Origin of the sequence: Leisingera sp. MMG026 (assembly GCF_021654205.1) — a bacterium.
In the GTDB taxonomy this organism is placed as follows: domain Bacteria; phylum Pseudomonadota; class Alphaproteobacteria; order Rhodobacterales; family Rhodobacteraceae; genus Leisingera.
Genome location: NZ_JAKFZM010000001.1, coordinates 1 through 114296, shown reverse-complemented (window position 1 = coordinate 114296; position 114296 = coordinate 1). Strand labels below are relative to the sequence as shown.

Below are 114296 nucleotides of genomic sequence, written 5' to 3'. Positions count from 1 at the left end.
ATAGCCAAAGTCCGCCTCGAACCGGTCATTCCAGGCCGCCTCCAGATCCTTCACCGCCAGATCGCCGCTCATCAGTGCGCGCTCCAGGCCGAACCTCAGCATGATGTGCAGGTTATATTGCAGCTCATCCGCCTCAGTCCGGATATAGCCCTTATGCACTGCGTTCACCGTGGCATAGAAGCTGTCCGCATCCGCAATGCCGAAATCGCCAAACGCCGCTTTCATCTCCTCAAACAGCCAGCCGGTGAACGCCCGGCTGCGGCCGATCTGGTTTTCATAGATCCGGCTTTGGCTTTCATGCACGCCCATCGACACGCCGCTGCCCAGCGGAGTCAGCAGGTAGTCGCGGCTGATGTTCTGCTCATAGGCGCCGTGGCCGACCTCGTGAATGGTCGAATAGAAGCAGTTGAACGGATCGGCCTCACTGGTCCGGGTGGTGATCCGCACATCCAGCCCCGAGCCGGAGCTGAAGGGATGCACTGCCTTGTCGACCCGCCCGTGCGCCATGTCATAGCCGAAAGCTTTGGCGAGCTTCCGGGTGAGCTTCATCTGTGCCGCTTCGTCAAATGTGCCTGCCAATCCCTTGGGCGCGGACTTCTCCAGCACCTTGGCGCGAAGGTCCACCAGGCCAGGACGCATAGCGTCAAAGATCTCCGCGATCCCTGCCCCGGTCATGCCGTGTTCATAATCCTCGACCATGGCGTCGTAGACATCGCCGCCCGCTGCCAGCGCCAGACCTTCCTCGCGCTTGAGGGCGACCACTTCCTCCAGCACCGGCACAAAGGCGGCAACATCCTCATCCACCCGTGCGGCGGCCCATTTGCCCTGTGCCTCGGATGTCACCTGGGCGATCTTCTTGGCCAGATCAGCAGGCACTTTGACGGTGCGCTCATAGCTGCGGCGGATTTCACGCAGCTGGGCTTCCCCAGCCTCATTCGGCGCAACTGCCTGCTCCAGCCACTCCGCCACCTGCGGATCGCTGCGGCGGGCATGCAGAACGGCTTCGATCGCGGCCATCTCCTCGCCCCGCTGCGGCGCCGCCCCGCGCGGCATCATGGTTTCCTGATCCCAGCCCAACCGGCCCGCAATCTGCCCCAGCGCCTGGGTTTCGCGCTGAAAGGCCATCAGTTCGTCAAATGCGCTCATAGGTCAATGATCCTTGATCGAGGTTGCAATGGGATAGGCAGACAGGAAGCGGGCGCGCAGGATCAGCACCCAGACGCCGATTGCCACCAGCTGGTGGGTGATCGCGGCGTGCAGCGGTGCGGCATAGATCACGGTGATGATCCCCAGCAGCACCTGCACGGACAGCGCTGCAAAGACGGCGTTGAAGGCAAAACGGGTGCGCGTATGGGCAGAGCCGCGCCCGCGCAACCAGGCCACCACGCCAAAGGCAAACAGCAGATAGCCGGCCACCCGGTGAATGAACTGCACCAGCCCGGGGTTTTCAAAGAAATTCTTCCATACGGGTTCAATCATGAAAGGCTGCGGCGGGATCACCTGCCCGCCCATCAGCGGCCAGTCGGTATAGGATCGGCCCGCGTCAATCCCTGCGACCAGCGCGCCCAGCAGGATCTGCAGGAAAGCAAAATGCATCAGGCCGGTGGACAGGCTGAACAGCTTGGCCTCCTTGGCGCGACGCGCCTGCATCAGCTCGCGCTCCTCGCGGCCCAGCATCAGCATGTACCAGGCAATGAAACCGAGGATCACGAACGCCAGCCCCAGATGCACGGCAAGACGGTAAGAGGCGACAGCGGTCATCCCCTCGCCCTGAGTCACGCCAGAGGCAACCATCCACCAGCCGATCGCGCCCTGCACACCGCCCAGGATGCCGGGCAAAGCCAGCCGTCCGGCCCAGCCTGCCGGGATCTTGCGCGCGGCCAGGAACCCGAGGAAGCCGAGCGCCCAAACCAGGCCAATGACGCGGCCCAATTGCCGGTGACCCCATTCCCACCAGTAGATCGATTTGAAATCTGACAGTTCCATCCATTGGTTCTGAATACGCCACTGGTCAATCTGCTGGTATTTGCCGAACTCCGCCTGCCATTCCGCCTCGGACATCGGCGGGATGGATCCGGTCACGGGGCGCCATTCGGTGATCGACAGGCCCGAGTCCGTGAGGCGCGTCAACCCGCCCACCACGATCATTGCCACCACCAGGGCAAACAGCACCATCAGCCAGGCGCGGATGCCTTTGCGGGCGCCGCCGCGGCCGCGGTCGATCAGCCCCGGCTGCGCTGCGGGGGCGTCCGTCTTCTCGCCCTCAACCTCTTCGAAAATGCTGCGCTTGCTCATGCTTGCCTCTTTGTCTGTGGTGCCAAGCTAGGGGCGGGTTATCTAAAGGTCCAGAGCGGCTTACTCGCCGCCGCGCTCTTTCCAGCGGACCATCTGGCGCATGATCCCGTGCAGCATCTGCACGTCGGAACGGGTCATCCGCATCCGGCTCCACAGGTTGCGCAGGTTGGTCTTCATGCTGTCGGCCTTTTCCGGTGGGAAGAAGAAGCCCGCCTCGTCCAGCCGGTCCTCGTAATGCTCTACCAGTTTCTCGACCTCGACGCCGCTTGCCCATTCGCCCTTGCGGCCCAGGTCAGTGGTTTCATGCTCCACATCCGCGGACTGGCGCATCCATTCATAACCGGTCAGCAGCACGCATTGGCCCAGGTTCAGCGAGGCATAAAGCGGGTTCACCGGCACCGAGATGATGGCGTTGGCCTTGGCGATATCCTCATTCTCGAGGCCCGCGCGTTCGGGCCCGAACATCACCGCGACCTTCTCGCCCGCCGCGATCTTCTCAGCCGCGATCTGCATCGCGCGTTCGGGGCTGTAGACGGGTTTGGTCAATCCGCGCTGGCGGGCAGTCGTGGCAAACACATAAGTGCAATCGCCCAGCGCCTCCGGCACGTCCGCACAGAGCTGCGCCTCGTCCAGCAAGCGGCCGGCCCCCGAGGACATCGCCACCGCCTTGGGGTTCGGCCAGCCGTCGCGCGGTGCGACGATGCGCATCCGGTCAAGGCCGAAGTTCCACATCGCCCGCGCCGCGGCGCCGATATTCTCGCCCATCTGCGGGCGGACAAGGACAAAGGCGGGCTGAGGCGTATCGGTGGGCATTGCTGCGGTCATCCGTCTGTTGCGCTTAAAATCCGCCTTGCTGTAATCCCCGCAAGCGTCCGGGGCAAGGTCCGGCACCTGCCTTGCTGGTATTTCCCGCTGCCTCGGGCTGCGCAAATCCTTGCGTCCGGCGGCAAATCGGCTAAACACCGTCCAATCGCCTGAACAATGGAGCGCCACCATGGACAGCCCTTCTGACGCACCGGAACAGCCGCAGATCTATTTGATCTCCCCGCCAAGCTTTGAGCTGGGCAAGTTCCCCGGCCAATTGGCACGGGTGCTGGACGAAATTGATGTCGCCTGCGTGCGCCTGGATCTGGCCAGCCGCGATGAGGACACGCTGAGCCGTGCCGGTGACGCGCTGCGCGAGGTCACGATGGAGCGCGATGTGGCGCTGGTGATCTCGGACCACCAGATCCTGGCCGAGCGGCTGGGATTGGATGGCGTGCATCTGACCGACGCTTCTAAATCGGTCCGAACCGCGCGCAAGGCGCTGGGGGCGGATGCCATTGTCGGCTGTTTCTGCGGAGCGTCTCAGCACGACGGTATGGTGGCAGGTGAGGCAGGTGTGGACTATGTGAGCTTTGGCCCCGTCGGCACTTCTGGTCTGGGCGACGGCGCCAAGGCCGAGGCCGATCTGTTCCAGTGGTGGTCCCAGATGATCGAAGTTCCGGTCGTGGCCGAGGGCGGCTTGACCGAAGACCTGATACGCAGCATTGCCCCCTTTACGGATTTCTTTGGCATTGGCGATGAAATCTGGCACGCAGAGGATCCGCTTGCCCAGATAAAGACCCTGATGCGGGCAATGGGCTGATCCATCAGCGGGCGGTTACATGAACACCCGCTCGGCAAACCAGTACCCCCCTATCAGCGCGATAGTGACCGAAGCCGGAATTGCCACCCGGCCGCGGTATTTCGGATGCCGCCCGAACCACAGGCGCACGCCGATGTAAGCAGCTGCAATCACCGCTAGCTGACCCAGCTCCACGCCGACGTTAAAACCAATCAGGGCTGGCAGGAACTGACTGGACGGCAGGCCAAACGCACCCAAAACGCTGGCAAAGCCCAGCCCGTGCAGCAACCCGAAGCCAAAGATCACAAAGGTCCGCCAGCTGTGAAGCTTGCGGGCAAAGATGTTCTCGACCGCGACAAAGACAATCGACAGCGCAATCAGCGGCTCGACAATGGCAGCATTGACGCTGACCACCCCCAGAGCGCCCAGCGCCAGGGTGATTGTATGGGCCACGGTAAAGATACTTACTTGCAGCAGCAGCGGCTTCACCCGCGGGCTGAGAAAGAACAGCCCTAGAACAAACAGGATATGGTCCAGCCCTTTCGGCAGGATGTGGGTAAAGCCGACGGGGATGTATTCCGCAAAGGCCTCGACCGGCGTCTTGGCCGCACCGCCCTGGAGCGGGATCGGGGGTGAGGTCTCTCCCCCCTGCAAGTACCCGGTGTAAGGCTCCTCCACCCCGTTCTGCCGCAGCACCACCCCGCCGGACCCGGCAGGCCAGGCAATGCGCAGGCTGTCTGCGCCCGCAGGAATTTCACCGGTCAGTTCAAGAAAGGACGCCCGCGGCAGGTTTGTGTCGCCTGCCTCAGGAATCGAAATGCCAGAGACGCGCAACTCCACCGGGCCGCCGGCCTGCAGGGAAAAGGTCTCCAGCCATTCTTCGGCAAAGAGCTGAACCATCGGTTTCAGTTCCGGAGCCTCCAGCGCGCGCAGCTCGTCATAATCGGCAGCCTGTGCGGTCTCATTTGTATCGGACAGCCCATCCAGATTGATCCCGGCAACAAAGGCCTCAACGTTCAGACGCAGTTCCAGTGCAACCTGCCCGTCTTTCACCGTGAAATCGGCAATCACCGGCGTGACCTCATGGGCGCGGGCACTTCCAGCGCCTATTGCAACCATAGTGAACAGCAGCGCAAATAGGATCCGCAGCCAAGTCACACTGCGCCCGACAGCCAAGGACAATTTCATGCAATACCGCCTGTTCTGCTCAATTCTCTTTGCCGGGCTGACTTTGGGGGCCGCCCCGCTGTTATCCCACGAGTTTTGGATCGAGCCGGAAAAATATCAAGTGAATTCCGGTGCTACAGTGGTGGCCAGTCTGCGCAACGGTCAGGAATTCAACGGTGCCGAGCAGCCCTATCTGGATCACCGGATCGCCCGGTTCGACGTCATAAAGGACGGATCAGCGTCCCCCTATAAGGGCCGGATGGGCGATATGCCTGCGTTCTCAGCGGATGAGACCGGCGATGGTTTGACCGTGATCATCCACCAGACACAGCCGCAGACACTGACCTATGAAACATGGGAAGGTTTTCAGGCCTTCATTGACCACAAGGGTTTTGCCGGCATCCCCAGTCAGCATACCGAACGCGGCCTGCCCGACGCGGGCTTTACCGAGCAATACACCCGCTATGCCAAGGCTCTGGTGGCCATCGGCAGCGGTGAAGGGTCCGATCTGGACACCGGTATGGAGACCGAAATCGTAGCCCTCGCCAATCCCTATACCGATGATCTGGCAGCGGGGTTTCCGGTTCAGGTTCTGTACCAGGGCAACCCGCGCCCTCAGGTGCAGGTCGAGGTCTTTGCCAAAGCCCCGGACGGCAGTGTCACCATCAGCACCCGGCTGACAGATTCACAGGGAAAATCCGTCATCCCAGTATTACCGGGGCATACCTATCTGCTGGACGCTGTGGTCCTGCGCCCTGCGCCGGAGGACAAAGATCACGTGTGGGAAAGCCTTTGGGCCGCGCTGTCCTTTGCCGTGCCGCTACGCTGAAGCCGCTTGCAGAGGGCGGGTAAAGGCGGCAATAGATCATTATGACACAAGCCTCTCATTCCCGGACACCTGCCATCCTATGCATCGGATCGGTTCTGTGGGACATCATCGGCCGTTGCAGAACGGAAATGCAGCGCGGCTCGGACATGCCCGGGCGCATCACCCGGCTGCCCGGCGGCGTGGCCATGAACATCGCCATGACCCTGTCGCGGTTCGGCATGCAGCCTGCCCTGCTGACGGCCGTGGGCCGCGATCCCGAAGGCGACGAGCTGATCCATGCCTGCAGCCACTTCGGCCTGATCACCGACCACATCTACCGCTCCGAGGATCTGCCCACCGACCGCTACATGGCTGTTGAGGGTGCCAACGGGCTGATCGCCGCCATTGCCGATGCCCATTCGCTGGAGGCCGCAGGCGACAAGATCCTGCGCCCGCTGTCCAACGGCGCACTGGGTACCCCGGAGACCCCCTACACGGGTCAGGTTGCGCTGGATGGAAACCTCACATTGTCGCTGCTGGATGACATTGTCGCCAGCCCGGCCTTTGCCAAGGCAGACCTGCGGGTGGCGCCTGCCTCCCCTGGCAAGGCGGAACGGCTGCGCCCCTTCCTCAACCGCACCCGCGGCACGCTCTATGTGAACCTCGAAGAAGCCGGCATCCTGTGCCAGGCCGAATTCACCGACAGCGAAACCGCCGCTAAGGCGATGCTGGACCGCGGCGCGGCGCGGGTGCTGGTCACCGATGGCGGCTCCTCTGCCACTGTAGCAGATGCCCAGGGCACCATCACCCTTGTCCCGCCCCGCGTCACGGTTGCCCGCGTGACCGGCGCAGGTGATACCTTCATGGCCGCCCATATCGTTGCCGAGGCACGGGGCGAAGACCGCAAGACCGCTTTGGCCTCCGCCCTCAAGGCTGCGGCCACCTATGTTTCAGGAGAACCCCCGCTGTGATCGAGATCCGCACTTCATCCGAGGTCCAGGCCGCCAAGGCTGCAGGACAGGCCATTGTTGCGCTGGAAAGCACCATCATCACCCATGGCATGCCCTACCCGCAGAATGTCGAGGTCGCCGCACAGGTAGAACAAGACATCCGCGATGGTGGCGCGGTGCCCGCCACCATGGCCGTTATAAAAGGCGTGCTGCATGTGGGGCTGGAACCCGATCAATTGCAGGCGCTTGGCCAGGCGCAGGGGGTTGCCAAGATCTCCCGCGCCGACATGCCGGCCTGTATCGCCACAGGCGGCACCGGTGCCACCACTGTTGCGGCCACGATGATTGCCGCGCGTCTGGCCGGGATTGAAGTCTTTGCCACCGGCGGCATCGGTGGCGTCCACAAAGGCGCGGAAACCACATTCGATATCTCCGCCGACCTGATGGAACTGGCGCAGACCCCGGTCACCGTGGTGGCGGCAGGCGCCAAAGCCATTCTTGACGTGCCGAAAACGCTGGAAGTGCTGGAAACCCAGGGCGTGCCGGTCATCGCCTATGGCCAGGACAGCTTTCCGGCCTTTTGGTCGGCCCAGTCGGATCTGAAGGCACCGCTGCGCATGGATGATCCGGCACAGATTGCCCGCGCCCATGCCACACGGCAGGCAATGGGGCTGCCCGGCGGCCAGCTGATCGCCAACCCGATCCCGGCAGACGCCGAAATCGCGGCAGAGGAACTGGCTCCGGTCATCACTCAGGCCCAATCGGAGGCGGATGAAAAAGGCATCTCGGGCAAGGATGTGACCCCCTTCCTGCTGCGCCGCATCTTCGAGCTGACCGAAGGCCGTTCGCTTACCGCCAATATCGCATTGGTGCGCAACAACGCCCGGCTGGCGGCAAAGATCGCACAGGAACTGAACAAACTGGCACAATGACTTGATTTTCCGGGCGGATGCCATTGCTCCGCCCGCAATCAGTGCCTAGGTTCCACTCGAAATTTCCGCAAAGAAGCCACATGACCACGCCCTTCGACGAAGAACCTCACCGACGCCGCGGATTGTTTGCCAGTCTGCGCGCCTCCTTCTTTACCGGGATCGTCGTCATTGCGCCGGTGGGCCTGACCATCTGGCTTCTGTGGTCGGTGATGGGCTGGATCGACAGCGTGGTGCTGCCGTTGGTACCGCACACAGTCCGGCCCGAACAATACATCGGCATCAACCTGCGCGGTGTCGGGCTGATCATCTTTCTGCTGTTCACAATTGTTGTCGGCTGGGTCGCCAAGGGCATTCTGGGCCGGTCGCTGATCAGCTTTGCCGAAAGCCTGGTGGAACGCATGCCGGTGGTCCGCACCGTTTATTCGGGCATCAAGCAGATTTCCGAAACTGTCTTTGCCCAATCGGAACGCAGTTTTGAAAAGGCCTGCCTTGTCCAATACCCGCGCAAGGGCATCTGGGCGATCGGCTTCATTTCAACCAACGCCAAGGGTGAGATCGCCAAGAAGGTCGAAACCAGCGGCGGCCTGGTCAGTGTCTTTTTGCCGACCACACCAAACCCGACATCCGGTTTTCTGCTGTTCGTCCCCGAAGAAGATGTGATCGCGCTGGATATGTCGGTGGAGGATTCTGCCAAGCTGGTAATCTCGGCAGGCCTTGTCTACCCGAACCCCAAGGATCCTTCAAAACCTTTGGAAAACGGCAAGAAACCAGCCCTGAAAGAACCCTCCTGACCTAGCTGAACATCGCAGGCAGATCCGTTGAAGAGCGCACGCCAAGGTTCTCGCCGTCCTGTGCCAGGAAGTTCTCCGCCGCATCCCGCCCTGCCTGTTTCAGCCGCGCCAGGATCTGCGGCACCGGAAACAGCTTGGTGGTGACTGACAGCTGCGTCATCAGATCATCATCGGCAATCATGTGCACCCGAACCTGCTTCATCCGCCCGGCCTCAAGCGTGCCATCCTCCAGCAGCCGCTGCACAAAATTGATGGCGCGCAGCTCGCGCAGCAAGGACGAGTTAAAGCTGATCTCATTCACCCGGTTGCGGATCTGCTGCGGCGTCTTCGGAACCTCCTCGCGCTCCAGCGGATTGATGTTCACAATCACCACATCCCCCGGCAACTCTGCACGGAATAACGGAAACAGCGCCGGATTGCCGGTGAAACCGCCATCCCAATAGGCCTCCATCCGGCCGGTCTCCGGATCCTCGATTTCCACCGCCTGGAACATGTCCGGCAGGCAGGCCGAGGCAAGAATGGCATCGGTGCTGATCCCGGCGCCCTCAAAGACCCGGATCTTGCCCGTGCGCACACAGGTCGCGCAGACAAAAAGCTCCGGCCCGGCCCCGGCGCAGACATCATCGAAACAGAACTGATCGACAACCTCCTGCAGCGGGTTCTTGTAAAAAGGGCCGTAGTGATAGGGAGAGATCATCTGGCTCATGGTTTCCAGCGGCGAGAACGGCATGGCAGCCTCCAATGCACCGGTCCAGGCCACCGCATCAAACCGGGTCAGCCAATGGGCAAAGCGCATGTCGCCCACCGCCCCCATCTGCGCCCACAACTTGTCCAGCGCCGCCTTGGCACCGTTCCGTCCGCCCTGAACCATGCCGGACTTGAAAGCCGCGCCGTTCAACGCGCCGGCCGAGGTGCCGGTGATCCCAGCCACCTCAACCCCTTCATCCTCCAGCAGCCGGTCCAGCACTCCCCAGGTAAACGCCCCATGCGCGCCGCCGCCCTGCAGGGCCAGATTAATGCGTTTCACCAAAATACACCTGCCTATTTCACCTTTGTGAAAATACTCCGGGGGTGAATTGCCCCCTAGGGGCAAGAGGGGGCCGGCCCCCTCCCGCCGCTTCCACGTAGCGCCTACAGCGCCGTCCAGCCGCCATCGACACTCAGCGTGGTGCCGGTGATCTGCGCTGCTGCGTCCGAACACAGGAACACCGTGGTGCCGCCCAGTTGTTCCACAGTGGCAAACGCGCGGCTTGGCTGGCGCTCCAGCATCACCTTCTTGATCACCTCTTCGCGGCCCATGTTGTATTTCTCCATAGTGTCCGGGATCTGCGCCTCAACCAGCGGCGTCAGCACATAGCCCGGGCAGATCGCATTACAGGTGATCGGCTCCTCAGCGGTTTCCAGTGCCACCGTCTTGGTCATCCCGACAACCCCGTGCTTGGCCGCCACATAAGCTGCCTTAAACGGCGAGGCCGTCAGCCCGTGGGCCGAGGCAATATTGACGATCCGCCCCCAGCCCGCCGCGCGCATTCCGGGCAAGGCGGCGGCCATGGTATGAAAGTTTGAATTCATGTTGATCGCGATGATCGCGTCCCATTTGTCCTGCGGGAACGCATCGATCGGCGCCACATGCTGAATGCCTGCATTGTTCACCAGAATATCGCAGGCGCCGGCCTGCTCAATCAGCATCCGGCAATCCGGCCCTTTGGACATATCAGCCTGAATGTACTGGGCCTTGACGCTGAATTCACGGGCGAGCTCTGCTGCCAGCGCGTGATCTTCATCCCGGTCGGTGAATGAATTCAGCACCACATCGGCCCCGGCCCGCGCCAGTTCGCGCGCAACCCCCAGGCCAATACCTGAATTTGATCCAGTAATAACGGCGGTCTTCCCTTGCAAGGACATCGGCAACTTTCCCTCGGCTGAATGAAACTGACGGCACTGTGCCATGCTGCAGCTGCAAAAGAAACGCGTAAGACAGCGGATCGCCCCTTGCAACGCAGGGGCATTTCCCGTCAGAGGCAGTGTGGAAACGTCCCCAAAAAAAACGCCCGCACAAGGCGGGCGTTAGTTATTGAGGCAGGTTTCATACAGGCAAGAAACCTATCGAGCAGTGATCCCTTTATAAGCAATTTCCGGCTTTCGTCCAAGCTAAAAGTTTGAAAAGACGAAAAAGCGCACGTAGCGTGCAGAAGCAAGAAAATAAGGGCAGAGCGGGATTGTTGTGAAACTGCGAAAAGAAAATTTCCTGAATCCCGGTGCGGCACTGACCGGAATCACCTTGGCTTTTGCTGCGAATTTTGCGCAGGCAGAATCAGGTCATGGCATAGCTATGTATGGGGCGCCTGCGCTGCCACCCGATTTTGTGTCTTTACCCTATGCCAACCCCGATGCGCCCAAAGGCGGCAAGGTGGTTTTCGGCAATACCGGCGGCTTTGACTCACTGAACCCGTTCACCCTTAAGGGGACCGCGCCGTGGCAGCTGAGGTTCTGGGGATACGAGAGCCTGATGGGCCGCTCCTGGGATGAGCCATTTACGCTTTACGGTCTTTTGGCCGAATCGATTGAGGTGCCCGAGGACCGCTCCTGGGTCGAATTCACCCTTCGGGAGGCGGCGCGATTCTCCGATGGCAGCCCGTTGACCGTCGAAGATGTGATCTGGTCGTATAAGACATTGGGCACCCAAGGCCACCCGCGCTATCGCGGTTTCTGGACCAAGGTGGCGCGGATTGAACAGACCGGACCGCGCAGCCTGCGCCTGACCTTCAACGCCAATGACCGCGAGCTGGCACTGATCGCCGGACTGCGCCCGATCCTTAAAAAGGCGCAATGGCAGGACAAGGAATTCGGTGCCGATGACCTGCCCGGCGCCCCGATTGGCACCGGCGCTTATGTAGTCCGGAATTTCGAACCCGGCCGTTTCGTTACCCTGTCCAGAAACCCGGACTATTGGGGCAAAGACTTGCCCTTTCGGCGCGGTACCGGGAACTTTGATGAACTGCGCCTGGATTTCTTTGGCGATGCAACAGTTCTGTTCGAAGCCTTCAAGGCAGGCGAGCTGAGCGCGGTGCGGGAATTCAATGCTGACAAATGGGACAGTGTCTATAACTTCCCGGCGGTGACCCGCGGCGATGTGGTCAAAAGCGAAATCCCGCATCAGCGCCCCTCCGGCATGACCGGGCTGGTGATGAACAGCCGCCGCGCCCCGCTGGATGACTGGCGCGTGCGAGAAGCGCTGCTGCTAGCGTTCAATTTTGAATACATCAACGGCACCGTGACTGGCGGCGTGCAGCCGCGGATCACCTCTTATTTCTCGGGATCCGAACTAGGCATGCTGCCCGGCGCAGCTGCTGGAGAGGTTCGCACACTGCTGGCCCCGTTTGCAGACACGCTGTTGCCCGGGACGCTGGAAGGCTACGCGCTGCCGCAGGGCGATGGCAGCAAGCGCAACCGCAGAAACCTGCGCAAGGCGATGCAACTGCTGGCCGATGCAGGATGGAGCGTTACAGACGGCGTGCTGCGCAAGAACGATGGTACGCCATTGGAGTTCACCGTTCTGATCCGCCAAGGCGACGGCGAGATGAAGACCATCACTGAAATCTATGCCCGCGCACTGGAGCGGTTGGGCATATCCCTAACGGCGGAAACCGTTGATAATGCCCAGTATGTCGAACGCCAGAGCGCCTATGATTTCGATCTCACCCGTTACCGCCGGGAGTTGTCGCTAAGCCCCGGCAACGAACAGCGCTATTACTGGGGCAGCGACGGCGTCAGCCAGCCCGGCAGCCGCAACCTGATGGGCATGGACAGCCCCGCTGCCGAAGCGATGATTGATGCCATGCTGACAGCCAAGGACCCTGAGGATTTCACCGCCGCCGTGCGGGCGCTGGACCGGGTTTTGACCGCAGGGCGCTATGTCATTCCATTCTGGCGGTTCGATGCGGGGCGGATCGCCCATGTCAAGGAAATGCGGTTTCCGGAATACCTGCCGATCTACGGCGACCGGACCGGATTCATGCCGGATGTCTGGTGGTATCAATCAGACTGAGGCGCTGACCAGCGGCTTTCGATGGGTGAGGCTGTTGACTTGCGATCTTTAATTCCATAATTCACGAAATATGGAATTAAATATTGCAGATAAGCTCAGCGCCCTTGCACATCCGAACCGTCTGGCGCTGTTCCGCCTGTTGATGCGGCGCTATCCGGACGCTGTTCCGGCAGGCGAAATTGCCTCGGCGCTGGACTTCAAGCCCAACACGGCTTCTGCTTACCTGTCAGTCCTGAAGCAGGCCGGGCTGATCAGCCAGCACCGTACCGGAACTTCGCTGATGTACACCGCCGATCTGCCTGGCTTGCGCGGTATGTTTGATAACTTGCTGACAGGCTGCTGCCAGAACCGGCCCGATATTTGCAGCCCTTTCACAAATGAAGAAAGGGCCATGCCGACGGTTGAGCACCCGTTTAACGTTCTGTTCATCTGTACTGGCAATTCCGCCCGGTCGCTGCTGGCAGAAGCCATCCTGAACCGATACGGCGACGGCAAATTCCGCGCCTATTCAGCAGGGACCTGCCATTCTTCATCTGGCCCGCGCCCCGAAGTAATCTCTCTGCTACAGGCCAAAGGCTATGACACCAGCGCCTTGCGTTCCAAGGATCTGGATGAATTTTCCGTGGCAGACGCGCCTGGCATGGATTTCATCTTCACCGTCTGCGACCACGCCGCCAATGAGGAATGCCCGGCCTGGCCCGGCCAGCCGATGAGTGCCCATTGGGGGCTGGCAGATCCGGTCAGGGCGACAGGCACCGATGCCGAACGTCGCCTGGCCTTTCAGCAAGCCTATGGGCTGCTGCGCAACCGGATCAATGCCTTTGCAGCGCTGCCCTTTGACACACTCGACCGCATTTCGCTTCAGCAGCAGGTTGACGGCATCGGCCGCATGAATTCTTCCGACTAACTCTATAGAACGGTCAAAACCCATGAACATTCTTGTCCTCTGCACGGGAAACTCCGCCCGCTCCATCCTGCTGGAGTCGATCTTCAACACCCTAGGCACTGGCCGCATCCGCGCGTTTTCTGCAGGCTCCAACCCCACCGGCAAGGTGCATCCGCAATCCCTGGTGCTGCTGGAAGAACTCGGCCACGACACCACCGGTGCCCGTTCCAAGAGCTGGGACGTGTTTGCCGCTGAAGGCGCACCGGAAATGGACATAGTGATCACTGTCTGCGCCGCAGCAGCGGGCGAAACCTGCCCGGTCTGGCCCGGCGCACCGGTTCGCGCCCATTGGGGCGTCGCAGATCCGGCTGCCGCGGACCAACCCGAATGGGACACCGCCTTTCGCGCGGCTTATGCCACGCTGGAAAAGCGCGCCGAGGCGCTGCTGGATCTGCCGTTTGAAACCATGAACGCAACCGAGCTGACACAGCAGCTTAAGCGGGTCGGAGAAATCCAATGACTATCCAAAAACTGCTGGCCGAGGGGCTGGGCACAGCCATGCTGCTGGTCGGTGTTGTTGGCTCCGGGATCATGGCTGAAAACCTGGCGGGCGGGAACGTGGCGCTGGCGCTGCTGGCCAATGCTGTTGCCACTGGCTGCATGCTTTATGCGATCATCAATACCCTGGGTCCGATTTCAGGCGCCCATTTCAACCCGGCCGTAACCCTTGCCTTCGCCCTGCGCGGCGAACATGAATGGCGTGCGGTGACACCTTACGTTCTGGTGCAGATCGGAGGCGGGATCCTGGGGGTCTGGGCTTGCCATGCAATGTTTGATCTTGCAGTTTTGCAAAGCTCTGAGACTATGCACCGAACAGGAACAGCGCAGTGGTTTTCCGAAATCCTGGCCACGTTCGGCCTGTTGTTCGTGATCTTCGGCGGGCTGCGGTCGCGTCCTGATACAGTGCCTGCTCTGGTTGGAATCTACATCACCGGAGCCTACTGGTTCACCTCTTCGACCAGCTTTGCCAACCCGGCAGTGACCATCGCACGCGGCTTCAGCGACACCTTTGCGGGCATCTATCCGGGGCATATCCCGATGTTCATTGTGATGCAGCTGATTGCGGTTGGAATCGGCCATCTGGTGCTGCCCCGGCTGTTCGCACCGGCCTAGGCGCTGGCAAAAAACCGCTTAACACAGCGGCCTTGGGCTGATGCCCCGGGGCCGACGTTACGCGACGGCAGAAAAAATGCTAGCATGAGGGTCCAACAACCATAATCAGTTTGTCAGGGAGGCCCCCCAATGCCTGTACAGACAGCAGCTGCCAGCTGGATTGACAGGATGCCCCGCATCAAACAGCGCTTTCCGCATCTGAAAGCCTGCAACGCTCCGTCACTCGTGGATGACCGGGACAGATTTGTTGCCTATCTGGCCCGCACCCATCACCTCACCTTGAACGAAGCCAGGGAGGAAGTGGACGACTTCCTTTATATTGAAAGCCTGCTAAGAGAACTGGACGGGCGGCCGCACTAGCAACGCAGCCGCTGTTTCAGGCCTCAGGATCAAGCCAGCGACGTCACCCAGAGGATCATTGCATCTTCGGGGCTGGATGATATGACATTGTGCCCCATGGCTGCGTCGTAATAGGCGCTGTCACCGCGGCGCATTTCAATCGGCTCGTAAAATTCCGTGTAGAGCTTAACCACCCCGGTCAGCACATACAGAAATTCCTCGCCGTCATGGCGCACCCAGCCGTCAAACTCATCCAGTGACCGCGCCCGCACACGCGCCCGGTACGGCAGCATCTGCTTGCGCGACATACCGTCCGCCAGTAACTCGTGCTCATATGTCGCGGTGGCATGGGCCGAACCGTCACCGGATTTGGTCACCGTCATCCGCCCGTTCACCTGACCGCGCTGCGGCTGGGTAAACAGCTGCGGCACCGAGATCTGCAGGCCCACCGCCAGCTTCTTAAGCGCCTCGTAAGTCGGTGACATCTGGCCATTTTCGATCTTGGACAAGGTCGAGCGCGCCAGCCCGGCCTGATTGGCAGCGTGTTCCAGCGTCCAATCCCGCGCCTTGCGCAGTTCGCGCACGCGCGCGCCCAGGTCCAATGGCTCTGCTTCGTTATCTCCGCCGTTTGCACGGGCGATGGTAATCAGGGACTTCGGGTCACGGCTTGTCATAGCCACTCTATAAGCCGCACCTGCGCAGCTTGCAACGCAGGACGGCGCGGGCTAGCCAATTGCCATGCTGTCCGTTTTTGATCAGGGGCCTTTTGCGCCCTGCCCTTCGCCTTTCAATCTCGCGGCCCATGTGCTGCGCCATGCCCGTCGGCTGGCGGAAAAACCCGCCCTGTCGGTTCTCGTGGGCGATGCCTGCGAAGACTGGAGTTATGCCCGGCTTGAAGCAGCGGTGCGCGGAACCGGGACAGGGCTGCTCAAGGCGGGATTGAAACCTGGAGATATTGTGCTGCTGCGGCTGGGGAACACGGTTGAGTTTCCCATTGCCTACCTCGGCGCCATTGCCGCCGGACTGGTGCCGGTGCCCACCTCACCCCAATTGACAGCGCCCGAAACCGCCCGGATGATTGCGGATCTGAACCCGGCTGCGGTGCTGCGCGACCCGGCTGTGCCCTGCGCGAGTCACCCGCTGCAGATCAGTACGGCCCGGTTGCTGGATATGCACCATCTGCCTCCCTGCGACTACGCCTTTGGCAACCCCGAGCGGCGCGCCTATGTGGTCTACACCTCCGGCACCAGCGGAAATCCGCGTGCTGTTGCCCACGCCCACCGGGCGGTTTGGGCGCGGCAGATGATGGTGGAGGGCTGGTACGGTCTGACAGCAGATGACCGGCTGCTGCACGCCGGTGCGTTCAACTGGACCTACACCCTGGGCACCGGCCTGCTGGACCCCTGGGCGGCGGGTGCAACGGCGCTGATCCCAGAGCCCGGAACCCCGCCAGAGGACCTGCCCGCGCTGCTGCGCCGCCACCGTGCAACCCTCTTTGCTGCAGCCCCAGGCGTCTACCGGAAGCTCCTGCAATCCGGCCCGCTCGATTTGCCGGACTTGCGGCATGGGCTTTGCGCTGGTGAAAAGCTTTCCCGCCATCTGCACGCTGCCTGGGACACCGCAACAGGCCGCGGATTGTTTGAGGCTTTCGGCATGTCTGAATGCTCGACCTTCATTTCATCTTCGCCGTCCTGCCCTGCACAGGACGGAGCACTCGGGCAGCCGCAACCGGGCCGCAAGGTCGCGATTCTCGGCCCTGACGGACCGGTGCCGGTGGATGAGGAAGGCACCATCGCCATCCACCGCTCGGACCCGGGGCTGATGCTTGGCTATCTGAACGCGCCGGAGGAAACCGCCGCCCGCTATCAGGGGGATTGGTTCCTGACCGGTGATCAGGGCGCAATGACCGGCGGCGGGCAGATCCGCTATCTGGGACGCGCTGACGACATGATGAATGCGGGCGGCTACCGCGTGTCCCCGATTGAAGTCGAAACCGCTTTGGCCGCCCATCCCGGCATCACTCAGGCCGGCGCCGCAGCGGTAGAGGTGAAGCCGGACACCTTTATCATCGCCGCCTTCTATACCGGTCCCGAAGAGTTGAACGCCGCAGAACTGCAGGCCTTTGCATCCCAGCGCCTGGCCCGTTACAAGCAGCCCCGCGCTTATGTTCATCTCGACGCGCTGCCTGCAGGCGCCAACGGCAAGCTGCTGCGCCGCGCCCTGCCCGCCCTGTTCAAAGGATGACCCAAATGACCACCGTCAAGCTCGACATCCTGTCGGACCCGATCTGCCCCTGGTGCTATATCGGCAAGACCCATCTGGACAAGGCACTGGCCGAGGTGCCGGATCATCCCTTTGTTATCGAATGGCACCCGTTCCAGCTGAACCCGGACATGCCGCGCGAAGGCATGGACCGGCGCGACTATCTGGAGCGCAAGTTCGGCGGCAAGGACGGCGCGGTTAAGGCTTATGCCCCAGTGGTGGAACACGCCGGAAACGCCGGGCTGACGATCAATTTCGAGGCGATGACGCGCACGCCAAACACTCTGGATGCGCACCGGCTGATCCATTGGGCCGGAATCGAAGGCAAGCAGACTGAAGTGGTGGATGCCTTGTTCCAAGCCTACTTTGTGGACGCCAAGGACATCGGCGACCACGCGGTTCTGGCCGGTGTCGCACGCGAGGCCGGAATGGATGCAGATGTCGCCGCACGCCTGCTGCAAGGCGACAGTGATGTGCAGACCATCCAGGACCGCGACGCCCATTCCCGCAAGATGGGGGTAACTTCGGTGCCGACCTTCATTGTCGCCAGCCAGCACGCCGTGCCCGGCGCCCAGCCGCCGGAACTGTGGAAGCAGGTGATCGAAGACATTCTGCAGCAGCTGAAAGACGCAGAGACCGAATAACCTCGCGGCAAATTGCTTAGCATCGCAACAATGCACAGTTTGCTGTGCAGCCGGGCGCTGGCCCGGTATGCGGATTCGTGATAGCGGAGCCGGACAGCTCCCGGACCGGCCTTGTTCCCCGGAAACATCTGAAGAGCTGTTAGAGGTTTCAAATGTCACAACCCCAGGTACACTCTCCGGCCCACGGCATGGCCAAGGCCGAATTCATTGCCCTGATCGCGATGATGTTTGCCACCATCGCCTTTTCCATCGACGCGATGCTGCCCGCCTTGCCTGAAATCGGCAAGGCACTTAGCCCGGATGACATTAACCGCGCCCAGCTGGTGCTGACTTCTTTTGTGCTGGGCATGGGCATCGGCACGTTCTTTACCGGCCCGCTGTCCGATGCTTTTGGCCGCAAGACTGTCATTGCCGGCGGTGTTGCACTGTACATCGCAGCCTCTGCCGTTGCCTGGCAGGCGCAATCGCTGGAGCTGCTGCTGGCCTCCCGCGTCGTCATGGGGCTGGGCGCCGCAGGGCCGCGGGTTGTCGGCATTGCCATCGTGCGGGATTTGTATTCGGGCCGGGAAATGGCCCGGATGATGTCGATTGCAATGATGATCTTCACCTTGGTTCCCGCCTTTGCACCGATGCTGGGCGCGGGCATCATTGCCTTTTCCAGCTGGCGCAGCATCTTCCTGGCCTTTGCCATCTTCGCCATCCTCATCGTGATGTGGATGGGGCTGCGCCTGCCGGAGACCCTGGCGGTAGAGAACCGCCGCCCCTTCCGTCTGCCGCTGCTTTTGGGCGCGGTAAAGGAAATGTTCTCCCACCCGGCTGTGCGCCTGTCTATTCTGGTGCAGACCCTTTGCCTAGGCATGCTGTTCACCATGCTGACCATGGTGCAGCAGGTCTATGACGTGATCTTTGACCGCGCTGGCAGCTTTCCCTTCTGGTTTGGATTTGTGGCCTTGATGGCAGGCACCGCCAGCCTGCTGAATGCGGCCATCGTGGTCCGTGTTGGCATGCGCCGGATCGTGACCTGGTCCTTGGCTGCGCAGGTCTGCATTTCCGCAGTGATGCTGGTGCTCAGCGGTCAGGCGCTGCCGGAAATGCTGCTGTTCGGCCTGTTTGTCGCCTGGCAGACCAGCGTTTTCTTTCTGGCCGGCACCACGCTTGGCAATCTCAATGCTATCGCGATGGAGCCGATGGGCCATATTGCCGGCATGGCGGCCTCGGTGATTGGTGCGATCTCCACCGTTCTGGCCGCTGCCATTGCGGCTCCAGTGGGCCTGCTGTTTGACGGTTCACTGCTGCCGCTGGCTGCAGGACTGCTGACAATGGCCGGCCTTGCGTTCCTGCTGATGCTGCAAATGGCACGGGCTGAGGCGCAATTGCCCGCAGAATAACTATCTTGTCCGGATCAACGCCTCTGCCTAACCTCTCCAAATACTTGGGGAGGTTTTTTCATGGGTTACGATTATGATCTCGGCAGCCATTCCTGTCTGGTAACGGCAGCTTCGCCCGAGACGCAAAAGTGGTTCGACCGCGGCTTGGTCTGGACCTATGGCTACAACCACGAAGAAGCCGTCAAATGCTTCAAGCAGGCACTGACCCACGATCCCGGCTGCGCCATGGCCCATTGGGGCGCGGCCTATGCAACCGGCCCGAATTACAATCTGCCCTGGAACTTGCGGGACGGCAAAGGCCGTGCCGAAGATCTGGCACAGGCTTATGACGCCGCCCAATCCGCGCTGGCTTGTTTAGAGGGCTGCACAGAGGCCGAGCGGCAGCTGATCCATGCCCTTCAGGCCCGCTATCCCCAGCGCGAGGCGGTGGAGGACATGCACATCTGGGACTATGCCTTTGCCGACGCCATGCGCGCGGCGTTTGCCGCCTGCCCGGATCATCTGGATCTGCGCACGGTCTATGCCGAAAGCCTGCTGAACCTGACACCTTGGAAAATGTGGGACTTGCAAACCGGCCTGCCCGCCGAAGGGGCCGCGACATTGGAGGCGCAGGAGGTTCTGGAATGGGCAATGGAGAACGACCCCGGTGCGATGAGGCACCCCGGCCTGCTGCATCTTTATGTGCATCTGATGGAGATGTCGCCGGCGCCGGAAAAAGCCCTGAAGGCCGCCGATGTCCTGCGCACACTGGTGCCGGACGCAGGCCATCTGGTACATATGCCGACCCATATCGACGTGCTTTGCGGTGACTATCACAGCGTGGTGCATTGGAACCGGAAAGCGATTGAGGCGGATCTGAAGTTCTACGCGCGTGAGGGCGCCTTCAACATCTACACCGGCTACCGCCAGCATAACTACCACTTCGTCATCTTCGGCGCGATGTTCCTGGGGCAGATTGAACCTGCGTTGCAGGCCAATCAGGGTATTCTGGACACCACCCCGCCGGAAATGCTGCTGGTAGAAAGCCCGCCTATCGCGGATTTCTTTGAAAGCTACATGGCAATGCACCCGCACATCCTGGTCCGCTTTGGCCGCTGGGAGGAGGCCATGGCGCTGGAGCTGCCTGAAGACCCAGCGCTCTATTGCACCTTGACCGCCAACACCCATTACGCCCGCGCCATCGCATTTGCCGCAACTGGCCGGGTGTCACAGGCCGAAGCGGAGGAGCAGTTGTTCCGCGCTGCCAAGACCCGCGTTCCGGAAACCCGCCTGCTGCACAACAACCGCGTCGTGGATCTGCTTGAAATCGCATCCGAAATGCTGCGCGGTGAGATTGAGTACCGCAAAGAGAACTACGACACGGCTTTTGCCCATTTGCGCCGCTCGGCCGAGCTGGACGATAACCTGCCTTATGATGAGCCCTGGGGCTGGATGCAGCCCAGCCGCCACGCACTTGGGGCGCTGCTGTTTGAGCAGGGCCGCTCGGGAGAAGCCGAGGCGGTCTACCGAGCGGACTTGGGGCTGGATGGTACTTTGCCGCGCGCGTCGGTCCATCCGGACAATATCTGGAGCCTGAAAGGCCTGCATGATTGCCTGAAGGCCCGCGGCGAAACCGTTGAAATCCGGCACATAAAGCAGAAACTCGATATGGCGCTTGCCCGCGCCGACCAGGCGGTGGCTGCGTCTTGTTTCTGCGCACAGGCAGCAATGAAGCCGGACAGCTGCTGCAGCTGAGAAAAATGTCTTCGAAGACATTTGCCAAGGAAATTCGAATTTCCTTGGCTCTGCGTATCAAGCTTTCGCTTTTGCCTTGGCCTTTTTCTTCTCTGCCACGACTTTCTCTGCCAGGTCGCGGGCAATGGCAAAGGCGCCCTTGATCTTGTCGCTGTCTTTCTTCCAGTCCCGGCGCACGACGATTTTGTTGTCCTTTACCTTGGCCAGACCGTTTTGGCCCTGGATGAACTCCACCAGCCCCTGAGGCGAGGCGAATTTGTCATTGTGGAATTGGATCGTTGCGCCTTTCGGCCCGCCGTCCATCTTGGCAATGCCTGCGCGTTTGCACATTCCCTTGATCCGCACCACCAGCATCAGCGTGTTGACCTCTTTCGGCAGCTTGCCGAAACGGTCGATCAGCTCAGCAGCAAATCCTTCCAGCTCCACTTTGGTCGAGAGCGACGACAGGCGGCGGTACAGCCCGAGGCGCACATCCAGATCCGGCACATAGGTCTCCGGGATCAGTACCGGCACGCCCAGATTGATCTGCGGCGCCCAATGCGCATCGGCGTCCGAGAGGCCCTCCATCTCACCCGCCTTGATCTTGGCAATCGCCTCCTCCAGCATCGACTGGTACAGTTCATACCCCACATCGCGCATCTGGCCGGATTGCTCATCGCCCAGCAAATTGCCCGCTCCGCGGAGATCAAGGTCTTGCGAGGCCAGGGTAAAGCCGGCGCCCAATGTGTCGAGCGAGCCCAGCACCCGCAGCCGCTTCTCTGCCGCCGGTGTCAGCCGCTGACGCGGTTTGGTGGTGAGATAGGCATAGGCACGGGTTTTCGAACGCCCCACCCGGCCCCGGATCTGATAGAGCTGCGACAGGCCGAACATGTCGGCGCGGTGCACCACCATCGTGTTGGCGGTCGGAATGTCGAGGCCCGACTCCACAATCGTTGTTGCCAGCAGGACGTCAAATTTGCCGTCGTAAAACGCGTTCATCCGGTCGTCGAGTTCGCCCGCAGCCATCTGCCCATGCGCCACCACATAGGTGAGTTCAGGCAGCTGTGCCTGCAGGAACGCCTCGACATCCGGCAGGTCGGTGATCCGCGGCACCACATAGAAGCTTTGCCCGCCGCGGTAATGCTCGCGCAGCAGCGCCTCGCGGATAGTGACAGTGTCAAATTCGCTGACGTAGGTGCGGATCGCCAGGCGGTCCACCGGCGGGGTGCCGATGATCGACAGATCCCGCACACCGGTCAGCGACAGCTGCAGTGTGCGCGGGATCGGCGTGGCCGTCAGCGTCAGCACATGGATGTCGCTGCGCAGCTGTTTCAGCCGTTCCTTGTGGCCAACGCCAAAGTGCTGCTCCTCGTCGATGATCAGCAGCCCGAGGTTCTGGAACCTGATGTTCTTAGCCAGTACCGCGTGGGTTCCAACAACGATATCGACGGTCCCCTTGGCCAGCCCTTCACGGGTCTGGCTGGCCTCTTTGGCACTAACAAAACGCGACAACTGCCTGACCTGCAAAGGAAACCCGCGAAAACGCTCGGCAAAGGAGGCCGCATGCTGGCGCGCCAGCAGTGTGGTCGGTGCCACCACCGCCACCTGCAGGCCGGACATCGCCGCGACAAAAGCCGCGCGCATAGCCACCTCGGTCTTGCCAAAACCCACATCGCCGCAGATCAGCCGGTCCATCGGCTGGCCGGAGTGCAGATCCTCCATCACGTCCTCGATGGCGCGCAGCTGGTCGTCGGTCTCCTGATAGGGAAAGCGGGCGGAAAATTCCTCCCAGGCATGCGGCGGCGGGTCCATCACCGGTGCCTTGCGCAGGGCGCGTTCAGCTGCAATGCGGATCAGCTTGTCCGCCATCTCGCGGATGCGTTCCTTGAGCTTGGCCTTCTTGGCCTGCCAGGCACCGCCGCCCAGCCGGTCCAGCAGACCTTCGTCATGGCCGTATTTGGACAGCAGTTCGATGTTTTCGACCGGCAGGTACAGTTTGGACGCTTCGGCATATTCCAGCAGGATGCATTCATGCGCAGCACCTGCCGCCGTCACCACTTCCAGCCCCTTGTAGCGGCCGATGCCATGGTCCACATGCACCACCAGATCACCAGGGCTGAGCGATTGCGTTTCGGTCAGAAAGTTCTCGGCCTTGCGGCGTTTCTTGGGTGCCCGGATCAGCCGGTCGCCCAGCACGTCCTGCTCCGAGATCACCGTCATGTCCGGCGCCTGGAACCCGTGCTCCAGAGCCCAGACCGCCAGATGCAGGCCGCTTTTGCCGATCCGCGTGCCATCCACCACCGGGATGGCTTCTGCCAGGCCCTCGTCCTCAATCAGCCCGGTCAGGCGTTCGCGCGCCCCTTCGGAGTAAGAGGCAATAAGAACCGGTCCCTCCTGCATCCGCGCCTTAATATGGGATGCCAAAGCCCCGAAAAGGCTGATGCTTTCCTGCTGCCGCTCGGGTGCGAAGTTGCGCCCGATCCGCCCGCCGGCATCCGCGGTGCCAGGACCCGAGGCCTGCGGCAGCGGGTGCAGTTGCACCACGCGGTGCGCGGCCGATGCGGTCTCCCAAGCGGCGTCATCCAAATACAGCAGGCCCGGCGGCGTGGGTTTATAGACGGTATCAATCCGTCCCTTCTGCGCCATTGCGTGTTTGCGGGTTTCAAACTGGTCCTCGATGGTGTCCCAGCGCGCCAGCCGTGCCGGTGTCACCTGATCATCCAGCGTCACCGTCGCCTGCGGCAGGTAGTCGAACAGAGTTTCCAGCTTTTCATGGAAGAACGGCAGCCAATGCTCGATCCCCTGATGCTTGCGCCCTGCACTCACTGCCTCGTACAGCGGATCATCTGTACCGGCGGCGCCGAATTCAATCCGGTAATTCTGACGGAACCGGGTGATTGCCGCCTCGTCCAGGATCACTTCGGACACCGGCGCCAGCTCCACCACCTCCAGTTTCTCGGTGGTGCGCTGCGAGGCCGGATCGAACCGCCGTGCGCCATCCAGCACATCGCCGAACAGATCCAGCCGCACCGGGCCGCTTTCCCCCGGCGGGAAGATATCGATGATACCGCCACGCACCGCATAGTCGCCCGGCTCCATCACCGTCGGGCTTTGGGTGAACCCCATGCGTACCAGGAAATTGCGCAGCGCGCCTTCGTCAATCCGGTGATCGACACGGGCGGTAAAGGCCGCCTCGCGCAGCACCCCGCGCGCAGGCACCCTTTGGCTGGCGGCGTTCAGCGTGGTCAGCAGTACAAACTGCTTGGGCATCTGATGCACCAGGGCCGCCAGCGTGGCCATCCGCGCAGCCGAGATATCGGCGTTCGGCGACACCCGGTCATAAGGCAGGCAATCCCAGCCGGGAAAGACAAACACCGGCATCTGCGGCGCAAAAAAGGCAAGTGCCGACCGCATTGCCTCCATCCGCTTGTCGTCACGCGCCACATGCAGAACCGGCGCGCCGGATTTCTGCACTTCCTTCAGGATCAGCCGGGCATCAAACCCTTCGGGCGCGCCGCCCATGGTGATTGCACGCTGTGCCATGCCTCTTCCTTTCCGGGTGTCCTCAATCGGTCTCAGCCCGCCTGTTAAAATGCCCCGATGGTCAGGTTTTGATACATGCCCCAGAACGCGGTGACCACAATGGAGATTACCCCGACGACCTGCACATAGAGCCGGCAAAACGCCAATCTTTTGCGCAGCTCCCCGCCCGTGGCACCTTCCTGCGAGATCCGGCGCGCGGTCAAAAAACTGATCAGCCCGACCACGGACATCGGAAACACCAGCAGGAACACAGCCTGGGCAATCTCCATCAGGAAGACAAAGCCAAGCACAGCCAGGCCGGACATCACGAAACAGGACAGCGCCACCAGCCAAGGGCCTGAAACCTCGGAGATGTACAGCAGGCGGTTCACATTGACCCGGACCATATCCTCCAGATCGCGTTCCGCCTGGCCGCCATTGCGCTGCGCCCGCTGGACCATATCATAGGGCACCCCCAGGATCCTGTTACTGGCCGTCGACCAGAGCACCGCCAGCGCAATCCAGTACCACAGGTTGGAGAATGACCGCAGCTCAATCATCTCATAGATAATATGAAGCAGATCCACGCCAGCCCCCCGCTTGTGCCCGCAGATCCTCGGGCTGGAATTTGTCAACCGGCCCTATATCAACCGGGAAGCGCGCACAGGCAAGCCCTGCCTGCCGCACAAGTTTTTGGGCGCGGCGATTGTGCCCCTTGTTCCCGGGGCCGCTTCCATGCCACCCATGGGCAAGCCAAAACGAGAGACCGCCATGAAGCCCACCGTCGCGCCCTTTCCCGCCGCCCGCCTGCGCCGCACCCGTGCCAGCCAGGCCATCCGTGACCTGGTCCGGGAGAACACTCTGACGCCGTCCGATTTCATCTGGCCGGTGTTTGTCCGTGAAGGGGAAGGCGTTGAGGAACCGATCGCTTCGATGCCCGGTGCGGTGCGCCGCTCGGTGGACAAAATTGCCGAAGCCGCAGTTGAGGCGCAAGCCCTGGGGATCCCGGCGATCTGCCTGTTTCCCTACACCGATGCCTCGCTCAAAACCGAAGATTGCGCCGAGGCCTGGAACCCGGACAACCTGACCAATCGCGCAATCCGCGCGATCAAGGATGCGGCGCCGGATATCGCAGTGATGACTGACGTGGCGCTGGACCCCTACAATATCAACGGCCACGACGGTTATGTGGTCGATGGCGAGATCGTCAATGACGCCACCGTCGAGGCGCTGGTCAAAATGACGCTCGCTCAGGCCGGTGCCGGCGCCAACATCATCGGACCGTCCGACATGATGGACGGGCGGATCGGGGCGATGCGCAGCGCGCTGGAAAAGGCAGGCCACCACAATGTGGCGATCCTGTCCTATTCGGCCAAATACGCCTCCGGCTACTATGGGCCGTTCCGTGATGCGGTCGGTGCCTCGGGCGCGCTGAAGGGCGACAAGAAAACCTATCAGATGGACCCGGCCAACAGCGACGAAGCGCTGCGGCTGATTGAGCGCGACCTGATGGAGGGCGCCGACATGGTGATGGTCAAACCGGGCATTGCCTATCTCGACATCTGCCACCGGGTGAAATCCGCCTTTGGCGTGCCGACCTATGCCTATCAGGTCTCGGGCGAATACGCGATGATCCAGGCCGCAGCGCAAAACGGCTGGATCGACGGCGAAAAGGTGATGATGGAAAGCCTGATGGCTTTCAAACGGGCAGGCTGCAACGGCATTCTGACCTATTTCGCACCCGCCGCGGCCCGGCTGCTGAACGGCTGACCCAGTCATTCAATGCGGATACGGATCACTTCAGCGGGAAGCCGCCGCTGTCCAGCTGGCAGCAGATGACAGGCAGCGGTTTTCCGCGTATACATTCGATCAGAGCCGGAGCATACCGGCCTTGGAGCAAATCATTACAGGCACCTGAGAAATGAGCAGTTTTTCCTCTTCCCGCATGACCCGCCGCGGCTTTGCCCTGACGGCTCTGGCCGGCGCCGGCGTTACCGCCGCATGCGGCAACGGCATAGGCAACAGCAATGGCGCGACCATCGACGCCCGCGTTGATAGCACGCTGAACCAAATGTACAGCCAGTACCCCAACACCCGTACCCTGGCCGATAAGGCAACCGGCATGCTGGTAATGCCGCTGGTCACTGAGGCGGGCTTTGTATTTGGCGGGGCCTATGGGCGCGGCGCCCTGCGGATCAACGATGTGACCGTCGATTATTACGCCACTTACAAAGGCAATGCGGGCCTGCAGATCGGCGCTCAGCAGTATGCCCACGTGCTGTTCTTCATGACCGAAGGCGCCTTGGCCGGCTTCCGCCGCTCGTCCGGTTGGGCGGCAGGCGCAGATGTGGAATATGTGATCAAGGACGAAGGCAACGCGCTGAGTGCCGACACCAATACCCTGACGTCCCCGGTGCTTGCAGTGGTCTTTGCCCAGGCAGGCCTGCGCGTTGGTGCGACCTTGGAAGGCACCAAATACACCCGCATCATCCCCTGATCAGCCCGGGAAACGGCAAAGGCTCACGGCCTTCGCTTCTTTCTGGTTGAAAATACCTCCGCCGGAGGCATGGCCTTTCCTGCCGGAAAGGCCATTTTACCTTACCCTCAGTCCAGTTTGCGCAGCCGTTTGAACAGCGACGAGGTATCCCAGCGCCCGCCGCCCATCTTTTGCACGTCCTTGTAGAACTGATCCACCAGAGCTGTGACCGGCAGGCTGGCGCCGGTTTCGTCCGCTGCGTCCAGACAGATACCCAGATCCTTGCGCATCCAGTCCACCGCAAATCCATGCTCGAAATGATCGTCCAGCATGGTCTCGTAACGGTTGGCCATCTGCCAGCTGCCCGCCGCGCCCTGGCTGATCACTTCGACCACCGCACGCCCGTCCAGCCCGGCTTTCTCGGCAAAATGCAGCGCCTCGCTCAAGCCCTGCACAAGCCCGGCAATGGCGATCTGGTTGCACATTTTGGTCAGCTGTCCCGCCCCGCTGCCGCCGATCCGGCGGCAGATTTTGGAATAGGCAGCCATCACCGGCTCAACCCGGGCGTAAGCGGCCTCGTCTCCGCCGCACATAATTGACAGCACACCGTTTTCAGCCCCTGCCTGACCGCCGGAAATCGGTGCATCAACAAAGAACACGCCTTTCTCCTCTGCCGCGCCATGCAATTCGCGGGTCACGGTTTCCGACACCGTGGTGTGATCAACAAACACCGCGCCTTCGCGCATACCGGCAAAGGAACCATCCGCCCCCAGGCAGACCGAGCGCAGATCGTCGTCATTGCCAACGCAGGCCATTACAAAATCCGCCCCCGCCGCAGCCGCCCGCGGTGTGGCACCGAACTGGCCGCCATGCTCGGCGGCCCAGGCCTTGGCCTTGGCTTCGGTGCGGTTGTAGACGGTGACCTCATGGCCCGCAGCCTGCAGGTGCCCGGCCATCGGATAGCCCATGACGCCGAGCCCCAGAAACGCGATTTTTGCCATCTGCTTTTCCCTTGATCTGTCTTCGCTTATGTTGGCGCCAACCCTACCACCGCCGCCGCGGGGCGCAATCTGCCAAGCGGCTGGAAATGACAAAACCCAAGGGAAAACAACCGCTGATGGGACATCTTTTCCGCTGGCTTCTGCGCATAGCTGCCGGCCTGATTCTGCTAAGTGTTCTGGCCGCATTGCTGGTCTATTACCTGGCTTCGCAGTCACTGCCCGAATACAACAAAGAGCTTTCCCTGCCCGGCCTCTCCTCGCCTGTCGAGATTGTCCGCGACAACGCCAATGTACCGCATATCTTCGGCAGTTTCGGCGCCAGCGACGAGGATGTCTACTTTGGCCTCGGCTATGCCCACGCCCAGGACCGCCTGTGGCAGATGGCAGTGATGCGGCGCACCGCCAAGGGCCGCCTGTCGGAAATCTTCGGCACCCGCACGGTTGAGACCGACACATATCTGCGCCGGCTGGATATCTACCGATTGGCGCAGCAATCCGCGGCGGTGCAGTCGCCCGAAGCGATGACCGCGCTCAAGGCCTATGCCGCCGGCGTCAACGCCCGCCTGCAGGAGATCAACGAAGACGCGCTTGGCCGCGGTGCGCCGGAGATGTTCCTGTTCAACATGCCGGTTGCGCCCTGGCAGCCCGCCGACAGCATCGCAATCATGAAGCTGATGGCGCTGCAGCTGTCCGGCCACATGAAGGAAGAGATCCTGCGCGCCCGGACTTCGCTGGCACTGGATGATGCGGCCAGGATCAAGGACATCCTGCCCGATGCGCCGGGCAAAGGGCTGACTGCCCTGCCGGAGTATGCAGCGCTGGTTCCCGGCGTCCGGCAGTTCGCCACTGCCAAGCCCGCAGAGGAAGACAGCCTGCTGTTTCCGGTTGCTCCGCGCGGGCTGGCGGGGGCCTCCAACGCCTGGGCCGCCGCCCCGAGCCGTTCGGCGGCGGGCGGCACGCTATTGGCCAATGACCCGCACCTGGGTCTCAGCGCACCCGGCGTCTGGTATCTGGCACGGCTTGAACTGGGCACCGGCGGGGTGATCGGCGGCACCATCCCTGGCATCCCGGCAGTAATCACAGGGCGCTCAGACGTGCTGGGATGGGGGGTGACCTCGTCTTATCTGGACGACCAGGACTTGTTTATCGAACGCCTCAACCCGGAAAATCCTCAGGAGTATCTGAGCGTTGAAGGGTATAAAGAATTCATCTCCCGCCCGTCGATCATCAAGATCAAGGACCAGGCGCCGGTTACTTTGACCCTGCGCTGGACAGACAACGGCCCGGTGCTGCCCGGTTCGATGTTCAAACTGGCCGGGATCACCCCGCCCGGCCATGTGGTTTCGCTCAGCTGGACTGTGCTCAGCCCCAAGGATACCTCAATGAGCGCTGCCATCGGCCTGATGCGCAGCACCACGGTCCAAGACGCAATCACAGCCGGAGAAGGCTTTGTCGCCCCTTCGCAAAACCTGACTCTGGCGGATAAGGACACAATTGCGCTCAAAACCGTCGGCGCCTTCCCGTTGCGCGACGCCGCACACCAAAGCAAGGGCCGGATGCCAAGCCAGGGCTGGCACCCGGAGAACCGCTGGCAAGGCCGCGCGCCTTATGCGGAAAACCCTGAATTCACCAGCCCCGCAGGCGGCATCCTGGGCAATACCAACAACAAGATCCTGGACCGCCCCTTCCCGAACCACGTCTCCTTTGACTGGGGCGATACCCAGCGCATCCACCGCTGGGAAAAACTGATGCAGAACCGCGAAGTGCATACCCGCGACAGCTTTATCGAGGCGCAATTGGACACGGTCTCCTACACCGCCCGCACCCTCTTGCCGCTGATCGGAGCCGACCTGTGGTTCACCGGCGAAGCCGCCCCCGCCGGCACCCGCGAGCGCCAGCGCCAGATCGCCCTGACCCTGCTGTCGGAGTGGAACGGTGAAATGAACGAGCATCTGCCGGAACCGCTGATCTATGCCGCCTGGCTGCGCGCCCTGCAGGCCCGGCTGATCACCGATGAGCTGGGTCCGGTGGCCAAGACCTTCCGCCATGTGGAACCGTTGTTCATCGAGCGGGTCTACCGCGATGTCGATGGTGCCGCCGTCTGGTGCGACGTGCGCCAAAGCGCTCCGGAAGAAAGCTGCACTGATATGGCCCGGCTGGCGCTGGATGATGCGCTGATCTGGATCGAAGAACGCTATGGCGCCGCGCTGGAATCGCTGCGCTGGGGCGATGCGCATCAGGCCACGCAGGACCACCCGGTGCTGGGAGAAGTGCCGCTGCTGCGCTATTTCGTAAACATCCGCCAGTCCACCAGCGGCAGCGGCAACACCCTGCAGCGCGGCAAGAGTTCAGGTAAGGACCCGGATCCGTTCCAGAACACCCATTCTGCCGGCTACCGCGGGGTCTATGACTTTGCCGACCCCGACAGTTCCGTCTTTATCGTATCAACCGGCCAGTCCGGCCATCCGCTGTCGCGCTACTATGACGACATGGCCCAGCTCTGGCGGCGCGGCGAATATATCCCGATGTCACTGGACGAGGACCTGGCCCGCGCCGCAGCTGTCGGCATTACCCGGATCACCCCCCGCCAATAATAACGGGACAATAAAAAAGGGCGCTGCGGCGCCCTTTTCCTTTTACACTTGAAGCAAGGCTTCACAGCCTCTCGTACTTCGCCTTTTGCCGGTCGGTCCACAGCACGGTGATATCAAACCCGGCCTCGGTCTGTTCTTCGCTTTGAACCAGGTCTTCCTTGAACAGCCAGGCGCGCTGTTTGCCCTCGGCAAACGTGAGATTCAGCAGCTCCTCGTGCCGCACGCCCTGCAACTGCTCGGCGATATCTGCCATCAACCCGTCCAGCCCCTCGCCCGTCAGGGCCGAGATCGCATGGATGCCGTCCTCACGTTCCGCACGCTGACGGCGGGCTTCGGCGTCTTCCTCAGGCAGCTGGTCCAGCTTGTTCCAGACTTCGATCCGGACGCGGTTTTCGTCCACCCCCAATGAGGTCAGGATGGCCTCGACGTCTTTGGCCTGCTGCTCGCTTTCATCATGGCTGATGTCGCGCACATGCAGGATCACATCCGCTGCCAGAACCTCTTCCAGCGTCGCCCGGAAAGATGCCACCAGTTCGGTCGGCAGATCCGAAATGAAGCCCACGGTGTCGGACAGGATCACCTCCGGCCCATCCGCAATCTGCACCCGGCGCATGGTCGGGTCCAAGGTGGCAAAGAGCATGTCTTTGGCCATCACCTCAGCCCCGGTCAGCCGGTTGAACAGGGTCGACTTGCCGGCGTTTGTATAGCCGACCAGCGCCACAATCGGATAGGGCACCTTGGCCCGCGAGGCGCGGTGCAGGGTCCGGGTCTTCACCACCTTGTCCAGCTGCCGGCGCAGCCGCACCAGTTGGTCGTCAATGGCGCGCCGGTCGGCCTCGATCTGGGTTTCGCCGGGTCCGCCGACAAATCCCAATCCGCCGCGCTGGCGCTCCAGGTGGGTCCAGGCCCGCACCAGCCGCGTCCGTTGATAGCTGAGCGCCGCCATCTCGACCTGCAGCACACCTTCGCGGGTGGCCGCACGGTCCGAGAATATCTCAAGGATCAGCCCGGTCCGGTCGAGGATCTTGACCTTCCAGGCTTTTTCCAGATTGCGCTGCTGCACCGGGGACACCGACCCGTCGATCAGGACCAGTTCCACCTCATTTGCTTTGAGGATGCCCGCCAGCTCTTCGATTTTGCCAGAACCGAACAGCATCCCCGCATGCGCCTTGGGCAGGCGCACAACATTGGAGCCGATCACATCAAGATCGGGAAGGGCCGCTGCCAGCGCAACGGCCTCATCAAGCGCAGGTGCAGCCTGGCGGCGCCTGCTATCGGATTTGATTTCCGGATGCAGCACCCAAGCACGGGTATGCGTCCTTTCATGCTCCATCAATTGGAGTCTTCACCCTCATAGAGACTGATCGGCTGGGCCGGCATGATGGTCGAAATCGCGTGTTTGTAGACCAGCTGCGACTGTCCGTCGCGGCGCAGCAGCACGCAGAAATTGTCGAACCAGGTGATCACACCCTGCAGCTTGACCCCGTTGATCAGAAAGATTGTAACCGGAACCTTGGTTTTGCGAACGTGATTCAGGAAGGCATCCTGAAGATTCTGTCTGTCCGAAGCCATTTTTTATTATCTCGCCTTTGTTCTTGCCGCGCGCTGCGGACCAGCACGCACATTAAATTCAGTATGGACGGAGAAAATGTAAGTTTCCACCAGAAAAACACTTTTCACCCTCAAGGGCGGTCAGCTGCGCCAAAGGTTGGGTGACAGCAGCGCGATGAAGGCCAGGGTCTCCAGCCGCCCGAGAACCATCGCAATGCACAGGATCAGTTTGGCAGGATCTGTCAGAAGGTTCAGTACAATCGGCGTACTGCTGGCCGTATCAGCCAGCGGGCCGGTTGTTGACAGCGCCGCTACAGCCAGCACCAGCGATTGTTCGAAATCCGTGCCGACTGCGGCCAGCGCAGTGCTGACGACAGCCAGCGACAGGGCAAACAGCATGAAGAACACCCAAGCCACAAACGCTCCGTTCTTCTGCAAGCGCTTGGCGCGGTTGCCTTCGCTGCTGACCGAGCTGGGATGCACCAGCCGCTCCATTTCGCGCAGACCATTCAGGTACAGCGCGTAGACCCGCAACAGCTTGACCCCGCCCGCAGTGGTCGCGACACCGCCGCCGAACACCGCCAGCCCCAGCAGGATCATGCCCGGTGTTTCCAGCCCCGACCAGGCCTGGGCGGCTTCCCAATGCGTACTTTCAAATCCGGTGGTCGACAGGAAGGACAGCACTGTAAACAAGGTGCCCCAAAGCGCGTGCAGGGCTTGCGGCAGATCTTCACCGGCATCCACTTCATAGGCGGCCAGCCAGTGGCGCAGGAACAGCAGCAGCGGCACTCCGAAAACGATCAGCAGCCCGGTGCGGAATTCCGGATCCTTGTCCAGCCGCCCCTGCCCCGCGGTGACCGTGTCGCTGGAAAAAGTCAGCCGCGACAGCGCAAAGAACATGAACAGGAACATCACCATCTCGCCCGCCAGGCCGCTGGCGGCATTTTCCACCCCGCCGATGGCCGATATGCCCGAGGTCGCCATCACCGACATCGCATGGCTGAGACCTGCCAAGGCCTGTTCGCCTGTGATCATCAGCAACAGCCATAGCACAAGGGTCAGCCCGGCATAAACCGGCGCCAGGGTACGCGTCACCAGCACCAGCTGGCGGCGGGGATCTGCCCTCTCCATATGCAGAGGTGCGGCCGTGCCGCCGCCGGGCTCGCCTTTGGCAGTGACCTCAAACCCGCCCAGGGACATCGGCGCCAGCACTGCCGAGGCGGCCACCCACATCAACAGACCGCCCAGCCAGCCGACAATCGCCCGCCACAAATGCACGCTGGGCGGCAGCCGGTCCGGATCGCCCCAGACATCGGCGCCGGTGGTGGTGATGGCGCTGACCATATCGAAATAGGCGTTCAAAAACCGGGTGCTGACCAGTGCATCCTGAACCGGCACCGCCAGGAACAACGGCAGTACGGTGAACGTCGCCAGCAGCGACAGCAATTGTCCCGGCATCCCGTAGCGCGGCACCCGGTTGCCCATCGACAGGCCGATCAGCACCACCAGTATAAGCCCGGCAACGCCGGCATAGAAAAAGCTGCGCGAGGTGTGATGATCGTCCAGCACCAGCGCATGCACAGCAGGCAGCCACATCGCCAGCGAGGCAATGCCCCAGATCAGCAGGAACAGCGGCAGGCGCAGCACGCCAATGGGAGCTTTGACCGGGCGGCGCATCCTAGAAATAGTCGATCGAAACCTGCAGCAGGCGCTCGACCTCAGGCACGTCCGCCGCCATGGCAAACAGCGCGATCACATCGCCCGCCTCGATCCGCATCTGACCGGAAGGGCGCAGCATCTCGCCGTTCTTCAGAACGCCGCCGACCAGAACGCCTTCGGGGAAATCCGTCTCGCGGATCATCTGGCCGGCAATCGGCGAGGTCGACAAAACCTCGGCCTCGATCATTTCAGCCTCGGCATCCCCCAATGAGTAGACCTGCCGCACCCGGCCATAGCGGATGTGGCGCAGGATCGAGCTGACGGTGGTGGAGCGCGGGTTGATATAGGCGTCGATGCCCAGATGCGGCAACAGCGGCACCAGCGTCGGGTCATTGATCAGCGCAATGGCCAGCGGGCAGCCTTCAACCTTGGCGCGCACCGCGGCCAGAATGTTGGTCTTGTCGTCATCGGTCACCGCCAGCATCGCATCCGCTTTGTCGATGCCCGCCTCGATCATCAGCGCCCGGTCCAGACCGTCGCCGTTCAGCACAATCGTGCGTTCCAGCGTTTCCGCCGCCCGTTCAGCACAGGTACGGTCGCGTTCGATCATCTTGGCCCGGATCCGTGTTGTGCTTGCCTCCAGCGCCTTGGCCACTTCCAGGCCGACGTTGCCGCCGCCGACCACAACCACCCGGTCCTGGCGTGTTTCCTGCTTGCCGAACACTTCGATGGTGCGGGGCACATCATCGGCGTGGCTGAACACATAGCAGCTGTCGCCGACAAACAGCTGGTCGCCCGGTTCCGGCGCAAACAACGTGCCGTCGCGCCGCACCCCGACCACAATCGCGCGCAGCGTCGAAAACAATTCGGTCAGCTGCCGCAGCGGTGTATTCACCACCGGGCAATCGGCGTCGATCTGGATCCCCAGAAGCTGCGCCTTGCCGCCCATGAAGGTCTCGGTGTCAAACGCTGCCGGCGCCGACAGCCGCTGCATCGCTGCTGCCGCCACTTCCCGCTCGGGGCTGATCACCACGTCGATCGGCAAATGCTCGCGCTGGTAAAGGTCGGAATAGATTGCGGTCAGATAGCTTTTGGCCCGCAGGCGGGCAATCTTGCGCTGAACCTTGAAGACCGAATGCGCCACCTGGCAGGTCACCATGTTGACCTCGTCCGAATGGGTGGCCGCGATGATCATGTCGGCATCCCGTGCCCCGGCCCGGTCCAGCACATCCGGATAGGAGGCAAAACCATGGATCCCCTGCACGTCCAGCGTATCGGTTGCCCGCCGCACCAGTTCCGGGTTGTTGTCGACAACCGTCACATCGTTGTGCTCGCCGGACAGGTGCCGGGCGATCTGCCAGCCAACCTGGCCCGCGCCGCAGATAATGACCTTCATTTGCGTGTCCCTTGGCGGAATTTCGGGCGGAGTTTCGCCCGATGTGAATGACAGAAGCCGCTTTCACGGTCAATTTAATTGTAACTTGCTCTGATTGCAGCCATTCTTTGCTTATGTGCAAGGATCGAACGATCATGGCGGCCTTGGTCCTGCTGCTTGGCACGGCGGCCTGCGGACCGCTTCCTGTTTATTACAGGCAGGGGGCAGAAGTCTCGCGCCTGCAAAGTGATGAGCTTGGCTGTGCGGCACAATCGCTGCGGGATGCGCCCGTCGCCAATGAAATCCGCCAGCACCCCCCGGTTTTCCACCCCGGCCGCAAAGTCTGTTCCGGCGGCAGCTGTTATTACCGGCCCGGTTACTGGGTGAACGGCGGCATCTACACGGTGGATGTGAACAGACCCCTGCGCCTGCGGCTGGAGAAATCCTGCATGGCATCCAAGGGCTACCAGCAGATCGCGCTGAAACGCTGCACCCGGCGCAACCCCGCCGCCGTAGCCGGACCGCAGCTGGCCCCGCTGAGCGAAGCATCCTGCGCGCAGCGCAACAAGGATGGCAGCGTCAGCATCCGCACCGGCGGCTAGGCGCACTCCCTTGCCGAAAATGCGCGGCAGGCTAACTTTGAATTGCGCCTCCGGTTCAAGTAAGCTGGCGCCGGATTGTTTGTTGACCAGTATTTCATAAAGAAAGGTACCCGATGCGGATACATTTCCTGTTTGCCGCGCTGCCTCTTGCAGCTGTGACAGCCGCCTGCGAACCCGTGGCACCGATTGCCCCGCCACCGACAGCAGCCCCAGCGCCGGCACCTGCAACATACAGCGCGCCAGCAACGCGGCCGGCACCTGCAGCGGCTCCCAGGGCACCGGTCATCCCGGCAGAAGAAGCGCCTGAACCCGCCTATCAAGGCGGCGGTGGCGGAGGTTCCGGCGGCGGCGGCGGTGGTTCCGGCGGTGGCGGCGGCGGAGGAGGCAGTTGGTAATGTCTTTCGTGGCTTTCAGGGGCATTATTCGGGGCATATTCAAGTTATCTGCCCCTCCGGCCTTGGTGTGTGCTGCACTTCTTTCGGGCCAGGCTGCTTTGGCCGCCTACGAAACCCAGGAGAGCGGGACCGCCAGCGAGATCGCCATCGTCATTGGGATCCAGGACTATGACCATGTCTCCGACCTGACCAATACGCGGAACGATGCCGCCGCAGTTGCGGAGATGCTGAAGTCTTTCGGCTATTCGGTGTACGAAGGATATGACCTCGACAAACGCGGGTTCGAAGCCTTGCTGCGCCAGGCGGCTCTGAACATCCGTGAAGGCAGCCAGGTCTTTTTCTATTATGCAGGCCATGGCATTCAGCTGGGGCGGCGCAACTACCTGCTGACCAGCGACGCGGAGCTGAGCGGCATTAATGACCTGCCATTCCAATCTGTTACACTGGACCAGGTCTCTGCCATTCTGGGAGGCAAGGCCAGCAGCCAGATCCTGATGCTGGACTCCTGCCGGGACAACCCGGTTCCCCAGGCCAAACTCAACGCAGAAGTCGGGGCACAGCTTTATGAGGCCCGTTCAGGGTTTGACGTCTTCAGGCCGCCACTCAATACCCTGGTGGCATTTTCCACCTCGCCAGGGGCAACTGCCCTGGACGGTGATCCAGGCGGCAACAGTCCGTACACAGCCTCTGTCATTCAGCATTTTCCCGCCCGCCCCGATGATGACGCGATGACGGTTCTCGCGGCGATCCGGGGCGACGTCTATGCCTCCACCGGCAATCAGCAGGTGCCTTGGGAAAGTTCGACTCTGATGCAGAAAATTTATCTGCGGCCGCCGGAACGGTCCATGAATGTGGCCGGAACGGAACCCGCCGCCATGCTGTCCAGCCTTGACCAGCTGCCAGCTGAGCTGTCGGTGAAAATCCCGCTGGGCCGGTCCTTGGAACTGGCGTCGGAAATCCAACCTTATATCGGCACGGGGACCACGGTGTCGATTGTTGAAACATCTTCGGCCGGCGTGACCTCGCTGCAGACCGGGACGGGATCCGGCCTTAGCCTCAATTACGCACCGCAACTGACCGAGCTTCCTGCCCGCAAGGATGGCGGACAGGTCCGCAAGGACCGGATGGTGCTGCGCCTGGCCCAAGGCGAAGCGGTGCGCGACGTCACCCTGAACCTGGAAATGATTGCGCGGCAATGCGACCTGGAGGCCGGGGATCTTCTCGATCTTCAAGGCGTAGGTCTGTACCGTTATCCGAATGAGATCAACCTGAAAGTCGCGAAAACCGCCTGCCGGCAAGCCGCTGAGACGGCGCCGGAAATCGGCCGTTTCCATTACCAGTTGGGCCGTGCCGTTCTGGCTCAGGGAAGCCTGACCGGCGCGTTCTCCAATTTTCAGAAAGCTGCTGATCTGGGGCATGTCCGCGCCTACCACGCTCTGGCAAAGCTCTACACCAGCCCGCACATTGACCGCCAGGCGATCGCCATCCCCCTGGACCCGGAAAAGGCTGCCAGCCTTTGGGAAAAGGGCATCGCTGCGGGCGATCCTTTTGCCATGCATTCCCACGGCAAGCGGCTGTTGCACAGTACCCAGAACCCGCAAGACCGGGAGCGCGGCTTTGACCTTCTGAGCCGGGCAGTGGAGCTGGGGCATACCTATTCGATGAACGAACTGGGGGTCTTCTTTCTCTGGAGCGGCGCTGAACTGGCGCAACCCGAACGCGGCCTGTCCTATCTGCAGGCCTCAGCCGGGCGCGGTGACATCTACGGTACTGCTAACCTTGGCTATGTCTACCGCGACGGAGGCGCGGGCCAGGCGGTGGACAAGGAAAAAGCGCGCGCGCTGTTTGCCGAAGCGGCACAATTGGGCCACCCGCGCGCCCCGGCTGAGATCGGCCGGATGATCATGGGCGGCGACTTGCCCGGCAGCGACGCAGCTGAAGCACTGGAATGGTATGACATGGGGCTGTCGCGCGGCGACGCCTGGGGTGGTTCGAACGGCGCTTGGGTAGCCCTTAACAGGCTGCCGGACCGGATCCCCGCCCATGCTGCTGCTGCGCGGGCAGGCAAGGCGATGGCTTTGAACGATCCCGATGCACGCGCCGCAGCGCGGGAATTGCTGACCGGCATGGCTGAAACAGACGTTGCCGCAGGCACCCAGTACATCCTGCGCCAGCTGGGGGCCGGAATTGCCATCGACGGCCAGTTCGGCCCGTCATCCCGCAAGCAACTGGGCAATTGGGCGCGCAAGGCAGGTCTGCCCGCAACCGTTCCCGGCGATGCCATCAGCCAGCTGCGACTGGCCGCGCAGATCCATTTTGCGCTGAACCCGATCCGCCAGGACCTGTTCTGACCCTATGATGCAGCACCGCCTGCGCCCGGTGGTGCCGGGCGCAATGGCGGCCTGATCAGGCCTGCTCTTCCTCGGCCTCCACATGCGCCACCCGGGCGCCTGCCTTGTTGGAGGTCACCACCCCCAGAGACTTCAGCTTGCGGTGCAGCGCAGACCGCTCCATGCCGACAAACGACGCCGTGCGGCTGATGTTGCCGCCAAAGCGATTGATCTGGGTCAGCAGGTATTCGCGCTCAAACGCCTCCCGCGCCTCGCGCAGCGGCAATGTCGCCAGCGCGCCGGACAGGACCACCCGGCCCTCCTCCTGCGGCTTGTCTTCTTCGCGCGGCAAATCCTTGGCCTCGATCGGGCCGCTGCCATCGCCAAGGATCAGCACCCGCTCCACCAGATTCTTAAGCTGGCGCACGTTGCCCGGCCATAGCATGGTCTGCATCAACGCCACCGCCTCTTCGGTCAGCACCCGCAGCGGCAGCCCCTGGGCTTCGTTGAACTGAGCAATGAAATGGCCGGCCAGCAGCGGAATATCCTCGCGCCGGTCCGCCAGCGACGGCACCGCAACCGGCACAACATTCAGCCGGTGATACAGCTCTTGCCGGAACCCGCCTGCTTCGATTTCAGCATCCAGGTCTTTGTTAGTGGCGGAAACCACCCGCAGATCGACACGGATTTTGTCCGAACCGCCAACCCGCTGGAACTGCTGATCCACCAGCACCCGCAAAATCTTGGACTGGGTTCCCAGCGGCATATCGGCAACTTCATCAAAGAACACCACACCGCCATGCGCCTGTTCCAGCAAGCCGGGTTCCACCCCGCGCTCCGAGGATTCGCGGCCGAACAGAACCTCTTCCATCCGGTCGGGTTCGATACTGGCACAGTTGACGGTGATGAAGGGTGCGGACGCCCGGTTTGAATTGGCATGGATATAGCGCGCAGCAATCTCTTTGCCGCTGCCGGCCGGTCCGGTCAGCATTACCCTGCCGTTCGACTTGGTCACCTTGTCCAGCTGGCTGATCAACGTCCGGAACGACGCAGAGGTGCCGATCATTTCCGCCGGGCCTGTATCCCTGCGCTTGAGATCCGAATTTTCCCGGCGCAGGCGCGAGGTTTCCATGGCGCGGCGGATCACCACCATCAGCTGGTCGATATTGAAGGGCTTCTCGATGAAATCATAGGCCCCCTGCTTGATCGCTGCGACAGCGATTTCGATGTTGCCGTGTCCGGAAATGATCACCACCGGAACTTCCGGATTGTCGCGCTTAACCGCCTTCAGGATATCGATGCCGTCCATCTGGCTGTCTTTCAGCCAGATATCCAGGATCATCAGCGCCGGTTCGGCGTCTTCCAGACGGGCCATGCATTCGTCGGAATTGGCAGCCTTTCGTGTGGCATAGCCTTCATCCTCAAGAATATCCGAGACCAGTTCCCGGATGTCGCGCTCGTCATCTACAATCAGAATGTCACTCATGTCAGACCTGCTTTCACTGTGCTCTTGTTTGGCGCCGCTGCCCGGTTTGCGGCGGGCAGACGGATTACCGCCATCGCGCCGTAATGCGCGTGTCCCTCGAATACCGGGGCATCTTCCAGCGTCAGCGTGCCCCCGTGCTCTTCGATGATTTTTTTAACGATCGGCAGCCCCAGCCCGGTGCCCGCATCCCGCGTGGTCACATAAGGCTCAAACAGCCGTGCCCGGTCTTCGGGCAAGCCGATGCCGTTGTCGGCGATACGGACTTCATAGAAATTGCCTGCCTTGACTGCTGCCACCCGGATTTCCGGCACCAGCCCCTGCGGATTTTCCTTTATTTGCAGACTTTCAATGGCTTCGCCTGCGTTTTTGATCAGATTGGTCAAGGCCTGTCCAATCATTGTGGCATCCAGATCCGAAGGCATGGCTGTCTCGGACAGCTCCGCCTTGATCCGGACACCGGGCTGGCCCTGCTGCTGCAGGATTACCGCGTCCCGCAGCAGTTTGACCAGATCCTCTTCGCGCCGCTCCGGTTCCGGCATGCGGGCGAATTTCGAGAATTCATCGACGATCCTGCGCAGATCATTGGTCTGGCGCACGATCACATCGGTCATGGATTGCAGCTGATCGCTGTTCTCCTCGCCCAGTTTGGGCGCGAATTTGCGTTTGATCCGTTCCGCGCTCAGCTGGATCGGGGTCAGCGGGTTCTTGATCTCATGGGCAATCCGGCGCGCCACATCGCCCCAGGCCGCCATCCGCTGGGCGCTGACAAGATCGGTTACATCATCAAACGCCACCACATAACCTTCCAGCCGGCCCTGTTCCGACCGGCGCGGCGACATCCGCACCAGCAGGTTTTCCAGCCGGCCCTGACGCGTGACTTTGATTTCCTCCTGCACAACCTCGGCGCTGGTTTCGATCAATTCCACAAACAGCGGCCCGAACTCCGGCACTGCAACGGACAAGGCCAGGGATTGCTGATCCTCCTGCCAGTCCAGCAGCCGCTCAGCCGAGCGGTTTACAAATGTGACACGCCCGTCGGCATCCAGCCCGGCAACCCCGGACGTCACCGATGACAGCACCGAATCAAACAGGCGGCGGCGGCGTTCAATCTGGCGGGTATTGTCCACAAGGCGCCCGTGCTGCGCCTTAAGTTCGCGCGTCATCTGATTGAAATACTGACCCAATTGGGAAATTTCATCGCCGCCGTCGTCAATCGGCACTTGCACGTCCAAATTGCCGGAGCCAACCCGTTGCGCCGCCACCGTCAGCCGTCCGACCGGACGCGACAGCCGCTCGGCAAACCACATCCCCAGCCACATCGCCGCCAGGATCAGAATCACTGCAAAACCGATATAGAGCAGCGCAAATTCAAACAGCACCCTGCCGCGCTCGCTTTCCAGCTGCTGATACAGATGGGCTGTTTCCTGGGTGTCGTCCAGAAGGTTCAGAAGCTCGCCGTCCACATCGCGGCTGATGTACAGGAACCGGTCGACAAACGCCTCCAGCCGCACCAGCGCGCGGAATTCATTGTTGCTCCAATCCTCAATCAGCAGAAAACCGTCCGCACGGGCGGCACCGATCTGGCGGTTGTTCGGCTTCTCGAAATCGAATTCGTAAGACCGCTCGCCGCGCGCCCGGATCAGGCCGGCACTGTCGACGATATATGCCTCGCGCAGCCCGCGCTGAATTTGCAGCTGGCCTTGCGACAGCACCAGACGAAGCTCAGCATCATTGATGAAAAAACTGCGGGAACGGCTGTTGTCCAGGTAACGCGCCAGCGCCCGGGCATCTTCGCTCAGGTCATTTTTCTGCTGCGTCTGATAGGCGTCCGCCGCAGCCAGAGAGCTGCCGATCACCTGCCGAACCCGCTGCGAAAACCAGCCCTCCAGCCCGACATTCACCGTCAGGACGGCGAACACGGCCACGATGACTGTGGGGATCAGCGCCAAAAATCCAAAAGCGCCGATCAGCCTCAGGTGCAGGCGGGATCCCGCTGACTTGGAGCGCCGCGCGGCAAACAGGCGGACAATCTGGGCCATCACCAGCGCAGCGATGGTCAGGATATAGACCAAATCCGCCAACAGAATGAGCCGCAGCGACCGGGACGACGCGCCCTGCCCCAGCGGACCGATGATAAGGAATGTCGCCAGTGCCAGAGCCGGCCCCAGCACCACCAGCCCGATAGTGCCGATATTGCGGGCCCGGCGGGTTCTCCGCCACCGGTCCAAGGCCGCAAAAGGCCCGTATGCTGCCCTCAGATGTGACTTATGCGCCACTGACTGCCCTCATCCTGATGTGCGACTCTTTGCGAGTCACCGCCATATCTCGTGGCCCTGCCTAGGAAAATCACAACAAGGCCACATTTCTGTGGCGATATTACATCAGTTTGCGGCGGCGTGTCACCTCAATATCCAGATCAGTGATCTTCTTTCGCAAAGTATTCCGGTTGATCCCCAGCAATTCGGCGCATTTCGCCTGGTTGCCGCCGGTCGCCGTCAGCGCGATTTCGATCAGCGGCGTCTCTACTTCACGCAGCAGCCGCATATAGAGGCCCGGCGGCGGCAGCAAGTCGCCATGCAAATCGAAATAGCGCTGCAGATGGCGGGCCACGGACTCAGATAGCTTTTCATTGGCAAGACCTGCCACCGCAGGCTCCGGCCCGCTCTGCGGCCCCAGCACAGCGGCCGCATCGGATTGGCTGATTTCCTCATTGCGGGCCGTCAGCGCCAGCCGCCTGACGGTGTTTTCCAGCTGGCGGACGTTGCCGGGCCAGCCAAAGTGGCGCAGCGCTTCGCGCGCGCCCTCGCTCAGCTCGCGGTGCGGCGCGCCTTCGTTCTCGGCCCGGATCAGGAAATGCTCGGCCAGCAGCGGAATATCCTCCACCCGTTCCCGCAGCGCCGGCACTTGCAGCGCGGTGCCGCAGATCCGGTAGTAGAGATCCTGGCGCAGCTCCCCGGCTTCCATCGCCGCGGCCAGGTCTTTCTGACTGGAGGCGATGAACCGCGGTGCGTGGTCGCCCGGCGTGTCCATCATCCGCACCAGCCGAGCCTGCGCTTCTTCCGGCAGGTCCGCCAATTCGTCAATCACCAGCGAGCCGCCCTTGGCCTGGGCCAGCAACCGCGCCGGGCCTTCCAGGTCGATCAATGCCGCGGCATCCGCGTGGATAAAGGGCAAAGTCCGCCGATCTGAAAAGTCATGAATAGCCTGCGCAATCAGAGACTTCCCAGTGCCGCTTTCCCCAGTGATCAACAACGGCAGTTCCGTGTTCATCACCCGCGCGATCAGCCGGTACAGCGCCTGCATCACCTCGCTGCGGCCAATCAGCGGCAGCTCTTCCGGCTGATCCGGCGCTTCGGTCTTTGCGGTGGCAGGCGCCACCCGCTTGGCCGCCAATGCTTTGGCCGTGCGCTTCATCAGCTCGGGCAGGTCAAAAGGTTTCGGCAGATAGTCGTAGGCTTCCGCTTCCTCTGCCTTGATCGCCGTCATGATGGTATTCTGCGCCGAAATCACGATCACCGGCAGCCCGGGCCGGTCGGCCTGGATCTTGGGCAGCATCTCCAGCCCGTTTCCGTCCGGCATCATCACGTCTGAAATGACGGCATCGCCTTTCCCCTCGGCCACCCAGCGCATCAGAGTGGTCAGCGAAGAGGTCGCATGCACTTTGCAGCCCGCGCGCGTCAGCGCCTGGGTCAGTACGGTGCGGATGGTGCGGTCGTCATCTGCGACCAGAACGGTGCCGTCCATGGATCAGCTCTCCTGCGGTTTTGCGTCACGCGGCACGCGCGACAGCGACAGCCGGAACAGCGTGCGCCCGGGAACCGAGCTTACGGATATCCAGCCATTATGCTCCGAGAGGATCTTGCTCACCAACGCAAGCCCCAGCCCGGTGCCATTCTCCCGGCCCGATACAAACGGGTCGAATATGTCATCCTTGATCTTCTCCGGCAGCCCCGGCCCGTCGTCGCAGATTTCAATTTGCAGCGGCAGAAGCTTACCTGTTCCATCACTGCGGCGCAGCCGGAAGGAATGCTCATAAAAAGTACGGATGGAAATATTTCCACCCTTATTATCAGCCGCTTCCGATGCATTCTTAAGAAGGTTCAGCACCACCTGCAGCAGCTGATCCGCATCCCCCCAGGCCATCGGCAGCGAGGGATCGTAGTTTTCCGTTATAGTCATGCGGGCACCAAACCCCAGCAGCGCCGACCGCCGCGCCCGGTCCAGCACATCATGCAGATTCACCGGTTTGAAGGCCGGCCCGGTCAGGTTTCCGAACTGCTCCACCTGATCCAGAAGTTTCACGATCCGGCGGCTTTCGCTGACGATCAGTTCAGTCAGTTCCAAGTCTTCGGACCTCAGGTTCATACTCAATAGCTGGGCCGCGCCAGTGATCCCCGCCAGCGGGTTCTTGATCTCATGTGCCAGCATCTCCGCCATGCCAATGGCCGAGGCGGCGGCAGATTTCGCCGAATGAGTCTGGGTCATCCGCCCGGCAAGTTCGCGCGGGGTGACCATCAGCAGCATCACACCCTCCTGCCCCTGCAAAGGGGCGATCTGCACCCCGCATTGCAGCGGCGCCCGGCTGCCCGAACCGACATCAATGTCATTCACGAACAGCGGCGTGCCCTGAACACGGGCGCGGGCAAAGGCTTCTTCAATCGGCGCGTCAATGGCCAGCGTGTCCCAAACGGGCTGCCCCACCAGCGCCTTGCGCGACGTATTCAGAAATCCCTCACCCGCCGCATTCACATCGGCGATCCTGTCCCGGGAATCGATCAGGAACGCGGGCACTGGCAGAGAGGCCCAGAGGGCGGCACTGTCCATCATGCGGCGGCCTCCGCATCTTGCGCGCTCAGCGCCTCCGGCAGCAGGGCCAGGACCTCTGCCGGGTCTTTTTGCGTCAGCACCGCCCGGCGCATCGCGGGGCCGGTCCCGGCCTCATCCATGTACCAGCCCAGATGCTTGCGCGCGACGCGCACGCCCAGGTCCTGCCCGTAAAACTCCAACATCGCCTTGTAATGCTCTGAAACCATTAGGATCAACGCATCCCCTTCCGGGATCTCCGGCGCCGGGGTGCCCCATAGCTCATGGGCCACCTGAGCAAGCAGCCAGGGCTTGCCTTCGGCGCCGCGCCCGATCATCACGCCGTCAGCACCGGACAATTCCAGCGCCCGGCGTGCGGTTGCTGTGTCCACGATGTCGCCATTGGCCAGCAGCGGCACTGTCACAGCGTCCTTGACGCCCCGGATCGCCTTCCAATCCGCCGACCCCTTGTAGAACTGGCAGCGGGTGCGGCCATGAATCGTAATCATCTGCACGCCGGCATCGCAGGCCCGCCGCCCCACATCCGGCGCGTTCAGGCAGTTGTCGTCCCAGCCCAGCCGGGTCTTCAGCGTCACCGGCACATCCACCGCACCGACCACCGCCTCGATCAGCCGCAGCGCGTGATCCGGCGTCTTCAGCAGGGCTGAGCCTGAATAGCCATTGGTCACCTTTTTGGCAGGGCAGCCCATGTTGATGTCGATGATCCGCGCGCCCTGCCCGGCGACGTGTTTCGCGGCCTCGGAAATCCAGTATTCATCCCGTCCGGCCAGCTGCACCGCAGTGTTCTCCACATCTGCGCTCAACTCCGCCCGTTCGCGCACGCCAGGCTTGGCCTGTACCATCTCCTGGCTTGCCACCATCTCACTCACCATCAGCCCTGCTCCGAAAGAGCGGACCAGGTCCCGGAACGGACGGTCGGTGATTCCAGCCATCGGCGCCAGCGCGATCGGCGGAGACATGGAGGTGGTTCCAAGCGTGAAGGACAACTGCCTAATCCTTGTGCAACTGAGGTGTTTTTACCCGAAGCCTTTGCTATGCAGCAATGAAACTGCGCTTTGCAAGGCACAGCAAATCACCACTTGCCTATTTTTCAGGCACATTCCGTGGGGTGATTGCCTATCCCTGCGCCACCTCATAAACAAATGCCGAACTTATCATGAGGCCCGCATGACCACCGCAGCCCTGATCGTCGCCGCCGGCCGAGGCACCCGTGCAGGCGGCGGCACGCCGAAACAATGGCGTCCGCTGAAAACCCGCCGGGTGATTGATTGGACGCTGGAGGCCTTTGACAAAGCAGGTGTGGATCTCACGGTGCTTGTGCTGTCGCCCGATGACACCGCCGCTTGGGACGAGTTCTCCGGTCGCCCCAGCTTGATCCTGGCCGAGGGCGGTGCCGAACGCGCAGCCTCTGTCCTGAACGGGCTGAAGGCTCTGGAGACGCATGGCGTGGAGAAAGTGCTGATCCACGACGCCGCCCGCCCCTGTATCAGCAGCGATCTGATCCACAGCATTCTCAATGCCTTGGACGAGGTACCTGCAGCTGCCCCGGCGCTTGCTGTGACCGACGCGCTGTGGACTGGCGAAGAGAACACCGTCACGGGTACTCAGGACCGCAATGGCTTATTTGCGGCGCAAACCCCGCAAGGGTTCCGCTACGGCGCAATCCTCGCTGCCCACAACGCCCATCCCGGCGGTGCCGCAGATGATGTTGAGGTTGCGCGCGCCGCAGGTCTTGACGTTGCAATCATTCCGGGCGAGCCGGACAATATCAAAATAACCCGCCCCGAGGATTTTGCCCGGGCGGAACGCATTCTGGGAGCTGACATGGATATCAGGCTTGGCAATGGCTACGACGTGCACCGGTTCGGCCCCGGCGGCAGCGTGATCCTCTGCGGTGTCGAAATCCCGCATGAGAAAACCCTGCAGGGCCACTCCGACGCCGATGTCGGGATGCACGCCGTCACCGATGCGATCTATGGCGCATTGGCCCGCGGCGACATTGGCCAGCATTTCCCGCCCTCCGATCCGCAGTGGAAGGGTGCTGCCAGCGAGATTTTCCTGCGCCATGCCGCCAATCTGGCGCGCGAGATGGGGTTCACCCTGTCGAACATCGATTGCACCCTGGTCTGTGAATACCCCAAAGTCGGCCCCCACGCGGCCCGCATGCGTGACGTCATGGCCCAAATCCTGGGTATCGAGGCTGACAGGGTTTCGATCAAGGCCACCACGTCTGAACGCCTTGGCTTCACCGGCCGCGGCGAGGGCATCGCCGCCATCGCCACCGCTGCCCTGGTGAAGACATGACACCGGCCCAGATGATCGGCACCGTCTGCGGCGTTGGCTATATGCGCCCGGCCCCTGGCACCTGGGGATCGCTGGCCGCCCTGCCCTTGGCCTACGGGCTGCATCAGCTGGGCGGATTTCCCTTGCTGGCCCTGGCGACCCTTGCCTGCATCCCCGCTGGCATCTGGGCGACCAAGATCATGACCGCCGGCAGCGACGACCACGACCCATCGGAAATCGTGGTGGATGAGGTCGCAGGCCAGTGGATCGCGCTTTGGGCCATCTCCTATCCGGCCTGGGCGCATGGCATTCCTATCACCGCACTTTGGCCTGGCTGGATCAGCGCGTTCCTGCTGTTCCGCCTGTTCGACATCTGGAAACCCGGCCCTGTCGGCTGGGCAGATCGCAAAGAGGGCCCGTTTGGTGTTATGATGGATGATGTCATCGCCGGCATCATGGCCGCCATCGGCGTTGCCCTGCTGGCCGGCTTCTCGCACGGGGTACTGGGATTATGAGTGTGGATGTGGCAAAACTGATCACCCAGGCAAAGGCGGCAGGTCTCACCATTGCCACCGCCGAAAGCTGCACCGGCGGCATGATTGCCGCGGCGCTGACGGATATTCCCGGCTCCTCCGCCGTGGTCGACCGCGGCTTTGTCACCTACTCCAACAACGCCAAGATGCAGATGCTGGGCGTGAAGGCGGAAACTCTGGACGCCAAAGGGGCGGTCAGCGAGGAGGTCGCGGCTGAGATGGCCGCAGGTGCGGTGGCACAGGCAGGTGTTTCGCTCGCGGTCTCTGTCACTGGCATCGCCGGTCCCGGCGGATCAGAGTTCAAACCCGAGGGCCGCGTCTGTTTTGGCCTGGCGCGTGCAGGCTATCCTGCGGTGACTGAAACCGTGGACTTCGGCGCCATTGGCCGCGCCAATGTCCGAACAGCGGCCCGCGATCACGCGCTGTTCCTGCTGGTGCAGGCAATTTCTTAAACCGGCCGCATTCCGGGCAGCACCTGCAAAAGCCTGCCCAAAAAACCGGCACTTGCAAAAAAGCCGCCGATTTGTGCGGCTTGCGAACCTCTGCCGCTTTTTTTCGCGCAGGTTTTCCGCTTTCTCCTGACCTCACCGGTTTTTCAAGGGGAAGGAACACTCGGATGAACGGAGCGGACACCGCATGGATCATTGTGGCCACGGCCCTGGTCCTTTTCATGACACTGCCAGGGCTGGCCTTGTTTTACGGCGGGCTTGTACGTGCCCGCAATGTTCTCAGCGTCTTTATGCATTGCTACGCCATTGCCTGTTTGATGAGCGTTCTGTGGCTCGCCTTCGGCTACACAATCGCCTTTGGCAGCGGCACTTCCGGCATCTGGGGCGGGCTGGACAAAATGTTCCTGAACGGTGTCACCGCCGACAGCCTGTCCGGCACCCTGCCCGAGGTTCTGTTTTTTGCCTTCCAGATGACATTTGCCATCATCACGCCCGCGCTGATCGTCGGCGCCTATGTGGAGCGGGTGGGCTTTGGCTTTGTCCTCGTGTTCTCGGGGCTTTGGATGCTGCTGTGCTATGCGCCGGTGGTGCATTGGATCTGGGGCGGCGGTTTCCTGGCCGATGGCGGTATCTTCGGCGAAACGGGTGTGAAGGACTTTGCCGGCGGCATCGTGGTGCATGAGACCGCAGGTATCGCTGCGCTGATCATCGCCTTCTACCTTGGCCCGCGTAAAAACCGCGCCATCCCGCCGCACAATCCCGGCTATGTGATGATCGGGGCCGCGATGCTGTGGGTCGGCTGGTTCGGCTTCAATGGCGGCTCGCAGCTGGCCGCGGACGGCGGGGCCGCAATGGCGCTGACGGTGACACATATCTCTGCTGCTACTGCGTCGCTCAGCTGGGCGATGTGGGAAAAGATCAAATACGGCAAGGCGTCGCTGGTGGGTCTGGTCACCGGCACCATTGCGGGGCTTGCCTCTATCACCCCGGCCTCCGGCTTTGTCGGGCCCATGGAAGCGCTGATCATCGGCGCCATTGCCGGCGTGCTGTGCCAGGAGATGGTCAACCTGGTGCGCAACAAGATGCAGATCGACGACACGCTGGATGTGTTTGCCGTGCATGGCGTCGGCGGTATCTTTGGCACAATCATGATTGCGCTCTTCGGCGCCGGCACCTGGACCGCGCAGCTGGGCGGGCTGGCCATTGTCGGCGTCTTTACCGTGGCTGTAACCATTGCGCTGGTGAAAATCTCCGCTTTCATCACGTCTTTGCGCGTGGATCTTGAAAGCGAGACCAACGGCCTCGATCTTTCAGTACATGGTGAGCGTGCGTACGACATGAACAGCTGACCCCGGCTATGGCGCATGCCGCCACTCACGGCAGACGGTGCAATTTCCGCACCGGGCGGGTCCCCTCGGGGGCCCGTCTTGCGTTCTAAACCAGCGGTTTCAGCAGCCAGGCCTGCTCCAGCGCATTGCAGCGCTCACCGATCCGGCCGTCTGCCGCACGTTCCTCGGCAAGCGTGATTGCATGGGTTTCCTGATACAATGCCCGCACAGTTTCACCTGGCACCGAAAACGGCGGTCCTTCCATCAAAGACTGGTCATAATCAAACCCGACCAGCAACTGTTGTGCCGGGCCTGCAATCCTGTTGATGTGCGCGGCATAGGCCTCGCGATCCTCAGGCTTGACCGCGACCAGTGCCGCCCGGTCGTAAATTACATCCACTTGGCCAATATGCGCCGGGGTCAGCGCAAAGAAGTCACCCGCAAAAAGGGTCAGCGCGCCCGCCTGGAAACATATAAGGTCCCCTTGCCGGATCACCTCAGGCTCCAGACCCTGGCGGGCAAAAACCTCCTCAACAGCGCCCTGATTGAATTCAATCCCGGATACCTGCAGCCCTTGGGTGCACAGCCAGTCCAGGTCCAGTGCCTTACCGCAAAGCGGCACAAAAACCGACTGGCCCGCGTGCAAGCCCAGCTTTGGAAAATGCTGCGTCAGCAGGGTGTTGGGCGCATCTTCGTGAAAGCCGATCCGGTTCTCGCGCCAGCGCGCCTGCCAAAAGTCCTGTTCCATCCCGGCGCAACCTTTCCTGATTGATATTGAGACCAGCCCCGATACAACTTCAAGCCCGCCTCAAGTCAATTCAGAAATGCCGGTCAAAGCGCGTGTCAGGTGTACAGCTCCGCCGCCCGGCGTTCAAAAGCGCGCACAATGCGCTGCATCGCCTCGTTGAAGACCACGCCGATGATACCCTGCAGCACCGCGTTCTTGAATTCGAAATCAACAAAGAAAGACACATCACAGGTGCCGTCCTCGCGCGGGGCAAAGGCCCAGTGGGACTTCATGTAGCGAAATGGGCCGTCCAGATATTCGGTATCGATCTTACGCTCGCCCGGATACAGCGTCACCCGGCTGCCAAAGCGTTCACGGAACACCTTGAAGGAGATCACCAGATCCGCCTCCAACACTTCGGCCCCGCCGATCGGTGCGCGGCTGCGGATGCGGGCGGCGGCACACCAAGGCAGGAATTTCGGGTACTGTGCGACATCGGCCACCAGATCGTACATCTGCTGCGCCGAATAGGGCATCTGGCGGGTTTCCGAGTGTGTGGGCATCGGCCTGCTGATTTTCTGCTACAATTGTGCCGCGTCATGTCCTATGAACGCGCGGGAAATTCAAGGGGGCAGCCATGTCACAGCGTCCATATGTCATTGATGTGATGATCTCGGCCAAGGCCATTGCAGCACGGATCGAAGAGCTTTGCGGGGAAATCAAGGCTGAATTCCGCGATACTGACAAGCTGGTCGTGGTTGGCCTGTTGCGCGGCAGTTTCGTATTCATCGCCGATCTGGTGCGTGAGCTGGACCTGCCGATCGAGGTTGATTTCCTCGAGGCATCATCTTACGGCGACTTAATGGAAAGCAGCCGGGAAGTGCGTATTCTCAAGGACTTGCGCGGCGCCATTGAAGGGCGTGACGTGCTGGTGGTGGAAGACATCGTCGACACCGGCCACACGCTGAACCATGTCACCCACCTGCTGCAAAGCCGCAATCCGGCGCGGCTGAAATCCATTGCGCTGCTGGACAAGCCATCGCGGCGTGAAGTGGATTTCCGCTCGGATTGGGTGGGTTTCGAAATCCCCGACGAATTTGTTGTCGGCTATGGCATCGACTATGCGCAGCGCAACCGGAACCTGCCGCATATCGGCAAAGTGCGGTTCACCGGCGAGGACTAGGCCAAGCCCCAAGCGGCGGGCGGACTCGCCCGCCCTGCGCGTGCCTAGGTGACCAGGCTCCCTGCGTGCCCCCTGCACACGACCTGTGCAGCCAGCCGCAGGCTTCGTGCAGAAATGCCACAAAATTCAGAAACCTGCGCGCCGCCGCGTACCGGCACAGCTCCGCCTGCCGGCCCGCTGCTGCCGGCGGTTTCCAGCGCAGCGGATTTGCCTTTTCTGCCCGTCTCGATCAACTGAAGCGAAGAAGCAGTGACGACAGGAAATCCGCAATGAAGAAGGTAATGGCGGCAGCCGCAGCAGCAGCCATGGGTCTTGCCCTTGCCCCCGCAGTGTCCCACGCAGGACCGCCGAAATGGGCGCCGGGCCACAAGAACAGCGCGGCTCATTATGCGCCGGGCCAGGTCAAGAAACGCCAACGCGCCAAAAACGGCCCTGATCACGGCCATATCCAAGGCGGTGATTGGATTTATGTGGATGACTACCACCGCTGGGGGCTGGAGCCGCCGCGCGACGGGCACCGCTATGTGCGCCAGGGCGACAAGATCTTTGAGGTGGTCAAAGACACGCTGGCCATCATCGGCGCAGTTGCCGTTGTTGATGCGCTGGTGAATTGACAGTCAGCCCAGCAGGTTTCTGAGCGTGTGCAGAAAGATCCCGGCGCCGGCCGGGATTGCCGCATCCGGGAAATCGAAATCCGGGTTGTGCAGCTGCGGCTGATCTTCGCCGGAGCCTAGCCAGAACATCGCCGCCTTGGCGCCTTTGCCGAACTGGCCGAAATCCTCGGACCAGCGCTGCGGATAGTCCCGCATCTGCGCCGGGTGGCCGGCTGCGGCGCAGGCGGCCTGCAGCACCTCCACCGCCTCCGAATGGTTGGTGCAGGCGTCAAAGACATCGTCGAATTCAATTGAAAGCCCCAGCCCCTCGGCCGCGCAGACCTGTTCCGCCAGTGCTGCGGCATCTGCAATGAGCTGGTCCATCCGCGCATCCGTGACAGTGCGCAGGGTGGCCCAGACCTCGCCCTCGCCCGGAGCGATGCCAAAGGCGGCTTCGCCCAGCCGGGCATGGGTCAGCGTGACCAGCGCAAAATCCGCCCCCGGATCACCACCGCTGCCCAAGGCAACCAGGCCCGGCAGAAGCTGGGAAATGGCACCTGCAGGCGACACCCCGTCCTGCGGCGCGGCAGCGTGGGAGGTCTTGCCGGTCAATTTGATCCGCATTCCGCGCGACGCGCAATTAGCTGCGCCGGAACACAAGGCAACCTGTCCCACCGGAAGCCCCGGCAGATTGTGCAGGGAGAAGGCATAGTCCGGTGCGATTTGCTGGAATGCAGGATCAGTAATCACCGCCGCGGCACCCTTGCCGGTTTCCTCAGCGGGTTGGAACAGAAGCACGGCGCGGCCCTTGGCGGGGCGGTTTGCCGCCAAATCCTCTGCCAGTGCCGCCACCATCGTCATATGGCCATCATGGCCGCAGAGATGACCGCGGCCCGCGTGGGCGGATCGATAGGGGTGATCCGAGAGTTCCTCAATTGGCAGCCCGTCGAGTTCACAGCGGATGAGGACCGTGGGGCCGTCCGCCCTGCCCTCATAAACGGCAGCAACACCGTGGCCGCCGAGGGAGGTCAGCAGATGGTCTGGGGCGTGCCCGCGCAGATAGTCCGCCACCATGGCAGCGGTCTTTTCCTCCGCGCCGGAAACCTCCGGGATCTGGTGCAGGGCGCGGCGCAGCCGGGTCAGCTGCGCCAAACGCTCAGGCGTCATGCAAGCCCCAGTTTCTTATTGCGGGCATCGCGCAGGCGGGCAAAATCGTCGCCAGCATGGTAGGATGAGCGCGTCAGCGGCGTTGCCGAGACCATCAGGAAGCCCTTGCCATAGGCGGCCTTCTCGTAGGTCTTGAACTCCTCCGGCGTCACGAAGCGGTCCACCGCGTGGTGCTTGGGCGTCGGCTGCAGGTACTGACCGATGGTCAGGAAGTCGATGTCGGCAGCGCGCATGTCGTCCATCACCTGCTTCACTGCCTGCGCGTCTTCACCCAGGCCAACCATGATGCCGGATTTGGTGAACATCGACGGGTCCAGTTCCTTGACCCGCTGCAACAGCCGCAGCGAGTGGAAGTAGCGGGCACCGGCGCGGACCTCCGGGTACAGGCCCGGCACGGTTTCCAGATTGTGATTGAACACGTCAGGCCGCGCTTCCACGACTTTTTCCAGCACCGAGGGATCGCATTTCAAGAAATCCGGAGTAAGGATTTCGATGGTTGTTTTCGGCGAGCGGTGGCGCACCGCCCGGATGGTTTGGGCAAAATGCTCGGCGCCGCCGTCCTCGATATCGTCGCGATCGACCGATGTGATGACAACGTGGTTCAGCCCCAGCTTTTGCACCGCATCCGCCACCCGGCCCGGTTCAAACACATCCAGCGCCTCGGGCGGCTTGCCGGTGGCGATGTTGCAGAAAGAACAGGCGCGGGTGCAGACCTCGCCCATGATCATCATGGTGGCGTGGCCCTGGCTCCAGCATTCGCCGACATTGGGGCAGCCGGCTTCTTCACACACCGTCGTCAGCTTATTGTCGCGCATGATTTTATGCGTTTCCGCATAACCTTTGCCGCCCGGCGCCTTGACCCGGATCCAGCTTGGCTTTTTTGGCTGAGCATTATCGGGACGATGCGCCTTTTCGGGGTGGCGCTGCTCCGGGATCTTTAGGTCTCTCACGTGGGTTTCCCTTCCGGCCTTTGGCGTTCTGCGCAGGTTTAACATAGCTGAATTGGCTTGGCACGGGCATATCGTCAACCCTGCCCTGCAGCCTTATCATGGCTCAAACTTCGCAAATGCGCCGTTTTCCTTTGCCAAAGTGACGCCGGGGAACACATAATTCACGCGAAGCAAGAAGATTTCGCTGCAAATCATTCAGGGAGGGACGCATGGCCAAGGAGCTGGAAAAGTTCAAAGCAGAACACAAGAAACTGGCTGCAGACAGCAAGAAATTCACCACCGCTGAGGGCGAAAAGCTTAAGAAACGGGTCGGCATTTCCCTGGGCAACGCCTGGGAGGGCGAAGACTATTTCCGTGAAAGCCTGGCCAAAGCGCGCAAGGACGGGGTCGAGTCCAAGAAGATGGCGGACCTGCAAAAGAACAAGAGCTTCAAGGACGGGCTGACCACCTGGAACAAGGCGGTGGATATCCATCAGGAAGAACTTACTGCCATGCTGGGCTTTTGCGGCGACGCCAAGGCGCATCTGGCGAAGCTGGACAAGCTGCTGGCCGACATTGGCAAGGATCTGAAAAAGCGGTCCAAGACGTCGGCCTCGAAGAAGGACATCGAAGCCCTGCAGGACAAGCTGACCAAGGAAGCCGCCGAAGTTAAGAAAGCAATGCAATATGAGGGCAAGCTGAACGCGGCGCAGAAATTCTATGCTGCGAATTTCCAGAAGACCGTGGACAAGATTCTGAAGGAAAGCGATGAATCGAAGGATAAGAAGCTGGATGCAACCGAGCTGCCGCAGCTGCTGGTGGACCGGAACCTGAAGAAATACGCCAACCGGGTCGGGGTGCTGGTAAAGGCGATCAACGCTCATTGCGTATCGGCCATCGACAAGGCCGGGCAAGACCTGAAAGCCGCAGCGCCGGATCTGAAGGCAGCGGCGGCGAAATACAAAGACCTGAAGAAGATCAACGACCAGTACCAGACGGTAAAAAAGAAGTTCCCCGGCATAATCAACGATTCCAAGGACAAGAAGAAGCTGCTGGCCACATTGAAGAAATTCAATGACCTCACTGCCGCGGCCGAACGCAAACTGCGCGGCACCACAGTGACGATCAAGAAGGCGGCGGCCTGACCGGCAGCACATCTCCAGAAGGAGGAATAACCACGCCCGGCACGCCGCCTTTTGGCGTCCGGGCGGCGCATCTGCGGCGTCTTGTCCGGAACCTTCACATCTTGCTCACGGACTTGTTGATACCGGCTTAGAATCGTTTTAAGCCTGCCCGCCGAACGAACACCCACCTTCAGGAGCATTCCGAAATGAAAGCTGGCGTTAAGCTGCCCGACGTGACCTTCCACACCCGCGTCCGTGACGAAGCGGTCGAAGGCCCGAACCCCTTCCGCTGGGAAGACAAAACCACTGCGGATTATTTTGCAGGCAAGCGCGTTGTGCTGTTCTCGCTGCCCGGCGCCTTCACCCCCACCTGCTCGACCTACCAGCTGCCGGGCTTTGAAAACGGCTTTGCCGACTTTCAGGCCGAAGGCATCGACGCGATCTATTGCATGTCGGTCAACGACAGCTTTGTGATGAACAAATGGGCCGAAGCGCAGAACCTGAAAAACGTGGACGTGATCCCGGACGGCTCCGGCGAATTCACCCGCAAGATGGGCATGCTGGTCGCCAAGGACAACCTGGGCTTCGGCAACCGCTCCTGGCGCTATGCCGCCATCATCAACAACGGTGTTGTTGAAGCATGGTTCGAAGAGCCGGGCCTGTCCGACAACCACGGCGATGACCCCTATGGTGTCTCTTCTCCCGAGACCGTGCTGAAGCACCTGAAAGAAGCCAAGGCAGAAGTCGCCGCCTAAGGCGTTGCCAATTCAGGCACTAATACGGGTCCGCCAAATGCGGGCCCGTTTTCGTTTGCCGGGCCTGCGCGGTCAGCCGATCAGCTCAGCCTCCTTCGCGCTGGTCTCGCCGTAGTAATCTGCCAAATGCTGCAGCGCGATACGCAGCACCACCTTGCCCGAGCGCGCAGGCCAGCCCAGATTGCGTTCAGCGGTTTCCAGCCCTTCCAGATGGCAGCAGCAGCGCAGAGCGATATCGCTCAGCCCCATCCCCAGCGTCTGCAGCGCCTCTGTCATGCGCTTGCGCGCCGCAGCCCCGGCTTCCTGGCTGCTGCTGCGCAGCTCTTGGCTGCCTTTAGCAAAATACAGCTTCTCCTGCATCAGATGGCTGCTGATCTGAGCCAGCTCGAAATCCTCCCGCAGGCGCTTTCCGGCGCTGATCATGCCTGGGGTCAAAAAGGAATTGCCATCCTTGTCCGACAGCCGGGCCAGCATCTCCAGCGGCGTCTCGGATCCGCCGTAGCGCGGCTTGCGGCCATAACTGGATTTGTCGCTGTCTTCGGGTGCCAGAAACGGCGTCTGGGCTTCGGCAAAGCCGCCCTCCAGACGGGCCCGCGCCCGGTTCTCCTGATCGGCAATAATCCGGTTTAAGGCGCTGCGCCCTGATGGGGTGATGGCATACCGGCTGATCCGGCCCCGGCGGGCACAGGAAATCCAGCCGGTCAGCGCCAATGCACCGGCCAGCGGGCGCGAGACGGCCACTTTCTGCCCGTCTGCCTCGGTGCCTTCGCGCACCACCACGGCCATTTCCATGCCCTCAGCCGCAGCCAGAACCGCACCGCCGCGGCTGAGCAGAGTCAGAACACTGGCGGCCTCCTGCTCGAACCCGGCGGTCAATCCCCGTCCCGCCGGTTTGCCCGGGCCGGAGCCGGATTTTCCGGGTTTCCCCGGTGCTGCCTGGTAACGCCCGGCAAGGTAGGTCAGAACTTCGTCGATCAGCGGATCATCCCGCAAGGTCTCCACCCGCCTGACCTGCCGCAGGATGGTGGAGGGATGACACCCGGCCTTGCGGGCCAATTGCCGGATCGGGCGGCCTGCCTCTGTGTGCTGAAGGTATCGGCATGTCTCAAGCGGCACCCAGCCAGGCAGGGACGCGTGCGGTATGTTTTGCATATATCAAGCCCCGGTCGTCAGCCAGGCCAGCCTGTCAGCCGCAATCAATAGCGCCTGAGGCTTTTCCACGTACGCCTGACTGTAGTTGAACAAATGCGCGGATCAGGCCCCATTGTTTCCAGAGAAAACATAATCATCACAAAACGTACCGTTCGCCGGTAGCCCCCTCGCCGCAACACCACAATAGGTTGTGATATAGCAGATCCGGTACAGAGAATTGAAAGGAGAGGACCATGCAGGACGTATACACCCGGCTTACATTGCTCCGGCGCCCGCGGATTCTGGCAAGGGCTGCCCGGCTGGGGGCGCAGAACTATAGCCGGCAGCGGGATCTGCGCCGGATTTTGGGGTACGGGACCCTGCCCAAGCCCGCTGCTGCCGTAATGCAGCTCCTGGAGCTGGAAAGCGCGCAGGACACCGCACGCAAGGCAGGTGAAGCGGGATATTCGCTGATCCGGCATGTGGATGTTCTGATCGCGCTGGCGGGCGAAGCCGCCTTTTTGCGCAATACTGCGACCCGGCCAAAAACAGAAACGGCGGCCTTTCAGGACCGCCGTTCTGCTGCGGCAGAGGCGACTGCCCCCTGCCCCTAAGCTGTAGCTGCGCGATTACATGAACGCGTCGGGCATCGAAGCTTTCTTTTCAGTCACATACTCGTCCAGAGCCATTTTGATGGCCGGGTCCAGCGCCGGCTGCTCGTAAGTGGCCAGCAGTTTCTCGACGCGGTTGGTCGCCAGCGAATAGGTGTCGCGCGCGCCTTCCTCTTCCCACTGCTCAAAGGGTTTGTAGTCGAGCAGTTCGGACTTCCAGAAGGCCGATTTGAAGTTCTCCTGGGTGTGGGCGCAACCCAGATAGTGGCCGCCGGGTCCGACTTCGCGGATGGCGTCCATCGCCTGGGCGTTTTCGTCCACCGACACGCCTTTGGCCAGGCCGTGCAGCACACCCAGCTGGTCGGCGTCCATCACGAACTTCTCAAAGTCGGCAACCAGGCCGCCTTCGAGCCAGCCGCAGGAGTGCAGCTGGAAGTTCACGCCCGACAGAAGACCCATGTTGAGCGAGTTCGCGGTCTCATAGGCCGCCTGCGCGTCGGGCAGTTTGGAGCCGCAGAAAGAGCCGGCCGAACGGTACGGCAGGTTCATGCGGCGGGCCAGCTGGCCGGCGCCATAGGTGATGTGCGACGCTTCCGGGGTGCCAAAGGTCGGCGCGCCCGAGTTCATGTCGATCGAGGTCACCATGGCGCCAAAGATCACCGGTGCGCCTGCGCGGCACAGCTGGCTGTAGGCGACACCGGCCAGAACCTCGGCCAGCACCTGCGTAAGGGTGCCCGCAACCGACACCGGCGCCATGGCGCCGCCAACGATGAAGGGCGAGATGATGCAGGCCTGATTGTTCTTTGCGTAGACTTCCAGCGAGCCCATCATCACATCGTCGAAAGTCATCGGCGAGTTGATGTTGGTGAGCGAGGTCATCACGGTGTTGTTCTGAACGAACTCCTTGCCGAACAGGATGCCGGCCATGTCGACCGAGTCCTGCGCGCGGCTGGGTTCGGTAACCGAACCCATGAACGGTTTATCGCTGAGGGTCATATGCGCCATCAGCATGTCCAGGTGGCGCTTGTTCACCGGGATATCGGTAGGCTCGCAGACGGTGCCGCCCGAGTGATGCAGCCATTTGGACATATAGGCGAGCTTCACGAATTTGTTGAAGTCATCCATGGTCGCGTAGCGGCGTCCGCCTTGAGCGTCGCGCACAAACGGCGGGCCGTAGACCGGCGCCAGCACCATGTTGCGGCCGCCGATAACCACGGATTTCTCCGGGTTGCGGGCGTGCTGGGTGAACTCGGACGGAGCTGTTTCGCACAGCTTGCGGGCCAGTCCTCGGGGGATGCGCACGCGCTCGCCGTTGACGTCTGCACCGGCTTCGCGCCAGCGCTCCAGCGCCGCCGGGTTGTCAACGAAGTTGACGCCGACCTCTTCCAGGATGGTATCCGCGTTGTATTCGATGATCTCCAGCGCTTCCTCGTTCAGAACCTCAAAGTTCGGAATGTTGCGCTCGATGTACTTCGCGGTCTCGATCTTGACGCTGGTGCGTTCGGCGCGGCGGGCGGCGCCGCCGCCACCCCGTGCGCGACGGCGCGGTGCTGCTTCTGTCATGGTTTATCCTCACCACAGGCATTTCATTGCGATGGGTATTATAGCCACCTCACACCACGCCGCCGCAGGATTACGGCCATTCAAGTTGAAAAGCGACATTGGCGGGGCATTTTGCACCATTTGCACCATTTGCACCGTGACTGTGAACTTTCGCCTACCCTGGCCAGCTTCAGGACCGGTCTGCCGTGAAAATCGCGGCTGCGGGCCGGCGCAGGCGCAAACCCTCTTGCGGAAAAGGCATTCCTGCCCTATGGCGCGTGCATGACAGAGACATCCCATGACCGCCTTCTCATCATCGACTTTGGCAGCCAAGTCACGCAGCTGATTGCACGCCGCCTGCGCGAGCTGAACGTCTATTGCGAAATCCACCCCTATCAGAATGTCACCATGGAGTTTGTGCGCGAGCTGGCGCCCAAAGCTGTGATCTTCTCGGGCGGGCCGGACAGCGTGACCCGCGAAGGGTCGCCGCGTGCGCCGCAGGAGATTTTCGACTATGGCGTGCCGATCCTGGGCATCTGCTATGGCCAGCAGGTGATGATGCACCAGCTGGGCGGCACGGTTGAGAGCGGCCACGGCACCGCCGAATTCGGCCGCGCCTTTGTCACCCCCACGGTGGAGACACCGCCTCTGCTGGAAGGCTGGTTCACAGACGACAGCGACCGCGAGCAGGTCTGGATGTCGCACGGCGACCACGTGAGCAAGATCGCCCCGGGGTTTGAGGTCTACGGCACCTCCCCCAACGCGCCCTTTGCCATCGCCGCCGATGTCAGCCGCAATTTCTATGCGGTGCAGTTCCACCCGGAAGTGCATCACACCCCGAACGGTGCCAAGCTGTATGAGAACTTTGTCAAACTGGCGGGTTTTTCCGGCGACTGGACCATGGGCGCCTACCGCGAGCAGATGATCGAAAAGATCCGCGAGCAGGTTGGCGACAAGCAGGTGATCTGCGGTCTGTCCGGCGGCGTCGACAGCTCGGTGGCGGCGATTCTGATCCACGAGGCGATCGGCGATCAGCTGACTTGTGTGTTTGTCGACCACGGCCTGCTGCGCAAGAACGAGGCGGAAGAAGTTGTCGCGATGTTCCGCGACAATTACAACATCCAGCTGATCCACGCGGATGAGCAGGAGCTGTTCCTGGGCGAGCTGGACGGCCAAAGCGACCCGGAAACCAAACGCAAGATCATTGGCAAGCTGTTCATTGACGTGTTCCAGAAACACGCCAACACGATTGAGGGCGCCGAGTTCCTGGCACAAGGCACCCTGTACCCGGATGTGATTGAATCGGTGTCCTTCTCGGGCGGCCCGTCGGTCACCATCAAGTCGCACCACAACGTGGGCGGCCTGCCGGAGAAGATGGGGCTGAAACTGGTCGAACCCCTGCGCGAGCTGTTCAAGGACGAGGTCCGCGCATTGGGCCGCGAGCTGGGCCTGCCCGCAAGCTTCATCGGCCGCCACCCCTTCCCTGGACCGGGTCTGGCAATCCGCTGCCCGGGCGAGATCACCCGCGAAAAGCTGGAGATCCTGCGCGAGGCCGATGCGGTCTATATCGACCAGATCCGCAAGCACGGTCTTTATGACGATATCTGGCAGGCCTTCGTGGCCATCCTGCCGGTCCGCACCGTTGGCGTGATGGGCGACGGCCGCACCTATGATTTTGCCTGCGCCCTGCGCGCGGTGACCTCGGTCGATGGCATGACAGCCGATTATTATCCGTTCAGCCATGAATTCCTGGGGGAAACCGCCACTAGGATCATCAATGAGGTCAAGGGCATCAACCGCTGTACCTATGACATTACCTCGAAGCCTCCCGGCACCATCGAGTGGGAATAATCTGAAAGACCTTCAGCCCCGGCCCCTGCGGCCGGGGTTTTTATTTTGCCGCGGCCGACGCCTTTGCCGCAAAATTGCCTGATCTGGTTAACCAATCTGTCAGGCATTTTTGAAATATTTCCCCAAACACAGCCGGTTTGGAGAATCCAATGATCATTTGCCACCCGTTGAAGCTGATCTTTATTAAGACCAAGAAGACCGGCGGCACGTCGTTTGAGATCGCCCTGTCCAGTTTCTGTGACGACAACAGTGTCATCACACCGGTTTCTTCTGAAGACGAAGATACCCGTGCCGGCCTGGGCTATTGCGGCGCACAGAATTTTGAGAGCCAAACATGGCCGGACGGGTCACAGAGTCTGGAAACCTTCTATAATCACATGTCCGCGCCTCAGGTCAAAGCACGGATCCCGCAAGAGATTTGGAACAGCTACACCAAAGTCACGATCTGGCGCGACCCTTTTGACGCCGCGATTTCCAGGTATTTCTGGGAAGGCGGTGAAGGGACCGGAGCTGACTTTGGAAAGTTCGTAAGTCTTTGCCGAAGCACTTTGGCTGATAATCCGCGCATTGCACCGCTGGACGGCCCCGGCGGGCTGGACGTTTATCTGCGCTATGAGCACTTGGAAGAAGACATCGCAGCGCTTGGCATAGACGGGCTGTGGGAGCGGTTTTCCAACCTGCGCGCCAAGGGCGCAATTCGCCCGAAGTCCGGTACCGAACCGGCAGCCATGTTCCGCAAATTCCCAATGGCCGCGGATGTTATTGAGGAACAATGTGCCGCTGAGATCCGCAAGTTCGGCTATCAGCGCCCAGCTGATGCTCCAGCTGCTGCGGCCTCGCTGCCGGAGACCGGACAGAACAGCAAGCGCGACTTCATCTTCACCCTGTCCGCCGGACGAACCGGCACGGCCTGGCTGGCTCAGTTCCTGAAGGACAACCTGCAGATCAATTCAGTTCATGAGCCTTTGGGGGTAGAGGATTTCGGAAAAGCGATGCCCGAAATCCGCCATATGCGCAGCTTCAACACCCTAGGCATGGACGGGATGATGTGGGATTTCTGGCAAAAAAAACTTGCCTCCCTGCAAGCGCCTTATGCGGAATCCAATCATACCCTGGGCAAATGCGGGCTGATCGAGGCACTGGCAGACAGTAGCATCTGCAACCGGACCACGGTTATCATCCTGCGCCGCGACCTGGCCAAGCAATGCGCCAGCTATGTCGGCCGCAATGATTTCCAGAACATAACCATCTCCTGGCAGTGGTATCTGGACATGAGCTACGCCAATACCATTGTGACGCCGTCCGCTTTCCGGCAGCTGGGGCAGATCGGCTGGGCGCTCTGGTACGCGCTGGAGATGGAGGCGCGCTACGCCTATTACCTGCTGAAGTTCGGGCAGCAGATCAACTTTGTTGAAACCACATTGGAAGAGGCCACCAAACCGGAAGGTGCCGCCCGCTTGCTAGCGGCATTGAACCACTCCGGCCAGCCGGTACTGCCGGAGAAAAAGAATGCCACCAGGGCGCAATCAGAAGTGACTGAGGCTTTAACTGATGAAATCCGCACGCTTTTGAAACGGGTGAACTTTGACCCGGTGGCATTGGCGGCATCCTATATCAATTCAGGCCGGTCCCTCGAGGCGCCCGCCTTGCGCCGCAAGGCGGCCTGAAGCCGAACGTCAGGCCGCTTTCGGCAAATCCGGACGTTTCCCCAGCCTGCGCCGAATGGACTGCGTCCTGTACTTGATGCACTTGACCTCAGCAGGTTTTCCCCGTCTCTTCACGCGGGTTAAGCAACGGGGCAAACATGGCAGAAGGCGAAGCACGCGCGGGACTGGCCGCCCTTTGGATGATCGGCGCCATTGTCTCGTTCTCCGCCATGGCAATTGCCGGACGCGAGGCCGGATTGACGCTGGATACCTTCGAGATCATGGCCTATCGCAGCCTGGTCGGGGTCATCATTGTCGTAAGCCTGCTGACGGCAACAGGCAGCTGGCATCAGGTCAGCAGCGCCCGGCTGGGTGTCCATGCTATGCGTAACCTTTTCCATTTCACCGGTCAGAACCTTTGGTTTCTGGCAGTGACGCTGGTGCCGCTGGCACAGGTCTTTGCCCTGGAGTTCACCTCGCCCCTGTGGGTGATTATTTTGTCGCCATTGTTGCTGGGCGAAGCCCTCAGCCGGCGCCGGATGCTTGCCGCAGGCATTGGGTTTGCCGGCATTCTGATTGTCGCCCGCCCCAGTCCGGAAACGCTGAACCTTGGCATCCTTGCTGCCGCCAGCTGCGCCATCTTCTTTGCGCTTACTGCGATCCTGACCAAGCGGCTGACCCGGCACGAAACAACTGCCTCAATTCTGTTCTGGCTCACCGCCATGCAGCTGGTGATGGGTCTGCTGGCAGCAGGCTGGGACGGCGACATGGCCTTGCCGGACGCCACCACCCTGCCCTGGCTGGTGCTGATCGGCATTGCTGGTCTGACCGCGCATTTCTGCCTGACAACCGCGCTGTCGCTGGCGCCTGCCAGCGTAGTGGTGCCGGTGGATTTCGCCCGCCTGCCCGCTATCGCCATTCTGGGTATGGTGATCTATGGTGAAGCCTTGGATGTCTGGGTACTGAGCGGCGCCGCAATCATCTGCATTGCAAATTACCTTAATATAGTTGCGAAGCGGCCCCCTGAAACCCTTGAGAATTGATCGAATCCGGCAAGTTGCCGTGCGGTTAATGTTGATTTGCGGAATTCGGCCCGATTACGTTCGCGTAAAGCGGCCCTTACAGGCCGCAATTCAGGGAGGAAAAATGAAACGCTATCTTGCAACATCGGCGGCATTGGCGCTGGCATCGGGTTCTGCCATGGCAAGCGGTCTTGACCGCACCGGCCAGCCGATCGGCATCATCTTTGAAGAAGGCACCTACGCAGAATTCTCATTCGCGACGACATCCGTGGATCTGTCGGGCAATGACCGCACGGCGCTGAACCCGCTTGGCTCCGCTTCCGGAGATGTCGGCGACCGCTTCAACATGTTCGGCGCAGGCTACAAGCGGGACATCAACGATCAACTGTCCTTTGCCGTGATCTTCGACCAGCCTTGGGGTGTGGATGTGCTCTACCCGGCGAGTGGTTCTGCACTTCTCGGCGGCACCAAGGCGCAGGCGGATGCAAATGCCGTGACTGCCCTTTTGCGCTACAAGTTCAACGAGCGTTTCAGCGCCCATGGCGGTATCCGGTACCAGGAGATCGACGGCGAAATCAATCTGAACGGTCTTGCCTACAGCGTCATTCCCGGCGGCACCTACAATGTGAAGGTAGACAAAGACGGCGCATTTGGCTGGGTAGCCGGCGTGGCCTATGAGATCCCAGAGATCGCCCTGCGCGCGGCGCTGACATACAGCTCTGAAATCGAACATGATTTCGACCTGACCGAAACTTTTGCCGGTTTCCCGGCTGCGAACACAACAACCTCAACCAAGACCAAGACGCCGCAATCGGTCAACCTGGACTTCCAGACCGGTATCGCCGCAGACACGCTGCTGTTCGGCGGTATCCGCTGGGCAGAGCACAGCGTGACCGATCTGGTTCCCGGGCAATTGGGCCGTGACCTGATCGATCTGGACGACTCCTTTACCTACACATTGGGGATTGGCCGCAAGTTCAACGAAAACTGGTCGGGGTCTTTGGCGCTGATCTATGCGGATGTGGACGGGGATGACCTGGTGTCGCCGCTGGCACCGACCCATGGTTATGAAGCGATCCGGCTTGGCGTGCAGTACAAGCAGGACAAGATGACGATCTCGGCCGGCATCCGCTACACCCAGCTGGGCGGCTCGGTCGCCTCCCCCGGCGGCAACCCGGTTACCAACTTTCAGGATAACGACGCGGTCAGCTTTGGCATGAAAATCGGCTACAACTTCTAAAGCGCCGCAAGACGGACGACCTGACCCCGCCCGCATACTCCGGGCGGGGTTTTCTTTTGCCGCAAGATCCGGGTCGCTCGCATCCCCCGCGCGCGCTAACTGATCCGCATGAACACGCAAAAGACCATTTCCCCCCGCGCCTGGGCCGAGCTGATTCTGCTCGGCGTGATCTGGGGCGGATCGTTTCTGTCGATCCGCATCGCCCTGGACGAAATCCCCGTTGTTACCCTTGTGCTGCATCGCTGCGGCTGGGCGGCGCTGTTTCTGTGGATACTGGTCTTGCTGATGCGCCTGCCGGTCCCCAAAGAACCGCGCATCTGGGGCGCCTTTCTGGTGATGGGACTGTTGAACAACGTGATCCCCTTCGGGCTGATGGCCTGGGGGCAACTGCACATCGAAACCGGCCTCACCTCCATCCTGAATGCGGCGACGGCAATATTCGGGGTGATCGTGGCGGCGTTGCTCTTTCGTGATGAGCGGCTGACGGTTCGCAAAGCGCTGGGAGTGGGCCTTGGGTTCCTTGGTGTTGCAACCGCCATTGGTCTGGAGCAATTTGCCCGGTTCGACCTGCGCAGCACAGCGCAGCTGGCAGTGCTGGCGGGCACTGTCTCGTATGCATTTGCCAGTGCCTGGGCGCGTTTCAATTTGACCGGCCTGCCGCCGCTTGTCGCGGCTGCCGGAATGCTGACCGGCTCCACCCTGTTCCTGGCCCCGGCGGCGCTGTTGATCGACGGCCCGCCTGTCCTGGAACTGGCGGCGCGCACTTGGGCCTCTATCGCCTATTTTGCTCTGTTCGCCACGGCAGGGGCCTATCTGCTTTACTACCGGGTGCTGGAACTGGCGGGCAGCGGCAACCTGATGCTGGTCACGCTGGTCATCCCGCCGGTGGCCATTGTATTGGGCGCGCTGGTCCTGGAGGAAGAATTGAAGCCGCAGGCCTATGCAGGTTTTGCCCTTCTGGCTGCAGGCCTGGTAATCCTGAACGGCAAACCTGTCTTGCGGCGCAACCGCGCACGGAATTGACCAAGCCCGCGCAGGCGATTAGCAAGGCGTGAAACCTTCAGGGACTTGGGATCTCATGCTTTACACTTCTGCACAGGACTGGCGCGATGCGCCGAACAAACGGGTGCTGTTCTTTGGCATGTCCGGGCTTGGCAAAACCTATGTCAGCAACATCCTGCGCGGCGCCGGCAGCTGGTTCCACTACTCGGTCGATTACCGGATCGGCACCCGCTATATGGGCGAATACATCGCCGACAACGCCAAGGCAGAGGCGATGAAAGTGCCGTTCCTGCGGGACCTTCTGCTGTCGGATTCCATCTTCATCGGCTCCAATATCACGTTTGAGAATCTGACCCCGGTTGCCTCCTATCTGGGCAAACCAGGCGATAAGGCCAAAGGCGGGCTGCCGATTGGCGAATACAAGCGCCGCCAGGAGCAGTTCCGAGTCGCCGAAATCCGGGCGCTGCTGGATACGGAATACTTCGCAGGCCGTGCCGGGCAGCTTTACGGCTATCCGAATTTCATCTGCGATACCGGCGGGTCGATCTGCGAATGGGTCGATGCCAATGACCCGAACGATCAGGTTCTGACCGAGCTTGGCAAACACACGCTGATGGTCTGGATCAAGGGCAGTGACGCCCACACTGCCGAACTGGTGCGCCGTTTTGACCGCGCGCCCAAACCGATGTCTTACCAGCCGGAGTTCCTGGACCGGGTCTGGCAAGAGTATCTTCAGCAACATGGCGTAGCTGAAGGGGATGTGGACCCTGATGCTTTTATCCGCTGGACCTATGCCCAGGCGCTGGCGCACCGGCAGCCGCGCTATCAGGCGATGGCGGACAATTGGGGTGTCACTGTCACCGCCGACCAGATCTCAGCCGTCAAGGATGAAGCCGGTTTCGAGGATTTGATCGCCTCCGCTCTTGAGGCCCGCGGCTAAGCCGCCTATCTGTCGAATTCCGCTATATCGCACAACCTTCCGCAAATCAGGACACTGACATGCCCATCAAGATGCCCGCAGACCTCCCCGCCTATGACGTTCTGACGAACGAAGGCGTGATGGTTATGTCGCCGGACCAGGCGGCGCGTCAGGACATCCGCCCCATCCGCATCGGCCTGCTGAACCTGATGCCCAAGAAGATCCAGACCGAGAACCAGTTTGCCCGGCTGATCGGGGCGACCCCGCTGCAGATCGATCTGAGCCTGATCCGGATGACCGAGCATCAGACCAGGAACACCGCGGCCGCGCATATGGCCGAATTCTATCACTCCTTCCAGGAAGTGAAGCACCAAAAGTTCGACGGGCTGATCATCACCGGCGCCCCGATTGAACATCTCGACTTCCCCGAGGTGACCTATTGGGACGAACTGCGCGAGGTCATGGATTGGACACAGACCAACGTGCATTCCACCTTTGGCGTCTGCTGGGGCGGCATGGCGATGATCAACCATTTCCATGGCGTGAAGAAACACATGCTGGATCACAAGGCGTTCGGCTGCTTCCGGCATCGGAATCTGGCGCCTGCTTCACCCTATTTGCGCGGGTTTTCGGATGATTTTGTGATTCCGGTCAGCCGCTGGACCGAGATGAAGCAGGCCGAGATCAGCGCGGCACCAGGGTTGAAGACGCTGCTGGGCAGTGACGAGGTCGGCCCCTGCCTGGTTGAGGACAGGGCGCACAACGCGCTCTATATCTTTAACCATTTTGAGTATGACAATGATACGCTGAAGCAGGAATACGACCGAGACGTGGCCAATGGCACGCCGATCAACGTGCCGGGCAACTACTATCCGGGCGATGATCCCAGCCAGCCGCCGCAAAACCGCTGGCGCAGCCACGCGCATCTTCTTTATGGCAATTGGATCAATGAGATCTACCAGACCACTCCTTATGAAATGGATCAGATCGGCCGCTAAGGTGCTGATTTATGCAGGCCTTGCACTGGCGGCTGCCGCCGCGTTGACCAACTGGCAGGCGGGCCGCCGCGAGGCATCGGCCGTCGCAAGCTACCCGCCATTGGGGCAAACCCTGGTGGCGGGCAGCCACCGGGTGCATGTGGTTGAGATGGGCCGGCCCAAAGGCAGCGCGCCGGATCTGGTGCTGATCCACGGCTCCAGCGGCAGTACGCGCGATATGACCTTCCGGCTGGCACCGGCATTGGCAGAGGACTTCCGTATCCTGATATTCGACCGCCCCGGACTGGGGTATTCGGACCGCATCAATGGCACCGGGGCCACCATCCGCCAGCAGGCCGGCCTGTTGCGCCAGGCCGCGGCGCAAATGGGGGCGGACAGGCCGATTGTGCTGGGCCAAAGCTATGGCGGCGCGGTTGCGCTGGCCTGGGCGGTAGACCACCCGGACAGCATCTCGGCGCTGGTGACAGTGTCCGGCGTCGCCTATCCTTGGACCACGCCGCTGGACCCTCTTTACCGGGTCACCTCCTCGCGTGTTGGCAGTATGCTGGCGGTGCCCTTGCTGACCGCCTTTGTGCCGGATTTTGCTGTGTCCCGCTCCCTGCAGGACGTCTTTGCCCCGCAAGCCGTGCCGCAAGGGTATGCAGCACATTTCGGCCCTGGCCTGTCGCTGCGGCGCTCGTCCCTGCGCGCAAATGCCCGGCAACGGGCAAACCTGCTGCAGGAAGTGACCGAACTGTCGCCGCGCTATGGTGAAATCCCGGTTCCCTTGGAAGTTCTCCATGGCACTGCTGACGATCTGGTCAGCCCGGAGCTTCATGCCCAGGGTCTGGCCCGGAATGTGGAAGGCGCACGTCTGACGCTGCTGGACGGTATCGGCCATATGCCGCAGCATGTGGCCACAGAAGAAGTGGCCGCTGCCGTGCGCCGGGCCGCCTCGCGCGCACAATTGCGTTAAAACGATTCACATTCCATAGTTCTTGCCCATATAAAGGGTTGAGGACAGAAGGGTTTTTCACATGCCGCTGCCATTTGACGGGGCCATAAGCCGCTATTACCAGACCGGCGCGCCGGAGGAGATCCGCAAGGCCATCAAAGGCGCGGATAAAGACGGGATCCTCAGCCCCAGCTACCCGTACCGGGAGCGAATGAAACGCAAGGCCTACGAGGCGGAACTGGAGGCGCTGCAGATCGAACTGGTCAAGCTGCAGTCCTGGGTCAAATCCAGCGGCGCCCGCATTGCCATTGTGTTCGAAGGCCGGGATGCGGCCGGCAAGGGCGGCACCATCAAGCGCTTTCGCGAAAACCTGAACCCGCGCGGCGCGCGGATTGTAGCACTGTCCAAACCCTCCCAGGCCGAACAAAGCCAGTGGTATTTCCAGCGTTATGTCCAGCATCTGCCGTCGGGTGGCGAAATCGTGTTCTTTGACCGCAGCTGGTACAATCGCGGCGTAGTGGAAAAGGTGTTTGGCTTTTGCACCGATGATCAGCGCGAACGCTTCTTCCGCCAGGTTCCGGGGTTTGAACGGGCCCTGGCCGAGGATGGCGTGCATCTGTTCAAGTTCTGGCTGAACGTCGGCCAAGCAGAACAGCTGCGCCGGATCCTGTCGCGCGAGTCCGACCCGCTGAAACAATGGAAGCTCAGCCCGATTGATGTGAAGGGGCTGGAGAAATGGGACGAATACAGCGCCGCCATTTCCGAAACCTTTGCGCGCAGCCACAGCGCCGAGGCCCCCTGGACCATCATTCGATCCGATGACAAAAGACGGGCCAGGCTGGCTGCGATGCGCAGCGTTCTGCATGCCGTTGACTATGACAGCAAAAACGCCGATGCGATTGGCGAATTGGACACCGGAATTTGCGGAGGCCCGGATATCTGGGATGCCTAAACGCGGCTATCATCACGGCAACCTGCGCCAGGCACTGGTCGAAGCAGCCCTGCATCTGATCGAGGCCAAGGGCCCGACCGGGTTCACCCTGTCGGAGGCTGCCAAACAGGCCGGAGTGACCCCCGCCGCCGTCTACCGCCACTTCAAAGGGCGCGAGGATCTGATCGCCGAAGCCGGGCGGCAGGGTTATGCGATGTTTGCCGACCTGATGCAGCACGCCTATGACAAATACCAGCCCTCGGCGCTGGCCGCATTCGAGGCCACGGGGCGCGCCTATCTCGCCTTTGCCCGCAAACATCCGGGCCATTACATCGCCATGTTCGAAAGCGGCATTTCAGTGAACCGGACGCCGGAACTGGCTGATGCTGCTGCCCGGGCACGGGCGATCCTGGAACGCGCCGCCGCGGACCTAAGCCAGCATATCCCGGAAGACAAACGCCCGCCTGCTTCGATGTTCTCGGCCCATGTGCTGGCGATGAGCCACGGAGTGGTGGAGCTTTATGCACGGAACTCGCCCGGTGCCGCCTCTCCCTTTCCGCCCGAGGACCTGCTGGAAAGCGGTATCGGTATCTACTTGCGCGGACTGGGGCTGATTGCGCCGGACGGTTAGAACCGGCTGCTGGGCTGCGGCGCGCGCAACTCGTCACCGACGTTGACAAGATGCACCTCACCGATGCCTTTGATATCTTCGGGGCCAATGTCGGTGACGCGGAATTCCTCGGACAGGGATTCCTTCATCTCTTCCGGCGCGACGATTTTCATAGGGTTGGCAAAGACTTGCAGGCGCGAGGCCAGGTTCACCGCCGGGCCGAAGACGTCATAGACATATTTCTGAATGCCAACCACCGAGCCGACGGCCGAGCCGGTGCCCAGCCCGATGCGCGCCTGCCATTTATGCTGATGGCTTTGATTGCGCCGGTCCAGATAGCGCAGGAACCTGGTGGCGCAATGGGCCACGGCGGTGGCGTGATCCGGGGTAGGATCCGGCATCCCGGCCACCGCCAGATAAGCATCGCCAATGGTCTTGATCCGCTCACAGCCGTATTGTTCTACGATGCGGTCAAAGGCGGTGAAGATATCGTTCAGCTCTCCCAACGTCACCGTCGGATCGGTGCGGGAGGCGAAGTCGGTGAAATTGACAAAATCCAGCATTACCACTGACACCTTCGGGTAAAGCTGCGGTGTCACCACGCCGAAGGTCTTGAACTCCTCGTAGACCGAGCGCGGCATCAGGTTCAGCAGCAGCCGTTCCACCCGCTCCTTCTCGCGCTCCAGCTCGCGGGTGTTGCGCTCCACCATGGCGGAATAGCTGTCGATCATGCTTTCCAGCTCGCGGATGCGGGTGATGTTCTGGCATTCCACCACCAACAGCGCCTCATCCAGGTGGCTGGCCTGCGAGATGTTGATGGCGAAAACCAGCGTCCGCCGCTTGCGCTTGATCTTCAGCTCCGCCGAGTAGCGCAGCCCTTCGTCGCACAACGGGCCAAGATCCTGTGGCTGCAACTCTTCGATGGCATCCGTAAGGGCCGCGTCCGGCCCGGGTGTGCCAAACCACTCGGCAAAGGGTTGATTATGAAAGACAAACCCAAGATCAGAAGCGCGGACAACGGCAACCCCGACACCAACGGCGCGCAGCAGCTGCTCGTTGATGGCAGCGATGCTCATGCGGCGTCCCGATGGACGATGACGTTGCGCTTGCTTTCAATTGCGGCGAGCGTGGCCCGGACATCCGGTTCGGACAGCCCATGCTGCTCCAGCGCGTCTTTCAGCAGCGCGCCCATTTCATCAAAGTCATCATGGGTTATGGCCAGGGCCCGGTGCACCGCCTCCAGCCGCTCATCGCTGAAGGATGCAGGCCCGCCCAGCAGCGACGAAATGAATTTGGTCTGATGATCGATCAGCCGCGCCATATCCACATCGGCGAAGTAGTCACCGATCTGGTCGGAATCGAGCGCCATCTCGTAAAAGGTCATCACGACCCGGCTGATGGCACTGAAACCGCCGTATTTCTCATAGATGGTTTGCGGCATTGCAGCCCCCCAACAGAACGCGGTGCCAGCAATGTTACGTTACTTTTGCGAAAATGTTAACGGTGCAGGTCAGTCACCTGTGCCAGCAGTAAAAAGGGCCGCCCAGCAGGCGGCCCTTTCCAAAAATGGTAATAGCGTGAAACTTAGCGCTTGGAGAACTGGAAGCTCTTACGGGCTTTGGCCTTACCGTATTTCTTCCGTTCCACAACACGGCTGTCGCGGGTCAGGAAGCCAGCCGCTTTCAGCGCGCCGCGCAGAGCGGGATTATACAGCTGCAGCGCTTTGGAGACGCCGTGCTTGACCGCACCGGCCTGACCGGACAGGCCGCCGCCTTTTACGGTGGCGTAGACGTCGAATTCGCCTTCGACACCGGCAACCTGGAACGGCTGGCGCAGGATCATCTGCAGCACCGGACGGGCGAAATACTTGTTGATTTCCAAACCGTTCACTTCGACCTTGCCGGAGCCCGGCTTGATCCAGACACGGGCAACCGCGTCTTTACGCTTGCCGGTGGCATAGGCGCGGCCCAGTTCATCGCGAACCGGCTCACGTGTGATGGTTTCTTCGGCCACTGCTTCCACACCGGTTGCAGCTGCGAGCTCTTCAAGAGTGTTGATCTGATCAGACATCTACATTAGCTCCGGGTGTTTTTCTTGTTCATGGATGCAACATCCAGAACTTCGGGGGCCTGTGCTTCATGCGGGTGCTCGGCACCGGCATAGACACGCAGATTGGTCATGATCTGACGGCTCAGACGGTTGCCCGGCAGCATGCGCTTGACTGCTTGGGTCACAACGCGCTCGGGGTGCTTGCCTTCCAGGATTTCCTGTTTGGTGCGCGATTTGATGCCGCCCGGGTGGCCGGTGTGCCAGTAGAAGTGCTCTTCGCGCTTCTTGCCGGTCATCTGGACCTTTTCAGCGTTGATGATGATCACGTTGTCGCCCATATCCATATGCGGAGTGAAGGACGCTTTGTGCTTACCACGCAGGCGCATGGCGACGATGGAAGCAAGACGGCCCAGAACAACGCCCTCGGCGTCGATCAGGATCCACTTCTTCTCGATGTCTGCCGGAGTAGCAGAGAAGGTTTTCATGGCAGGTCAATCCTGTTTGTCGTGACGGCAGATTCCCCGAAAGGAAACGCCTGAATGCGATGGAGGGGGTTTACGGCGATCACAAAGCCACGTCAACAGAGGTAACTGATAATAAATCAAGCAAAAACAATAAGTTGTGAATTAGGTATTATTTTACCCCACAAATTTTACACTATCAGTCCGAGCGGAGAGCGGATTGGGCAACACTTTCCATTGATTTGCCTCCCCTCCTTGCTCCAGGGCATTTGCTCCGGTTAGCCACCCGGTGAAATTCAACCAAGAGAGCACCGCCTTGAAACTTTCCAAATTCGCCCCGATGCCCCTGGCCCTGCTGGTCAGCGGCTGCATGCAATATGCGCCCGTGGAACAGCCGCCGGTTGCCGTATCCTATAAAGCCGGCCTCACCGCAGCACGCGTTACCGGCTACACCGAGCCTGTCATGCGCACTTACTTCTTTGAGTTGGATGAAGAAGAACGCCGGCAAAAGGTTTTGTCCGGAAACAACCGCTCCTCCGTGACTAAACGCATTGAGGTGACTGGAGCTGTCTGCACATTGGACTCCGCCGAGTTTTCCGCCTCGTTCACGACGCCGGCGGTGGTTCGCTTGCCCAAGCTCAAAGGCCGGCCAACCCCGCTGCGGGTGAGTTGCAATGCGCCCGGCAGGACGGCGGACACCAAAGTTCAACCAACACTTGACGGGGTTATCGTTGCCGGCGGATCTGTCGCCGGACTGGTCGCTGCGGCTGTCACTGCCGGAATCGCCGCTGGCAAAGACAACTGGTCCTTTGGCGGCAATGATGTCCCTCTGTGGATTGAACTGGAAGAGTAGTCAGCAGCATTTTCAGCTTGATTGGGGCCGCTTGTCAAAGTGGCCCCTTTCCATTTTTAAACGCTGATCTGCTCGGGCGGGTTGTCCAGCAGGGCGCGCAGGCGCAGCATCGCCTCCTCAAACTGTTTCAGCGGCACATGCGCGTTGATGGCAATGCGCACCGCATGCGGCGCGCGGCCGTCGCGAAGGGCAAATTCATCTGCCGAGCGGATCTGAACCCCGTTTGATTCTGCGGCGCGGGTGAAAGCGGCAGCGCGCCAGCCCGAGGGCAGCCGCAGCCAGACAAAGGGCACATCCGGATTCCAGGTCAGATCAAACCCGCCAAGCGCATTGACCGCGACCCGGACATAACGGGCCATTTCCCCGCGCACCGCCGCCACCAGATCAGGCAGCCGCGGATCGGTGAGCAGGATCCGCACCAGGTCCGCCAGCGGCTGCGCCAGGCCGAAATACCCGTGTTCCGCCACCCGCCGCAGGTCTGTGGTCCGGCCCTCGGGCGCCAGCGCAAAACCGACGCGCAGGGCTGGTGTCAGGATCTTGGAGATCGAGGACACATGCCAGGCAAGCTCCGGCGCCAGCGACCGGTAGCTGGGTGCGCGCGACTCGCCCAACCGGTAGCAATCATCCTCGACGATCTGCACCCCGTGGCGGCGGGCAATGCGCACAATCTCCTTGCGGCGCCCCAGCGGGGTGTGCAGCCCGGTTGGATTATGCACCTCGGGGCTGGTGCACAGTACCGTGGCGCCGGTCTTGCGGATCGCCAGTTCCATTGAATCCGGCCGGATACCGTGTTCATCCATGGCAACCTCGACCACCTGCGCCCTCAGCAGTTCCGCGGCACGGCGGAACCCGGCATAGGTCAGATCCTCAACCATGATCACCGGCTGCGGCCCCTCGAGGATCGCTTGCAGAACCACCATCAGCCCGTTCTGGCCGCCATGTGTCAGAACAATGTCGTTTTCTGTGACCATGCCAACCGGCGACTGTCCCACCCAGGCCGCCGCCGCCTGGCGCACCGGCAGATAAGCGTCGCGGGTCGGATAATTCAGGAAATTGCGCGCCTCGCCTTCCGCCACCTTGTGCAGCGCCTCGCGCACCGCGGCCACCTGCCCCATATCCGCAATCCGCGGGCTGAACAGGCTGACATGACCGGGATCGCGCGCCTCCAGCAAATGCAGCTCCCGCGACCATACGTCATCCGGCACCGGCTTTTTCTTTTCGGCTACAAAGGTGCCGCGCCCGACCTCGGCCTCCAGCACGCCTTCATCGGTCAGAATGCTGTAGGCGCGGGCTACGGTGCCGGGTGTAATGCTCAATTGATACGCTAGATCGCGCACCGGCGGCAGCTTTGTACCAATTTTCAAACTGCCCAATTCGACAGCAGACCGGATTGTATCTGCTACTTTTTTATACTTGGGACCTTTTGTCTCACTCAGGCTTTGCGGCCAAATTGTACCCATTACAATCCATCCTTGGACAACACGCTTACCCCTTTGTATCAAAACATCACGACAAATCAACAGGATTGTATCAACACAATACAGGAAGCCTCCCATGGTACAGCACACGCAAATGGCACATTCGAACATGTCCTATCTGATCAGCCGCCCGGCCCTGCCGGTGCTGGCGCAATGGGCCGTCCTTTTTGCAGTACTGGTGACCAAGTGGAGCCTGCGCCGCCGCACAAGAACCCACCTTAAACACCTGAGCGCAGCGCAACTTAAGGACATCGGGCTGAGCCGCCAGGACGCCCATTATGAAGCCACTCTTCCGTTCTGGCGCCCATGATCCCCTGGGCAATAGAACAACCTGACGGCCGGGGTTCGCCCCGGCCCTTTTTTTTTGCCGGCCCTTGTGATCCGCAGGATGCAGGTCCTTGCGCGTTACCGGCTATGCAAAAATTAAAGGTTGATCGAATCTCCCCCCCGGCCTAAATGCCCCTCACTTTCGGTACCGATCCCAACCCCGGACCCTTATTCGGGGGGGCGCTAAGGAACCGGCTGGATTGCAATCTACTGGAACGAAGGGGAGTGTCATGAAAGACGCCAACCTCTTCCAACTGGGGATCGGTCTGGAGACAGGCGCCCATGAGGAAGATACCGCCCGCGGTGTAACAGCCGCGAATATCGACTCCGTTGTGGACTCGGACCGCGAAGACCATTTCATCCGTAAGGATGGCAAGGTGTTTGCTGGGACCCATCTGATCATCGAAGTAATGAAAGGCACCGGCCTGGACTGCGAAGCCCGCATCCAGAAGGCGTTCCGCGACTGCGTGGACGTTTGCGGCGCCACCCTGCTGCACATCCACACCCACAAGTTTTCGCCGCAGGGCGTCTCCGGCGTGGCCGTGCTGGCGGAAAGCCATATCTCGGTGCATACATGGCCTGAAATCGGCTATGGCGCCTTTGACGTCTTCATGTGCGGCGATGCCGAGCCGTGGAAAGCCGTCGACGTGCTGAAAGAGGCCTTCAACACTGACATGGTGGAAGTGCGCGAACTGCTGCGCGGAGAGGAACTGATCGCCAAAGAGGTTGCGGCATGAGCAGTGCCAGCAAACCGGAGTGGGTGACTGAAAGCCTGCATGCGCATTACGCCCAGGCCCTGCGCGTGGACGAGATGCTCTATGACAGCAACACCGAGCATCAGCGCCTGAAAGTGTTCCAGAACGGCCAGTTCGGCCGGATTCTGACGCTGGACGACGTGGTGCAGACCACCGAAGGCGACAACTTCATCTACCACGAAATGCTGACCCATGTGCCGATCCTGGCGCATGGTGCCGCAAAACGTGTGCTGATCATCGGCGGTGGCGACGGCGGCATGGCCCGCGAGGCGCTGCGCCACACGTCGGTCGAGCATGTCACTATGGTCGAGATCGACGGCGGCGTGGTGGATTTCTCGAAAGAATACCTGCCGATGCTGAGCAACGGCGCGTTCGACGATCCCCGCCTCAATCTGGTGATCAACGACGGTGCGCTCTTCATGAAAGAGAACACCGGAAAGTTCGATGTGATCATCGTCGATTCGACCGACCCGATCGGCCCCGGCGAAGTGCTGTTCACCGATACTTTCTATGGCCACGCAGCGCGGTCGCTGACTGAGGACGGCATCATCGTGACGCAAAACGGCGTGCCGTTCATGCAAGGTGACGAGCTGACCGGCACCCTGCGCGCCTTCCAGGCGCTGTTCGCCGATGCGTCATGTTATCTGGCGTCAGTGCCGACCTATGCCGGCGGTCCAATGGCCTTTGGCTGGGGCAGCCATTCGGGCAAGGCCCGTAATGCAAGCCTTGCGGATCTGGAGGCGCGGTTTGCTGCTGCCGGGATCGACACCGGGTATTATAATCCGGAGGTTCACAAGGCCGCCTTTGCCTTGCCGAACTACGTGAAAAAGCTGTTCCCGTAAGGAACATCCGGGACAGGGGGGCCGCGGCCCCCTTTTTCTTTTCTGGAAAAGCAATTCCGCCCGCAGAGCGGGCACGCGCCATGCATCCGGTGCTATGGCAGCTTTCGGCCGCAAAAGCTGCACTGGACGCATTTGCAAGACGGCCTCCGGCCCCTGAACGGTCCCTGCCCCAGCGTTGCAACCCATTTCCGGCCTTGGCCCCGCCGCCGCTTCTTGCTAGGCGCGGCAGTGCAGAAACCAGACGTGGCAGGCCCTATGAAGCGCGATCCCATCCTTGTTGTTGACCGCGACACCGGCGAGACCTTTGAAGAAGCCGTGCTCGGCGAGAAATGGATTCGCTGGGCCTATCAGAACGCCAATGCCCGGCCCATCGAGAAACTGCTGTTTCGCTCGCCCCTCATCAGCCGTCTGATGGGCATCTGGTTCAACTCGCGGTTTTCCAAGAGCAAGATCAAGGCGGTGATAGAAGACCTGTCGATCAACATGACCGAAGCTTCTGCCGACACGGAGAGTTTCTCCTGTTTCAATGAATTCTTTGTCCGCCACCTGAAACCCGAAGTGCGCCCCTTCAGCACCGACCCCAAGGACGTTGTCTCCCCTGCCGATGGCCGGGTGCTGGTGTTCCCGGAACTTGCTGAGGACGTGTTTATCCCCGTCAAAGGCCACCCGATGTCGGTGCGCACTATGCTGCCCGGCATTGCGGAGCGTTTCATCGGCGGCGCCCTGGCCATCGTGCGGCTGTGCCCGGCGGACTATCACAGATACCACTTCCCCGCGGCAGGCCGGATCAATGGCGCCCAGGACATTGCCGGCGCGCTGCATTCGGTGAACCCGATTGCGCTGGGGGCCGGGCCGGATGTGTTCGGCGAGAACAAACGCAGCTGGACCCTGATCGAGACCGAAACGCTGGGCACCTATTGCTTTGTCGAGGTCGGCGCCTTTGGTGTCGGCAGCATCGTCAACACCCGTACCGCTGGCGACGTGCAGAAGATGGACGAGAAGGGCTATTTCAAATTCGGCGGCTCCACCGTGGTGGTGGTGTTTGAGCCCGGCAAGGTCCGCTTCTCGGACGATCTGGTGGCAAACAGCGCCAATGGCCGGGAAACGCTGGTGAAGGCCGGCCAGCCCCTTGCCAACGCGCTTTAGCGCTTAGGCGGGATCGAATATGTCATGCTGGCGCGCGCCACCGGCTCTGCCAGCCCTTCGGAATACATCAGCACATCGGCGACCGCCAAAACCCGGCCCAGCTTCAACAGCCGCGCCTCGGCGATAATATCCGCGCCGGCCACGGGTTTGCGCATGAAATCCAGCGAACAATTGGTGGTGACGGCCAGCGCCTCGCGCCCCAATCGCGACAGAAGCAGCGCATAGATCGCGCAATCCGCCAGTGCAAACATCGACGGGCCCGATACCGTGCCGCCGGGCCGCAAATGCCGCTCGGCTGTCAAAAGCCGCATCCGAAGGCCCTGCTCATCCATCGCGTCGATGGCAAAGTCATCCTTCACCTGCGGAAAAATCTCATGCAGGTAATCCGTCAGACCTGCGACATCAAATGCCAGCGTCATGCTTTCCCTTTCCCCTATCCCTGCATAGAGTTGCCCCGAGAATTGCGAGGAGGGCAAGATGACAATTCTGGAACGTCACGACACGGGCGGCATTGCCCGGCTGAAGATGAACACGCCGGAAAAACTGAACGCCCTGTCGGACGGGATGCTGGCGGCCCTGCAAGAGCAGATCGACGCCCTGCGCGAGGACAGCAGCATCAAGGTGGTGATCCTGTCCGGCACCGGCAAAGGCTTCTGTGCGGGCCATGACATCAAGCAGATGACCGCAGGCCGCGCCGCGGCGGACGGCGGCAAGGCTTACTTCCAGGACCTGTTTGCCCGCTGCACCAGCGTGATGACAGGACTGCAGTCGCTGCCCCAGGTGGTGATTGCCCAAGTCCACGGTATCGCCACGGCAGCAGGCTGCCAACTGGTGGCTTCCTGCGATCTGGCAGTGGCGGCAGAGGACACCAAATTCGGCGTCAACGGCGTGAACATCGGGTTGTTCTGCTCCACCCCGATGGTGGCCCTGTCGCGCAACATCCCCCGCAAGCAGGCGTTTGAGCTGCTGACCACGGGCGAGTTCATCAACGCCGCCCGCGCGGTGGATCTGGGTCTGGCCAACCGCGCCGTGCCGCTGGAGGAGCTGGAGGCGGAAACCACCCGGCTGGCTGAAACCATCGCCGCGAAACTCGGCTCTGCAGTGAAAATCGGCAAACAGGCGTTTTACGAGCAGCTGCAAATGCCGCTGGATCAGGCCTATGCTTATACCAGCGGAGTGATTGTCGAGAACCTGATGTACCGCGACACAATCGAAGGCATGGCCGCCTTTATCGAAAAACGCGCCCCCGACTGGCAGGAAAATTGATGCGCCGGGAGGATTTTTCGGGAATTCCGGCCTGACCTCCGGAATTCTCTGAAAATTTTAGGCTTTGTTTACCATTCCGCACATATTGTTTCCTTAAGAAGCCAGCCAAACGCCTTTCAATTCGGGCGGAAAGATAGCAAAGATTGGGCACGGTCGCTGATTAGTCACTGACCGGCACAATTTGGGCTGCTGCTGCGGAAGGGTCCCTCCAACCGGTTCTCTCTCACCGGTGACCATTCCCGCAGCGGCGGCCCCAAATTTCTCTCCCTCCCGGTCAGATCACATACAGCCAACAAACTCTGTACGATTTTCGGCGGCGCTGCAGCGCGGGTTCGACCGCCAATCCTGTTGCGCAACCCCTTCCCCTGCCCTATGTGGCGGGCATGACAGATCATTCGGCACAGACATTGCATATCGTGGGCGGCGGCATGGCCGGGTCCGAGGCTGCCTGGCAGGCGGCGAACATGGGCGTTTCCGTGGTGATCCACGAAATGCGCCCCAAGGTGGAAACCTTTGCCCATCAAACCGGCAACCTGGGCGAGATGGTCTGTTCCAACTCCTTCCGCTCGGATGATGACGAACAGAACGCCGTGGGCCTGCTGCATTGGGAAATGCGCGCAGCAGGCGGGCTGATCATGGCCACAGCAGACCAACACCGCCTGCCCGCCGGCGGTGCGCTGGCGGTGGACCGCGATCCTTTTGCCGAAACTGTGACGGCTAAGCTGAAGGCGCATCCCAATGTGTCGGTCTCTTACGAAGAGATCACCGAACTGCCTGTGGACGGCCACTGGATCTTTGCTACCGGCCCGCTGACATCACCGGAACTGGGGCAGGCAATCCAGGCGGAAACCGGCGCCGAGGCACTGGCGTTTTTCGATGCCATCGCGCCGATTGTCTATGCGGAAAGCATCGACATGTCGCAGGCTTGGATGCAGTCGCGCTATGACAAGGGCGAGACTGAGGAAGAGCGCACCGCCTACCTCAACTGCCCGATGGACAAGGACCAGTACGAGGCCTTTATCGACGCATTATTGTCAGCTGACAAAACTGAGTTTCACGAAGGCGAGACCGCGGGCTATTTCGACGGTTGCCTGCCGATCGAGGTCATGGCCGACCGCGGCCGGGAGACGCTGCGCTTTGGCCCGATGAAGCCGGTGGGTCTGACCAATCCGCATCAGCCCGGCGTCAAAGCGCATGCCGTAGTGCAACTGCGCCGCGACAACGCGCTGGGAACGCTGTTCAACATCGTCGGTTTCCAGACCAAGATGAAATACGGCGCCCAGACAGACGTGTTCAAGATGATCCCGGGGCTGGAGAACGCCAGCTTTGCACGCCTCGGCGGCATCCACCGCAACACCTTCCTGAATTCCCCCACCCTGCTGGACGCGCAGATGCGGCTGAAATCCAAGCCCAACATTCGCTTTGCCGGCCAGATCACCGGCGTCGAGGGCTATGTCGAAAGTGCGGCCATGGGCCTGCTGGCAGGCCGGCTGGCCGCTGCGGAAATCCTCGGTCAACAGCTGCCGGATGTGCCGCAGGACAGTGCCATGGGCGCGCTGATCCACCACATCACCGGCGGCGCCGAGGCCAAGACGTTTCAGCCGATGAACGTGAACTTCGGCCTGTTCCGCCCGGTTGACGGTCTCAAAGGCGGCCGCCGCGGCCGCAAGGACCGATACAAGGCCTATACCGACCGCGCCAAGGATGCCTGGCAAGAGTGGCTCGGCAACTTTTCCTAGACGGGCTGCGGCTGCCGGGCCTAAACTTACTGCATGAGCGAAAAGTTTCTGGACAAGGCCTACGACCTTGAAACACCGGAAGCGACCCTGGATCACTACAACCAATGGGCCGCTTCTTATGACGCTGAGATCGCCGAGAACGGTTACGCCACACCGGGCCGTATCGCCGAAGCCTTGGCACAGTTCCAGCCGGACATGAGTGTGCCCGTTCTCGACTTCGGCTGCGGCACCGGCCTGTCAGGTTTGGCGCTGCGGTTGCAGGGGTTTGACACTGTGGATGGTATGGAACCGTCTGACGAAATGCTCACCCAGGCCCGCAGCAAGGGCGTCTACCGCACATTGACACAGATTGATGTCAAGGACAGCAAGCCGATCCCGCGGGGTGCCTACCGCCAGATCACCGGCTGCGGCGTTCTGGGCACTGGCGCAGCCCCGCCAGCGGTATTCGACATGATCCTGCATGCCTTGCCGCGCGGCGGGCTGTTTGCCTTTTCCTACAATGATCACGCACTGGAAGACCGCGCCTATACCGGCAAACTCAATGAATGGCTGGACTGTTCGGCCGCCCGGCTGTTATTCCGGGAGCACGGCGACCACCTCCCTGGAATCGACTTGAAGTCCACAGTTTATGTAATTGAGAAAGCGTGACATTCACCACCAGATTTGCACCGTCGCCAACCGGACCGCTGCACCTGGGCCATGCCTATTCCGCCATCCTGGCGCACGATATGGCCATGGCGGAAGGCGGCAGCTTTCTGCTGCGCATCGAAGATATCGATCAGTCCCGCGCGCGCCCCGAATGGGAGGCGCAGATTTTTGAGGATCTGGAGTGGCTCGGCCTGACTTGGCCGCAGCCGGTAATGCGCCAGTCGGACCGCCTGCCCCGTTATCGCGCCGCACTGGACCAATTGACAGTGATGGGCCTGACCTATCCCTGCCGCTGCAACCGTGCCGATATCGAGACCGCCGCAGGCGCCCCGCAAGAAGGGGTTCCGCAATTCGGTCCCGACGGGCGCATCTACCCAGGCACCTGCCGCGAGCGCCCGGCATCCGAGGCCACGGACAAGGACGTGATCCGGCTGAACATGATGAAAGCCGTCCAGGCAGCTGATTTACGCAGCTTCACGGAAACCAGCCCGGAGTTCGAAGGCATCCATCCCCTGGACCCGGAACAATTGATCATGACCGTTGGCGACATCATCCTGGTGCGCCGGAATTTGGGCACATCCTACCATCTGTCCGTTGTTGTTGATGACGCGGATCAAGGCATCACACATGCAGTACGCGGTGCTGACCTTTTTGAGGCCACACAGATCCACGTGCTGTTGCAAAGCCTGCTTGGATTGCCCACGCCCGTTTACCACCACCACCGCCTGATCCGCGACGAGGCTGGCAAGCGCCTTGCCAAACGCGACGATGCCCGCGCCATCGCCAAATACCGAGCCGAGGGGTCCACCCCGCAGGACATTCGCGAAATGGCCGGCCTGACCGCTTCTTCCGGCTAAAAGTATCCCCGCCGGAGGCACGGCCCGCCAGGGCCGTTTCCTTGTTCAGCCCATCGGCTTCATCAGCTCAATCTCTTCGCCGCCGCGCACCGCAGTATAAAAGCAGGTCCGCCGGTTGGTATGGCAGGCCGCCCCGGTTTGCCGCACCAGCGCCAGCAGGCAATCCCGGTCGCAATCCACCCGCAGGTCTATCAGTTCCTGCAGGTGGCCTGAGGTTTCCCCCTTCACCCAAAATGCCTGGCGCGACCGCGACCAATAGGTCACGTTCCTGGTCTCCAGCGTGCGCGCCACCGCATCGGCATTCATCCAGGCCATCATCAGAACCTCGCCCGAAGCTTCGTCCTGCGCAATGCAGGGGATCAGCCCGGCGTCATTATAGGTCAGGCTGGCGGGATCAAAGGACGCGGCAATAGACATGGGTAAAAACCTTTTGCATCTGCTGTTCGGCTCCCTATGTATGGGGAAGAACCAAGCAGGGAAAGCCCGGGAAAGACATGTCTGGCGAAAGTGATCTGATCAAACTGTACTCCACCCGCATTCTGGCGCTGGCAGCGGATATTCCGCATCTCGACAGGCTCGAATCTCCCAGTGCCACTGTCAAGAAACGCTCGCCGCTTTGCGGCTCTGCCGTGACCGTCGACATTTCTGTGACAGACGGGCGGATCGCGGATTTCGGCCAGGACGTAAAGGCTTGCGCGCTGGGACAGGCCTCGGCGGCAGTGGTGGGTGCCCATGTCATCGGCCGCTCGCTGGAAGAGGTTGAGACCGCCCGCGACCAGCTGAAGGCGATGCTGACCCAGAACGGCCCGGTGCCGGACGCGCCTTTTGACGGGCTGGAAGTGCTGCAGCCTGCGCGCGAGTTCAAGAACCGCCACGCCTCGATCATGCTGGCGCTGGAGGCAACGCTGGAAGCCATGCAGACCGCCGCCAAGGAGCACTGCGCCTGACGCGGCCTTTTGCAACCCTGCACAGGTAGCCCGAAATATTGCAACGCGGCCTGCGCCTGTGCAAATCATTACGCTGTGTGATCACTCTCCCCTCAAATAAAAAAACCGCCGCGCATCCGGGCAGGATGGCGGCGGCAGTCATGCTCTGCTGTGCGGGACCCGGGCAGGCCAGGCTGGATATTGAGGCAATCCAAGTTGGGGATCGGGACAGGCGGTTGATCCCTCGGGCAGTCCGGGACAGGAAAGGGCCGGCCCGGCACAGCAGATGCAATCAGGAATGGGAAAAGCGGATCAGAACAGCCCTGGAAGATGCAGTGCCGCCACCAGCATCACCATCAGCGAGGCCGCGCCGATGGCGTCCTCCAGCAGGGTCGAATGGGCGTTCTGCATGGTGGTTTTGATCTGTGCAATCATGGCTCGGGCCTCCTCCGGTCAGTCTCTTCGCTCTCTGGCAATTTTGTTGCCCCTTTGTTCTCATTTTCTGGAACGCCTGTAAAGAACTTTTTGAGAACATTTGCGAACAGATTGGAACTCCGCCAGAGAACACGCTTTGGAATGCGCGTTAACCCACTGTAATCAAACGGATTGCCTGATCCTGCTTCATCAGCCACAGAAGAACACGCGCAGCCTTGCCGCGGGGGCTGTCCAGTTTGGGATCGGCGGCCAGCAGCGCCCGCGCGTCGCTTTGCGCCACGGCCATCAGCCCTGCCTGGCGTTCCAAATCGGCAATACGGAACCGCGGCAGGCCGGATTGCGCGGTACCGATCATGTCCCCCGCGCCGCGCATCTGCAGGTCGGTTTCCGAAATGCGGAAGCCGTCCTCGGATTCGCGCAGGACCTCAAGCCGTTTACGCCCGCCCTCAGTCAACGGAGGCTGGTACATCAACAGGCAGGTTGACTGGGCACTGCCGCGCCCCACCCTGCCGCGCAGCTGGTGCAGCTGCGCCAGGCCAAAGATCTCTGCCCGCTCAATCACCATGATCGAGGCATTCGGAACGTTCACCCCCACCTCAATCACCGTGGTGGCCACCAGAACCTTGGTATCGCCTTTTTGGAACGCCGCCATGGCTGCATCTTTGTCCGCAGGCGGCATCTGGCCATGCACCAATCCCACAGTGCCCTCGCCTAAAATGGCGCGCAGATGCTTGAACCGTTCCTCGGCGGCGGTCAGGTCGCTCAGCTCGGATTCATCGACCAGCGGGCAAACCCAGTAACACTGACGCCCTTCAGATATCGCCTTGCGCAGATGATCGACCACCTCCTGCATCCGCTCGGTGCTGATCACCGCGGTCTTGACCGGCTTGCGCCCCGGCGGTTTTTCGTCCAGCACTGAAACATCCATGTCGCCATATTGTGCCAGTGCCAGCGAGCGCGGGATCGGCGTTGCGGTCATCACCAGGACATCAGCGCCCTTGCCTTTTTCCGCAAGCTCCATCCGCTGGCGCACCCCGAAGCGGTGCTGTTCGTCGACAATGGCCAGCCGCAGATCGCGGAATTCCACATCTTGCTGGAACACCGCGTGGGTACCGATCAGGATGTGAATGTCACCGCGTTTCAGCGCCGCCAGCTTGGCCTTGCGCTCCGCGCCTTTGTCGCGTCCGGTAAGGATCTCAATCACCACACCTGCGTCCTCGGCCAGCGGTGCAAGCCCTTCCATATGCTGCTGCGCCAGAATCCCCGTGGGAGCCATCATCACACCCTGCCCGCCTGCTTCAACAGCAACCAGCAAGGCCATGAAAGCAACCAAGGTTTTTCCGGAACCCACGTCCCCCTGCAAAAGCCGGTTCATCCGTTTGCCAGTGGCCATATCCGCCGAAATTTCGTCAATCGCGCGGGCTTGCGCGCTGGTCGGCCGGTACGGAAGAACCTTGAGCACGCGGGATTGCAGCCGTCCGGTGGCCTGGCTTTGAATACCGCGAACTTTACGTTCGGTCTGGCGGGCAAGCGCCAGGGTCAGCTGATGGGAAAACAGCTCATCATAGGCCAGCCGCGCCCGAGCCGGCGCCTGCGGGTCCAAATCACCGGGACCCTGCGGTGCATGGGCCGTTTGCAACGCGTCATGCCAGGCAGGCCAGGCTTCCTTCAGCATCTGCGCCGGGTCGATCCATTCGGCCAGCTCCGGCATCCGCGACAGCGCGCTTTGCGCCGCCTTATACATGGTTTTCTGGGTAACCCCGTGGGTCAGGCTGTAGACCGGCTCATACTCCGGGATCTCATGCGCTTCCTCAACCGGCAGCATGTGGTCCGGGTGAACCATCTGGGCCAGACCGTCAAACAGTTCCAGCTTGCCCGAGACCACACGGCGCGCGCCCTCCGGCAGCTGAGCCTCAAGGTAACGGCTGCGGCCGTGGAAGAACACAAGCTGGAATTCAGTCTCCGCATCTTCCACATGGATCCGGTATGCGCCGCCCCGGTTACGGGCGGGGCGGTGACTGCCGATGGTCACTTCAACTGTAACGACGGCGGGCAGATCCACCCCGCGGATAGTATCGCGCCGCCGCCGGTCCACCACCGAATACGGCAGCGAAAACAGCAAGTCACGCGGTGTCTCGACCTCAACCTGGGTGAGGGATTGTGCAGTCTTCGGACCGACCCCCTGCAAGGTCTCGGCCCCGGCAAACAGCGGAAACAGGATTTCGGGACGTCCGCTCATGCCTCTGCAATCAGCTCCAGCCAGCTATCTTCGTCCATTGTTCTGATACCCAGATCAGCCGCCTTCTTGGCCTTGGACCCCGCGCCCGGTCCGGCCACAAGAATGTCGGTCTTTTTGGACACCGAGCCGGACACTTTGGCACCCAAAGCTTCGGCCCGCGCCTTGGCTTCGGCGCGGGTCATCTTTTCCAGCGTGCCGGTAAAGACCACGGTCTTGCCCGCCACCGGGCTGTCCGCCGCAGGCGCGTCCGGCGGCACAATGGTCAGCTTGGCCACCAGCCGGTCAAAGGCCGCGCGTTCTTCGGGGTTGGCAAAGGCATCTGACAGGGACAGGCCCAGCACCGCGCCAATCCCATCGACACCGATAAGGTCCGCCCAAACGGACGCAGCCCCGGCAGGAACATCGCAAGCGGCAATCGCCGCATCGCGGGCGTCCTTGATGCGGGCACGGCGGCCTTCCCGAGCGGCAGACTGGCGTTCAGCCTCCTCAGCTTCATCCGCTGCCCGGTGCGCCAGCGCAGCGGGTCGTGCGGCGTCAACCGCCTCCGCCATCGCGTGCCAATCCCGGTAATGCAATGCCAGATCCCGTCCGGCAACTTCGCCCGCGTGGCGGATGCCCAGGGCAAATATCAGTTTGGCCATCGGGATGGTGCGTTTTTCAGCAATCGCAGCAAACAGGTTATCCGCAGATTTTTCGCCCCACCCTTCTCGGTTCTTCAGCTGCTGTAGTCCGGATCCATAATTTTCTTGCAAATCAAAGATATCAGCGGGTTCCTTCACCCACTCGTCTGCATGAAACTGCTCCACCTGTTTGGCGCCCAGACCCTCAATGTCAAAGGCTGCGCGGGACACAAAATGCTTCAGCTTTTCCACCGCTTGCGCCGGGCAGATCAGGCCGCCGGAACAGCGCCGCACGGCATCGCCTTCCTCGCGCACAGCCGGGCTGGCGCATTGCGGGCAAGTTTGCGGGAACTGATAGGGCGCGACATCCGCGGGCCGCTTGGTCAGATCCACATCGGCCACTTTCGGGATAACGTCACCGGCCCGGTATATCTGCACCCAATCACCGATGCGGATGTCCTTGCCGCCCCGGATCTCCTCGCCCTTTGAATCGCGGCCCTGAATGTAATCCTCGTTGTGCAGCGTCGCATTCGACACCACCACCCCGCCTACGGTCACAGGGCTGAGGCGGGCCACAGGGCTGAGCGCGCCTGTACGGCCGACCTGAATGTCGATGGACACCAGCCGGGTCCAGGCGAGTTCCGCCGGAAACTTATGCGCGATCGCCCAGCGGGGCGTGGTGGAGCGGAAACCCAGCCGCCCCTGCAAGGCCAGATCATTGACCTTATACACAACGCCATCAATGTCATAGCCAAGCGTTGCGCGCTGTTCTTCGATACTGCGGTAGTGATTGATCATCTCTTCAAGAGTTGCGCACAACCGGGTCAGCGGGTTTGTTTGAAACCCCAGGGAGTGCAGCCGCGCAATTGCCTCCATCTGCGTTTCTGCCAGGGGTTCACTCAACTCACCCCAGCTGTAGGCAAAGAACCGCAAAGGCCGGGCCCGGGTGATTTCCGCATCCAGCTGCCGCAGCGACCCTGCGGCGGCGTTGCGCGGATTGGCAAAAACCTTGCCGCCGCGTTCTTCGTGCCGGGCATTCAGCGCCTCAAAGTCAGCGTGGCTCATGTAGACTTCGCCGCGCACTTCCAGAACATCCGGCGCGCCGTGCAGCTGCTGCGGAATGTCGGCAATGGTTCGGGCGTTGGCGGTCACATTTTCACCAATGCTGCCATCGCCGCGCGTTGCCGCCTGGATAAGAACGCCCTGTTCATAGCGCAGTGACAGCGATAGCCCGTCGATCTTGGGTTCGGCAGTAAAAGACAATCCATCAAAAGGCGTGAGGCCCAGGTATTTGCGGATGCTGCGGTCGAAATCGGCGACGTCCTCATCCTCAAAAGCGTTGCCCAGCGACAGCATCCGCACCGAATGGGGGATCTTGCCAAAGCCAGAGGCAACCGGAGCCCCCACCGCATCAAGTTGAGTGGCATCTGCCGCTAGATCCGGATACGCCTCTGCCAGCGCACGATAGCGCCGTTTCAGCGAATCATACGCCGCATCGCTGATTTCTGGCGCATCGGCCTGATGATAGGCCAAATCCGCCGCACGAAGCTGTTCTTCCAGTCCGTGAAACTCGGCCTGCGCTTCTTCAGCCGACAGGTTGGCCACGTCTTTTTCTGTTTTCTCTGCCACGCGCGGTCCCTCTTCGTTCTCCCTTTTGGTGATAAGCTGCCGCGCTGGCCGCGTCCAGCGCATCTGACAGCCCGCATGCTGCAGGCGTCAAAAAGCAAAAAGACCCGCCAACCGGCAGGTCCTTGCAACCGGCGGCACATTATCATGTGCCGCCCGGGTGATCATCCTTTCAGGCGCCGACAGCCATTCGCTGGCCGCCTGACAGGTGGTCTTCCTGCGGATCACGCAGCACATAACCGCGGCCCCAGACGGTTTCGATGTAATTCTCGCCGCCTGTTGCGTTGCTGAGCTTCTTACGCAACTTGCAGATGAAAACATCAATGATCTTCAGTTCAGGCTCATCCATGCCGCCATAAAGATGGTTCAGGAACATCTCCTTGGTCAGTGTGGTGCCCTTGCGCAGCGACAAAAGCTCCAGCATCTGGTATTCCTTGCCGGTCAGATGCACCGCCTTGCCATCGGTCTCAACCGTCTTGGCATCCAGGTTGACCGCAATCTTGCCGGTCTTGATGATGGACTGCGAATGCCCCTTGGAACGGCGGATGATCGCGTGGATCCGCGCCACCAGTTCCTCACGGTGGAAAGGCTTGGTCAGATAGTCATCCGCGCCAAAGCCGAAGCCCTTGATCTTATTGTCGGTATCATCGGCACCGGACAGTATCAGAATCGGCGTTTCGATACGGGACATGCGCAGCTGGCGCAGGACCTCGTGGCCGTTCATATCGGGCAGCCCCAGATCCAGCAGGATCAGGTCATAGTCGTAAAGTTTAGCCAGATCGATCCCTTCTTCCCCCAAATCCGTCGAGTAGACGTTCAGGTTGGCATGGGTCAGCATCAGTTCGATGCTTTTGGCCGTGGTCGGATCATCCTCAACCAGCAGAATGCGCATATTATTTTCTCCGCCTGTACACTGTTTCCCTCAGGTCGCGTTAACCTTGGTGGAAAAAAGTTAATGCCTCGTTACCATGATGGTTAATTTACAAATGCAACTCAAGGGCGGGCTTGTTTATTTTGCGTCAGGGCTGCGGAATTTCTTGAGACGCGTGGTTTTCAGGGCCTCTTCGCCATGGTCTGCAACCGCTGCAACCCAGCTTCGGAACTCTTCCTCGCTCAGCCCGTAACGTTGCATGGCCTCCTTCTGAGGCAGCAGCCCGTACAGAACACCGCGCACCACCGCGGCCTTGCGAGAGGCAACCCAGCGCCTGGTGGTTGCCGGCGGCAGATCCGCCCTGGTCATGATGGTGCCATCCGGCAGGGTGACGGCCCGCGGCCCGTCAACTTTCTTCAAAAACATCTTTCTTCCCTCGAAGATCTTTTTCGTTGAGGTCTGGCACAAGAATTTCCGATCAGGCTTAACGGCACGTGAACCACGGCCCTTGAGAGTCTGTAGGATTTTCCTATATTCTGCGGCGCCTGCCCCCTTGCCTTCAGGAGCTGCCCCATGGCGCTGGACCACGACTCAAAACTAAACTCGCTCGGCTTTGCCAAACCGCCCTCGGAAACCCGGGTGGTGGTGGCCATGTCAGGCGGTGTCGACAGCTCTGTTGTCGCTGCATACTTGGCCGATCAGGGCTATGACGTGGTCGGCGTGACACTGCAGCTCTACGATCACGGCGCGGCGCTGGCCAAAAAGGGGGCCTGCTGTGCGGGCATCGATATCCACGACGCGCGGCGCGTCGCCGAGGAGCGCGGCTTCCCGCATTACGTCCTGGATTATGAGAACATTTTTAAGGATGCGGTGATTGACGAGTTCGCAGACAGCTATCTGGCCGGTGCAACCCCGGTGCCTTGCATCCGCTGCAACGAGCGGGTGAAGTTCAAGGACCTGCTGGAGACCGCCAAGGATCTGGAGGCCGACTGCATGGCCACGGGCCACTACATCCAGCGCATGATGGGGGCAAACGGGGCAGAGCTGCACAGCGCCGAGGATGCGAACCGCGACCAGAGCTACTTCCTGTTCTCAACGACGCCGGAACAGCTGGATTATCTGCGCTTCCCGCTGGGCCACCTGCCCTCTAAGGACGCAACGCGGGAGATGGCGGCGCAGTACGGGTTGGCGGTGGCCGACAAGCCGGACAGTCAGGACATCTGTTTTGTGCCGGACGGAAACTATGCCGGGGTGATCGAAAAACTGCGCCCCGGTGCTGCGGAGCCGGGCGAAATCGTTCATTCCGACGGACGGGTGCTGGGCCGCCACGACGGGGTGCTGCATTACACCATCGGCCAGCGCCGCGGCCTGGGCATCGGCGGGCTTTCCGAGCCGCTGTACGTGGTAAAGCTGGACGTAGACACGAAACAGGTTGTCGTCGGCCCCAAGGAACTGCTGGCCACCCGCACTATCCCGGTGCGCGAAATCAACTGGCTGGGCGACACGGCCTTCACCTCGCAGGATGAATGGCATGTGAAGGTCAGGGTCCGCTCCACCCGCCCCCCGCGTGAGGCGATTATCCGTCCTCTGAGCGAAACAACCGCCGAGGTCGAGCTGTTGACCCCGGAGGAAGGCGTCTCTCCCGGTCAGGCCTGCGTGTTCTACGCCAGCGAAGGCTCCCGCATCTTTGGCGGCGGCTGGATCTGGCGCGGTTACTGAGAAACGCAGCCAGCCAATTGCGCCTTCCCTGACCCGGCAATTCCCATAAGATTGCAAAAGCGCCTGAGGCCGGTCCTGCCTTCAGGCGCTTCTCCGCAGAATCAAACCCACCGCATCATCCTGCCGGTCCGCAGATGTTTTTCTGTGCGTAGGCGGCACGCCCCGCGCGGGGGCGCAGCGCCCGCGCTACCGAAAGCCGCGCGGCGGAGGCGTCAGTCTCCGCCGCGCTCTGCTTACATCTGGGGGAGACGGTCCAAGACAGCCCGCGCCGCACGTAGCCCGGGCTCTTCACCGCCCTTGCCAAGACGTTGCATAGTTACGTCCATGGCACCCAATTGCGCGCCGGGATCTGCTGCCACCGCAGCCAGCCGGGCAGCTATATTGTCCGGTGTGCACTCCGGCCCCAGACATTCCGGCACCACGCGGGTATCGCTCACCAGGTTGACCAGCGTCACGGTGTCGATCAGCGCCATGCGTTTCATGATCTGCCAGGTCAGCCATTGGAATTTATAAGCAATCACCATCGGCGTGGCCGCGGCGGCCAGTTCCAGCGACACCGTGCCAGAAGCGGCCAGCGCCAGATCCGCCGCAGCAAAGGCGGCGCGTTTGTGGGCCTTGGCCGTGGCGGGATCAAATTTGTTCGGGTCGATCAGGACTGTGCCTTCGGGCCAGCCTTGCAAAGCCTCCGCAACCAGACCTGCCACCGGTGCGGCAGCAGGAACGACGACCTTATAGTCCGGGTGCGTCTCCAGGAACCGTTTCAAGGCCGCCCCGAAGTCCGGCGCCAGCCGCGATATCTCAGAGCGCCGCGAACCTGGCAGCGCCAGCACAAAGGGCGCATTCCCCAGACCAAATTCCTGCCGGAACGCAGCAACCTCTTCGCGCGTGGCCTGCGGCTCGGCGACCACCGGGTGGCCGGCAAAGTCGCAGGCCATCCCGGCCTTCTCCATAAGGGGCGGCTCAAACGGCAGCAGCGCCAGCACATGGTCGATGACCTCAGCCATTTTGCCTGCCCGTTTGGGCCGCCACGCCCAAACCGAGGGCGCCACGTAATGAACCGTGCGGATATTGCTTTGCTCTTTGACCAGCCGAGCCACCCGCAGCGAGAAATCCGGGCTGTCGATGGTGATCAGCACATCCGGCCTGGTTTCCAGAACCGCATCGGCAGTTTCCCGGATCCGGCGTTTCAGATGGCGGTACTTCGGCAGCACCTCGGCCAGCCCCATCACCGAAAGCTCATCCATCGGAAACCGCGAGACCAGCCCCTGCTCAGCCATCAGTGCGCCGCCGATGCCGTCGAAAACCGCCTCCGGCGCCAGCTGTTTCAATCCCGCCATAAGCGCCCCGCCCAGCCGGTCGCCCGAAGGCTCGCCCGCCAGAATGAACACCCGCAGGCTCATCCCTTGCGCAGCCACAGGAACAGGCCCAGCCGGTTACAGGCCGAAATCACCGCCTCCTGATCCAGCACGATCACGCCGCCTGCTTCCAATGCGATGCCGGACAATCCGGCCCTGGCCGCGGCTTCAACTGTCCCGGCACCAATGGTGGGGAGGTCAGCACGGCGGTCCTGCGCCGGTTTCGGCGCCTTGAACAGCAAACCGCCCTGCCCATCCGGGCGGTGCAGCAGCGAGGCCAGCATCCAGTCGGTGCCGAAGATGTTCTCGACCGCAATGGCCTGCTGCTTGCGTACTGCACAGGACTGGCCGATATCAGCCGCACACATGGCGGCGACAATTTCAGCGCCCCGCACAGCATCCGCCTTGTCCAGTTCCCCCGGCTGCACCTTGGTCGGCACGCCCTCTGCCATCAGCAGATCCGGCGCCACTTCATGCGCGGCGCGGACAGTGAACCCGGCCTGTTCAAAAATGCCAATGATCGCCCGCAATGCCCCGTCATCGCCAGCGGCCAGCGCCGCCTGCAGCACCGGAACCAGCGGCATCGTCGCGGCATCAATGGCCGAAGGGTCGATATTGGGACGGCGCACCGCGCCTGCCATGCAGATCTCGGTCACGTCTGCGGCCTTCAAGCGTTCCAGAAAGGATCCCAGCTGTTCAAACCGGAATGTCACTTCCGCATCCACCGCATCAGGTTCCGACCCTGCCATCGCACAGATCAGCGGCCGGCCGGCAACACGGGAGACAACTTCAGCCGGCAGTTCACCGGTACCTGCAATCACTGCCAGCATGGTCTCAGCCCCCCGGTGTCAGGAAAGAGCGGTCGCTGCCGCCGGTGATAAAGGCGACGATCCGCTGCACGTATTCGCTGTCGCTCTCGTCCCCCAGCCGCTTGGCGCGCTCCTGAAAGGTGCCCTCGCCCTGGGCCAGCATCTGGAACGCGGCACGCAAGGCTGTGATGTCGCTGCGGGCGACACCGCGGCGTTTGAGGCCGACCAGGTTCAACCCGTCCAGCTCGCCCCGCTGCGCCTGGACCAACCCGTAGGGGATCACATCATTGGTCACCATGGTGACCGCGCCGATGATGGCGCCGCGGCCGATGCGCACCCATTGGTGGATGCCTGACAGGCCGCCGATGATCACGTCATCCTCCAGCACGCAGTGGCCCGCCACCGCGGCGGAGTTCACCACAATCACCCGGTCGCCGACCTGGGCGTCATGGGCGATGTGGCAACCTGCCATGAACAACCCGTCGTCGCCGATACGGGTCACGCCGCCGCCGCCGCCGGTGCCGGCATTCACCGTCACATGTTCGCGGAATCGGTTGCGCTTGCCGATCACGGTCTTGCACTTTTCGCCCTTGAACTTCAGGTCCTGCGGGATCTCGCCCAGCACTGAAAAAGAGAAGACAACGGTTTCATCGCCGATCTCGATGTCGCCAGTGACCACCACATGGGATTTCAGAACAACCCGGTCCCCCAGCACAACATCAGGTCCAACCAGGCAGAACGGGCCGATCTCGCAGCCTTCGCCGATTTTGGCACCGTCTTCAATAATGGCGCTGGGGTGGATGCTGCTCATTTCAGGCGCCCTCCACCTGACGGTCTACCATCGCAGTGAATTCGGCTTCTGCGGCGACTTCGCCGTCCACCGTGGCGCGCCCCAGGAACTTGAAGATCTTGCCGCCCGGTTTGCCGCGAAGGGTTTCCACATGCATTTCCAGCACGTCGCCCGGCACCACCTTGCGGCGGAATTTGCATTTGTCGATGTTCATGAAATAGATCAGCAGGTCGGTATCGACCATGTCCATGCCAACGCCCAGCATCACGCCTGCGGTCTGCGCCATCGCCTCGACGATGGTAACACCCGGCATGATCGGCGTTCCCGGGAAATGGCCCTGGAAATGCGGCTCGTTCATGGTGACATTCTTGATGCCGCGCGCCGATTTGTAGCTGTCGATATCAACCACCTTGTCGACCAGCAGGAACGGGTAGCGGTGCGGCAGAATCCGCTGGATCAGTTGAATGTCAGCATTTTGCAGCTCGGTGGTCATGCGTGGTTTCCCATTATCGTCAATTATGCTGCGCCGTCCCTAGCAAGCAGAGGGCAGTTGGGCAAGTTCGCACACTCAGCGCTCACTCTCCTCATCTGCTGCGCCATCGCCAAGAACCTCGTCTATCCGGCCGATTGCCAGGCTGGTGATATCAGCGGCATTGGCGCTCAGAAACACCGAGGCATGATCCAGAATCGCCCCTGCGCCGGTCTCCCGCATGATCTGCTGCAGCACCGGCAGTGAGGCGGCGATGAACTCCCTCCGGGCTTCCTCGCCCATCTGGTTGATTTCACGCAACTTCTGGTCCTGGCGGCGCCGGGTTTCCTGCACCTTCTGATCAAAAGCATCCGCTAGGGCGCGGAAGGCGTCCGGCGCCATGTCGCTGCGGCGTTCGGTCAGCTCCAGTTCTTCGGCGCGCAGTTCAGCCTCGATGCGGCGGTTTTCCGCGGTCAGCACCGCGCCCTCGGCCTCAATCTCGCGCTCCACCCGCTTGCCAAAGGCGCTTTCGGAAAACAGCCGGTCAGGCTGGATGGTGAGGATGCCGCTTTGCGGCAGCCCCAGCTGGAATTCCGTGCCCGTATTGGGGGGTGGTGAAGCCGGCTCCTGGGCCAGGGCCGGCAATGTTCCGGACCCGGACAGCGCTATGGCAAGACCAAGCGCTGCCCAATAACTGGGCGCAGGCCGCCGCACCAAATCAGAACCGCGCCTGCAAGGTCAGGTCGAAACTCTGCTCCTGGTCAAAGTCCTCTTTCTGGAGGGCCTTGGAGAAGTTGAAGCGCAGCGGGCCGATCCCGGTGGTCCACAGCAGAGAGACGCCAACGACGTGGCGGAACGATCTGCTGGAACCTACGACACCGTTGCCGCTGGTGCCAGAAGTATCAACGTTCTGCGTTCCCCAAAGGCTGCCAACATCATAGAACAGGGCGCCGCGCATCCCCAATTCTTCCGGCAGACCCAGTGGGAATTCCGCATCAAAGCGGGCCACCGCATAATAGTTGCCGCCTAGAAAGTCATTGTAGCTGCCGTTGCCTGGTGCGCCGTCAGATTGATCCCGCGGGCCGATACCGCCGGGCTCAAAGCCGCGCATAACCGACGGCGTCAGAACAAAACGGTCAATCGAACGGCTGGAACCGCTGCCTTCCCATTGGAACGAACCAGCCTCGATGGTCGCACGGATTGTGACTTCCTCGTTCAGGATCCGCTTCTGCGCAACCACCTTGGTTGTCGTTTTGATATATTCGGAATCACCGCCCAAGCCCGCATAATCAGCACCGATTTCAACCAAGAAGCCGGCATTCGGATCAAGACCAGTCAAACGGCTGTCATAGCGGTAGGTGAATCCGATGGCACTGGCCGAACGTTCGCCTTGCTTGATTTCGTTCTGGATAACCGGACTCGCCAGGAAGGTAGCCGGATCGTCTTCCTCGTTTTCGGTGAACAGCATCTCGTCCGAATCCCACGTGTAGCGGACCTGCAGCGAGGTATCTTCGCCTGTGTTGAAGGTCAGTGCAGGCTGGAAGAAGATCCGTTTGGTGCGGTATTCCGAGAAACTGGAGTCGGTTTCATTCAGACCCAGGTCCAGATCAAACCGCAAATCCCGGCCCAAAAGGTAAGGTTCGGTAAAGCCCAGCACATAGGAATCCGATTCCGTCGCCGTGGCGACATTGAAAGACAGCCGCTGGCCACGGCCCAGGAAGTTGTTCTCGGACAGGCCGACGCTGACCCCGAAACCATCCGTGACCGAGTATGCACCGCCAAGGTTCAGGGAGCCGGTCGGCTGTTCCTCGACGTCGACGTCGATGATCACCTGATCGGACGAGCTGCCCTCGCGGGTTTCAACATCCGCGTTGGCAAAATAACCAAGCGCCCGGATACGCTCTGCACTGTTGCGGATGGACCGCGGATTGAAGGGATCGCCTTCCACCGAGCGGAATTGCTGGCGGATCACCCGGTCCAGCGTGGTGGTATTGCCTTCGATATCGATGCGTTCGACAAACACCCGCGGGCCGCGGCGCAATACGAACTCAATATCCAAGGTCAGGTCCCGCTCATTGCGGGTAACCCGCGGTTCGACCCGCAAAAAGTCGATCTCATTGCGGACAGCCAGCCCTTCCATCCGGTCGATTGCATTCTCGACCAATGTCGGGGAATAGACCACGCCGGGCTTGATCTTCAACGTGGAGCGGAACAGGTCGGCATCCGCTTCCGGCATTTCGCTGGTCACCGAAATGTTGCCGAACTTGAATTGCTGGCCCTCGGTCACATCGACCACCAGGAAGACCGCATCGCGTTCGCGGGTGACTTCGGCGTTGGAACTGTTGATCCTGAAATCCACGTAACCGCGCGACAGGTAGAAATCGCGTAGCACCTGCTTGTCGAATTCCAGCCGGTCCTCGATCAACGTGTCCGAGTTGATGAAAGCGCGCAGAAATCCAGCCTGCTTGGTCTGCAGGATCCGGCGCAGACGGCGGTCGGAATAGACCCGGTTGCCGGTGAAGGAGACGCGCTCCACCTCGATGGTGTCGCCTTCGGAAATCTCGAACACCAGGTCGACCCGGTTGTTGTTGCGGCGGATAATCCGCGGGGTCACGCGCGACGCCAGACGGCCTTGAACGCTGTACGCCTCGGCAATTGCGGCGGCATCGCGCTCGGCCTGCGAGGGGCTGAACACCCGGCGCGGCGCAGATTCGACAATCTGGTCCAGGGAATCATCCTTGAGACGGCGGTTGCCCTCAAAGCTGATCTGATTGATGGTCGGGAATTCGGTGACTTTGATCACCAGCGTATTGCCGCGCGGCACCAATTCCACTGTTTCAAATACGCCACTGTCAAGGATGCGCTGATAGGCGTCGTTCAACTCGCCCGCACTGACAGTCTGCCCCCGTTCGATCCCGGTGTAGGCAACAACAGTGGACGTCTGGATCCGCTGATTGCCCTCGACCTGGACCGTATTGAAACGGAAGCTTTGCGCCTCAGCCGGCAGCGGAGACAATGCATAACCCAGCGCAACCGCCAGAGAAATAGCCGAAACTTTACGGTACAAGATGTTGATGCCCGACTTACGCTCACCACAGGACTTGCCTGCGACTTTCCCCCAAACCATTTTTCAAAACCCGATTATTATAGCAGCTTTGGGATGTGCGTACCGGGTTTGAAAGCGCTTGTCAAAACCAACAAAGCGCAGTCTGGCAGCAACCGGCACGGCGGGCTTGCGCGCCGGTTGCAGGAATCACAATGCGGCGAGCCAGGCGCCTGCGGTCAATGCGCCCAGGACGGCAAATCCCGTCAGCGCACGGTCCCAATTCAGCCGGACCAACAGGCCCAGGCCCTGGTAAGATTGCGAGAGTGTCTGCATCGGTCGTCCCCCAGTTATCGTTCACCAATCCGCAAAGCGCCTATCCGGCACAATCTGCGGGTTGATAAAAAGTTAACGGGAGAATGTGGCAGCACTTGGGCGGCAACATGGCCGCCCGAAGTCATCCTTTCCGTGCCGGCTTCTCAGCAGAACAAATCATTGCCAAGCGCGAACACCATTAGCGACAGCACGATGGCGATACCAAGCGACATCAGCACCCGCACCGCCCGGTCACTGGGCGGACGGCCTGACACCGCCTCGTAGGCATAGAACATCAGATGGCCGCCATCCAGCGCGGGCACCGGGAACAGGTTCAGCAGGCCGACGGCCGTCGACAGCACCGCAATGAAACGGATAAAGCTCTCAGCCCCCTGGCTGGCCATCGCGCCCGAAGTTTCGGCAATGCCGATCGGCCCGGACAGATTGCAGGTGCTGATGGCACCGGTGATCATATGTTTCAGCCCCGACAACGAGGTCTCCACCACTGCCCAAACCTGATAGGTGCCCGCCGCCAATGAGGCGCCGAAGCCTGCGGGTACTGTGGCCGGTTCAAAGGCCAGGCCGCCAATGATGCCGATCCGCCAGCGGGTGGCAAAACCGCCATCCGGCTGCGGCTCATCCGTGCGGCGCGGCGCCAGAGCCATTTCGACCTGCTCGCCGTCCCGCCAGACGTCCAGCACCAGCACTTTGCCGTCCGCGGCCTCGACGTGCGTCTTGAGCTGGTCAAAGGACACAACCGGCGCGCCGTTCATCGCCAGGATCACGTCTTCCGGCTGCAATCCGGCATCCGCCGCAGCACTGCGCGGCACCACACCGCGCACATAGGGAGGGTAAAGATACGGTCCGTTGACGCTGATGTCTCTGCCGTCGCGGCGCACTTGATATTCCAGCGGCTGCTCTTGCGGCAGGGCTTCGCGAAAGGCCTCCCAGGCATCGGGGTCGGTATAGCTTGGCACCGCAATGCCACCCGCTGTGATCAGCTCATCCCCCTGCTGCAGGCCGCTTTCGACCCCAGGCAGCGGCGCCAGCGCGCCAATGGTCAGCGGGTCGCGCATGATGCCCTGAGACATCGCAACCGCGGTAAAGATGATCGCCGACATCACAAAGTTGAACACCGGCCCGGCTGCGACAGTTGCGGTCCGGGCCCACAACGGCGCGCCATGCATGGTCCGGCGCAGGGCGGCCGGATCGTCAGCGGCGGCTTGCATTGCCCCGGCATCCTTGCCCGAGGCCGCATCGGCATCGCCAAGGAATTTCACATAACCGCCGAACGGCAGCGCGGCGACCTGCCAGCGGGTGCCGTGCTTGTCCACCCGGCTCCACAGCACCGGGCCGAACCCCAGCGAGAACACTTCGGCGTGAATCCCCGACCAGCGGCCAACGATATAGTGGCCGTATTCATGCACGGCCACTATCACCGACAGGGCGATGACAAAGCTGGCAATCGTATAAAGAAAACCGCCAAACTGCGGGACAAAAGCAAGTACGTCCAAAGATCTACCCTATGCGTTCTTCTGCGGCGCGCGCCGCCTGTTGCCGGGCGAGATGGTCAACCCGGGTCACGTTATCAAGTGTCATTGCGGCATCAATGAGGTCACGTTCCGCTGACATGCGCTCCAGCGCGGTCTCGGTGACAGCCGACATATCAGTGAACCGGATGCGGCCTGCGATGAAGTCATCCAGCGCCTGTTCCTTGGCCCCGTTGAAGGCCGCGCCCATCATACCGCCGCGGTCCATCACATCATAGGCCAGGCGCAGCGCCGGGTACCGGGCCGGGTCCGGCGCACGGAAATTCAACTGGCCGATACGGGCCAGATCCAGCCGCTCCACCGGCAGTTCCCGGCGTTCCGGCCAATGCAGCGCGTATCCGATGGCGTGCCGCATGTCCGGCGCGCCCAGATGCGCCATCAGCGCCCCGTCCTTGAAACCAACCAGTGCATGGACCAGCGATTCGGGATGCAGCAGCACCTCGATCTGTTCAGGCCGGACACCAAAGTATTCACGAGTTTCAATAACTTCCAGTGCTTTATTGAACATGGATGCGCTGTCAATGGTGATCCGCTGACCCATATCCCAATTGGGGTGCGAGGACGCCTGCGCCAGGCTTGCACTTGGCAGGTCCTCCAGCGGCCAGTCCCGGAATGCACCGCCCGACGCGGTGATAATGATCCGTTCAACCGCTTCAATATCTTCGCCTGCCAGCCCCTGGAACACCGCCGAATGCTCGCTGTCCACCGGCAGCAGCCGGGCGCCATGCGCCGCTGCTGTCTCCAGCAGCAACCGGCCGGCGCAGACCAGCGATTCCTTGTTGGCCAGCGCCAGGGTGGTGCCGTGTTTCAGCGCCTCCAGCCCCGGAGCCAGACCAGCCGCGCCCACAATGGCCGACATGATCCAATCGGCAGGCCGTGCAGCAGCCTGCACCAGCGCCGCCTGCCCTGCTGCGGCCTTGACGCCGGTGCCTGCCAGCGCCGCGCGCAGATCCGGCAGGCGGTTGTCATAAGCAGTCACAGCAACATCAGCCCGCAGCGCAACAGCGTCTTCGGCCAGCCGCGCGATATTGGCGCCGCCGGTCAGCGCCACCACGTCATAAGCATCCGGCGCGCGGCGGATCAGATCGATGGTGTTCTGGCCAATCGAGCCCGTCGCGCCGAAAATCGAGACTTTCCGCATAGCTTTTCCTGTCTGGTTATCCCCAGAGGGCGGTCACGGCCAGGAACATCGCCGCAGCCCCCAGCATCCCGTCGAACCGGTCGAACAGCCCGCCGTGGCCGGGAATCAGCCCGCTGGAATCCTTGACGCCCATCTTCCGCTTCAGTGCGCTCTCGGCCACGTCACCCGCCTGGCTGGCCATCGACAGCAGCACCGACAGCACCACGATGCCATAGCCCAGACCTATCTGCCCCGCAAAAACCGCCCCCACGATAGCCGCCGCAAGCCAGCCCGCTGCAGTGCCGCTCCAGGTTTTCTTGGGACTGACACGCGGCCAGAACTTTGGCCCGCCGATTGCCTTGCCAGCGAAGTAGCCCGCAATGTCGGTGGCCACCACAATGCCGATCAGCCACAGCATCCAGGCCATTCCCATCTGACCGCGCAGCCAGATAAAGCCGAAACCCGCCAGCAGAACCCACAAGGCAAAGCCGGTGAAATACTGCCGCCGCTCGCTGATCTGGCTGAACCCTGCCGCCACAGGGGCCGCCAAGACCGGCAGCACCCAAAGCACGGGCAGGAACGACGCCAGCAGTACCGCAACGGCAGAGATTGCGCCAAGCTGCAGCGCAGTGCCGCTGCGCGCAGGCTGAAGCATCCGCACCAGTTCCCACACCATGCCGCCGCTGCACAGCGCAATCAGCACATCAAACACCAGCCCGCCGGCCCATACGGCATATCCGCCCGCAGCCACCATCACCACAGCAGACAGGGCCCGCGGCAGCAGGTCGGCCCAGCGGCCCTTGGCGGCACTCATGTTTTGACGGCCCCGAACCGGCGGTCGCGGCTGCCATAGCTGTTGCAAAGCCGCGCCAGCTCCTCGCCGGAGAAATCCGGCCACAGCGTGTCGATGAACTCATATTCCGCATAGGCCGATTGCCACAGCAGAAAGTTCGAGATCCGCGCCTCGCCGCTGGTGCGGATCACCAGATCCGGATCCGGCAGCACATGGGTGTCCAGATACCGCGGCAGGGTTTCTTCATCGACTTTGGCAGGATCAAGCCGGCCATCCGCTACATCCTGCGCCAGCCGCTTGGTGGCACGGGCAACCTCGTCACGGCCGCCGTAGTTCAGCGCAATAGTCAGCTGGGTGCCGTCGTTGCCTTCGGTCTTCTGTTCCAGCTTGTCCATCAGATCGATCAGCTTGGCATCCAGCCGAACCCGGTCGCCGATAAAGCGCACCCGGACATCTTTTTCGGCCAAAGCGTTCATTTCCTTGGAAATGTAACGCCGGAACAGGCTCATCAGACCTGCGACCTCGGTCTGGGTGCGTTTCCAGTTCTCGGTCGAGAAGGCAAAGATAGTCAGGTATTTCACGCCCAGACTTGGGCAGCACTCAACAACTTCACGCACCCGGCGCGCGCCGGCATGGTGGCCGAACAGCCGCGGCCGCCCGCGGGCCTGGGCCCAGCGGCCATTGCCGTCCATGATGATGGCCACATGGCGCGGGCCGGAGCGGACCGCCGGAGACTCCCCGGCGGCGCTCAATTGCGGATTTGCATCTCCTGGCATACTGCCGGTCAGACCTGCATGATTTCGGCTTGCTTGGTCTCAAGCGCCTCATCCACAGCTTTGATCATCTTGTCGGTCAGCTCCTGCACTTCGGCTTCCCAGAACTTCTGATCGTCTTCCGACATGCCGTCAGCCTTGGCCTTCTTGATCTGGTCCATGCCGTCGCGGCGCACGTTGCGGATCGAAACCCGGCCATGTTCGGCATACTGTCCGGCAACTTTGGTCAGCTCTCGGCGGCGTTCCTCGTTCAGCTCGGGAATCGGCAGCATGATGATAGTGCCGTTAAGCTGCGGGTTGATCCCCAGCCCGGATTCGCGGATTGCTTTTTCAACTTTACCGACCAGGCCCTTGTCCCAGACGTTGATTGTGACCATGCGCGGTTCCGGCACGTTCACGGTGCCGACCTGGTTGATCGGCGTCATCGAGCCATAGGCATCCACCATCACCGGCTCCAGCATCGAGCCAGAAGCCCGGCCGGTGCGCAAGGACGCGAATTCGGTCCGCAGGTTGGCCATGGCACCGTCCATACGGCGCTTCAGGTCGTCGGTATCCAGTTCAAAATCATCAGACATTCTGCTCTCTCCCCTTATCTGAGGCGGTCTTCCCTTGGCTCATAAGCCATTGGAAGGCTGATGTATAGCGATGTTGGCCAGGATTTGCCGCCGCCGGGACTGCATCCTGCCCCCTTGCCGGCCTCTCCTGTCATCCAGGAAATTTAGCCTGCGTTCCGGTGTTTTCACGGAATTGCCCTGCCCCGCCAAGGGATCTGCCCCGGCCGGAAACAAAAAAACGCGGGCCGCAATGGGCCCGCGTCTTTCCTCAGCCCCGGATCAGGGCTTAGCCGTGAACCTTGGTATAGGTGCCTTTGCCGGCCAGGATGCCGCGGAAGCCGCCCGGCTCATCCAGCGGGAACACGATCAACGGCAGATTGTTGTCACGCGCCAGCGCAATGGCTGACGCATCCATCACCTTCAGGCGTTTGGCAAAGACTTCGTCATAGCTGATCTCGTCATAACGGACGGCGTCGGCATGTTCCTTGGGGTCTTTGTCATAGACGCCATCAACCCCGTTCTTGCCCATAAAGATTGCCTCGCAGGCCATTTCATTGGCCCGCAGTGTGGCGGCGGTGTCGGTGGTGAAATACGGGTTGCCGGTGCCTGCCGCAAAGATGCAGACCCGCTTTTTCTCCAGGTGGCGCACGGCGCGGCGGCGGATATAGGGTTCGGCCACCTCATCCATGCGGATTGCCGAAATCACCCGGGTGAACACCCCTAGCTCCTCAAGCGCCGACTGCATGCCAAGCGCATTCATCACGGTTGCCAGCATCCCCATGTAATCAGCGGTGGTCCGTTCCATCCCCTGAGCCGAGCCGGACAGGCCGCGGAAGATGTTGCCGCCGCCGATCACCATGCAAATCTCGACGCCCATCTCCTGCACGGATTTCACTTCGCGGGCGATGCGCTGCACGGTCGGCGGATGCAGGCCGAACCCCTGATCGCCCATCAGCGCTTCGCCCGAAATTTTCAGCATGACGCGTTTATAGGCGGCGGCCGGATGCAGCTCCGGCTTGTCTTGCGGTTGAGGCATGTTGCGCTCCAGAAGATGTGAGGGTTAGTTTGCGCGCAAAATGAAGCAATTCGCCGCCGGTTTCAATCCGCGCTGCGCGCTTTCCGCACAGTTTTGCGGAACTGGACTTAAGAGACGGATCACGCCTGAATGAACCTGCCCGACATCAACCCGGATCTGCCTGTACTGATTGCCGGCCCGACCGCTTCGGGAAAGTCCGCGCTGGCGCTTGAAATTGCCGCGCGCCAGGGCGGCATCATCGTTAATGCCGATGCCAGCCAGGTCTATGATTGCTGGCGGGTGATCACCGCCCGCCCTTCGGCAGAGGAAGAAGCGCAGGCCCCCCACGCGCTCTACGGGCACATGCCCTATGATGCAGATTATTCCGCCGGCCATTGGCTGCGCGAGGTGCTGGAGCTGCTGAAAGGGCCTGAACGGGTGATCATCACCGGCGGCACCGGGCTTTACTTCACCGCCCTTACAGACGGCATGGCGGACATTCCTGCCACCCCGCCCGAGGTCCGCGCCGAAGGCGACAGCCTGCCCCTTGAGGCGCTGCTGGCAGAGCTGGACCCCAAGACCGCATCCCGCATCGATCTGCAGAACCGGGCCAGGGTGCAGCGCGCCTGGGAAGTGCTGAAGGCCACCGGCCGCCCGCTGGCCGGCTGGCAGGATGACACCCCCGCCCCGGCGCTGCCGCTGTCCGGCTGCACCGCACTGGTGCTGAACTCAGAGAAATCCTGGCTGGAGGCCCGCATCCGCAAACGCTTTGGTCAGATGCTGGATCAGGGCGCCATGGAGGAGATCGGCGCGATGCAGGACCGCTATGACCCTGCCCTGCCCTCCTGCAAGGCGATCGGGGTTCCGGAATTGATGGCCTACGGCCAAGGCCGGATTTCGCTGGCCGAGGCAGAAGAACGCGCGGCCATCGCCACCCGGCGGTTCGCCAAGCGTCAGCGCAGCTGGTTCCGCGCCCGCATGAAAGACTGGCATCAGGTGGCCCTGGCCTGACCGCAGCCGGGGCTGCCAGCCGGCATAAACCCTAAAAATTTAGACGTTTTCGGCACCAACCGGCGGAAACTTGCCAGAATCAGCGATTCATGCCCTGTTGCAGCAGATCGTATTTGTTCCTGTGCCTAAGATATCTGATGCCATTTGATCCGACCCTGTCCGGCGACATTCACGCCGCCCCTTTATCCCGGCTTGCCCCAGATGGCGCCTGGCAGACCGGGCTGGCACATACCCGGCGCGAACACCTGCTGATCTGGATCACCCGCGGACAGGGGCGTATCTGTGTCAATGGCGCACAGCGCGGCTTTGGCCCCTACAGCGCCATCTTTCTTCCGGCCGGCACGCTGTGGTCCGCCGAATTCACCCGCCAGTGCCTGGGGCAGGTTCTGTCAGTATCCGGCCCGCTGCCGCTGCCGTTTCCGGAAACGCCGGTCCAGAAGCGGTTCGCCAGCCTTCAGGACCAGGCCAGGCTGACCGCCCTGTTCGAAGCCATCAGCCGCGAGCAGAACGAGCAGAAGCTGCTCTGGCACCGCTCCGTTCAGGCCCATTGCGAATTGGCCGCCATTGCCTTGCACCGGCAACCGGAGCCCGCCGGACGGGCTGCCCGGCAGACCGCAGCGCAGCGCCTGTGCCAGGCCTACTGCCTGCGCATCGCCGAACTGCCCGGCACCCAGACCGCCATGGCCGGTCACGCGGCCGCGCTGAAGGTGACGCCAACCCACTTGACGCGGGTGTGCAAGGCCGAGACCGGCAAGACCGCTGCGGCCCTGCTGACCGAGCGCCAGCTGCACACCGCGCGCACGCTGCTGATCAGCTCTGAGCTGCCCATCCGCGACATCGCTGCTCATCTGGGGTTTGGCAGCGCCGCCTACTTCACCCGTTTCATCTCCCAGCACGCCGGTCAAACCCCCAGCGCAGTGCGTAAAGCCGCCCGCAAGAAGTCACAATAGTTTGATCCGCTTGCAGATTCTTGCATGTTTTCCAGTAAGTGCGGATTTCACACCGGTTACTGGGCAGTTTTGAACAGTATTCAGTAGCATACCGTTTCAATTCGGGAAAACGACACCCCGAATGTCGTAATTTTACCTTCAAACGCCGAAACTGTGCATTGACGAAACGGCATATCTCTGCCCGAATACAGCCATGGGGAAACTTTAATCCAAAACGCTAAACAAAAACGCCCGGCACGCCGCCGGGCCAAAATCCGTTTCGCAAGACAAATGACCAAACGGGATAACAGGGAGACCTAAATGACCAACGACACAATCAACGGAGCACCGGTACACTGGGCCGCCAAGATGCACGCCGAAGAAGTGCTGGATGGCAAGCTCGACCGCCGTGAATTCCTGACCCGCGCCACCGCGCTTGGTGTGGCTGCCAGCGCTGCTTACGGCATGATCGGCATTGCCGCACCGGTGCAGGCTGCTGAAGAGAAAAAACAAGGCGGAACCCTGCGCATCCAGACCGAGGTCCGCCCGCTGAAGGACCCGCGCACCTTTGACTGGTCGCAGATGGCCAACAAGACCCGCGGCACCATCGAATACCTGGTTGAATACAACAATGACGGCTCTATCACCGGCATGCTGCTGGAAAGCTGGGAAGTCAATGAGGACGCAACCGTTTACACGCTGAACGTCCGCAAAGGCGTCAAGTGGAACAACGGCGACGACTTCACCGCCGAAGACGTGGCCCGCAACATTGCAGGCTGGTGCGACAAGTCGCTGGAAGGCAACTCGATGGCCGGCCGCTTTGCGACCCTGATCGACACAGACGCCGGCCAGGCGATTGAAGGCGGCATCGAAGTGGTCGACAGCCACACCGTGAAGCTGAACCTGCCGAATTCCGACATTTCGCTGATCGCGGGCATGGCGGATTATCCGGCGGCGATTGTTCACGCGTCCTTCCAGACCAATGATTTCCTGACCAACGTCGGCACCGGCCCGTTCCTGCTGACAGAACTGGAAGTGGGCGTGAAGGCGACCCTGGAACGCAACGATAACCACACCTGGTGGGGAGAAGCGATTTACGGCAAACCTGCGTTGGACCGTATCGAATACGTCGATTTCGGCACCGACCCGTCGTCCTGGCTGGCTGCTCTGGAATCCGACGAAGTCGACATGCTCTATGAATCAGTGGGTGAATTCATCGACGTGATGGACGGTCTTGGCTACAAGAAGTCCGAAGTTGTGACCATGTCCTCGATTGTGATCCGCACCAACCAGCTGGCGGAATTCGATGGTAAGAAGCCCTATGCAGACAAACGCGTCCGCAAGGCGATTCAGATGGCTGTCGACAACTCCGTCTGTCTTGAACTCGGCTATGGCGGCCGCGGTGAACCCGCGGAAAACCACCATGTCGGCCCGATCCACCCGGAATACGCCGAACTGCCGCCGCAGAAGTTCGATCCTGAAGGTGCCCGCGCGCTGATGGAAGAAGCCGGCATGATGGATTTCGAACATGAAATCCTGTCGATCGACGACGACTGGCGCCGGAACACCACCGATGCCGTGGCCGCACAGCTGCGCGACGCAGGTTTCAAGGTCAAGCGGACAGTTCTGCCCGGCTCGACCTTCTGGAACGACTGGGTGAAGTACCCCTTCTCCTCGACCAACTGGAACCACCGCCCGCTGGGTGTGCAGATCTGGGCCCTGGCCTATAAGTCCGGCGAAGCCTGGAACGAATTCGGCTGGGAAAACGCTGAATTCGACGCCCTGCTGGAAGAAGCTCTGTCGATCGCCGACGCCGACAAGCGCCGCGAGATCTCTGCCAAAGGCCAGGCGCTGATCCAGGAAGAAGGCGTTACCATCCAGCCTTACTGGCGTTCGCTCTACCGCCACATGCGCGAAGGCGTTGTCGGCGCGGACATGCACGTGTCCTTCGAACACCACCACTACAAATGGGGCTGGGCGGCGTAAGCCACGCCCTAACAGGCTCCCGGCACCCGCACCGCCCCGGATGGGGCGGTGCTTTCCAGCTCATACGATAAGAGACCCGCACCTGCAGCCGGGTCCGATCCGCCAGACTGACAGGGGACCCCATGGGACTTTTCATTCTCCGACGTTCAGGCGTGATGCTGCTGACGGCCTTGTGCCTGACGTTCATCGTGTTCTTCCTGACGAACCTCTACCCAAACCTTGAGAAACTCGCCAAAACCCAGGGCAACTTCCGGATGTCGGATGAAGCCGTGGCCAGCTGGCTGGATGCCAACGGCTATGGCGGCTCCATGGTCTCAAAATACGGCCAATGGCTGGGTGTCCTGCCCGGCTGGACCCGCGAAACCGAAGACGGCTACAGCGGCCGGTGCATGACAGGCACCGTTTCAGCCGAAGTGGCCGCCGAAGCCTCGACCTTTTGCGGTATTCTGCAGGGCGACTGGGGCTATTCCACCCGTTTTAAAGACGAGGTTTCCTCCATCGTGGCAGTGCGTTTGGGCAATACCGGCCGTCTGATGTTCTGGGTGCTGGTCCTGATGATCCCATCGGCACTGATCATCGGCGTCCTGGCGGGGATGCGCGAAGGATCGGTGACGGACCGAAGCCTTTCGACGGCCTCAATCCTGACGACGGCAACGCCGGAATATGTGTCCGGGGTGATCTTCATCGCTGTCTTCACATCTTCCACCGTCGGCCTGAAATGGTTCAAGGGCACCGCCACTTCGGCGATGGATAATCCGAATTTTGAAAACTTCTTCCTGCCGGTGCTGACCATCGCGCTCTACGGCATGGGCTACATCGCCCGGATGACCCGCGCCTCGATGACCGAGGTGATGACTGCGCAATACATCCGCACCGCGCGCCTTAAGGGTGTGAGTTTTCACAACATCGTTCTGAAACACGCGCTCAGGAATGCGCTGATTGCGCCTTTCACCGTCATCATGCTGCAGTTCCCCTGGTTGCTGAACGGCGTGGTGATTGTTGAAACCCTGTTCAACTACAAGGGCTTCGGCTGGATCCTGGTGGAAGCCGCAGGCAACAACGACATCGAACTGCTGCTGGCCGTCTCTGTGGTCTCAGTTGTCGTGGTTCTTGTGACACAGCTGATCTCGGACATCGGCTATGTGTACCTGAACCCGCGTATCCGGATCTCTTAAGGAAGGCAGCAGAGAATGGAACCTCTTAGCGCAATTGAAATTGCAGGGCGTATTATCTACCAGCTGTCTCCGGTTTGGATTTCCCTGGTGATCCTCTACGCTTTCTCGATCGGCTTCAAACGGCGGCTTGGCCTGTACGGCAAGCTGTTTGACAGCCCCATCGGCATGATCGGCTTTGGCCTGGTGATGTTCTGGGTGTTCACCGGTGTCTACGGCGCCATGGACATGATCATCACCCATGACCCGCTAAGCCAGCTTTCGGGCATGAAGAACAAGGTGCCTGGCACCCCGCTTCGCAACCCCGAAGAAGGCCAGTATGAATGGTATCTGCTGGGCGGCGACAACCTGGCCCGCGACGTCTTCAGCCGTCTGGTCAAGGGCGCCTGGGAAGTCATCAAGATTGCCCCGATGGCCGCGGTCTTTGCCTTTATGGTGGGGATCACCCTGGGCCTGCCCGCGGGCTATTACGGCGGCCGCCTGGACACGATCCTGTCGTTTGCAGCCAACCTGATCCTGGCCTTCCCGGTGATCCTGCTGTTCTACCTGCTGGTGACCCCGGAAATCGTCGCCACCGGTGTTCCGAACTATATGGCCATCGTGCTGTTTGTGTTCCCGATCATCTTTGTCGGGGTGCTGCTGAACTCGCGCTACTACACCCGGCCCAAGCTGCGTAACTGGCTGCTGCCGGTTGTGCTGGGGACCATCATCTGGTTCTACCTGCAGCTGGTCTCCAACGGCGGTTACCTGATCAAGACGCCGGAATACGCGATCTGGGGCCTGCCCCGGGCGATGGATATGTTCGACATTCCCGGCGGTATCCTGGTGGTGTTTGTCTCGGTGGTCTTTGTCAACTCGCCCACGGTGTACCGTATCGTGCGCGGCCTGACGCTGGACATCAAAACCCGCGACTATGTGGCCGCAGCGCAAACCCGCGGCGAAGGTCCCTGGTACATCATGCTGTGGGAGATCCTGCCCAACGCCCGCGGCCCGCTAATCGTCGATTTCTGCCTGCGCATCGGCTATACCACCATCCTGCTGGGCACCCTGGGCTTCTTCGGCCTTGGCCTGCCGCCGGAAAGCCCGGACTGGGGATCGACCATCAATGACGGGCGCAAGCTGCTGTCGATCTACCTGCACCCGGCGCTGCCGCCTGCCTTTGCCCTGCTGACGCTGGTTCTTGGTCTGAACCTGCTGGCGGACGGGTTGCGCGAAGAGAGCCTGAAGGATTGATGCGACAAACCCGGGGGGCCAGCCCCGCCGCCAGCTGGGCTTGAACCAGTGGCGCCACAGCAGGCAGCCCCCCGGGATACCTGAGGCCAGAAGAAAGGGGTCTTTCCCTTCCAGCCTCAACAGGGAGACAAAAACATGAGCAAAATGGAAGAATACGACGGCCCGATCCTTGAGATTGACAAGCTGTCGATCTCCTTCTTCACCCGCCTGCGCGAAATTCCGGCGGTGATGGACTTTTCCGTAGCCGTGCAACCGGGTGAAGCTGTCGGGCTGGTCGGCGAGTCCGGCTGCGGCAAATCCACTGTGGCGCTGGGGGTTATGCAGGACCTCGGCAAGAACGGCCGCGTTGTCGGCGGCACCATCAAGTTCAAGGGCCGCGATCTGGCCGAGATGAGCGCCGAAGAACTGCGCGACATCCGCGGCAACGAGATCGCGATGATCTATCAGGAGCCGATGGCCTCGCTCAACCCGGCGATGAAAATCGGCAAACAGCTGATGGAAGTGCCGATGATCCACGAGGGCGTCAGCGAGAAGGAAGCCTACAACCGGGCGATGGAAGTGGTGACCGACGTGCGCCTGCCCGACCCGGAGCGGATGCTGAACTCCTTCCCGCACCAGCTGTCGGGCGGCCAGCAGCAGCGCATCGTGATTGCGATGGCGCTGATGTCGAAACCGTCGCTGCTGATCCTGGATGAACCCACTACCGCGCTCGACGTGACGGTTGAGGCCGCTGTGGTTGAGCTGGTGAAGGATCTGGGTAAGAAATACGGCACCTCGATGCTGTTCATCTCACACAACCTCGGCCTGGTGCTGGAAACCTGCGACCGCCTCTGCGTGATGTATTCCGGCGAAGCGGTTGAGCGCGGCTCGATCGCGGATGTGTTCGATGAAATGCAGCACCCCTATACCCAGGCGCTGTTCCGCTCAATCCCGCTGCCGGGTGCCGACAAGAACTCGCGCCCGCTGGTGGCCATTCCCGGCAACTTCCCCCTGCCCCACGAACGGCCCAACGGCTGCAACTTCGGGCCGCGCTGCGACTATTTCGAACAAGGCCGCTGCGATCAGGAAATGATTATCCCGATGTCGCCGGTGCATGGCAACGACCGCCATGAAACCCGCTGTCTGAAGTTCCAGGAAATCGACTGGAACGCCCCGATCACCTTGGCTGAGACGAAGGAAAAAACCGCGCCTGGCAAGGTTGTTCTCAAGATGGAAAACCTCAAGAAATACTATGAGGTCGCAGCCAACGCCCTGTTCGGCGGCGGCGAGAAGAAGGTGGTAAAAGCCAACGAAACGCTCAGCTTCGAGGCCCGCGAATCCGAAACCCTGGCCATCGTCGGTGAATCCGGTTGCGGCAAGTCCACCTTTGCCAAAGTGCTGATGGGCCTTGAAACCGCAACCGAAGGCCAGATCCTGCTGGACAATCAGAACATCGAACAGATCCCGATCGAGGAGCGCGACACCAGGACCGTCTCGGACGTGCAAATGGTGTTCCAGAACCCCTTCGACACGCTGAATCCGTCAATGTCGGTTGGCCGCCAGATCATACGGGCGCTGGAAATCTTCGGCATCGGCAACTCTGAAGCCGAGCGCAAAAAGCGGATGCTGGAGCTTTTGGACCTGGTAAAGCTGCCCCGCGCCTTTGCCGACCGGATGCCGCGGCAGCTGTCAGGCGGCCAGAAGCAGCGCGTGGGCATCGCCCGCGCCTTTGCCGGCGGTGCACGTATTGTGGTGGCGGACGAACCCGTCTCGGCGTTGGATGTGTCGGTGCAGGCGGCGGTAACCGACCTCTTGATGGAGATCCAGCGCAAGGAGAAAACCACGTTGCTGTTTATCTCCCATGATTTGTCGATCGTGCGCTACCTCAGCGACCGGGTGATGGTGATGTATCTCGGCCATGTGGTGGAACTGGGCGACACCGATCAGGTGTTCTCGCCGCCTTACCACCCCTACACCGAAGCACTGCTGAGCGCGGTTCCGATCGCCGACACCTCGATCGAGAAAGAGCACATCGTGCTGGAGGGCGATATTCCTTCGGCGATGAACCCGCCGCCGGGCTGCCCGTTCCAGACCCGTTGCCGCTGGAAGTCCGAAGTTCCAGGAGGCCTGTGCGATAAGGAAGTGCCGCCTGTGCGCCAGTTGGAAGACGGCCATCAGATCAAATGCCACCTTAGCGACGAGGTGCTGGAGCGCATGACACCTGTGATCAAAATCGCAGCGGAGTGAAGCCTTCAAGCAAACCACAATATAACGCCGCCTCTGGCTGTCTAAGGCCGCGGCGGCGTTTCTTTTGAGTGCAGTAAACACTTCAGTTCGAAAGATATTCCTGCGTTCCAGGCTGGGGACTAAGGCCGCGGCCAGCCAGTCCAGCCCGGCATGCTGCAGCATATCCCGGATCAATGTCACAGGTTCGCTGATCAGAGCCTGGTAGGATTGTGCCTGCAATGCATCTGACCTGCCACTGAACTTTCATCCAGCCGTGACCCGAGCCCGCTTGGTATTTACGCCGATTGGCGCAGGTTGAGAAATCGCCCGGCGTGCGGAGCTTTCATCTTTCGCAGCAGGGCGGGCGCTTGCGGTGATCAGGATTCGCGCATAGCCAGCCGGAGCCTGATAATCCAAGGCAGAACGGGCGCGTTCGGTGTTGTAGCCGACGGACCAGGCAGCGATCATGATCCGCCCGCGTGCCAAGTTTCGGAACATGGTTTCGCTCAGATGGCGTAATCGGGGCTCAGCTCCCGGACTCGCCGGTAGTCTTCTTGCCGGTAAGCCCATGACCCGGAGAACGGCCATGACTAGAGTATTGTATGTGGGCCTCGACGTCTCACTCGAGATGACCAGCATCTGTGTTGCCGATGCCGAGTGCGGAATGATCCTTGAGGCAAAGGCGGTCCCGACATCGGCAAAGTGCTGGCTGGTATCGACGGCACTTTCGGGCGAGTTGGTTTCGAAGCCGGGCCATTGCCGCAGTGGCTTTACAACCGCCTCACGAGCGCAGGCTTGCCCGCAGTCTGCAGTGAAGCGCGACATGCCAAGGCGGCGATGGCGGCCAGGAACCGCAACAGGAATGGCATGTGTGGGTGTACATCCGGTCAAGCGGCCGGCTGCCGGTAGTCTTCCAGTCGCGTCAGCATTACCCAGCTTGCACGAGCCGCCTTGTTCGCCATAGCAACGGCCGCAAGACGAACCGGTTTTCCGGCCAGCATTTTGGCGGTCCAGGTACCGGCCTTTTCAGGATTCCGTTTGGCCATCAGCATGCGGGATGTCATGCCAGCGATCAGGAGTTTCCGGGTGCAATGGGTCCCCTTCTTGGTGATGTGTCCGAGGCTCTCCTTGCCGCCACTGGTTTTGTTGAGCGGAGTGAATCCCAGCCAGGCGGCCAGATAGCGTCCGGTTCTGAACTGGTTGGCATCACTGATCGCCGCCACGATTGCAGATGCCGTGATCGGACCGGTCCCTGGCACCTGCATCAATCGCCGCGCATCGGCATCGCGCCGGGCGTGGCGTTCAATCAGCCTGGAGAAACCGTCAATGCGGGCGTTGAGCCCGAGGAGTTGGCAGCACAGCGTGCCGAGGCCCCCACTCGCCAGCTCAGGCATACCGGGATGACCGCCTTCGAGATGGCGTTTTGCAAAGGCAGTAACAGCCCCGGCACCGGTCGGAAGAACATGCCCGAATTCACGCAGCAAGCCGCGGATCATGGTCGCGGCCCGGGTTCTCTGACGGACAACAAGGCCGCGGGTGCGGTGGACCGACAACAGGGCCTGCCGGTCTTCCGTCTTTATCTCGGCAAATCTCATCGCCGGGCGGCGCACAGCTTCGCAGATTGCCTCCGCATCGGCTGCGTCCGGCTTTCCGCGCTTCACATTTGGCTTGACGTAAGTCGCTGGCATCAAAAGGACTTCATGCCTCAGCTTGCGAAATTGACTGCCCCGATGATGAGCCGAACCGCAGGCCTCCATGCCGGCCATGCATGACGGCAAGCTCTCAAAAAATGCCAACAGTCTGGCGCGCTTTATTTTGCGGTTGAAAACCTTGCGGCCCGTCTCGGAAATTCCATGAACCTGAAAAACATCCTTGGCGAGATCGAGACCTAGGGTTTTAACTGTCATTGGGAGGCTCCTGTCCCAGCAGTTCATGACAACTGCATGATGGCGCATCACGACGCCGGTGGAGCAGGAGCCATCCACTCCATCG

At 61.3% G+C, this 114296-nt stretch carries 106 protein-coding genes and 2 pseudogenes (1 of these 108 running past the window's edge); 56 read left to right on the top strand and 52 right to left on the bottom strand.

Annotation, left to right across the window (positions count from 1 at the left end; all coding sequences use genetic code 11):
* The 3 genes in view from L1069_RS00530 to L1069_RS00520 are tightly spaced (at most 60 nt apart) and all read right to left on the bottom strand, a layout consistent with a single transcriptional unit that may run on beyond the window.
* Positions 1–1146 carry the 5' portion of a carboxypeptidase M32 gene (locus L1069_RS00530; RefSeq protein ID WP_237454447.1) on the bottom strand. 324 nt of this gene lie to the left of the window's left edge, so 1146 of the gene's 1470 nt are visible here — the first part of the coding sequence; the start codon lies at positions 1144–1146; its stop codon lies beyond the left edge, outside the window.
* A 3-nt stretch (positions 1147–1149) separates the two neighbouring features.
* The gene (gene ctaA / locus L1069_RS00525; RefSeq protein WP_237454446.1) at positions 1150–2295 is read right to left on the bottom strand and encodes a heme A synthase; all 1146 of its coding nucleotides are present in this window, start codon (positions 2293–2295) and stop codon (positions 1150–1152) included.
* Positions 2296–2355: 60 nt separating this feature from the next.
* Positions 2356–3108: an RNA methyltransferase gene (locus L1069_RS00520; RefSeq protein ID WP_129372890.1), complete on the bottom strand. Its 753-nt coding sequence runs from the start codon at positions 3106–3108 to the stop codon at positions 2356–2358.
* 181 nt (positions 3109–3289) lie between these two features.
* Here L1069_RS00520 and L1069_RS00515 point away from each other — a divergent pair, with 181 nt between their 5' ends.
* Positions 3290–3922, top strand: coding sequence for a thiamine phosphate synthase (locus L1069_RS00515; RefSeq protein ID WP_129370807.1), 633 nt, complete (start codon positions 3290–3292; stop codon positions 3920–3922).
* A gap of 15 nt (positions 3923–3937) precedes the next feature.
* On the opposite strand, the gene L1069_RS00510 is transcribed toward L1069_RS00515, so the two are convergent.
* Complete coding sequence (locus tag L1069_RS00510) at positions 3938–5089, bottom strand: HupE/UreJ family protein (protein ID WP_237454445.1); 1152 nt, start codon at positions 5087–5089, stop codon at positions 3938–3940.
* Between L1069_RS00510 and L1069_RS00505 the strand changes: the two genes are divergently transcribed.
* The 4 genes from L1069_RS00505 to L1069_RS00490 all read left to right on the top strand — a co-directional run bounded on the left by L1069_RS00505 (position 5088) and on the right by L1069_RS00490 (position 8549).
* Positions 5088–5897, top strand: coding sequence for a DUF4198 domain-containing protein (locus L1069_RS00505; protein WP_237454444.1), 810 nt, complete (start codon positions 5088–5090; stop codon positions 5895–5897). The two genes, L1069_RS00510 and L1069_RS00505, sit on opposite strands and share 2 nt — an antisense overlap.
* Before the next feature lie 41 nt (positions 5898–5938).
* Complete coding sequence (locus tag L1069_RS00500) at positions 5939–6847, top strand: PfkB family carbohydrate kinase (RefSeq protein WP_237454443.1); 909 nt, start codon at positions 5939–5941, stop codon at positions 6845–6847.
* Positions 6844–7758, top strand: a complete 915-nt coding sequence (locus L1069_RS00495) for a pseudouridine-5'-phosphate glycosidase (RefSeq protein ID WP_237454442.1) — start codon at positions 6844–6846, stop codon at positions 7756–7758. Before L1069_RS00500 ends, L1069_RS00495 begins: the two co-directional genes overlap by 4 nt.
* An 80-nt stretch (positions 7759–7838) precedes the next feature.
* Complete coding sequence (locus L1069_RS00490; protein WP_134829815.1) at positions 7839–8549, top strand: DUF502 domain-containing protein; 711 nt, start codon at positions 7839–7841, stop codon at positions 8547–8549.
* A 1-nt stretch (position 8550) separates the two neighbouring features.
* Here the strand turns inward: L1069_RS00490 and L1069_RS00485 are convergent, their stop codons facing one another.
* Positions 8551–9579, bottom strand: coding sequence for a patatin-like phospholipase family protein (locus L1069_RS00485; protein ID WP_237454441.1), 1029 nt, complete (start codon positions 9577–9579; stop codon positions 8551–8553).
* Between the two features lie 101 nt (positions 9580–9680).
* Entirely contained in the window at positions 9681–10454 is a 774-nt protein-coding gene (locus L1069_RS00480) for a 3-hydroxybutyrate dehydrogenase (RefSeq protein WP_129370800.1), read from the bottom strand.
* 427 nt (positions 10455–10881) lie between these two features.
* Here L1069_RS00480 and L1069_RS00475 point away from each other — a divergent pair, with 427 nt between their 5' ends.
* The 5 genes from L1069_RS00475 to L1069_RS00455 all read left to right on the top strand — a co-directional run bounded on the left by L1069_RS00475 (position 10882) and on the right by L1069_RS00455 (position 15016).
* Complete coding sequence (locus tag L1069_RS00475; protein ID WP_237454440.1) at positions 10882–12597, top strand: extracellular solute-binding protein; 1716 nt, start codon at positions 10882–10884, stop codon at positions 12595–12597.
* A gap of 70 nt (positions 12598–12667) precedes the next feature.
* The gene (locus tag L1069_RS00470; protein WP_237454439.1) at positions 12668–13504 is read left to right on the top strand and encodes a helix-turn-helix domain-containing protein; all 837 of its coding nucleotides are present in this window, start codon (positions 12668–12670) and stop codon (positions 13502–13504) included.
* Positions 13505–13526: 22 nt separating this feature from the next.
* A complete protein-coding gene (locus L1069_RS00465) occupies positions 13527–14003 on the top strand; it encodes an arsenate reductase ArsC (protein ID WP_237454438.1) in 477 nt (158 codons plus the stop codon).
* A complete protein-coding gene (locus L1069_RS00460) occupies positions 14000–14656 on the top strand; it encodes an MIP/aquaporin family protein (RefSeq protein ID WP_134829809.1) in 657 nt (218 codons plus the stop codon). The genes L1069_RS00465 and L1069_RS00460 overlap by 4 nt, the downstream gene beginning before the upstream one ends.
* 129 nt (positions 14657–14785) lie before the next feature.
* Positions 14786–15016: a hypothetical protein gene (locus tag L1069_RS00455; RefSeq protein WP_129370795.1), complete on the top strand. Its 231-nt coding sequence runs from the start codon at positions 14786–14788 to the stop codon at positions 15014–15016.
* Between the two features lie 29 nt (positions 15017–15045).
* Here L1069_RS00455 and L1069_RS00450 read toward each other — a convergent pair whose 3' ends face one another.
* Entirely contained in the window at positions 15046–15669 is a 624-nt protein-coding gene (locus tag L1069_RS00450) for an XRE family transcriptional regulator (protein WP_129370794.1), read from the bottom strand.
* A gap of 64 nt (positions 15670–15733) precedes the next feature.
* Between L1069_RS00450 and L1069_RS00445 the strand changes: the two genes are divergently transcribed.
* The 4 genes from L1069_RS00445 (at position 15734) to L1069_RS00430 (ending at position 21023) form a co-directional block, all read left to right on the top strand.
* Positions 15734–17239, top strand: a complete 1506-nt coding sequence (locus tag L1069_RS00445; RefSeq protein ID WP_237454437.1) for a class I adenylate-forming enzyme family protein — start codon at positions 15734–15736, stop codon at positions 17237–17239.
* Complete coding sequence (locus L1069_RS00440) at positions 17236–17901, top strand: DsbA family oxidoreductase (RefSeq protein WP_237454436.1); 666 nt, start codon at positions 17236–17238, stop codon at positions 17899–17901. Before L1069_RS00445 ends, L1069_RS00440 begins: the two co-directional genes overlap by 4 nt.
* Positions 17902–18053: 152 nt before the next feature.
* Positions 18054–19289, top strand: coding sequence for a multidrug effflux MFS transporter (locus L1069_RS00435; RefSeq protein WP_237454435.1), 1236 nt, complete (start codon positions 18054–18056; stop codon positions 19287–19289).
* Positions 19290–19349: 60 nt separating this feature from the next.
* Positions 19350–21023: a hypothetical protein gene (locus L1069_RS00430; protein ID WP_237454434.1), complete on the top strand. Its 1674-nt coding sequence runs from the start codon at positions 19350–19352 to the stop codon at positions 21021–21023.
* A 57-nt stretch (positions 21024–21080) separates the two neighbouring features.
* Here L1069_RS00430 and mfd read toward each other — a convergent pair whose 3' ends face one another.
* A complete protein-coding gene (mfd, locus tag L1069_RS00425) occupies positions 21081–24545 on the bottom strand; it encodes a transcription-repair coupling factor (RefSeq protein ID WP_237454433.1) in 3465 nt (1154 codons plus the stop codon).
* Positions 24546–24589: 44 nt separating this feature from the next.
* On the bottom strand, positions 24590–25111 hold the full coding sequence (locus L1069_RS00420; RefSeq protein WP_129370789.1) for a component of SufBCD complex: 522 nt from the start codon (positions 25109–25111) through the stop codon (positions 24590–24592).
* A 184-nt stretch (positions 25112–25295) separates the two neighbouring features.
* On the opposite strand from L1069_RS00420, the gene hemB reads away from it, so the two are divergent.
* Positions 25296–26294, top strand: a complete 999-nt coding sequence (gene hemB / locus L1069_RS00415; protein ID WP_237454432.1) for a porphobilinogen synthase — start codon at positions 25296–25298, stop codon at positions 26292–26294.
* 151 nt (positions 26295–26445) lie between these two features.
* The gene (locus L1069_RS00410) at positions 26446–27021 is read left to right on the top strand and encodes a YSC84-related protein (RefSeq protein WP_134829803.1); all 576 of its coding nucleotides are present in this window, start codon (positions 26446–26448) and stop codon (positions 27019–27021) included.
* A 107-nt stretch (positions 27022–27128) separates the two neighbouring features.
* On the opposite strand, the gene L1069_RS00405 is transcribed toward L1069_RS00410, so the two are convergent.
* The gene (locus L1069_RS00405; protein ID WP_237454431.1) at positions 27129–28001 is read right to left on the bottom strand and encodes an NAD(P)-dependent oxidoreductase; all 873 of its coding nucleotides are present in this window, start codon (positions 27999–28001) and stop codon (positions 27129–27131) included.
* 116 nt (positions 28002–28117) lie between these two features.
* Between L1069_RS00405 and L1069_RS00400 the strand changes: the two genes are divergently transcribed.
* The gene (locus L1069_RS00400; RefSeq protein ID WP_237454430.1) at positions 28118–30595 is read left to right on the top strand and encodes a penicillin acylase family protein; all 2478 of its coding nucleotides are present in this window, start codon (positions 28118–28120) and stop codon (positions 30593–30595) included.
* A gap of 61 nt (positions 30596–30656) precedes the next feature.
* On the opposite strand, the gene hflX is transcribed toward L1069_RS00400, so the two are convergent.
* From hflX to trkA, 4 genes are all read right to left on the bottom strand, one after another.
* Positions 30657–31928 carry a GTPase HflX gene (gene hflX, locus L1069_RS00395; protein ID WP_237454429.1) on the bottom strand — a complete coding sequence of 424 codons (1272 nt, stop codon included), beginning with the start codon at positions 31926–31928 and terminating at the stop codon, positions 30657–30659.
* Positions 31928–32167, bottom strand: a complete 240-nt coding sequence (hfq, locus tag L1069_RS00390) for an RNA chaperone Hfq (RefSeq protein WP_005611588.1) — start codon at positions 32165–32167, stop codon at positions 31928–31930. Before hfq ends, hflX begins: the two co-directional genes overlap by 1 nt.
* 120 nt (positions 32168–32287) lie before the next feature.
* On the bottom strand, positions 32288–33823 hold the full coding sequence (locus tag L1069_RS00385; RefSeq protein ID WP_237454428.1) for a potassium transporter TrkG: 1536 nt from the start codon (positions 33821–33823) through the stop codon (positions 32288–32290).
* 1 nt (position 33824) lies between these two features.
* Entirely contained in the window at positions 33825–35201 is a 1377-nt protein-coding gene (gene trkA, locus L1069_RS00380; RefSeq protein WP_129370782.1) for a Trk system potassium transporter TrkA, read from the bottom strand.
* Positions 35202–35335: 134 nt separating this feature from the next.
* On the opposite strand from trkA, the gene L1069_RS00375 reads away from it, so the two are divergent.
* Positions 35336–35782 (top strand): hypothetical protein, encoded by a 447-nt coding sequence (locus L1069_RS00375; RefSeq protein WP_237454427.1) that lies wholly within the window; start codon positions 35336–35338, stop codon positions 35780–35782.
* A 493-nt stretch (positions 35783–36275) separates the two neighbouring features.
* Entirely contained in the window at positions 36276–38528 is a 2253-nt protein-coding gene (locus tag L1069_RS00370) for a caspase family protein (protein ID WP_237454426.1), read from the top strand.
* Between the two features lie 55 nt (positions 38529–38583).
* On the opposite strand, the gene L1069_RS00365 is transcribed toward L1069_RS00370, so the two are convergent.
* The 5 genes from L1069_RS00365 to dusB form a co-directional block, all read right to left on the bottom strand.
* Entirely contained in the window at positions 38584–39993 is a 1410-nt protein-coding gene (locus L1069_RS00365) for a sigma-54 dependent transcriptional regulator (RefSeq protein ID WP_027258843.1), read from the bottom strand.
* Positions 39990–42269, bottom strand: a complete 2280-nt coding sequence (locus tag L1069_RS00360; protein ID WP_237454425.1) for an ATP-binding protein — start codon at positions 42267–42269, stop codon at positions 39990–39992. Before L1069_RS00360 ends, L1069_RS00365 begins: the two co-directional genes overlap by 4 nt.
* A 100-nt stretch (positions 42270–42369) precedes the next feature.
* Complete coding sequence (locus tag L1069_RS00355) at positions 42370–43737, bottom strand: response regulator (RefSeq protein WP_237454424.1); 1368 nt, start codon at positions 43735–43737, stop codon at positions 42370–42372.
* Between the two features lie 3 nt (positions 43738–43740).
* Positions 43741–44820 carry an ATP-binding protein gene (locus L1069_RS00350; protein ID WP_129370777.1) on the bottom strand — a complete coding sequence of 360 codons (1080 nt, stop codon included), beginning with the start codon at positions 44818–44820 and terminating at the stop codon, positions 43741–43743.
* On the bottom strand, positions 44817–45803 hold the full coding sequence (gene dusB / locus L1069_RS00345; protein ID WP_237454423.1) for a tRNA dihydrouridine synthase DusB: 987 nt from the start codon (positions 45801–45803) through the stop codon (positions 44817–44819). The genes L1069_RS00350 and dusB overlap by 4 nt, the downstream gene beginning before the upstream one ends.
* Before the next feature lie 181 nt (positions 45804–45984).
* Here dusB and L1069_RS00340 point away from each other — a divergent pair, with 181 nt between their 5' ends.
* From L1069_RS00340 to L1069_RS00325, 4 genes are all read left to right on the top strand, one after another.
* Positions 45985–47121 (top strand): bifunctional 2-C-methyl-D-erythritol 4-phosphate cytidylyltransferase/2-C-methyl-D-erythritol 2,4-cyclodiphosphate synthase, encoded by a 1137-nt coding sequence (locus L1069_RS00340; RefSeq protein ID WP_237454422.1) that lies wholly within the window; start codon positions 45985–45987, stop codon positions 47119–47121.
* A complete protein-coding gene (locus L1069_RS00335; protein WP_237454421.1) occupies positions 47118–47615 on the top strand; it encodes a phosphatidylglycerophosphatase A in 498 nt (165 codons plus the stop codon). Before L1069_RS00340 ends, L1069_RS00335 begins: the two co-directional genes overlap by 4 nt.
* Before the next feature lie 2 nt (positions 47616–47617).
* A complete protein-coding gene (locus tag L1069_RS00330) occupies positions 47618–48085 on the top strand; it encodes a CinA family protein (RefSeq protein ID WP_134831291.1) in 468 nt (155 codons plus the stop codon).
* A 164-nt stretch (positions 48086–48249) separates the two neighbouring features.
* Entirely contained in the window at positions 48250–49431 is a 1182-nt protein-coding gene (locus tag L1069_RS00325; RefSeq protein ID WP_237454420.1) for an ammonium transporter, read from the top strand.
* A gap of 85 nt (positions 49432–49516) precedes the next feature.
* On the opposite strand, the gene tmpT is transcribed toward L1069_RS00325, so the two are convergent.
* The gene (tmpT, locus tag L1069_RS00320; protein ID WP_237454419.1) at positions 49517–50158 is read right to left on the bottom strand and encodes a thiopurine S-methyltransferase; all 642 of its coding nucleotides are present in this window, start codon (positions 50156–50158) and stop codon (positions 49517–49519) included.
* A 95-nt stretch (positions 50159–50253) separates the two neighbouring features.
* Positions 50254–50700: a type II toxin-antitoxin system RatA family toxin gene (locus tag L1069_RS00315; protein WP_129370771.1), complete on the bottom strand. Its 447-nt coding sequence runs from the start codon at positions 50698–50700 to the stop codon at positions 50254–50256.
* A 74-nt stretch (positions 50701–50774) separates the two neighbouring features.
* Here L1069_RS00315 and hpt point away from each other — a divergent pair, with 74 nt between their 5' ends.
* Both hpt and L1069_RS00305 read left to right on the top strand, forming a co-directional pair.
* The gene (gene hpt, locus L1069_RS00310) at positions 50775–51320 is read left to right on the top strand and encodes a hypoxanthine phosphoribosyltransferase (RefSeq protein WP_237454418.1); all 546 of its coding nucleotides are present in this window, start codon (positions 50775–50777) and stop codon (positions 51318–51320) included.
* 269 nt (positions 51321–51589) lie between these two features.
* A complete protein-coding gene (locus L1069_RS00305; protein WP_237454417.1) occupies positions 51590–51934 on the top strand; it encodes a hypothetical protein in 345 nt (114 codons plus the stop codon).
* 3 nt (positions 51935–51937) lie between these two features.
* On the opposite strand, the gene L1069_RS00300 is transcribed toward L1069_RS00305, so the two are convergent.
* Both L1069_RS00300 and lipA read right to left on the bottom strand, forming a co-directional pair.
* Positions 51938–53080 (bottom strand): amidohydrolase, encoded by a 1143-nt coding sequence (locus tag L1069_RS00300; RefSeq protein ID WP_237454416.1) that lies wholly within the window; start codon positions 53078–53080, stop codon positions 51938–51940.
* Complete coding sequence (lipA, locus tag L1069_RS00295; RefSeq protein ID WP_237454415.1) at positions 53077–54030, bottom strand: lipoyl synthase; 954 nt, start codon at positions 54028–54030, stop codon at positions 53077–53079. The genes L1069_RS00300 and lipA overlap by 4 nt, the downstream gene beginning before the upstream one ends.
* 209 nt (positions 54031–54239) lie before the next feature.
* On the opposite strand from lipA, the gene L1069_RS00290 reads away from it, so the two are divergent.
* Positions 54240–55154, top strand: coding sequence for a hypothetical protein (locus L1069_RS00290; protein ID WP_237454414.1), 915 nt, complete (start codon positions 54240–54242; stop codon positions 55152–55154).
* 185 nt (positions 55155–55339) lie between these two features.
* A complete protein-coding gene (locus L1069_RS00285; protein WP_237454413.1) occupies positions 55340–55888 on the top strand; it encodes a peroxiredoxin in 549 nt (182 codons plus the stop codon).
* 72 nt (positions 55889–55960) lie between these two features.
* Here L1069_RS00285 and L1069_RS00280 read toward each other — a convergent pair whose 3' ends face one another.
* Entirely contained in the window at positions 55961–56890 is a 930-nt protein-coding gene (locus L1069_RS00280) for a DUF6456 domain-containing protein (protein WP_343328033.1), read from the bottom strand.
* Positions 56891–57273: 383 nt separating this feature from the next.
* On the opposite strand from L1069_RS00280, the gene L1069_RS00275 reads away from it, so the two are divergent.
* The gene (locus L1069_RS00275; RefSeq protein ID WP_134829789.1) at positions 57274–57633 is read left to right on the top strand and encodes a DUF6477 family protein; all 360 of its coding nucleotides are present in this window, start codon (positions 57274–57276) and stop codon (positions 57631–57633) included.
* Positions 57634–57648: 15 nt separating this feature from the next.
* Here the strand turns inward: L1069_RS00275 and L1069_RS00270 are convergent, their stop codons facing one another.
* Positions 57649–59193, bottom strand: a complete 1545-nt coding sequence (locus tag L1069_RS00270; protein ID WP_129370763.1) for a trimethylamine methyltransferase family protein — start codon at positions 59191–59193, stop codon at positions 57649–57651.
* A 261-nt stretch (positions 59194–59454) separates the two neighbouring features.
* Between L1069_RS00270 and guaA the strand changes: the two genes are divergently transcribed.
* The 10 genes from guaA to L1069_RS00220 all read left to right on the top strand — a co-directional run bounded on the left by guaA (position 59455) and on the right by L1069_RS00220 (position 70346).
* On the top strand, positions 59455–61023 hold the full coding sequence (gene guaA, locus L1069_RS00265; RefSeq protein ID WP_211037601.1) for a glutamine-hydrolyzing GMP synthase: 1569 nt from the start codon (positions 59455–59457) through the stop codon (positions 61021–61023).
* Positions 61024–61172: 149 nt separating this feature from the next.
* The gene (locus L1069_RS00260; RefSeq protein ID WP_237454411.1) at positions 61173–62690 is read left to right on the top strand and encodes a hypothetical protein; all 1518 of its coding nucleotides are present in this window, start codon (positions 61173–61175) and stop codon (positions 62688–62690) included.
* A gap of 137 nt (positions 62691–62827) precedes the next feature.
* Positions 62828–63712 (top strand): DMT family transporter, encoded by an 885-nt coding sequence (locus L1069_RS00255; RefSeq protein WP_237454410.1) that lies wholly within the window; start codon positions 62828–62830, stop codon positions 63710–63712.
* A gap of 103 nt (positions 63713–63815) precedes the next feature.
* The gene (locus L1069_RS00250; RefSeq protein WP_237454409.1) at positions 63816–64931 is read left to right on the top strand and encodes an outer membrane protein transport protein; all 1116 of its coding nucleotides are present in this window, start codon (positions 63816–63818) and stop codon (positions 64929–64931) included.
* A 108-nt stretch (positions 64932–65039) separates the two neighbouring features.
* Positions 65040–65954, top strand: coding sequence for a DMT family transporter (locus L1069_RS00245; RefSeq protein ID WP_237454408.1), 915 nt, complete (start codon positions 65040–65042; stop codon positions 65952–65954).
* A 55-nt stretch (positions 65955–66009) separates the two neighbouring features.
* Complete coding sequence (locus tag L1069_RS00240; protein WP_237454407.1) at positions 66010–66873, top strand: ATPase; 864 nt, start codon at positions 66010–66012, stop codon at positions 66871–66873.
* 59 nt (positions 66874–66932) lie between these two features.
* Entirely contained in the window at positions 66933–67850 is a 918-nt protein-coding gene (gene metA / locus L1069_RS00235; RefSeq protein WP_237454406.1) for a homoserine O-succinyltransferase, read from the top strand.
* Positions 67825–68805, top strand: coding sequence for an alpha/beta hydrolase (locus L1069_RS00230; RefSeq protein WP_237454405.1), 981 nt, complete (start codon positions 67825–67827; stop codon positions 68803–68805). The genes metA and L1069_RS00230 overlap by 26 nt, the downstream gene beginning before the upstream one ends.
* 61 nt (positions 68806–68866) lie before the next feature.
* Positions 68867–69736 (top strand): polyphosphate kinase 2, encoded by an 870-nt coding sequence (gene ppk2, locus L1069_RS00225; protein ID WP_237454404.1) that lies wholly within the window; start codon positions 68867–68869, stop codon positions 69734–69736.
* Entirely contained in the window at positions 69729–70346 is a 618-nt protein-coding gene (locus L1069_RS00220) for a TetR/AcrR family transcriptional regulator (protein WP_027258814.1), read from the top strand. Before ppk2 ends, L1069_RS00220 begins: the two co-directional genes overlap by 8 nt.
* Here L1069_RS00220 and L1069_RS00215 read toward each other — a convergent pair.
* From L1069_RS00215 to rplM, 4 genes are all read right to left on the bottom strand, one after another.
* Positions 70343–71401, bottom strand: a complete 1059-nt coding sequence (locus L1069_RS00215; protein ID WP_237454403.1) for an adenylate/guanylate cyclase domain-containing protein — start codon at positions 71399–71401, stop codon at positions 70343–70345. The two genes, L1069_RS00220 and L1069_RS00215, sit on opposite strands and share 4 nt — an antisense overlap.
* Positions 71398–71766 carry a group 1 truncated hemoglobin gene (locus L1069_RS00210; RefSeq protein WP_129370749.1) on the bottom strand — a complete coding sequence of 123 codons (369 nt, stop codon included), beginning with the start codon at positions 71764–71766 and terminating at the stop codon, positions 71398–71400. The genes L1069_RS00215 and L1069_RS00210 overlap by 4 nt, the downstream gene beginning before the upstream one ends.
* 143 nt (positions 71767–71909) lie before the next feature.
* Positions 71910–72395, bottom strand: a complete 486-nt coding sequence (gene rpsI / locus L1069_RS00205) for a 30S ribosomal protein S9 (RefSeq protein ID WP_129370747.1) — start codon at positions 72393–72395, stop codon at positions 71910–71912.
* Between the two features lie 5 nt (positions 72396–72400).
* The gene (rplM, locus tag L1069_RS00200) at positions 72401–72859 is read right to left on the bottom strand and encodes a 50S ribosomal protein L13 (protein WP_129370746.1); all 459 of its coding nucleotides are present in this window, start codon (positions 72857–72859) and stop codon (positions 72401–72403) included.
* A 316-nt stretch (positions 72860–73175) separates the two neighbouring features.
* Here rplM and L1069_RS00195 point away from each other — a divergent pair, with 316 nt between their 5' ends.
* Entirely contained in the window at positions 73176–73688 is a 513-nt protein-coding gene (locus L1069_RS00195) for a hypothetical protein (RefSeq protein ID WP_237454402.1), read from the top strand.
* A 56-nt stretch (positions 73689–73744) separates the two neighbouring features.
* Here L1069_RS00195 and L1069_RS00190 read toward each other — a convergent pair whose 3' ends face one another.
* Positions 73745–75148: a PLP-dependent aminotransferase family protein gene (locus tag L1069_RS00190; RefSeq protein WP_237454401.1), complete on the bottom strand. Its 1404-nt coding sequence runs from the start codon at positions 75146–75148 to the stop codon at positions 73745–73747.
* Positions 75149–75242: 94 nt separating this feature from the next.
* Here L1069_RS00190 and L1069_RS00185 point away from each other — a divergent pair, with 94 nt between their 5' ends.
* The 4 genes from L1069_RS00185 (at position 75243) to asd (ending at position 78236) form a co-directional block, all read left to right on the top strand.
* The gene (locus L1069_RS00185) at positions 75243–75476 is read left to right on the top strand and encodes a DUF1127 domain-containing protein (protein WP_134829780.1); all 234 of its coding nucleotides are present in this window, start codon (positions 75243–75245) and stop codon (positions 75474–75476) included.
* 247 nt (positions 75477–75723) lie between these two features.
* Complete coding sequence (gene speD, locus L1069_RS00180) at positions 75724–76230, top strand: adenosylmethionine decarboxylase (RefSeq protein WP_129370740.1); 507 nt, start codon at positions 75724–75726, stop codon at positions 76228–76230.
* Entirely contained in the window at positions 76227–77090 is an 864-nt protein-coding gene (gene speE / locus L1069_RS00175; RefSeq protein ID WP_237454400.1) for a polyamine aminopropyltransferase, read from the top strand. The genes speD and speE overlap by 4 nt, the downstream gene beginning before the upstream one ends.
* Before the next feature lie 255 nt (positions 77091–77345).
* Positions 77346–78236: an archaetidylserine decarboxylase gene (asd, locus tag L1069_RS00170; protein ID WP_237454399.1), complete on the top strand. Its 891-nt coding sequence runs from the start codon at positions 77346–77348 to the stop codon at positions 78234–78236.
* On the opposite strand, the gene L1069_RS00165 is transcribed toward asd, so the two are convergent.
* The gene (locus L1069_RS00165) at positions 78233–78655 is read right to left on the bottom strand and encodes a PaaI family thioesterase (protein WP_129370735.1); all 423 of its coding nucleotides are present in this window, start codon (positions 78653–78655) and stop codon (positions 78233–78235) included. The genes asd and L1069_RS00165 overlap by 4 nt on opposite strands.
* A gap of 58 nt (positions 78656–78713) precedes the next feature.
* On the opposite strand from L1069_RS00165, the gene L1069_RS00160 reads away from it, so the two are divergent.
* From L1069_RS00160 to gluQRS, 4 genes are all read left to right on the top strand, one after another.
* A complete protein-coding gene (locus L1069_RS00160) occupies positions 78714–79502 on the top strand; it encodes an enoyl-CoA hydratase (protein ID WP_129370733.1) in 789 nt (262 codons plus the stop codon).
* A gap of 383 nt (positions 79503–79885) precedes the next feature.
* Positions 79886–81241: a methylenetetrahydrofolate--tRNA-(uracil(54)-C(5))-methyltransferase (FADH(2)-oxidizing) TrmFO gene (trmFO, locus tag L1069_RS00155; RefSeq protein WP_237454398.1), complete on the top strand. Its 1356-nt coding sequence runs from the start codon at positions 79886–79888 to the stop codon at positions 81239–81241.
* A 33-nt stretch (positions 81242–81274) separates the two neighbouring features.
* On the top strand, positions 81275–81889 hold the full coding sequence (locus L1069_RS00150) for a methyltransferase domain-containing protein (RefSeq protein WP_237454397.1): 615 nt from the start codon (positions 81275–81277) through the stop codon (positions 81887–81889).
* The gene (gene gluQRS, locus L1069_RS00145) at positions 81886–82746 is read left to right on the top strand and encodes a tRNA glutamyl-Q(34) synthetase GluQRS (protein ID WP_237454396.1); all 861 of its coding nucleotides are present in this window, start codon (positions 81886–81888) and stop codon (positions 82744–82746) included. Before L1069_RS00150 ends, gluQRS begins: the two co-directional genes overlap by 4 nt.
* Positions 82747–82791: 45 nt before the next feature.
* Here gluQRS and hisI read toward each other — a convergent pair whose 3' ends face one another.
* Entirely contained in the window at positions 82792–83163 is a 372-nt protein-coding gene (gene hisI / locus L1069_RS00140) for a phosphoribosyl-AMP cyclohydrolase (protein ID WP_237454395.1), read from the bottom strand.
* 77 nt (positions 83164–83240) lie between these two features.
* On the opposite strand from hisI, the gene L1069_RS00135 reads away from it, so the two are divergent.
* Positions 83241–83693, top strand: coding sequence for an iron-sulfur cluster assembly scaffold protein (locus tag L1069_RS00135; protein ID WP_134829775.1), 453 nt, complete (start codon positions 83241–83243; stop codon positions 83691–83693).
* A 291-nt stretch (positions 83694–83984) separates the two neighbouring features.
* Here L1069_RS00135 and L1069_RS24100 read toward each other — a convergent pair whose 3' ends face one another.
* From L1069_RS24100 to L1069_RS00115, 5 genes are all read right to left on the bottom strand, one after another.
* The gene (locus L1069_RS24100; RefSeq protein ID WP_275423038.1) at positions 83985–84107 is read right to left on the bottom strand and encodes a hypothetical protein; all 123 of its coding nucleotides are present in this window, start codon (positions 84105–84107) and stop codon (positions 83985–83987) included.
* A 148-nt stretch (positions 84108–84255) separates the two neighbouring features.
* Entirely contained in the window at positions 84256–86346 is a 2091-nt protein-coding gene (recG, locus tag L1069_RS00130; RefSeq protein WP_237454394.1) for an ATP-dependent DNA helicase RecG, read from the bottom strand.
* Entirely contained in the window at positions 86343–88562 is a 2220-nt protein-coding gene (ligA, locus tag L1069_RS00125) for an NAD-dependent DNA ligase LigA (RefSeq protein ID WP_237454533.1), read from the bottom strand. The genes recG and ligA overlap by 4 nt, the downstream gene beginning before the upstream one ends.
* Before the next feature lie 202 nt (positions 88563–88764).
* Positions 88765–89484, bottom strand: coding sequence for a response regulator transcription factor (locus tag L1069_RS00120; RefSeq protein ID WP_129370721.1), 720 nt, complete (start codon positions 89482–89484; stop codon positions 88765–88767).
* A gap of 117 nt (positions 89485–89601) precedes the next feature.
* Positions 89602–89889 carry a DUF1153 domain-containing protein gene (locus L1069_RS00115; RefSeq protein WP_129370719.1) on the bottom strand — a complete coding sequence of 96 codons (288 nt, stop codon included), beginning with the start codon at positions 89887–89889 and terminating at the stop codon, positions 89602–89604.
* 147 nt (positions 89890–90036) lie between these two features.
* On the opposite strand from L1069_RS00115, the gene mnmA reads away from it, so the two are divergent.
* Positions 90037–91182 (top strand): tRNA 2-thiouridine(34) synthase MnmA, encoded by a 1146-nt coding sequence (mnmA, locus tag L1069_RS00110; RefSeq protein ID WP_237454393.1) that lies wholly within the window; start codon positions 90037–90039, stop codon positions 91180–91182.
* 233 nt (positions 91183–91415) lie between these two features.
* Here the strand turns inward: mnmA and lpxB are convergent, their stop codons facing one another.
* The 13 genes from lpxB to pyrH all read right to left on the bottom strand — a co-directional run bounded on the left by lpxB (position 91416) and on the right by pyrH (position 103789).
* Positions 91416–92582 carry a lipid-A-disaccharide synthase gene (lpxB, locus tag L1069_RS00105; RefSeq protein ID WP_237454392.1) on the bottom strand — a complete coding sequence of 389 codons (1167 nt, stop codon included), beginning with the start codon at positions 92580–92582 and terminating at the stop codon, positions 91416–91418.
* Positions 92579–93367, bottom strand: coding sequence for a UDP-2,3-diacylglucosamine diphosphatase LpxI (gene lpxI, locus L1069_RS00100; RefSeq protein ID WP_129370714.1), 789 nt, complete (start codon positions 93365–93367; stop codon positions 92579–92581). The genes lpxB and lpxI overlap by 4 nt, the downstream gene beginning before the upstream one ends.
* A 4-nt stretch (positions 93368–93371) precedes the next feature.
* Positions 93372–94157, bottom strand: coding sequence for an acyl-ACP--UDP-N-acetylglucosamine O-acyltransferase (gene lpxA, locus L1069_RS00095; RefSeq protein ID WP_237454391.1), 786 nt, complete (start codon positions 94155–94157; stop codon positions 93372–93374).
* 1 nt (position 94158) lies between these two features.
* Complete coding sequence (gene fabZ / locus L1069_RS00090) at positions 94159–94629, bottom strand: 3-hydroxyacyl-ACP dehydratase FabZ (protein ID WP_129370710.1); 471 nt, start codon at positions 94627–94629, stop codon at positions 94159–94161.
* A 75-nt stretch (positions 94630–94704) separates the two neighbouring features.
* Positions 94705–95250 (bottom strand): OmpH family outer membrane protein, encoded by a 546-nt coding sequence (locus L1069_RS00085; protein ID WP_237454390.1) that lies wholly within the window; start codon positions 95248–95250, stop codon positions 94705–94707.
* Positions 95251–95323: 73 nt separating this feature from the next.
* Positions 95324–97732, bottom strand: a complete 2409-nt coding sequence (bamA, locus tag L1069_RS00080) for an outer membrane protein assembly factor BamA (protein WP_237454389.1) — start codon at positions 97730–97732, stop codon at positions 95324–95326.
* A 126-nt stretch (positions 97733–97858) separates the two neighbouring features.
* Positions 97859–97984 (bottom strand): hypothetical protein, encoded by a 126-nt coding sequence (locus L1069_RS24095; RefSeq protein ID WP_275423037.1) that lies wholly within the window; start codon positions 97982–97984, stop codon positions 97859–97861.
* A 143-nt stretch (positions 97985–98127) separates the two neighbouring features.
* Positions 98128–99477 carry an RIP metalloprotease RseP gene (gene rseP, locus L1069_RS00075; RefSeq protein ID WP_237454388.1) on the bottom strand — a complete coding sequence of 450 codons (1350 nt, stop codon included), beginning with the start codon at positions 99475–99477 and terminating at the stop codon, positions 98128–98130.
* 4 nt (positions 99478–99481) lie between these two features.
* Positions 99482–100654: a 1-deoxy-D-xylulose-5-phosphate reductoisomerase gene (dxr, locus tag L1069_RS00070; RefSeq protein WP_237454387.1), complete on the bottom strand. Its 1173-nt coding sequence runs from the start codon at positions 100652–100654 to the stop codon at positions 99482–99484.
* Between the two features lie 16 nt (positions 100655–100670).
* Positions 100671–101447 carry a phosphatidate cytidylyltransferase gene (locus L1069_RS00065; RefSeq protein WP_237454386.1) on the bottom strand — a complete coding sequence of 259 codons (777 nt, stop codon included), beginning with the start codon at positions 101445–101447 and terminating at the stop codon, positions 100671–100673.
* The gene (locus tag L1069_RS00060) at positions 101444–102202 is read right to left on the bottom strand and encodes an isoprenyl transferase (RefSeq protein ID WP_129370700.1); all 759 of its coding nucleotides are present in this window, start codon (positions 102200–102202) and stop codon (positions 101444–101446) included. Before L1069_RS00060 ends, L1069_RS00065 begins: the two co-directional genes overlap by 4 nt.
* 8 nt (positions 102203–102210) lie before the next feature.
* On the bottom strand, positions 102211–102774 hold the full coding sequence (frr, locus tag L1069_RS00055) for a ribosome recycling factor (RefSeq protein ID WP_129370698.1): 564 nt from the start codon (positions 102772–102774) through the stop codon (positions 102211–102213).
* Positions 102775–103039: 265 nt separating this feature from the next.
* Positions 103040–103789 carry a UMP kinase gene (gene pyrH, locus L1069_RS00050; protein WP_129370696.1) on the bottom strand — a complete coding sequence of 250 codons (750 nt, stop codon included), beginning with the start codon at positions 103787–103789 and terminating at the stop codon, positions 103040–103042.
* Positions 103790–103918: 129 nt separating this feature from the next.
* On the opposite strand from pyrH, the gene miaA reads away from it, so the two are divergent.
* The 6 genes from miaA (at position 103919) to L1069_RS00020 (ending at position 112325) form a co-directional block, all read left to right on the top strand.
* Positions 103919–104779: a tRNA (adenosine(37)-N6)-dimethylallyltransferase MiaA gene (miaA, locus tag L1069_RS00045; protein ID WP_237454385.1), complete on the top strand. Its 861-nt coding sequence runs from the start codon at positions 103919–103921 to the stop codon at positions 104777–104779.
* Between the two features lie 137 nt (positions 104780–104916).
* Positions 104917–105729 carry a helix-turn-helix domain-containing protein gene (locus tag L1069_RS00040; RefSeq protein ID WP_237454384.1) on the top strand — a complete coding sequence of 271 codons (813 nt, stop codon included), beginning with the start codon at positions 104917–104919 and terminating at the stop codon, positions 105727–105729.
* A 300-nt stretch (positions 105730–106029) separates the two neighbouring features.
* The gene (locus L1069_RS00035) at positions 106030–107694 is read left to right on the top strand and encodes an ABC transporter substrate-binding protein (RefSeq protein WP_237454383.1); all 1665 of its coding nucleotides are present in this window, start codon (positions 106030–106032) and stop codon (positions 107692–107694) included.
* A 122-nt stretch (positions 107695–107816) separates the two neighbouring features.
* The gene (locus L1069_RS00030) at positions 107817–108869 is read left to right on the top strand and encodes an ABC transporter permease (RefSeq protein WP_129370690.1); all 1053 of its coding nucleotides are present in this window, start codon (positions 107817–107819) and stop codon (positions 108867–108869) included.
* Between the two features lie 15 nt (positions 108870–108884).
* Positions 108885–110099: an ABC transporter permease gene (locus tag L1069_RS00025; protein WP_129370688.1), complete on the top strand. Its 1215-nt coding sequence runs from the start codon at positions 108885–108887 to the stop codon at positions 110097–110099.
* 135 nt (positions 110100–110234) lie between these two features.
* A complete protein-coding gene (locus tag L1069_RS00020) occupies positions 110235–112325 on the top strand; it encodes an ABC transporter ATP-binding protein (RefSeq protein WP_129370687.1) in 2091 nt (696 codons plus the stop codon).
* 243 nt (positions 112326–112568) lie between these two features.
* Here L1069_RS00020 and L1069_RS00015 read toward each other — a convergent pair.
* Positions 112569–112814 (bottom strand): annotated as a pseudogene (locus L1069_RS00015) (IS3 family transposase); the annotation flags it as partial.
* Between the two features lie 222 nt (positions 112815–113036).
* Here L1069_RS00015 and L1069_RS00010 point away from each other — a divergent pair.
* Positions 113037–113150, top strand: a pseudogene (locus tag L1069_RS00010) (IS110 family transposase); the annotation flags it as partial.
* A 41-nt stretch (positions 113151–113191) separates the two neighbouring features.
* On the opposite strand, the gene L1069_RS00005 reads toward L1069_RS00010, so the two are convergent.
* On the bottom strand, positions 113192–114211 hold the full coding sequence (locus L1069_RS00005) for an IS110 family transposase (RefSeq protein ID WP_237454382.1): 1020 nt from the start codon (positions 114209–114211) through the stop codon (positions 113192–113194).
* Positions 114212–114296 lie beyond the last annotated feature (85 nt).

What these genes read in the sequence shown, in the direction of transcription:
- speD (WP_129370740.1), top strand. Translation starts at nt 75,724, where the DNA reads ATGAAAGACGCCAACCTCTTCCAACTGGGGATCGGTCTGGAGACAGGC.
- lpxB (WP_237454392.1), bottom strand. Translation starts at nt 92,582, where the DNA reads ATGAGCCTGCGGGTGTTCATTCTGGCGGGCGAGCCTTCGGGCGACCGG.
- L1069_RS00255 (WP_237454410.1), top strand. Translation starts at nt 62,828, where the DNA reads ATGGCAGAAGGCGAAGCACGCGCGGGACTGGCCGCCCTTTGGATGATC.
- L1069_RS00515 (WP_129370807.1), top strand. Translation starts at nt 3,290, where the DNA reads ATGGACAGCCCTTCTGACGCACCGGAACAGCCGCAGATCTATTTGATC.
- L1069_RS00435 (WP_237454435.1), top strand. Translation starts at nt 18,054, where the DNA reads ATGTCACAACCCCAGGTACACTCTCCGGCCCACGGCATGGCCAAGGCC.
- L1069_RS00480 (WP_129370800.1), bottom strand. Translation starts at nt 10,454, where the DNA reads ATGTCCTTGCAAGGGAAGACCGCCGTTATTACTGGATCAAATTCAGGT.
- speE (WP_237454400.1), top strand. Translation starts at nt 76,227, where the DNA reads ATGAGCAGTGCCAGCAAACCGGAGTGGGTGACTGAAAGCCTGCATGCG.
- L1069_RS24095 (WP_275423037.1), bottom strand. Translation starts at nt 97,984, where the DNA reads ATGCAGACACTCTCGCAATCTTACCAGGGCCTGGGCCTGTTGGTCCGG.
- L1069_RS00335 (WP_237454421.1), top strand. Translation starts at nt 47,118, where the DNA reads ATGACACCGGCCCAGATGATCGGCACCGTCTGCGGCGTTGGCTATATG.
- ctaA (WP_237454446.1), bottom strand. Translation starts at nt 2,295, where the DNA reads ATGAGCAAGCGCAGCATTTTCGAAGAGGTTGAGGGCGAGAAGACGGAC.
- L1069_RS00455 (WP_129370795.1), top strand. Translation starts at nt 14,786, where the DNA reads ATGCCTGTACAGACAGCAGCTGCCAGCTGGATTGACAGGATGCCCCGC.
- L1069_RS00030 (WP_129370690.1), top strand. Translation starts at nt 107,817, where the DNA reads ATGGGACTTTTCATTCTCCGACGTTCAGGCGTGATGCTGCTGACGGCC.
- L1069_RS00340 (WP_237454422.1), top strand. Translation starts at nt 45,985, where the DNA reads ATGACCACCGCAGCCCTGATCGTCGCCGCCGGCCGAGGCACCCGTGCA.
- fabZ (WP_129370710.1), bottom strand. Translation starts at nt 94,629, where the DNA reads ATGACCACCGAGCTGCAAAATGCTGACATTCAACTGATCCAGCGGATT.
- L1069_RS00290 (WP_237454414.1), top strand. Translation starts at nt 54,240, where the DNA reads ATGGCCAAGGAGCTGGAAAAGTTCAAAGCAGAACACAAGAAACTGGCT.
- L1069_RS00120 (WP_129370721.1), bottom strand. Translation starts at nt 89,484, where the DNA reads ATGCGCATTCTGCTGGTTGAGGATGATCCGACCACGGCCAAAAGCATC.
- L1069_RS00250 (WP_237454409.1), top strand. Translation starts at nt 63,816, where the DNA reads ATGAAACGCTATCTTGCAACATCGGCGGCATTGGCGCTGGCATCGGGT.
- lpxI (WP_129370714.1), bottom strand. Translation starts at nt 93,367, where the DNA reads ATGCTGGCAGTGATTGCAGGTACCGGTGAACTGCCGGCTGAAGTTGTC.
- rplM (WP_129370746.1), bottom strand. Translation starts at nt 72,859, where the DNA reads ATGAAAACCTTCTCTGCTACTCCGGCAGACATCGAGAAGAAGTGGATC.
- L1069_RS00165 (WP_129370735.1), bottom strand. Translation starts at nt 78,655, where the DNA reads ATGACGCTGGCATTTGATGTCGCAGGTCTGACGGATTACCTGCATGAG.
- L1069_RS00475 (WP_237454440.1), top strand. Translation starts at nt 10,882, where the DNA reads ATGTATGGGGCGCCTGCGCTGCCACCCGATTTTGTGTCTTTACCCTAT.
- L1069_RS00020 (WP_129370687.1), top strand. Translation starts at nt 110,235, where the DNA reads ATGAGCAAAATGGAAGAATACGACGGCCCGATCCTTGAGATTGACAAG.
- L1069_RS00400 (WP_237454430.1), top strand. Translation starts at nt 28,118, where the DNA reads ATGGGACATCTTTTCCGCTGGCTTCTGCGCATAGCTGCCGGCCTGATT.
- L1069_RS00405 (WP_237454431.1), bottom strand. Translation starts at nt 28,001, where the DNA reads ATGGCAAAAATCGCGTTTCTGGGGCTCGGCGTCATGGGCTATCCGATG.
- L1069_RS00115 (WP_129370719.1), bottom strand. Translation starts at nt 89,889, where the DNA reads ATGTTTTTGAAGAAAGTTGACGGGCCGCGGGCCGTCACCCTGCCGGAT.
- L1069_RS00005 (WP_237454382.1), bottom strand. Translation starts at nt 114,211, where the DNA reads ATGACAGTTAAAACCCTAGGTCTCGATCTCGCCAAGGATGTTTTTCAG.
- lpxA (WP_237454391.1), bottom strand. Translation starts at nt 94,157, where the DNA reads ATGAGCAGCATCCACCCCAGCGCCATTATTGAAGACGGTGCCAAAATC.
- recG (WP_237454394.1), bottom strand. Translation starts at nt 86,346, where the DNA reads ATGAGCGGACGTCCCGAAATCCTGTTTCCGCTGTTTGCCGGGGCCGAG.
- L1069_RS00040 (WP_237454384.1), top strand. Translation starts at nt 104,917, where the DNA reads ATGCCATTTGATCCGACCCTGTCCGGCGACATTCACGCCGCCCCTTTA.
- trmFO (WP_237454398.1), top strand. Translation starts at nt 79,886, where the DNA reads ATGACAGATCATTCGGCACAGACATTGCATATCGTGGGCGGCGGCATG.
- L1069_RS24100 (WP_275423038.1), bottom strand. Translation starts at nt 84,107, where the DNA reads ATGATTGCACAGATCAAAACCACCATGCAGAACGCCCATTCGACCCTG.
- guaA (WP_211037601.1), top strand. Translation starts at nt 59,455, where the DNA reads ATGACAGAGACATCCCATGACCGCCTTCTCATCATCGACTTTGGCAGC.
- L1069_RS00240 (WP_237454407.1), top strand. Translation starts at nt 66,010, where the DNA reads ATGCTTTACACTTCTGCACAGGACTGGCGCGATGCGCCGAACAAACGG.
- L1069_RS00385 (WP_237454428.1), bottom strand. Translation starts at nt 33,823, where the DNA reads ATGCGCCGCCCGGTCAAAGCTCCCATTGGCGTGCTGCGCCTGCCGCTG.
- dxr (WP_237454387.1), bottom strand. Translation starts at nt 100,654, where the DNA reads ATGCGGAAAGTCTCGATTTTCGGCGCGACGGGCTCGATTGGCCAGAAC.
- L1069_RS00410 (WP_134829803.1), top strand. Translation starts at nt 26,446, where the DNA reads ATGAGCAGTTTTTCCTCTTCCCGCATGACCCGCCGCGGCTTTGCCCTG.
- L1069_RS00060 (WP_129370700.1), bottom strand. Translation starts at nt 102,202, where the DNA reads ATGCCAGGAGATGCAAATCCGCAATTGAGCGCCGCCGGGGAGTCTCCG.
- L1069_RS00460 (WP_134829809.1), top strand. Translation starts at nt 14,000, where the DNA reads ATGACTATCCAAAAACTGCTGGCCGAGGGGCTGGGCACAGCCATGCTG.
- ppk2 (WP_237454404.1), top strand. Translation starts at nt 68,867, where the DNA reads ATGCCGCTGCCATTTGACGGGGCCATAAGCCGCTATTACCAGACCGGC.
- L1069_RS00185 (WP_134829780.1), top strand. Translation starts at nt 75,243, where the DNA reads ATGGTACAGCACACGCAAATGGCACATTCGAACATGTCCTATCTGATC.
- L1069_RS00450 (WP_129370794.1), bottom strand. Translation starts at nt 15,669, where the DNA reads ATGACAAGCCGTGACCCGAAGTCCCTGATTACCATCGCCCGTGCAAAC.
- L1069_RS00470 (WP_237454439.1), top strand. Translation starts at nt 12,668, where the DNA reads ATGGAATTAAATATTGCAGATAAGCTCAGCGCCCTTGCACATCCGAAC.
- L1069_RS00275 (WP_134829789.1), top strand. Translation starts at nt 57,274, where the DNA reads ATGCAGGACGTATACACCCGGCTTACATTGCTCCGGCGCCCGCGGATT.
- metA (WP_237454406.1), top strand. Translation starts at nt 66,933, where the DNA reads ATGCCCATCAAGATGCCCGCAGACCTCCCCGCCTATGACGTTCTGACG.
- hisI (WP_237454395.1), bottom strand. Translation starts at nt 83,163, where the DNA reads ATGTCTATTGCCGCGTCCTTTGATCCCGCCAGCCTGACCTATAATGAC.
- L1069_RS00215 (WP_237454403.1), bottom strand. Translation starts at nt 71,401, where the DNA reads ATGAGCATCGCTGCCATCAACGAGCAGCTGCTGCGCGCCGTTGGTGTC.
- L1069_RS00065 (WP_237454386.1), bottom strand. Translation starts at nt 101,447, where the DNA reads ATGAGTGCCGCCAAGGGCCGCTGGGCCGACCTGCTGCCGCGGGCCCTG.
- L1069_RS00270 (WP_129370763.1), bottom strand. Translation starts at nt 59,193, where the DNA reads ATGACAGAAGCAGCACCGCGCCGTCGCGCACGGGGTGGCGGCGGCGCC.
- rpsI (WP_129370747.1), bottom strand. Translation starts at nt 72,395, where the DNA reads ATGTCTGATCAGATCAACACTCTTGAAGAGCTCGCAGCTGCAACCGGT.
- L1069_RS00025 (WP_129370688.1), top strand. Translation starts at nt 108,885, where the DNA reads ATGGAACCTCTTAGCGCAATTGAAATTGCAGGGCGTATTATCTACCAG.
- L1069_RS00035 (WP_237454383.1), top strand. Translation starts at nt 106,030, where the DNA reads ATGACCAACGACACAATCAACGGAGCACCGGTACACTGGGCCGCCAAG.
- bamA (WP_237454389.1), bottom strand. Translation starts at nt 97,732, where the DNA reads ATGGTTTGGGGGAAAGTCGCAGGCAAGTCCTGTGGTGAGCGTAAGTCG.
- L1069_RS00135 (WP_134829775.1), top strand. Translation starts at nt 83,241, where the DNA reads ATGTCTGGCGAAAGTGATCTGATCAAACTGTACTCCACCCGCATTCTG.
- hpt (WP_237454418.1), top strand. Translation starts at nt 50,775, where the DNA reads ATGTCACAGCGTCCATATGTCATTGATGTGATGATCTCGGCCAAGGCC.
- miaA (WP_237454385.1), top strand. Translation starts at nt 103,919, where the DNA reads ATGAACCTGCCCGACATCAACCCGGATCTGCCTGTACTGATTGCCGGC.
- L1069_RS00355 (WP_237454424.1), bottom strand. Translation starts at nt 43,737, where the DNA reads ATGGACGGCACCGTTCTGGTCGCAGATGACGACCGCACCATCCGCACC.
- L1069_RS00375 (WP_237454427.1), top strand. Translation starts at nt 35,336, where the DNA reads ATGGCGGCCTTGGTCCTGCTGCTTGGCACGGCGGCCTGCGGACCGCTT.
- hemB (WP_237454432.1), top strand. Translation starts at nt 25,296, where the DNA reads ATGAAGCCCACCGTCGCGCCCTTTCCCGCCGCCCGCCTGCGCCGCACC.
- L1069_RS00210 (WP_129370749.1), bottom strand. Translation starts at nt 71,766, where the DNA reads ATGCCGCAAACCATCTATGAGAAATACGGCGGTTTCAGTGCCATCAGC.
- L1069_RS00445 (WP_237454437.1), top strand. Translation starts at nt 15,734, where the DNA reads ATGCTGTCCGTTTTTGATCAGGGGCCTTTTGCGCCCTGCCCTTCGCCT.
- mfd (WP_237454433.1), bottom strand. Translation starts at nt 24,545, where the DNA reads ATGGCACAGCGTGCAATCACCATGGGCGGCGCGCCCGAAGGGTTTGAT.
- L1069_RS00510 (WP_237454445.1), bottom strand. Translation starts at nt 5,089, where the DNA reads ATGAAATTGTCCTTGGCTGTCGGGCGCAGTGTGACTTGGCTGCGGATC.
- L1069_RS00520 (WP_129372890.1), bottom strand. Translation starts at nt 3,108, where the DNA reads ATGCCCACCGATACGCCTCAGCCCGCCTTTGTCCTTGTCCGCCCGCAG.
- L1069_RS00220 (WP_027258814.1), top strand. Translation starts at nt 69,729, where the DNA reads ATGCCTAAACGCGGCTATCATCACGGCAACCTGCGCCAGGCACTGGTC.
- frr (WP_129370698.1), bottom strand. Translation starts at nt 102,774, where the DNA reads ATGTCTGATGATTTTGAACTGGATACCGACGACCTGAAGCGCCGTATG.
- L1069_RS00350 (WP_129370777.1), bottom strand. Translation starts at nt 44,820, where the DNA reads ATGATGGACAGTGCCGCCCTCTGGGCCTCTCTGCCAGTGCCCGCGTTC.
- L1069_RS00365 (WP_027258843.1), bottom strand. Translation starts at nt 39,993, where the DNA reads ATGAGTGACATTCTGATTGTAGATGACGAGCGCGACATCCGGGAACTG.
- L1069_RS00160 (WP_129370733.1), top strand. Translation starts at nt 78,714, where the DNA reads ATGACAATTCTGGAACGTCACGACACGGGCGGCATTGCCCGGCTGAAG.
- L1069_RS00500 (WP_237454443.1), top strand. Translation starts at nt 5,939, where the DNA reads ATGACACAAGCCTCTCATTCCCGGACACCTGCCATCCTATGCATCGGA.
- L1069_RS00490 (WP_134829815.1), top strand. Translation starts at nt 7,839, where the DNA reads ATGACCACGCCCTTCGACGAAGAACCTCACCGACGCCGCGGATTGTTT.
- L1069_RS00430 (WP_237454434.1), top strand. Translation starts at nt 19,350, where the DNA reads ATGGGTTACGATTATGATCTCGGCAGCCATTCCTGTCTGGTAACGGCA.
- L1069_RS00325 (WP_237454420.1), top strand. Translation starts at nt 48,250, where the DNA reads ATGAACGGAGCGGACACCGCATGGATCATTGTGGCCACGGCCCTGGTC.
- hfq (WP_005611588.1), bottom strand. Translation starts at nt 32,167, where the DNA reads ATGGCTTCGGACAGACAGAATCTTCAGGATGCCTTCCTGAATCACGTT.
- L1069_RS00260 (WP_237454411.1), top strand. Translation starts at nt 61,173, where the DNA reads ATGATCATTTGCCACCCGTTGAAGCTGATCTTTATTAAGACCAAGAAG.
- pyrH (WP_129370696.1), bottom strand. Translation starts at nt 103,789, where the DNA reads ATGCCTCAACCGCAAGACAAGCCGGAGCTGCATCCGGCCGCCGCCTAT.
- L1069_RS00465 (WP_237454438.1), top strand. Translation starts at nt 13,527, where the DNA reads ATGAACATTCTTGTCCTCTGCACGGGAAACTCCGCCCGCTCCATCCTG.
- L1069_RS00150 (WP_237454397.1), top strand. Translation starts at nt 81,275, where the DNA reads ATGAGCGAAAAGTTTCTGGACAAGGCCTACGACCTTGAAACACCGGAA.
- tmpT (WP_237454419.1), bottom strand. Translation starts at nt 50,158, where the DNA reads ATGGAACAGGACTTTTGGCAGGCGCGCTGGCGCGAGAACCGGATCGGC.
- L1069_RS00285 (WP_237454413.1), top strand. Translation starts at nt 55,340, where the DNA reads ATGAAAGCTGGCGTTAAGCTGCCCGACGTGACCTTCCACACCCGCGTC.
- L1069_RS00305 (WP_237454417.1), top strand. Translation starts at nt 51,590, where the DNA reads ATGAAGAAGGTAATGGCGGCAGCCGCAGCAGCAGCCATGGGTCTTGCC.
- L1069_RS00300 (WP_237454416.1), bottom strand. Translation starts at nt 53,080, where the DNA reads ATGACGCCTGAGCGTTTGGCGCAGCTGACCCGGCTGCGCCGCGCCCTG.
- L1069_RS00440 (WP_237454436.1), top strand. Translation starts at nt 17,236, where the DNA reads ATGACCCAAATGACCACCGTCAAGCTCGACATCCTGTCGGACCCGATC.
- L1069_RS00190 (WP_237454401.1), bottom strand. Translation starts at nt 75,148, where the DNA reads ATGGGTACAATTTGGCCGCAAAGCCTGAGTGAGACAAAAGGTCCCAAG.
- L1069_RS00315 (WP_129370771.1), bottom strand. Translation starts at nt 50,700, where the DNA reads ATGCCCACACACTCGGAAACCCGCCAGATGCCCTATTCGGCGCAGCAG.
- L1069_RS00195 (WP_237454402.1), top strand. Translation starts at nt 73,176, where the DNA reads ATGCCCCTGGCCCTGCTGGTCAGCGGCTGCATGCAATATGCGCCCGTG.
- hflX (WP_237454429.1), bottom strand. Translation starts at nt 31,928, where the DNA reads ATGGAGCATGAAAGGACGCATACCCGTGCTTGGGTGCTGCATCCGGAA.
- L1069_RS00245 (WP_237454408.1), top strand. Translation starts at nt 65,040, where the DNA reads ATGAACACGCAAAAGACCATTTCCCCCCGCGCCTGGGCCGAGCTGATT.
- L1069_RS00230 (WP_237454405.1), top strand. Translation starts at nt 67,825, where the DNA reads ATGAAATGGATCAGATCGGCCGCTAAGGTGCTGATTTATGCAGGCCTT.
- asd (WP_237454399.1), top strand. Translation starts at nt 77,346, where the DNA reads ATGAAGCGCGATCCCATCCTTGTTGTTGACCGCGACACCGGCGAGACC.
- trkA (WP_129370782.1), bottom strand. Translation starts at nt 35,201, where the DNA reads ATGAAGGTCATTATCTGCGGCGCGGGCCAGGTTGGCTGGCAGATCGCC.
- L1069_RS00505 (WP_237454444.1), top strand. Translation starts at nt 5,088, where the DNA reads ATGCAATACCGCCTGTTCTGCTCAATTCTCTTTGCCGGGCTGACTTTG.
- mnmA (WP_237454393.1), top strand. Translation starts at nt 90,037, where the DNA reads ATGGCGCTGGACCACGACTCAAAACTAAACTCGCTCGGCTTTGCCAAA.